Here is a 115,343-nt window from a genome sequence, read left to right on the forward strand (position 1 = left end):
AGGAAGGGACAGATGGACAGCAAGTGTTTATCTGTCTATAAGGCATTTTATAGTTTGTCAGCATGAAGTCTTGCTAACTGCAAATTTTTAGATCATAATTTCACAAACGCGACAGAACCGGATTTTTCGGTATAAAAATCCTAAGCAATGATATCTACGTTACCTGTTGTTTTTATCAGAATTTCCGCTGAATTAATTGAATTCAAAGTTATTGATTTGGCATTCTAATAGTCGTTCAAAATAGAGTCAATTACTATCAGCATAGTATTTTGAATATCTTTTAAATTATTATTCAAAAATGGTATTTTCGCAAAACTTGTTCTCATAAATAATACAGCCTCTAAAGTTTTGTCTAATGCACTTGGAATTCCTTCTACGCTTTTAATTGCATCTTTTGTGAATTTATCGTTTTGAGAAAGTAAATAGTGAATCATTATTCCTTGTTCAAATGCAAACATTCCTTCTGCAAAAGTTTCTGCAAAATTTTGTTTTTGGTTTAGGTTTCTTTGTTTTGGTTTTAGGATTGTTGCTTTAAACTTAAGAGTTATAACAGGTGGCAGTCTTTTAATGCTAGAGTTCACTTAAGCAACGCTTTTGTATTGATTATGACTTAGTAGTTAATTTGATTGTTCATTAACAATCGTCTATTTAGGTAAGTGAAATGGATTTACTTCTTAAATAAGCAATAGAACTTTTTGATTGCATTCTTAAAATCTTCTGCACATCCACATTATCCTTTTGGGGAATCAAATAATTTTCTAAAGCCTCATAGTTTGTGATTTGTTCCGATCTATCAATAAAACCATAACCTAAATACACACTGTTCTTGATGAGAACGAAGGCCTCTTCTTCAGAATGCCTTCCTTTTTGTTTGATTACAAAATCTTTAGAGTTTTCAACGACATGTTTTATCGATTTTTGAACTCTTTTGTTATATTCTATGATTGGTTCATTTTCAAGGCAGATGCCATGGCATGTTTTTATCTTGTAATGTGAACATTGTGTAACACCTTCCTGTAAATGGCAGTATTTTGGGCACAGTTCAAATTGGGTGCAAAGGCTCTCCAAAAATTGTCTGCAATCTGTAATATTATAAAAAGTCAGTAAAGGGTTGGGTGTAGCCTTTAGAGTGTTGTATGCCAAATGAATGATGCCTTTTCTGTCTTCATAGCTAAATATGGCATAGGCTTTTGGATTTCGCTTTGAAGCTTGATTGTATTCTGGAAAGTATTGTTTTATTGCTGCATCTTCCATAAGAAGGGCTATAAGTTCACTACCGGACAGCTCAAAATCGATGTCTACTGTTTCCCTACAAAGATTGAGTTCCTTTTCTGTTTTATCATAGAAATGACCCAATACCCGTTTCTTTAAATCTTTTGCTTTACCAACATAAATTACCTTTCCTTTTTTGTTTTTAAAGTAGTAAACACCTGGTTCATTGGGAATATCATTAAATACAGAACTGGGTAAGTGTGGTGGCAATGTGGCTTCCTTGGAAGTTTTTTTAAGAAAATCATTGAACACGGTCTCTGAACCTTCGGAATTTAATAATTTTTCAAATAGGATGACCGTAGCTTCTGCATCACCCCGTGCCCTATGTCTGCCATTGATATCAATATCAAGTGCATGGCATATTTTTCCCAAGCTATAGGATCTATGCCCGGGAATTAATTTTCTGGACAATCGTACGGTGCACAATTTTTTTCTTCTAAAATCAATTCCAATAGCTTTGAACTCATTACGTATCACGTTGTAATCAAAGTTTACACTGTGCGCTACAAAAATTGTGTTCTCTGTAATGGCTAAAACATCATTGGCAATTTCTGGGAATGTAGGGGCATTGGCTACCATTAAATTATCAATGCCTGTTAAGGCAGTAATGTAATCAGGAATATAAGCTTCTGGATTGACCAAGGACGTAAACTCATCAATGATTTGCGTACCATCATATTTGAAAATAGATATTTCAGTAACCTTGTTTCCTTGGCCTGTGGTCTCAACATCAATAATGGTATACATCAGCGTTGCAGTTTTTCTAAAGCTTTCAGTTCTACCCCTAAATCATTGAACATCGAAATGATACTGGACAGTTTGAGTTCATGTTCGTCATACTCCTGGGTATTGATACTACATGTAAACTCCCAAATTTCAAGGACTTCATCCATAGGAACACTATAGTCGTGATATATTTTATTATCTGATATTAACAATAGGGAGTTATTTAGATCAATGTTGTTGATGACCCTTTTGTAGACCATGCCATCATTGAGTGTAACGAGCACATATGTTTTTCCACTTTTAATATCATTTCTGTCCTCAATGAAACGTCCCACAACGAATGAACCGTCTTTCATTGGTAACATAGAGTCTCCCTTTATGGGAAATGCCCTGTGCTTTCCTGTTGGCAAGAAAGGAAGCTTTATTTTTTCCAATTGTTCAATGTATTCGGGATCGTCATATCCTGCCAAATATCCAGCAGAGGCCTTTATGGGAACCACTTCTATAAGGTTTTCATTATCTGCATCTACCATGATGGGGAATAATACACGCTGGTTGCCAATCTCAATAAATGATGATTCTTTGGATTTTGTTAGGTCATTTTTAATAAGAATATCAACAGGGATCTTAAAATAATCAGATAGCTTAATAAGCAGTTCAATGGTAGGAGCAGAACGGCCTTCTTCATATGAACTGATACGTGAGCGCGTAACCTTCAAATCATCCGCTAAGGTTTCTTGGGTAAGACCCTTTAGCTGTCTCAGGTGTCGAATGTTTTTAGATATAATTTTCATAATGCTACAAATATAAGCAATAATTGCTCGTAAATGTAGCTAATTTTACAACATGAAGCAACAAATTCTGCACCTAGATCTGGATACCTTTTTTGTGTCCTGTGAACGATTGATCGATAGCCGTTTACAGAAGCGTCCTTTGCTTGTTGGCGGAACAGGTGATAGAGGTGTTGTTGCAGCCTGTAGTTATGAGACAAGGCGTTTTGGCGTGCATTCTGGAATGCCTATGAAACTGGCCAGGCGGTTATGCCCCGAAGCAGTTGTAATACGTGGAAATTCATCTATCTATACCAAATATTCACATCAGGTCACGGAGATTATCAAAGAAAAAGTACCCCTTTTTGAAAAGGCAAGTGTTGATGAGTTCTATGCCGATTTGAGCGGCATGGATACCTTTTTTGGGAGCTATAAATATGCCTCAGAATTGCGTACCATGATCATCAGGGAAACGGGATTGCCTATATCATTTGGTCTGTCATCCAATAAGATCGTTTCAAAAGTGGCCACTGGGGAAGCCAAGCCCAATAACCAGTTGCGGATCGACCCGGGTTTTGAAAAGCCATTTTTGGCACCGTTGTCCATTAGGAAAATACCTTCAGTAGGAGATAAAACGTACCATATCCTGCGAAATTTAGGGATTGACAGAGTAAGTGTCGTGCAACAAATGCCTGTCGAGATGATGACAAGTGTTTTGGGTGTTAACGGCACGACCATTTGGAAGCGTGCCAATGGACTGGACAATCCACCGATCATACCTTTTCATGAGAGAAAATCGATTTCAACGGAACGCACATTTGACAAGGACACTACCGATGTCGTAAAATTGCGTACGACCATATTTGCCATGGCAGAAAGCCTTGCCTACCAATTACGTAGGGGCAATAAGTTGACCTCTTGCATTAGTGTCAAGATCAGGTATTCAGATTTCAATACCTATTCCAAGCAGCTTAAAATTCCCTACACAAGCGCTGACCATGTGATAATCCCCAAAATATTGGAGCTGTTCGACAACCTGTACCAACGGCGCTTATTGATCCGATTGGTTGGGGTCAAGTTCAGCGATTTGGTCACTGGAAACTATCAGATCAATTTATTTGATGATACCGAAAAAATGTTGGGCCTTTACCATGCAATGGATACAATCAGGAACCGATTTGGGGAGCTTAGCATCCAAAAGGCATCCTCTATGGGTGCAAAAACCATAGGTCGTTTCCAAAACCCTTTTAATGGGGACCCACCCATATTGTTAGCTCATAGAAATAGGTAATGTATCTCAATTGCCATACATATTATTCATTGCGCTTTGGCACGTTCTCTGAAGTAGAGCTTTTGGAGATGGCTCATGCTTACGGCATGAAAAGTATTGCCCTAACGGACATAAACAATACTTCAGCCTGTCTAAACTTCATAAGGAAATCCAAGGAGTTTCATATCAGGCCAGTAGTGGGGATTGATTTCCGTAATGGAGCCAAACAACAGTTTGTGGGACTGGCCAAAAACAATGAAGGCTTTTATGAACTCAACAGGTTTTTGTCCAGGCATTCACATGGCAAACTTAAAATACCTGAAAAAGCACCAATCTTGGATAATACTTATATGGTCTATCCATTGGAGCAGGTCATGCAATTGGAAAAAACAAAATTCATGGAACATGAGTTTATAGGGGTCAGTATAGAGGATTTAAAACGTTTGCCGTTTACCATTTATAAGGATTTTGGAGACAGGTTGGTATTGCAGCAACAGGTAACCGTTCGCAATAAACGGGATTTTAATGCCCATAGATTGTTACGTGCCATAGACAACAATACCTTATTGAGCAAGCTATCAAAATCCGAGGAGTGCAAAGAAACAGATAGAATGTATGCATTGGGAGAACTGAAAAATAAATTTCAGCTTTTCGATCATATCCTGAGCAATACCCAAATGTTATTGGATAATTGTTCCATTCAATTTGATTTTGGACATGACCGTATTTCACAAAACCAAGGCCTTTATCTTGATAGCGAAGAAGCGGATTTTGAAAGATTGAAAGAACTCTGTGCAAGAGGCTTTCCAAGACGCTATTCCAATCCAACCAAAAAGATTGAGGAACGTATAGAGATCGAATTAAGAACCATTAGGGAAATGAAATTTGTTTCCTATTTTCTCATAAACCACGACATCGTCAATTATTCCAAACAAAGAGGATTTGTTCATGTTGGTAGGGGAAGTGGGGCCAATAGCATTGTGGCCTATTTGTTGGGAATTACCGATGTAGACCCTATAGAACTGGATCTGTATTTTGAGCGTTTTATAAATCCATATAGGACATCGCCACCTGATTTTGATATTGACTTTTCATGGAAAGAGCGAGAAGAAGTCACCCAATATATTTTCAGCCGTTTCAAAAATGTAGCCCTTTTGGCAACCTACAACACTTTTAAGTATCGTGCAGTAGTTAGAGAGTTGGGAAAGGTATTTGGTTTGCCTAAAGAGGACATTGATAAGATAAGTGTTGGTAGGTTTCAAAAGCCGGAACTGGATGAGTTTGGTCATTTGGTCTTAAAATATGGAAAGTTGATCGAGGGGTTTCCAAACCATTTGAGCGTGCATTCCTGCGGGATCCTGATTTTGGATAAACCAATCCATTATTTTTCGGCAACGGACTTGCCACCTAAAGGTTTTCCTACGGTTCAGTTTGATATGATCATTGCAGAAGACGTTGGTGTTTTCAAGTTTGATATTTTAGGGCAGCGCGGATTGGCCAAAATTAAGGATGCCCTTGAAATCATCAGGTACAACAAACCAGATGATCCCATTATAGATATTACAGAAGTTGAGAAATTTAAAAAAGACCCCAATGTCAATGCATTGCTGAAAGGAGGTAAGGCAACAGGTGCCTATTATGTAGAATCCCCAGCAATGCGTGGCCTGATGCAAAAGTTGCAGACACAGGATTATTTAGGATTGGTAGCGGCAAGTTCAATCATCCGTCCAGGTGTGTCCAGTTCAGGAATGAAGCAGGAGTTCATTATAAGACAGCGCAATCCCGAAAGACGAAAACAAGGGCATCCCATATTGTTGGAAATAATGCCAGAAACCTATGGTATCATGGTCTATCAGGAAGATGTACTTAAAGTAGCCAATCAGTTTGCTGGACTTACATTGGGAGAAGCCGATGTTTTAAGAAGGGGCATGAGCGGTAAGTTTAGATCACGTGCCGAGTTTGTAGCGGTCGAAGAAAAGTTTATTGCCAATTGCAGGCAAAAAGGATACGGCGATCATTTGATTTTTGAGGTTTGGGACCAGATAAAGAGTTTTGCTGGTTATGCGTTTGCCAAGGGACATTCGGCATCCTATGCTGTGGAAAGTTACCAGAGCTTGTTCTTGAAGTGCTATTATCCATTGGAGTTTATGGTGGCCGTTTTAAACAATGGTGGCGGGTTTTATAGCACAGAACATTATATCCATGAAGCTAAACACTGTGGCGGTAGGGTGGAAGCCCCTTGTATCAATAACAGTGACCATCCTAATTTCATAATCGGGGATACCATTTATTTGGGATTTGGGTATTTAAAAAACCTGGAGCAGTTTACAATAAAACGACTATTGACTGAACGTCAGCTCAATGGAAAGTACAAATCCTTGGATGATTTTATTGATAGGGTCACGATCAGTATAGAACAACTGACCATTTTGATTAGGATAGGTTCTTTTAGGTTTACCGGGGTACCAAAAGAGGAGCTGTTATGGCAGGCCATTTTTAAGCTTAATACCCATTCGATTAGAACAGGGCAAAAGAAACTCTTCAGTCCCAACCATAAAACATTTGTATTGCCCCAGTTCACTTCAAGCTGGATCGAAGAGGCTTATGACCAAATGGAGCTTTTGGGATTTCCATTATTTGACTATTTTAATTTGATAAATGAACCTTTGAGGCCCCATATCATGGCCCAACAAATGGAAGATTATGTCAAAAAAGAAGTTGTCTTATATGGTAAGTTGGTAAACACTAGGTTCCATAAGGCATCCAATGAAAAGATCATGCGTTTCTGTACGTTTGTGGACGAAAAGGGAGACTATTTTGATACGGTGCATTTCCATAATGTGGTAGAAAAATATCCCATTCACGGTATCGGGGTTTATGAATGTATTGGCAAGGTCATAGAAGAATTTGGGTTTTGCAGTATAGAAATCACCAGAACAAAAAAGTTGGCACTAAAGCCCGATCCTAGATTGAATTAAAATATTTTGTATTTTCATGAAAGTAAAATATAAATCATGTGCTTTCAGATTTCTATTTGGCATAAGCCAGAATATTGGGAAAAGGAGTTTAAGGTCAAAATAAGTGATGAAAGATTAAGACCTGTAATTGGTGGACCCCGGTATCATATAAATGGATTTTCACATCCAAATGTTTTGGTGATACCACAAGAGAAGCCAAATGTTCTTGCTCCAGGGGTTTGGGGAATAGTCTCCAATGATAGACAACCTGATCAAATTAAGCCATATTACAAAGAGTCCGTGAAATATGGCTCTGGTCTAAATGCACAATCTGAAAAACTGTTCAACCATTTTATATACAGGGAATCTGTCATGCAAAGGCGTTGTGTCATTCCAGTAGATGGTTTTTTTGAACCACATGAACATGATAAGAAAAAGTATCCATTTTTCATTAAGGATAAAGAGGATATGGGTTTGGCTTTAGCTGGGATATATAATGTTATAGGAACCTATATCACGTTCAGTATCCTTACTAAAAAGGCCAGCCCATTATTTGAAAAAATCCATAATGTAAAAAAAAGGCAACCACTGATATTAAGTTTTGAAAATATTGATAAATGGCTTTCGGAAGATCTAAGCAAAGATGACATAAAGGAATTGGTCAATCTAAACTATAGAGATGAACATTTGGACGCCTATTCCATCAGTAAAGACCTATATAAACCAAAAATTGATAGTAATGTGAAGGAAATCACCAATAAAATTTACTATCCAGAACTAACTTCGTTATTTTAATGTCCAAAGAAAACAATAGGATAACCGTACCTACCCTTTTAAATTTATATGCCAATAGCCTGTCATCCACAATGGATGGTCAACTTATCATCGTTGAGGGTTTTTTTTCTGATAATAATAACAAGCTTTATGGTCAGTATTACTATGACGAAATAATAAGCAAAGAGAAACAACACAGGATAACGATCCAGGTTACACAAAGTGTAAAATCAAAACTAGCACCTGGCAGTTATTATAATTTTCAAGGTTATGTTACAAGAGGGCAATCGTTGGATAACAGCTCAAGGTTGAGTGTTTATTTTAGGGTGACCAAGATACTAGAGCACAAGGAAGAGGTGCAAATTGTCTCTAAAGTTGAATATGACATCATACGCGCAAGGTTTGACAGGGAATTTCCAATAATACAGGATGTGCTCCTAAAAAAAATAGAACGCGAACAAAAACCAACATTGGACATCATAACCGGAATCCAATCCACTTCCCAGGAAGATTATTCAAACCAACTGCAGGATAGGGATTACTACAACATTAGGCACCATCAGTGCAATCTGACATCAAGTGCTGAGCTAGTGAATTTTTTAGGGACACATGATTTCAATGGTTCTGATTTGATTATAATCCTAAGAGGGGGTGGAAGTGGATTGGAGATTTTCAATGAGATTGAACTGTGCAGGAAAGCTATAGAACTGCCCATTCCTTTTATAACCGGTATTGGCCATGAACAGGATAAAACCCTTTTACAGCGGGTTGCTGACATGGGGTTATCGACGCCGACTGCTGTGGGTACGTTTCTCCAAAAGATTGTGAATTCACATAAAGAGCGGTTAAAACTGATAGCCAATAAGGATTCAGAAATGCAGATCTATAAAAAAGCTGCTGAGAGTGAAAAACTGCTTTTGATGAACCAGATAGCTTCCCAGAAAAGGTCTCTGAATTTGTTCATGGTAATTGTTATTGTCCTTATCTTCGCCGTGCTTTATTTAATATTAAAAGGGAAATGACTTTAAAAGAATTTAATGGTTTGGGTTATGAGGAAAAGCTGTTCATCGTAATGGACAAAGGTGTATTCCTTGATAATTATGTTACTACAGACATTCGCATGAACCTTTATGCAATAGATAGGTTTTACGTGGAGCTTGTATATGATTCAGAACAGAACAAAATAATTGAGGCCAGGAGTTTCAGCCATGGGGCAGAGCTGGAAAAGTATGCAACCAATTTAAAAATGGATTATTGAAATATATTATGAGAGACCTATATTTTGTGCTGGCATTGCTAATCAGTTTACCTTTATTCAGCCAAAAACTATATGATGATGATAGGATAAGCATTGAATACATGTCATCGGACAAAGTCTCCAATAAGTTGAATTTAAATTCCTCTACCAAAATAAAGGGAGATGGCGTTCAAAAGATCAGTGTCAAGTGCAAGATTAAATCCCTGAACAAAGAAAGAATAGACATCAATAAGTTTTCTCTTTTGGATACGGTCAATAAAATCAGGTACAGGCCAACAGATGTGTCCTTTCAACCGGTAGCGGGATATATGAGCTATGGTAAGCTGTTGAAATCTGACATAAAGAAGAAAGGGCTTGTAGGGTATTATAGGTTGGGAGCAGTATATGACCCTGAAATAAGGGATACTTTTGAGGATTATGAATTTGATGGCTATAAGGATTTCTCCATGTGCTTTAATTTTTGGACCAAAAAGGACCCGTTGCTTTCATATATTTATTTTCAGCCACATAAATTCAAACAGTTCAAGGCATTATTGTTCTTTCCTTTACTAGTGGAAGCCAATAATCCAGAATTGGTTCTGTATTATGGTTATGAGAATATAGCAGAGGTAAAACTTGAATAGCTTCCTAGAACCAAGCAATTTTTTATATACGCATTGTAGCTCAAGGAAAAAGTAAAAAATTAGCGATGTTAGCCTTGTGCAATAAACTATTAAAACAATCTTTTGCAATTGCTAAATCAGGAATGCCATACAATGAAAACTTTGTTTCAAAATTAGTCTAAAAAGATTTGTTTTTTAGCTCAGTTCTTCTTAAGGCGGTTAGGGAACTTTCCCAAAACAATCAAAAACTCTATAGTTTGGTTCAGAACGACTTACGCAATATTTTGAGTTCACCATTTATAAAACCTGAAGAAGTCAGTCGTATATCAGAATCCTTCAATACCATTATTGAACAATCATTGGAGGATTTAGACTTTATAAATCAGATTTTATCGAGTGACTCTTTAAAAATGACTGATGCAGAACGTACAGAATTTTTAAAGTCAAAGGAATTACAATCCAAGGAAATGGTGGTTGAAATTGAACAAAAAACCAGAAGGTATTTGGAAATAATAGCCTTTAGGAGTATGCAGGATAAAATCAATAATAGAGAAAACAGTTATTAGGGATGTCAATAGGATTGGAATATGTAGATGCCGTGTTTACTACGATAAAGAACAGTGATTTCTCCCAGTATACCATGACTGGAATGAAAACTTTGGCGATTCTATTTTTTCTGATCAATATCCTTAAAAAGTATAATGAAGGTGTTGTCAATAATGACGGATATACTTGGGGATTGACCCCAACAGAGCTCGCAAAGAATTTTGCCGTGGTGATTCTTGTCATTTTTTCCAGTCAGGTGCTGAATGTTTTTGATACAATTTTGGTGGCGATTGAGACCCAATATAGGGACACGGCTCCAGCACTCCTTCCTTTGCAGATGCAAGATATTGATATTGAGCAGGATGTGGGTGCTTTGGAAGCCGCCAAAAAAGCAATGGCACTATTGTATGAAGCTTTGGTGACTCCATTATTTGGATTAAAGGTAGTAGCATTTATCATTGGACTGTTCTTGTGGTTATTGGATATATTCATTTATCCCCTGTTTTTGGCAGAACGATATTTTTTATTGGGAATCATGCAGGCCTTTTTTCCACTGGTGATCAGTTTGGCGGTTTTTGAAAAATTCAGATCCTTGGCATATAATTTTTTCAAACTCTATGCTGCTGTTTATATGCTAGTGCCTGCTTTTTTTCTTGTCAACGTATTTGTAAATAATTTATATACAGAGGTAAACACCAATTTTTGGTCCACCTTATTTGGGACGGATTGGGGCAGTCAATTTTTTGCTCCCCTTATTCAATTAGGGTCCATTGGGTTTATCGTATTGTTGAAATTCAAATTGTACAGGCGCTCAACGTCATTTGTTCTCAAGTTATTTGTTGGAGGCTAACATTTATTTTTTAAAAATCAAACAATGAAAACACCTTTTAGAAATATTTATTCTGTTTTAAGGCTGAACCGCATTATAGTATTGGCCGTTATTATCAGTACTACCATAGTCAGTGCTGTGTCAATTGTATTGGTATTAAAGTTTCATAAGGAAACTTTGGACCATGCTTTTGTCGTGAGTACTGAAGGGCAAGTGATCCCGTTGAAACTCGTAGACCAAAAGGAGAACCTTGAAGTAGAGGTATTGGCACATTTGGAACTGTTCCACAGGTATTTCTATAATATCGATGCAAGCAGCTATGAAAGGAATTTAGAGAAAGGACTGTGGTTAGGAAATAGTTCTGTAGATGCGTTGTACAGACAAAAAAAGGCAGATGGTGTTTATAATCGTTTGCTTCAGTATTCATTGGTACAAAAAGTCCTAAGTGTTGAATCGAAAATAGATATCCAAAAAAAGCCTTATGGATTTGAAACCATCACTATGTTTGAGGTCAATCGAGGAACAGTTATCGACACTTACGAATTAAAAACTACTGGCAATTTGATTCAGGTCGATAGAAATTTTCCGAAGAACACCCATGGGTTGTTGATTACTAATTTTTTTGAAAACAGCTTAAGAAAAATAGATTATTAAAAAACATTAACAATATTTAAAAAGAAATCAAATGAAACTAGAGAAAAACAAAATCGTATTTGCCTCTTTATTACTATGTGTAATTGTATTTATAGGGGTATACACCTTGCTGGTATTGGATGAAGAAGAAATGCCGGTTATTGAAAATAAACAAATTCCTGTGCCTAAATTGAAAGATGACCAAAAAATATTTGATTCTAAATTGGATGCTATCAATGACTTAAAGGAAGTTAAGCAAACCAATGCTCCAAGCATTTATGATGAACGATTATTGGATTCTACTGGGGTTTATGACCCTGATCTTTTGGATAAGGAAAAGCTTCGAATTGTGGATAGTATTTATAGCCAAGGTAGGATTCATTATTCTGAAACCCTCTATCAGAATGAAAACCTAAATGTGTCGGAAGAAAATGTGCTTAAGGAAGAGAAAATAATTCCTAAAGAAATGCTATTACCGACATCAATGGAAATTTCACTGGATCACCAATTGTTTTTTGCATCAAATCCTAAAAAAGGGATATCCCTAATGCCATCAGACACCGATCTGTCTTTTCCTGTTATAGTTGATGGCACTCAAACAGTAAAAGCAAATTACCGTGTGAGATTGAGATTAATGAAGGATGTTGTAATCAATAACATGGAAATTCCTAGAAACACCTTTATTTTTGGGTTTGTGAGTTTTCAACCTAACAGAGCCCTCATAGATATTGAGAATATCAACGGTCATCCTTTAAAATTAAAAGCATTTGATTTTCAGGATGGACAAGAAGGTATTTATGTCGAAAACACTTTTCGTGCGGATGCTACCCGTGAAGTGGTTGGGGATGTTGTACAAGACATAAATATCTCGGGTGTTCCTCAGGTTAGTGGCATCAAGAAGCTATTCCGGCGTAATAACAATAACACCAGAGTAACCATATTAAACGATTATCAATTAATTCTAAAACTGATACCATGAAAACTCTTCTCACAATTTTACTATTCCTTTCCACTTTTTTAGGGACCGCCCAAAAACATTTGGATACAATTTTTGCCAATGAAAAAATGAATGTTTCCTTGTTTTTTCCTAATCCGATTCGTCAGGGGATCACGGGTACGTCAAATTTCACATTCACCTATAATAGGGAAAGAGAACAATACTTTGGACTGTTACAAGCGACTCCTGGAGATGACAGCAATATTCTGGTGGTTACCACTAATGGCCAAGTCTATTCATATACCCTGAAATATGCCACTAAGGTACCCCAAATGAACTACTTCATTTCAGAAGATGAGAGTATTGGAAATGAAAAACCTAAGTTGGATTATACCGAAAGAGATCCTGACACCATTGAAAAAGTGCAGGGTAAAGAAAAATATTTTAAATGGTTCAGTGAAAATCTATTAAAACCAAAGCTGTCAAAAATAGCCTCTAAACAAAATCAAGGAATACGATTAAGGTTATTGAATGTTGCTTACATTAAAAATGAAGTATACATAGCTATGGAAATTAAAAATAAATCGGGGATTGATCTAGATTTGGACTATATAAATGTTTACAAGACCAATGAAAATAAAGGAAGTAAATCATCCTCCCAAAGGTTAAAGCAAGAAGTGGTCTTTAAATATGATTTACCTAGGCACATTATAAATAATGGCGCAAAGCATTTTGTTTACGTAATGCCTAAATTTGTATTAGGGGATAATGAAAGATTGCTTATTGAATTAAAAGAACTTAGTGGAAGTAGGAGGGTTGTACTGAAAACCAAACTATAGATTGGATGCATTATCAAGAGCTTCCTTTTGTTGGAATCTATCCCTTAAGGTTTTCATGTCTTCACTAACCTTTCTGTCCAATATTTTTGCATAGTGTTGTGTGGTTTTCAATGATTTATGACCTAGCATTTTACTTACTGATTCAATAGGAACTCCATTGGTCAGGGTAACTGTGGTTGCGAAGGTATGACGAGCTAAATGAAATGTTAGATTTTTATTTATTTCACATAAATCACCTATTTCCTTTAAATATGCATTCATTTTTTGGTTGCTTAAAACAGGCAAAACGGTACCGTTATTTAGCATTTCTGAATGTGCTTTGTATTTTTTAAGTATGGACTCAGCAGTAGGCAATAAGGGAATATTACTTCTTATATCTGTTTTGGCTCTATTGGTTTTAATCCAACGTTCTCCATCAATACCTATTACTAGATCGTTCTTTGACAATTTTTTGACATCAGCATATGCCAATCCAGTAAAGCAACAGAATATAAAAATATCTTTTACTATATCCAATCTAGTTGTATGAAATTCTTTCTCGACCATTTTTTGAATTTCTTCTTCAGTAAGAAACTCTCTGTCCACAATCTTTAAACGTGCCTTCCAATTATAGAAAGGATCTTTATTAATCCAATCATTTGCATAGGCAATGCGAATAATTTTTTTAAAGTTTGTAATGTACTTGATTGTAGTGTTGTGGCTACAATTACGTACTGTTTTTAAGTAATATTCAAAGCCATTTATGAATTTGTGATCTACCTCTCTAACAGGAATATCATTACTTTTATAATCTAGTCTGATATATTCTTCTATATGTTTTTTTGCAGTTTTATATCGCTCAGCCGTTCCAGGCGCAAAATCTTTACCTACTAACCTGTTCACTTTGTTATTATGGTCCTTGAAAATTTCTAAAAGCATTTTATTACTTGTATCTATTCCTAAATATAAGTTTTTTAAACCTTGGGCAGTAATGTGTTTCCCTTTATTGATCAATTGCTGTTCTATTGAATAGATTTTATTTTTTATGGTAGCTATGTGCCTGTTAATCTCTTGTGATTCATAGTTGTTGCCCCTGGACAAATTTGCATGTGAATTCCAATTGTTGACATGTATTTTTCGGTTAATGCTCAATTCAGCCCGTTTGCCATCCACAGTTATTCTTAAATATATATTGGCCCTTCCAAGGCTATCTGATTTGCTCTTTTTTATGTAAAAAAGTAAAGAAAATGAATTTATCATAGGTGTCATTTGCTATTCATCCTTGAATGTACGAAAAAATAAATGAAAGATTGTATTTGTAAAATGTTTATTATCAATATTTTACATGGCATTCGGTGTCACTTGGAAAGAAGGAAAAGTGACACCGAATTAGTCCCTTTTTTTTTGGTATTAAAAAGCTATATATGATATTATTGAAAATTAAAAACCCTGTAAACATTTAATTTACAGGGTTTTATAGGAATTTGGTTATATTCTGGCGGAGAAAGAGGGATTCGAACCCCCGGAGGTGTGACCCTCAACAGTTTTCAAGACTGCCGCATTCGACCACTCTGCCATTTCTCCAAAGTTTAGTCATATAAGCTATTGGCTTATTGCGGGTGCAAATATAGAATCCTTTTTTAATACTTTCAAATAAAAATACTAGTTTTTTATAAATAAATTTAAACTCTTTTACTGTTGATTATTTTGTATCTAAATTCCTTAAAAAGATAGTTTCAAACCTTACTTTTGTAAAACATTAAAGATTATTATGGATACCATAGAGCAATTGAGATGGCGTTATGCCACTAAGAAATTTGACAAAAACAAAAAACTGTCTAAACTCAAAATAGATACTTTAAAAGAAGCCTTTAATCTTACAGCAATGTCGTTTGGTCTTCAACCCATAAGTATGGTAGTTGTTTCAAATAATAAATTAAAAGAATCTTTAGTTCCTTATGCATATAATCAAAAGCAAGTCTCAGATGCTTCCCATTTATTGGTAATATGTATCCAAAGCGATGTTAATGAAGAAGATGTGAATAAGCATTTTGATAATGTTAAAATGATTCGAAATACTCCAGAAACTATTCTTGAACCTTATAGAAAGAATCTTATTAAGACTATACAGAAAATGAGTGTAGAAGAACGAAAAATATGGTCAATTAATCAAGCTTATATTGCTTTGGGAAATTTAATGACAGTTTGTGCTTTTGAAGAAATAGATTCTTGCCCAATGGAAGGATTTATTTCTGAAAAATATGACGAAATACTAAATTTAAGAGGAATGGGATTAAAGTCGGTACTATTGTTACCTGTTGGATACAGAGCAGAAGACGATATGTTTGCTTCTTTTAAAAAGGTTAGAAAGTCATTAGATAAAACAATTATTGAACTAAACTAAAATATAATGCCAGGATTCGAATTATTTGGAGAATTAGAGAGAAAAGAAGTTAATGATGTTTTAGATAGTGGTGTTTTAATGCGTTATGGCTTTGATGGCATGCGTAATGGTCATTGGAAAGCAAAAGAACTGGAAAGTGAACTCCAAAAGCAATTTCAAGTTAAGCATGCACAAGTAATTAGTAGTGGAACAGCTGCTGTATCCATGTCTTTAGCAGTTGCTGGAGTTGGAGCAGGAGATGAGGTTATTATGCCTTGTTTTACTTTTGTTGCCAGTTTTGAAGCTGTTATGATGCTTGGAGCCATTCCTGTTTTAGTTGATATTGATGATACTCTAACTTTAGATATTGAAGAAGTTAAAAAAGCAATTACTTCAAAAACTAAAGCTATTATGCCTGTCCATATGTGTGGAAGCATGGCAAATCTTGAAGCTTTAAAATCTATTTGTGATGAACATAAACTTGTTTTGGTTGAAGATGCGTGTCAGGCAATTGGTGGTACCTATCAAGGAAAAGCATTAGGAACATATGGTGATGTTGGCAGTCTTTCGTTTGACTTTGTTAAAACCATAACTTGTGGTGAAGGTGGAGCAGTCATTACAAATAATGATAAATATGCCCAGTTTGCGGACCATTTTTCCGATCATGGTCACGACCATATTGGAAATGACAGAGGCGCAGAGTCGCATCCTTTTTTAGGCTATAATTTCAGAATTTCGGAACTTAATGCTGCAGTAGGTTTAGCACAAATAAAACGCTTGAGCGATTTTATAGCTATTCAAAAAAAGCATTATACCGTTTTAAGAGAAGCGTTGTCTCAAATTCCAGAAGTTGTTTTCAGAACGGTTCCCGAAGGTGGTGAAGAAAATTATTCGTTCTTAAATTTCTTTTTACCAGATTTGGAAATAACTCGAAATATTTCAAAAGCTTTTAAAGATAATGGTATTGATAGTTGTTTTCATTATTATGATAACAACTGGCATTATGTTCGTAAATGGGAACATTTAAAAGAGTTGAAATCCTTATATCCAATTTCTGAAGAAGTTAAAGATGGTCTAAAATATCTTCAAACTAAATCATTTGAAAAATCAGATCATTTTATTGGCAGAAATTTATCTTGTTTGATTAAACTTTCTTGGACAGAAACTGAAGTAAAAGAAAGAGCTAATAAAATGGTAGAAATAATTAAAAATCTATTAAATAATTAATAGCTCACATATTCAACAATTTCTAAACCATAACCTATTAAACCTACACGTTTGGTTTGTTCGGAATTTGATATAATTCTAAGTTTATGAATATTTAAATCATGAAGAATTTGTGCGCCAATACCAAAATCTCGGTTATCCATATCAATTCTTGGTGCTTTTGAAATTTTGTTTGGCTTTTGATTGTTTTTCAAAAAATCCAAGCGTTTTAAAATGTTCATCGATTGGGTTTCTTGATTTATAAAGATAATAGCTCCTTTGCCTTCATCATTTATAACCTTAAACATATCATCCAATTGTTTGTCTACATTATTGGTTAAGGTGCCAAGAATATCATTATTTATCAAAGTAGAATTAATTCTTGTAAGAACATGTTCATTATCTTTCCAGTTGCCTTTAGTTAAGGCTATATGAATTTGATTGTTTGTAGTTTGTTTATAAGCTCTTAATCTAAAACTGCCAAACCTGGTTTCAATTTGAAAATCTTCCTTTTTTTCAATAAGAGAATCGTGTTGCATTCTGTAAGCAACTAAATCTTCAATAGAAACAATTTTCAAATCTAATTTATTAGCTATTTGAACAAGCTCTGGTAAACGAGCCATCGACCCATCTTCATTCATTATTTCTACTATAACTCCTGCTGGTTTTAAGCCTGCCAATCTAGCAAAATCAATAGCAGCTTCGGTATGTCCGGTTCTTCTTAAAACGCCACCTTGTTTAGCAACTAATGGGAAAATATGACCTGGGCGAGCTAATTCAAACGGTTTTGTATTTGGGTCAATAAGTGCTTTTATGGTTTTTGCTCTGTCGCTTGCTGAAATTCCCGTAGTGACTCCATTTCCTCTCAAATCAACCGACACCGTGAAAGCCGTTTCCATAGGGTCGGTATTATTTCTAACCATCATGTTTAGTTCCAATTCATTACACCTGATTTCAGTAAGTGGAGCACAAATAAGACCTCTTCCATGTGTAGCCATAAAGTTTATCATTTGTGGTGTAACTTTATCGGCTGCAGCTAGAAAATCACCTTCATTTTCACGGTTTTCATCATCAACTACAATGATAACTTTACCATTTCTAATGTCATCAATTGCTTCATGAATGGTATTAAGCTTGAATTGAGATAGGTTTGCGGATGTTTTAATTTCTGAAATCATGATGCAAAGATATTGCTTATTTTAAACTATCTAAACAATTTTGTTTTAAGTCGTCATTAATTTTCCTTTTTAAAAGAAAGTAAGTTAAGAAGTAAAAAGGTAAACCAATAATTAGTAATGCTATACTTGGTTTACGTTTTACCTTATTAATATTCTTGTAAAAAGCAATTATGTTCAAGTAACTTTTAATATAATAAACGATATATAAAAACAGAGAAACTAAGCTTATTTGTATAGTTGCTGAAGCTAATGAAGGGAATTTATTATTTCTAAAAACAAAAAACAATATTAAAAGGATTACTCCTATGGTATATAAGGTTATTGAAAATTTTGAATGGTCATTGAAATCGTTACTTATTTTTTTGGATATAACAAATTCTTCTTTTAGATTGACACCATTATTTTTTAGTTCATTGTAGTAAATACCTCTCGAATTTAAAATTTTTATAGCTTCATAACGATAGGATTCTTCATAATTATGAGCTTCGTGATTTTTAATGACATCGTATAATTTTTCATTTTTGAAAGACATTAAAAATTTATAATCTAACTCGTTATCACCGTTTATTTTTAATAACTTTTTTATAGGTTCTATGAAATTACCAAAACTAAATAATCCTCTGTCCGCCGTTGCCCTTTTTGTTAAAACAATACCAAGAGGCAACATAATTAATGTTGAAAACCAAGCCGCAATTACTGGGTTAAATGTTCCGTTTTTTGCACTGTTTGTGGCAAAAATTCCAATAAAGTGATAGGTTAAAAAAAGTAAAATGGCAATAACCATAGGTAGTCCAATACCACCTTTTCTTATTAATGCACCTAACGGAGCGCCAACAAAAAATAAAATGATACAGGCAAATCCTAAGGCCAATTTTTCATGTAAAGCAATAACATGTTTATTGAAATTAATAGCTGATATTTTAAAACCAGACTTCCTTGTGTTGATTATTTGATTGGTACTTCTTGTTGAGTTTAATGCTATGTTAACTATTTGTGTTTTGTTCTTTGTTTCAAAAAGATCTAAAATGTTGCCTTTATAAATAGAGTCGGTTTTTTTAAGTTTTTCTCTTTTTAAAGAGTTGGTAAAGGCACGTTCGTATATGGTTTTAGAAAAATCGGTGTATTCTTCCTTGGTCTTTACTGTTAAAGAATCTAAGGTGTAATTTAAATCCTTAACATTTAGCATGTTATATTTATTGGTAATAGATTTATCATCATCTAATTCGGTTTGGGAATTTAAAGATGATAAATCAATATTAATGGTATATTTATCAAAGGCACTTTTTGCAAAAGGCGCTTTGTTTTTTTCTCTAATATTTTTTGGCTTTAAATCGTGATAGTAGTTACCATCTTTCAATACCAACTTTAGAACATCTGATGCTTCGTCACTTATTAATTCACCAGTTTTAGATTTTATGGTTGTGGCATTGGTTCTTCCATCGGTTCCTTTAATGTGAATAATAACATCTTTTAAATATTGCCCTTTATCACCGCTTTTTTCTTCAACTTTAATATTGTAGGCTTCAATTTCATTAAATTGACCTTCTTCAATAGCCAAAGCAGGTTTCAGTTTTGCAATATTTTTTCTCAGGTTAAACGAGTTGTATTCTGCCCAAGGAATAACATTGTTCGAAAAGAAAAAGGTTGTAATTCCTAGTATTACAATAAAAACACTTAACCCAGACATGGCTCTCATAAGTGAAATTCCGGTAGATTTCATAGCTGCAAACTCATAGTTTTCAGCAAAATCTCCAAAAACCATGATCGAAGCCAAAAGAATAGTTAGTGGTAATACTAATGGAATTAGTTTAGGAATAAAGTATATTAAGAATTTAAATATAATTTCAATATCTAAATCTTTCCCTGCTAATTCCCTGATATAAAGCCAAATAGTCTGTAATACAAAAATCAGCATGAGTATTAAAAACACGCTGATAAAAGTTTTAAGATACGAGGTTATTATGTAACGGTCTAATATTTTCAAGAGCTACTTAATCTAATTTATTGATGTAGTAATCTTTGTATTTATTAGCATCAAAGGTAAATAAGGTTTTCGATAAAGGCTCATTTGTTTTGAAAGAATTCACAGTAAGTGTTGTTTTAGTTCCGTTTTTGCCAATTTGAATTAAATTATAAATATGTTTGGTTTGTGAATCAATACCAAGAAGGATATATTTAATTTCAGAATTTGAATCAATAGGAATTAATTTAACGTATTGAATTTTTCTTCCTTTTACATCTTGAAGAATGTCCATTGTGCTGGTATAACCGTTTTCATAAAACGATAACATTTTACTTGGTGCAATTAAATCTTCATCATCGTCTTTTTTTGTAGAAACAGTTACCTCTTCATCTTCTGGACTAATATTGTACAATGTTTTTCCATCAAACAAACGCGTAACACCAAGAATATTCAATTTGTATTTATCTCCTTGTAAAACAACATCACCTCTGGTTTCTTGTTTAATGTTTTCAGAAGTGTTTTCAAGCACGTATTTAAAGTCAATTGAAATATTTTCATAGCTATTCACTTTATTAGATACGTCTTTTAATAATGCTTTTCCGCTTTTTTGAGCAAAACTGTTCATGTTAAATAGTACAAAAAGTACTAATGCTAAATGCTTCATTTTTTTATAAATTATAAATTTTCATTTTCTAATAGTCTATCTAAAGACGTTAAATCACTAACTAAAACCTGTCTGGCTTTACTGCCTTCAAAAGGACCAACTATTCCAGCAGCTTCTAATTGATCGATTAATCTGCCTGCACGATTGTATCCCAGTTTAAGTTTACGTTGTAAAAGAGAGGCAGAACCTTGTTGTGCTGTTACAATAACCTCTGCAGCTTCTCTAAATAGTTTGTCTCTGTCCGATATATCTATATCAAGACTTGTGCCGCTTTCTTCTCCAACATACTCTGGCAGCAAAAATGCGTCAGGATATGCTTTTTGTGAGCCAATAAACTCAGTTATTTTTTCAATTTCTGGTGTGTCAACAAAAGCACACTGAACTCGAATTAAGTCATTTCCTTGAGTGAAAAGCATATCACCACGACCAATAAGCTGGTCGGCACCAGAACCGTCAAGAATGGTTCTAGAATCTATTTTTGAAGTTACTCTAAAAGCGATTCTGGCAGGGAAATTGGCTTTAATAATACCTGTAATAACATTAACAGACGGTCTTTGAGTCGCAATAATTAAATGAATTCCAATAGCTCGAGCAAGTTGAGCTAAACGCGCAATCGGGGTTTCTACTTCTTTACCGGCAGTCATAATTAAATCGGCAAACTCATCAATAACTAAAACTATATAAGGTAAAAATTGATGTCCTTCGTTGGGATTTAATTTTCGTGCTTTAAATTTTACGTTATACTCTGCAATGTTTCTGCATAAAGCATTTTTAAGCAACTCATATCGGTTATCCATTTCAATACATAAGGAATTCAATGTATTGATAACCTTTGTGTTGTCTGTAATGATAGCGTCCTCACTATCTGGTAATTTTGCTAAATAATGGCGTTCAATTTTATTGAAAAGTGTAAGCTCTACCTTTTTAGGATCAACCAAAACAAACTTAACTTCTGCTGGATGTTTTTTATACAGTAATGAGGTTAATACGGCATTTAATCCAACAGATTTTCCTTGACCGGTAGCTCCAGCCATAAGTAAGTGAGGCATTTTTGCTAAGTCAACTACAAATGTTTCGTTGCTGATGGTTTTTCCTAAAGCTATTGGAAGCTGCATTTCTGAACTTTGAAATTTTTTAGAAGCAATCACAGAACGCATAGAAACAACTGTAGCATTTTTATTTGGCACCTCAATACCGATAGTTCCTTTTCCAGGAATTGGAGCAATAATACGGATGCCTAAAGCAGAAAGTGATAAAGCAATATCATCTTCAAGATTTTTGATTTTTGAAATTCTTACACCAGCATTAGGAACAATTTCATATAATGTTACTGTTGGTCCAATAGTAGCTTTAATACTAGCAATACCAATACTATAATTGTTTAAAGTTTCAACAATTTTATTTTTATTGTCTTCCAGCTCTTCTTGATTGATTGTAATGCCTTCAGAATCGTACTTTTTTAATAAATCTAAATGTGGAAACTGGTAATTTCCTAACTCTAAAGTTGGGTCAAACAAACCGAAATCTTCAACCAGTTTATTTGCTAAATTATCTGTTTCAGAAAGTTCTTCTTTGGTTTTTTCAACCACCATTTCAATATCAGATTCAAAAGTGTCATTCTTAATTTGAATATCTAATTCTGGTTCAGGTTTTGAATCTTTTTTTGGTGCTGGCTTTTTTTCTTCTAAAGGAATATCTAAAGCAGATTTAATGGCTTCTGCCTCAAGAGATAAATTATTGTCTAAAGCTACGGTATAATCTTCATCGTCTTCAGATTTAATGAAATCATCTTTTAAATTGTTTTTTGCTGATTTAAATAATTGAATAAAATTTTGAGGAGTCAGTTTAAAACGAACTGCCAGAAATACTATTAAAACAAAAAGAAGTAAAAAAACGGTGCCTATTTTGCCCAAATAATCTTGTAGATATGAGTTTATTTCAAAACCAATGGTGCCACCAAGAGAATCATAAAAATTACTAAAAAAACCAAAAAATGCAGATAACCAAATAATAGTTAAAATGCCCCAAAACCAATGACTTCTTAGTTTTGCTTTATTTGTATCAAGAAGGATGTATAAGCCAGACAGAAAAATTAATCCAGAAAAGATAAAAGAAGAAACTCCAAAACCTCGTAAAATAAAAAAATCGCTTAACCAGGCTCCAGATTTATTCAGCCAATTATCAGCTTTAACAGTTCTGGTTGTAAAATTTGAAATAGTACTTTGATCTGCTTTCCCTGTAAAGAAGAAAGAGATGAATGCGATACATAATAAGATACCAAAAATGACTAAAAAACTTCCAAAAATAAGCTTTTGTTGACTAGACAACTTAAAGCTTAAAAATTTTCTTTTTTCTTTTGGAATTTTATTAGTTTTAGTTTTACTCTTCGCCATTAATGCGCTATTATTTTAAACAAAAATACAAATTACTACCATTAACGAAACTATATTTTAAAAAATTGCAAAATGATAATTTCTAACAATCTATAATATAATGAAAGAAAATTTAAAGGCTAAATTAATATAGAGTTAGGCTTTTAAACTTTTTAAAAAATTTTAGGAATATATATTATTAAACCTACGACAATAGCAAAAAATGAAGCAAAAAAAACTGCGCCAGCAGAGATGTCTTTAATTAACCCTATTTTATTATGTTTTTCTGGATGAATAAAATCTGCAATTTCTTCAATGCCAGAATTAATGCCTTCAATACCCATAACCAATCCAATAGCCAAAATTTGTGCAATCCATTCAGTTTTAGAAATATTAAAATAAAATCCTAATATGGTAATTATTATCGCAATAGCAAATTGAACTTTTATACTGGCCTCTGTTTTTAATAGATATATAGCACCTTTTATAGCAAACCCTATACTTTTTATCCTGTTAATAAAAAAGGAATCCTCTTTATTCATAAATTAATGTCTGTTTCTAAAGCTTTTTTGCATTACTATTAAGAGTAGCTGTTGCCTTTTTTTAATAGGCGATAAAAGTAATAATAATTATGCCTTTGCTACTAAATTATTCGAAATTGTTTGCTAATATCTGTTATTGAAATTAATGTACAGAAATTTTTTAAACATATATAAAATCTATTTTAAAATGACGCTTTAATAAATTTTATTGATTTTAATATAATATTTTAAGATAGACTCGCTATTTATTTTGACAAGTAATTCTTAACTTTATAAAATCGAGAATAATTCAAATTAAACTTAATAATAAAGCTTATGAGCAATTCAGAAAAAGGGAAATGTCCAGTAATGCATGGCGGTAACACAGAAGTAAAAGAATCTGTAATGAGTTGGTGGCCCAATGCATTAAATCTAGATATTTTACACCAGCATGACACTAAAACAAACCCTTTAGGGAAAGATTTTAATTATCATGAAGAATTAAAAAAACTTGATGTTGAAGCTCTAAAAAAGGATCTTCATGATTTAATGACAGATAGTCAAGATTGGTGGCCAGCCGATTGGGGACATTACGGTGGACTCATGATTCGTATGGCATGGCACGCAGCGGGTTCTTACAGAATATCTGATGGCCGTGGTGGAGGCGGAACAGGAAACCAACGCTTTGCACCTTTAAATTCCTGGCCAGATAATGTAAGTTTAGATAAAGCAAGACGTTTGCTTTGGCCAATTAAAAAGAAATATGGCAATAAAGTAAGTTGGGCCGATTTAATTATTTTGGCAGGAACTATTGCTTACGAAAGTATGGGTCTAAAAACTTTTGGTTTTGCTTTTGGTAGAGAAGATATCTGGGGCCCAGAAAAAGATGTTTATTGGGGTGCTGAAAAAGAATGGTTGGCTCCAAGTGACGAACGTTATGAAGATGTAAGCAAGCCATCAACTATGGAGAACCCATTAGCAGCTGTTCAAATGGGATTAATTTATGTAAATCCAGAAGGGGTTAATGGAAAACAAGACCCTTTGAAAACAGCACTTCAAGTTCGTGAAACCTTCAGAAGAATGGCTATGAACGATGAAGAAACCGTTGCCTTGACCGCTGGCGGACATACCGTCGGTAAAACACACGGAAATGGTGATGCTAGTATTTTAGGACCAGTACCAGAAGCTGCTCCAGTAGAAGCTCAAGGGATGGGTTGGGCAAACCCAACACGAACAGGAGTAGGACGTGATACTGTAACCAGTGGTTTGGAAGGTGCTTGGACAACAAACCCAACAAAATGGGATAATGGTTTCTTTGAAATGTTATTTAACCATGAATGGGAATCAAGAAAAAGTCCAGCAGGTGCTAACCAATGGGAACCTGTAAGCATTAAAGAAGAAGATAAACCAGTTGATGTTGAAGATATTAAAACACGTCATAACCCTATGATGACTGATGCTGATATGGCTATGAAAATGGATCCAATCTATCGTGAAATTTCATTGAAATTCATGAATGATTTTGATTACTTCTCTGATACATTTGCTCGTGCTTGGTTCAAATTAACCCACAGAGATTTGGGACCAAAAGACCGTTATTATGGACCTGATGTTCCAAAAGAAGATTTGATTTGGCAAGATCCAATCCCAAAAGGTAATAAAGATTATAATGTAGATGCAGTTAAAACTAAAATTGCAGCTTCAGGATTGTCTATATCTGATATGGTTTCTACTGCTTGGGACAGTGCAAGAACATTTAGAGGTTCCGACTATAGAGGAGGAGCTAATGGAGCACGTATACGTTTAGCACCTCAAAAAGATTGGGAAGGTAATGAACCAAAAAGATTGTCAAAAGTTTTATCTGTTTTAGAACCAATTGCTTCAGAATTTGGAATCAGTATTGCTGATACTATTGTTTTGGCAGGAAATGTAGGTGTTGAAAAAGCGATTAAAAATACAGGAATGAATGTTAGTGTTCCTTTTTCACCTGGTCGTGGAGATGCAACAGATGCTATGACTGATGCCGAATCTTTTGAACCACTAGAGCCATTGGCAGATGGTTACAGAAACTGGTTGAAAAAAGATTATGTGGTTAGCCCTGAAGAATTGATGCTAGATTGCACTCAATTGATGGGATTAACCGCTCCAGAAATGACGGCTTTAGTAGGTGGCATGCGTGTTATGGGAACCAATTATGGTGGAACGAAACATGGAGTACTTACAGATAAAGAAGGAGCTTTGACCAACGATTTTTTTGTAAATTTGACGGATATGGCCAACTATTGGAAACCCACAAACGGTAATTATGAAATATGCGACCGCAAAACAGGAAAGGCCAAATGGACAGCTACTAAAATTGATTTGGTATTTGGTTCAAACTCTATTTTAAGAGCTTATGCAGAAGTTTATGCGCAAGATGACAGCAAAGAAAAATTTGTGAAAGATTTCGTGAAAGCTTGGACCAAAGTGATGAATGCAGATCGATATGATTTGTCTTAAAGAATTTTGATTAACTATAAAAACAAAAAACCACTTCGAAAGAAGTGGTTTTTTAATGCAATTATTTTCTTTTTCTTATTTGTCAATGGAACCAAGTACACGAGACATAAATGTATTTAATGCCTCTTTTTTTGTTGTACCTTCTTTTACCATTTTGTTTACTTCAATTGCTCCGTACATATTAGAAATAAGTTCTCCAATAACATCAAGTTCTTCATCTTTTAATGTTGTAACCTCTGTTAAACTTTCAAGAGTTTCAATGGTTTCTACAACAAAATCCTCGTCGTTTTCTTCAATAAACTGAGTTAAATGTTTAATTATTGGTAACTTCATCTACTAAATCTTTTAAAACTTCAAATTTGTTTGTTTGAACTTGATTTACGAAACTTCCTTTTCTAAATGTGGCAAATGTTGGTAAATTATCAACTGTAGCTAATTTTCTGGATTCAGGAAATTTTTCAGCATCTGCAATAACAAATGCAATGCTTTCATTTTCTGAAGCAAGTTTTTTAACTTTTGGTTTCATTATTCTGCAATTACCACACCATGTTGCAGAATATTGTACCACAACGGTATCATTATTCGCAATGATTTCCTGCAGATTGTCAATTTCTAATTCTTGAAGCATAGATATTAATTTAAAATAGTTGATAAATATTCAGCAGTTGAATTTCTATCAGCTTTCATAGCATCTTTGCCTTCTTCCCAGTTTGCTGGACAAACTTCACCATTTTTTTGAACATGGGTCAAAGCATCAACTAAACGCAAATATTCATTCACATTTCTGCCCAATGGCATATTATTAATACTTTCATGTTGCACAGTTCCTTCTTCATCAATAATATAAGTTGCTCTGTAAGTTACATTGTCACCTTCAACAGTTACAACTCCAGTTTCTTCATTGTATTGCTCGTTTGAAATATCTAAAATTCCTAATGTTGACGCTAAATTTCTGTTTGAATCTGCTAAAATAGGGTAGGTAACACCTTCAATTCCACCATTGTCTTTTGGAGTATTTAACCATGCAAAGTGAACTTCAGCAGTATCACAAGATGCTCCAATAACAATTGTATTACGTTTTTCAAACTCAGCTAATGCAGATTGAAACGCATGTAATTCAGTTGGACATACAAAAGTGAAATCTTTTGGATACCAAAATAAAAGTACTTTTTTGTTATTGTTAACTGCTTCCTCTAAAACGTTTACTTTAAAAGTATCGCCCATGTCGTTCATTGCGTTAACATTTAAATTTGGAAATTTTTTTCCTACTAATGCCATATTAAAATTTTAAAAAGTTAAATTAATTTTTTGCAAACATAAGCCTAGAAAAGACTAATTTTTACACTCATTAATTATTAATATTTATACAGCAATAGCTTAAAAAGATGGGTTTAAAATAAACCATGAAATTTTATTATTTTGATAAAAATAAGTAAGTAAAAATATCAACTTAATAAAAAATATAAGAAAAGGATGAATATTATTTTTTTGCTAATTCTTTAATTTTAATTTTTAGTGCTGCAAATAAAAGGGTAGTGAAAGGACTTAACCAGTTGAAAATGGCATAACCTGCATAATGCAAAGTGTCAACACCTAAAACACCGCTTTGGTAAGCTCCGCAAGTATTCCAAGGAACTAAAACTGAAGTGACTGTTCCGCTATCTTCTAAAGTCCTGGATAAATTTTCAGGTGCTAAACCTTTGTTTTTAAAAGCTTTAGCGTACATCTTACCTGGAACTACAATAGCTAAATATTGATCACTTGCCGTAAGGTTTAAAGCTAAGCAACTTGCTACTGTACTAGCGAATAATCCGAATGTTGTATGAAATAGTTTTAATAATGCTTTACTGATAGTTGTTAATGCACCTATGCCATCCATGATACCACCAAAGGTCATGGCACAAATGATAAGCCAAATTGTTCCCATCATTTTAGCCATTCCGCCAGCTTTGAATAATCCTTTTAAGGCTTCATTTTCTGTTGGAATGAAAGTATCAGAAGTTATTGCATTCATAATGCCTTTATAGCCTGTAGTGAAATCTAAAGTTGTGCCTCCACCTATGGCAACAACTATGTTTGGTTGAAATATAAGAGCAGCAATTCCACCTAAAATAGTTCCAAATAAAAGAGCTATCAATGGAGATGTTTTTTTAACAATTAAAATTATTACGATTATAGGAACTACAAACAACCACGGACTAACGTTAATTGCGGATTCAATGGATTGTAAAATTTCATGTGTATCTGCAGTTCCTTTAGGTTCAAGATTTAAACCAATAATTACAAATACAATAAGTGTAACTATAATTGTTGGTACAGTTGTAATAAGCATATATCTTATATGTGTAAATAAATCGGTTCCTGCCATAGCAGGCGCTAAGTTTGTTGTATCACTCATAGGTGAAATTTTATCTCCAAAATAAGCACCAGATAAAATGGCACCAGCAGTCATACCCAAAGGAACACCCAAAGCCTCTGCTATTCCAATTAAAGCAATACCAACAGTTGCAGAGGTAGTCCAACTGCTTCCAGTAGCAACTGAAATAATGGAACAAATAATTACACAGGCTGCAAGAAAAATTGTTGGATTTAAAACCTGTAAACCATAATAAATCATGGTTGGAATGATGCCACTTATTAACCAAGTACCAGCTAAAGCACCAACCATTAATAATATTAGAATTGAACTTGCTGTTGATTTTATGTTTTCAGCAACTTCTTCAATCATTTGTTCAAACTTTACTTTATTAAATACGCCAACTATTGCAGCGACTGCTCCACCCATTAATAAAATAAATTGATTTGAACCGCTAAGGGCATCTTCACCAAAAGTATATACATTGTAAGCTAGCATGCCAACCAGTGCAAACACAGGAATTAATGCTTCCCAAATATTTAATTCTTTGTTTTCTACAATATGTTCATCTTGTGGTACTCTTGGTTTAATGTCTTGGCTTTTCATAAAAAAATGTAAAATTTACTTTTGAAGTGTAATGTTACGCTTTTAGAATAAAAATAACAAATAGAAAAAAGCCGAAAGATATCTTTCGGCTTTTAATGTGATTGTATTAATTATATTTAAAATGTTATTAATCCAAAATATTGAGCTGTTTCATACATGCATGCATCATTTGATAGGTTCTTTCAATGTCATCATCTAATCCTATAGAAAAGCGAACTAGCCCATTGCTTAATCCCATTTCTTTTTGTTCTGCTTCAGGTATTTCACTAGATGTAGATGTTCCTGGGGCGCTGAATAAGGTTTTGTAAAAGCCTAAACTAACAGCTAAATAACCAAGATTATTATTTTGCATAAGTTCCATAAGTTCATTGGCTTTGTCTAATGTGCCAACATCAATGGTTAACATGCCGCCAAAACCATAATCAGAGTGCATCATGCTTTTAAATAATTCATGTGAAGGATGCGATTTTAAGCCAGGATAAACAGTTTTCAAGCCATCTGACTCAAACTTTTCTGCAAGATATAATGCATTTTTACTGTGTTGTTTTATTCTAATATGAAGTGTTCTTAGGTTCTTTAAAACAGATGCTGCTCTTAAGCTATCCATTGTTGAACCCAATAACATGCAAGCACCATCATTGACATTTCGTAAGTCATTTATAAATTGTTGAGTGCCACAAACTACTCCACCAACAGTATCACTAGAACCATTTATAAACTTAGTTAAGCTGTGAATAACAATATCAGCACCTAAAATAGCTGGAGAAATTGAAAGTGGAGAAAAGGTGTTATCTACAATTAATTTTAAGTTATGTTTTTTTGCAATTTTAGCTAAAGCAGGAATGTCAGCTACTTCTAAAAGAGGATTGCTTACAGATTCACAATATAATACTTTAGTGTTTTTATTAATGGCTGCTTCAACAATATCAGGTTTAGTAATATCAACAAATGTAGTTTCTATTTGCATTCTAGGAATGAAATTTTTCAAGAAGGCATAAGTACCTCCATAAATTGTACGGCTACTTACAATATGGTCTCCAGCTTGGCAAAGTTGCAAAAGAGCAGGTGTTATTGCTCCCATACCAGATGCGGCAACGTTTGCAGTTTCAGTTCCTTCCATGGCAGCTAATGCTTCACCTAAATATAAGTTTGATGGGGAAGAATGTCTGGAATATAAATAGCAGCCATCTGCATTTCCTTCAAAGGTGTCAAACATGGTTTTTGCTGAAAGAAACGTATAGGTAGAGGAATCTGAAATAGAAGGATTTACTCCTCCAAATTCTCCAAAATATTGTAAATCTTGAATATTGTTAGCAGGTTTAAATGACATAATTTTAGTTTTAATTTATATCAAATTTCACAAATTATAGTTTAAAAAACAATGAATAGTTTTTTATTAAGAAAATAAAACTATAAAATGTTATATTTACAGTTAATAAGTTATTAGTAATTGGTTTTAGTGAATTATTTAGGAAAATTTTTCAATTATGGTATTAGATGTTATTGATAAAAAACTATTGGTCTTTTTACAGCAAGACTGTAAACAAACCAATAAAGAACTTTCAAACAAATTAAATCTTTCGGTTACTGCAGTTTACGAACGGATTAAAAAACTTGAAAAAGAGGGTATTATTAACAAATACGTCGCTTTAGTTAGAAAAGAAAAAATTGATAAGGCATTTGTAGTATTTTGTCATATTAAACTCATTCAGCATTCACAGGAATATGTTATTAAGTTTGAACGTGAAGTGGCTAATTTAAATGAAGTATTGGAGTGTTACCATATAAGTGGCGATTATGACTATTTGTTGAAAGTATTGGTTAAAGACATGGAAGCTTTTAGAGAGTTTATGGTTAATAAATTAACCAATATCAATCATATTGGAAGCACTCACAGCATGTTTGTAATAAGTGAAGTAAAACATACAACAGCCATAAATGTTTAAAAATGAAATCAGCCACTTATAAGCTTATAGAATTATTTTCAATTTTTATTTTGGTTCCTGTTAGTTTTACTTTCTCATTTCCGTTGTGGATTAAACTAACTATTGGTTTTTTTGGATTTATTTACATTATTTATGTGTTACTGAAAATTGAAAAGGAACAACTTAAAATTGCGCCAAGCTTAAACTGGAAATTGTTTTGGAAGCAAACAATTATAAAATTTTCAATTATTATTTTTTTAACCACACTTTTTGTTTGGTTTACAAATAAAGAAGCACTTTTTAATGTTGTAATAAGTAAACCCAAATTATGGATAATATTCACATTTATTTACGGGTTGTTCTCGGTATATCCTCAAGAATTAATTTACAGAACATTTTTCTTTAACAGGTACAAAGCCTTATTTAGAGGAGAAAATCAATTTATTTTTTTTAATGCAATAGTGTTTTCTTTAGGGCATATTTTTTTTAAAAATACGTTGGTTCTTATCATCACTTTTTTAGGCGGGTTACTTTTTGCAATAACTTTTAAAAAATCTAAATCTACGGTATTAGTTTCCATTGAGCATGCAATTTATGGCTCTTGGTTATTTACTGTTGGAATGGGAGCTATGTTAGGATTTCCTACTTAATGAATTGTAATTATCTTAATCTAATGTTTTTTGCTATTTTTATACAACGAAAATTATAATTTAAAAAAATGAAAAAAACGTCTCTCTTTTTATTAGGAATTATTCTAGGTGCATTAGCAACCTATTTTTTTTGTCCACGTTTGCCTAAAGGTGAGGATGTGGAAACAAAAATTATAAAGCCAATGGGTGTTATTACACAAGCCCAGGCAAAGGCTTTAAATGATAATTGGACACTTCACAGAAAAGCAGCTGTAGATTCTGCTGCTCAAAAACAAGGAAGGAATCAAGATGACCGTTCAACGTGGTGGTCATTAAAGGATGTAGAAGATTATCTTGCGTATGCAAAAAACCAATCCGATAGTTTGGGATACGACATGAATGGCATTCGTGTGTATTTAGGCGTTTATGGTAAGAATGCTGGACAAGCCAAAAAGGATTTAACTACCATGTTTATGGTGCCTACTGGAAAAAAATCAATGTCAAAAGCCAGTAGCATCAATTTAATGTTACCGGCACCAGGTGGAGATTTACCGGTAGATCCTTTAAATGAAGGACAAGGCGGTGGTAATAGTTATCCACAATAACAAGTGCAAGAATTTTTATTAAATAATTATAGTTTTTTAACACATTTTGTTGAAGTTTTGTCAGCTTTAACAGGAATATTTTTATTTAATAAATATAAAAATTCAATATCAAAATATTTTATTTACTTTCTAGTATACCTGTCTATCTGTGAGGCTATTAATACATATACATGGTTAGTATTTCCAGATAAAATATTAAGTTTTCTTGTTGGCACCATTATAGAAAAAAATTATTGGTGGACTACTTTGTATTGGAAAATTGGAGCTATCATGTTTTTTGCATTTTATTACAATAAAATATTAAGATATAAATCATTTAAAAAAATTATATCCTATAGTGCTTTAAGTTTTTTATTTTTTTCAATCTCATATATAGTGTTACATTGGCAAGCATTTTTTGTTAAATTTTTTCCCATAATAAGTATTTTGGGAGCAGTTATTATTTTTCTATGTTCTGTTTTTTATTTTATAGAAACCTTACAAGGAGATAGTATTTTAAATTTTTATAAATCATTGAATTTTTATATTAGTGCGGCTATTTTTATTTGGTGGCTAATTATTACACCCATAGTTTTTTATGACAACTATACAACTTATGAAATTAGTGTTTATGAAAGAGATTGGGATTATATAAAATTGAGAAGGCTTATTTATTTATCTGCTAATTTATGTATGTATTTAACATTTACATTTGCTTTAATTTTTTGTAAACCAGATATTGAAAATGACTAATTTTTTAACTCTTTTTCTAACACAATTAAAATCAGTTTCAACTGCTTCAGAACGCTATTTGTTAGTGTATATGATTATGGTATTAATTATCATAACATCTTTAGTTATTGTATTTTTTGTAGTATTTCAAAAAAGAAAAAACAAATTGCTTTTAGATAGAATTAGACAGCAACAGGCTTTTGAAGAAGAGATTACTAAAGCTCAAACCGAAATACAAGAGCAAACTTTAAAAAATATTGGTTGGGAATTGCATGATAACGTAGGCCAGTTATTGGCCTTTGCAAGTATGCAATTAAGTATTTTAAAAATGCAGGTTTCTGATGATGTAAAAGAAAAGTTTAAAGATACTTCTGAAGCATTAAAGGAAAGTTTAAAGGAAGTTCGTTCATTATCAAAATCATTAAACAATGAAGTGGTACTGAATATTGGTTTTGAAAAATCAATAAATAATGAGCTAGACAGGTTGAAGAAAATGAAATTTGCTTCGGCAACTTTAGAAGTTAAGGGTGAGAAAGTTGAATTTAATAACAGAAAAGATGAGATAATTATTTTCAGGATTATACAAGAATTTTTATCAAATTCTGTAAAATATTCTGAAGCAAAACACCTAAAAATCAAACTTCAATATGAACCGGATTATTTAAAGATAATTGCTTCTGATGACGGCAAAGGATTTAACATAAACAACGTAGAAAAAGGCTCTGGATTGCTTAATATGGAAAGTAGAGCAGCGTTAATTAATGCTCAATTAAATCTTGTTTCAAAACCTGAAAAAGGGGTACAATTAACTCTGGAATACCCATTTAAAGTAACCTAAAAATACTTTAAGAAGAATTTTATAAGCTTTATTTTTCCTTTATAAGGAGCGTAACGCAAAGGCACATCTAACCAATTGCCTCTTTTTACCACTGGTTTTTTATGTGAAAATGTATAAAAGGTGTGTTTGCCGTGATAAGCGCCAATACCGCTTGAGCCTACACCTCCAAAAGGTAATTTTGGGTTTGCAAAATGAACAATAGTATCATTAATAGCGCCACCTCCAAAAGAAAAACTGGTAATCATTTTTTTTGCAAATGTTTTGTTGGTACTAAACACATATAATGATAAAGGTTTGTAATATTTTAAAATAATGCTTTTAATGTCTTCTTCATTTGAATAGCTTAAAACTGGCAAAATAGGTCCAAAAATTTCATCTTTCATCACTTCACTATCCAATTTGGGTTCATTTATAACGGTAGGAGCCATGTATAATCTTTCTTCATCAATTTCACCTCCAATAATGATGTTTTCATTTTTGAGCAGGTTTCTCAACCTAGATAAATTATTGGAGTTTATTATTCTGGCAAAATCGTTAGATTCTTGAGGATTTTTTGAATAAGAATTTTCAATTTCATTTTGAAGCGCTTCAATAAATGCCTGCTTTACTGAATAGTGAATAATTATATAATCTGGAGCAATACAAGTTTGTCCAGCATTTAAAAACTTGCCCCACACAATTCGTTTGGCAGCTAGTATAATATTAGCAGTTTCATCAACAATACAAGGGTTTTTCCCACCGAGCTCTAAAGTTGTTGGTGTAAGATATTGTGCGGCGGCTTGAGCTACAATTTTGCCTACGTTTACACTACCGGTAAAGAAAATATAATCCCATTGCTGTTTCAACAATTCTTGGGAAACCTTTGCATCTCCTTGAACTACTGCTACAAAATGCTCTTCGAACACAGATTTTATTATTGTCTCAACAATTTTTGATGTGTTTGGAGTTAATTCACTAGGTTTTAACACAACAGTATTGCTAGCAGCAATAGCACCAATTACTGGTAATAATGATAGTTGAAAGGGATAATTCCAAGGAGCAATTACTAAAACTGTTCCGTAAGGTTCATAATATATTTTATCGGTTGATGGGAAGTTTAAAAATGACGGAAACACACGTTTTGGTTTAGCCCAAGAGTTTAATTTCTTTATGGTTAAATCAAGTTCAGAAAGAACAAGTCCCGTTTCAGATAAAACAGATTCAAATGCTGGTTTTTTAAAGTCAGCGTATAAAGCATCAATGATGATTTGTTCATTTTTAATGATTTCAGATTTTAAACGCAATAACGTTTTTCTTCTGAAAGCTAAAGATTTGGTTTCTTCAGTCAAGAAAAAAGCTTTTTGGTCATTAACTATTTTTGAAATCATGTATGTAACGATTTAAAGTAAATCTACAAAAATTATACACATGCATCCCAAATAACATCTTTTGGCAAAGGAGCAGTTATTTCGATAGGTTCGTTTTTTACAGGGTGAATGAATGATATGTGTCTGGCATGTAAATGAATGCTTCCATCTTCATTGCTTCTGTCAAAACCATATTTTAAATCGCCTTTAATTGGGCAACCTATTTGTGATAATTGTGACCTGATTTGATGATGTCGACCAGTTTCTAATGTTACTTCGAGAAGATAATAATTGTTCAATTTTTTAATCACGCTATAATGAAGAATAGCCTTTTTGCTTTCAGGAACTTCTTTGTTATAAACATATGATTTATTGTTTTTTGGATTCTTTTTTAACCAACCAATTAAAGTGTCTTTATCTTTTTTTGGCTTCTCTTTTACAATAGCCCAATAAGTTTTAACAATGTCTTTTGAAACAAAAAGGGCATTAAGTCTTGGTAAAATCTTACTTGTTCTGGCAAAAATAACTAAACCTGTTGTAGGCCTGTCAAGACGATGAACAACTCCTAAATAGACATTTCCAGGTTTGTTATATTTTTCTGCAATATATTCTTTTACAACATCGCTTAAAGGTTTGTCGCCTGTTTTGTCGCCTTGTACAATATCACCAGCTCGTTTATTTACAACGATGATGTGATTGTCTTCATACAAGATTTGAAGATTGTTTTTATTAGAAAGAACTTTAGGCACTAATATTGTTCTTTATCACTTGGGAAATCATTACTCTTTACATCGGTAACATATTGAGAAATGGCATGAGTCATGTCTTCATATAAATTCATGTACCTGCGTAAAAAACGTGGATTAAATTCATGCGTCATTCCTAGCATATCATGAAGCACTAAAACCTGTCCGTCAACACCATTACCAGCACCAATTCCAATAATTGGAATGCTTACACTTTCAGCAACTTGTTTCGCTAATTTGGCAGGGATCTTTTCAAGTACAATTCCAAAGCATCCAATACGCTCTAACATTTTAGCATCTTCAATTAAATCTTCCGCTTCTTGTTCTTCTTTGGCTCTAACAGTATAAGTTCCAAATTTATAGATGGATTGTGGCGTTAATCCTAAATGCCCCATTACAGGAATTCCAGCATTTAAAATACGTTTAATGGATTCTTTAATTTCTTTTCCACCTTCCATTTTAACCGAATGAGCACCACTTTCTTTCATAATCCTAATGGCAGAACGCAAGGCTTCTTTTGGATCACTTTGGTAGCTTCCAAAAGGTAAATCTACTACTACAAGTGCTCTATCCACAGCGCGAATAACAGAAGATGCGTGATATATCATTTGATCTAAAGTAATTGGTAGAGTGGTTTCGTGACCTGCCATGACATTACTTGCCGAATCACCAACTAGAATAACATCAATGCCAGCACCATCAACAATCTTTGCCATGGAATAATCATAAGCTGTTAGCATGGATATTTTTTCGCCATTGGCTTTCATATCAACCAACGTTTTTACAGTAATTCGTTTGTATTCTTTTTTAGCGACTGACATAGTTTGTTTTTTATAAGATGTAAAAATACTAAATTATATGATGAGAGGGATATTGTTAAACTTTTCTTTAACTGTATTTAGTAAAACAATATATCGTTTATATTTATTAAAAATTAAACACCATGACCAGAATTATAGCTTATTTGTGCATTGTTTTAACTTCAACATTATATGCACAAGACGATGAAACTATTAAAGTTAAAGCAGCTGTTGATACTTTTTTTGAAGGATTTCATAAAGGAGATACTATACTTATGAAATCTGTTATGATGGATAAAATATTATTACAAACCACTTATACAAATAAAGAAGGTAAAAATGTTTTAGTTACCGAAGAACCTTCAAAACTAATAAATGCTATTGCAAATAGAACCAGCGACCAAAAATGGGATGAGCGCTTATTGGACTATAAGATTCAAATTGATGGCATTATGGCTAATGTATGGACGCCCTATGAGTTTTGGTTTAATGATGCGTTTAGCCATTGTGGTGTAAATTGTTTTCAGCTATTTAATGATAATGGACAATGGAAAATAATTTATTTAATTGATACCAGACGTAAACAAGATTGTAATCAACCATAAATATTTTTCAGTTAACAATCCGACAAATTGACGCCAATAGCTAAACCACCTTCAGAGGTTTCTTTGTATTTAGAATTCATGTCTTTTGCCGTTTCCCACATAGTTGAAATCACTTTATCTAAAGGAACTTTTACATGTTCTGGATTTGTTTCTAAGGCTAACTCAGCCGCATTAATAGCTTTTAATGCACCCATTGAGTTACGTTCGATACAAGGTATTTGAACCAGTCCGCCAATAGGATCACAGGTTAATCCTAAATGATGTTCCATGGCAATTTCGGCAGCAATTAATACCTGTTCTGGTGAGCCGCCAAGTAATTCTGTCAAAGCACCTGCAGCCATAGCAGATGAAACACCAATTTCGGCTTGACAACCACCCATTGCTGCAGAGATTGTAGCACCTTTTTTAAAGATGCTCCCTATTTCTCCAGCTACTAGCAAGAATTTTTTAATGTGCTCAAAATCGGCTTTATGGTTTTCAATAACCATATAATACATAAGTACAGCAGGAATAACGCCAGCACTTCCATTAGTTGGAGCGGTAACAACACGTCCTAAAGAGGCATTTACTTCATTTACACTTAAGGCAAAACAGCTTACCCATTTAAGAATTTGCCTAAATTTAACTTCTGTTAATCTAATAGTTTCCAGCCATTCTTGAGGATTATTATAGGGTAAATCGCCTTTTAAATTTTTCAGGATGTCATTTGCTCGTCTTCTAACATTTAAACCACCGGGAAGATTACCTTCTGTATGGCAACCAATATACATACACTCCAACATGGTATTCCAGATACGTTGTAACTCAAAATCTATTACTTCTGGTCGACGGATTGATTTTTCATTTTCTAATACAACTTCAGAAATTGACATATCCAATTCTTTACAGTAAGTTAAAAGTTCCGTTCCCAATTTAATTGGATAAGGAAATGTGTTGAATAGTTCCTTGTTTCTTTTGGCGTTTTTCCGTTCTTCCTTGACCACAAATCCGCCACCTATAGAGTAAAATGTTGACTTTAGATTTTTTCCATTAACTGTGGCTGTAAACACTAATCCGTTGGCATGAAAAGGTAAAAATTTTCTGTTGAAAACGATATGTTTTTCAGGCTTGAATTCAAGTGCCATCTCATTGTTAAAAAGGATTGTATCAGTCTTTTTTATAGAATCAATAATGGTGTTAATGTTGTCTATTGGAATCAATTCAGGATTAGCGCCGCTTAACCCAAGCATAATGGCTAAATCTGTTGCATGTCCTTTTCCTGTTAATGATAACGATCCGTATAAATCTACTTGGATGTTTTCAACTTTGTTAAAAATATTGGCTTCTTTCAATTCTTTAATCCATCGTTCAGCAGCTCGCCAAGGTCCCAAGGTATGCGAACTAGAAGGCCCAACCCCAATCTTTAACATGTCAAAAACAGAAATACACTCCATATATTAATAACTAAATTTTATGCTCATAAAAATAGTTTTTTCAATTGAACTGTAATATAAAATGGTTTAAAGTTTAAAATTTTAAAATGACAGGTTGTCAGTTTTTTGTTGTTGGCATAATCATTGACTTTAACACCATGAATTTAAAAACGAACATTCAACACAATAAAAAATAAATTATGAGTAAAATAATTGGAATCGATTTAGGAACAACCAACTCTTGCGTTTCTGTAATGGAAGGTAATGAACCAGTTGTTATCCCGAATGCAGAAGGTAAACGTACCACACCATCGGTTATCGCTTTTGTTGAAGGAGGCGAAATCAAAGTTGGTGACCCAGCAAAACGCCAAGCAGTTACAAACCCAACGAAAACTGTTTATTCTATTAAGCGTTTTATGGGAAATAAATATTCTGAATCAAAAAAAGAAGCAGATCGTGTACCATATAAAGTAGTAAAAGGTGATAATGATACTCCAAGGGTTGATATAGACGGACGTTTATATACGCCTCAAGAATTATCAGCTATGATTCTTCAAAAAATGAAGAAAACTGCTGAAGATTATTTAGGTACTACAGTAAGTGAAGCTGTTATTACAGTTCCAGCTTATTTTAATGATTCTCAACGTCAAGCTACTAAAGAAGCTGGAGAAATTGCAGGTTTAAAAGTTAGACGTATTATTAACGAACCAACAGCTGCAGCATTAGCTTATGGTTTAGATAAAAAAGGTAAAGACCAAAAAATAGTTGTATTTGACTTTGGTGGAGGAACACACGATGTATCTATCCTTGAATTGGGAGACGGTGTATTTGAAGTATTATCAACAGATGGAGATACTCACTTAGGTGGTGATGATGTTGATGAAAAAATCATTAATTGGTTAGCAGATGAATTTAATGCTGAAGAAGGAATGGATTTACGTAAAGACCCAATGTCTTTACAACGTTTAAAAGAAGCAGCTGAAAAAGCAAAGATAGAGTTATCATCTTCTGCGCAAACAGAAATTAATTTACCATATATCACAGCTACTGCAAGTGGACCAAAACACTTAGTGCGCACATTAACACGTTCTAAATTTGAACAATTAATTGATGATTTGGTAAAACGTACTATTGCGCCTTGTGAATCAGCTTTAAAAGCTGCTGGTTTAAGTAAAAGTGATATAGATGAAGTTATTTTAGTAGGTGGTTCTACACGTATTCCTGCAGTTCAAGCAGCCGTAGAGAAATTCTTTGGAAAAACACCAAGCAAAGGAGTTAACCCAGACGAAGTAGTATCATTAGGAGCCGGTATCCAAGGTGGTGTTTTAACTGGAGATGTTAAAGATGTATTATTATTAGATGTTACTCCATTGTCATTAGGTATTGAAACTATGGGTAATGTAATGACGAAACTTATAGAAGCCAACACTACAATTCCTACTAAAAAATCGCAAGTATTCTCAACAGCTGCTGATAATCAGCCATCGGTAGAGATACATGTATTGCAAGGAGAACGTGCTATGGCAGGTGATAATAAAACTATTGGTCGTTTCCATTTAGATGGTATTCCTCCAGCAAGAAGAGGAACACCACAAATTGAAGTGACTTTTGATATTGATGCTAACGGAATTATTCACGTTACAGCAGGCGATAAAGCAACTGGTAAAACGCAAGATATTCGTATTGAAGCTTCTTCTGGTTTAACTGAAGAGGAAATCAAAAAAATGAAAGCAGATGCTGAAGCTAATGCTGAAGCAGATAAAATAGCAAAAGAAAAAGCTGAAAAATTAAACGCGGCTGATGCTATGATTTTCCAAACAGAAAGTCAATTAAAAGAATTTGGTGACAAATTATCTGATGATAAAAAGAAACCAATTGAAGAAGCATTAGAAGAACTTAAAAAGGCTTATGAAACTAAAGACATTGCTGTAATTGATCCTGCTTTAGAAAAAATAAATGAAGCTTGGAAAGTTGCTTCTGAAGAAATGTACAAAGCGCAAGCTGAAGCTCAACAAGGAGGTTCACAACCAGGTTCAGATGCAAGTCAAAACGGACAATCTACAGAAAGCAGTGATGTAGAAGACGTAGACTTCGAAGAAGTCAAGTAGCTTATCCTGAGCAAAGTCGAAGGGTAGACTTTGAGGAAGTAAAATAATTATTATTATGCTGAACTTGTTTCAGCATCTCATTAAAAAAACGCAATCATTTCTGATTGCGTTTTTCATAAGTTTAATCTTTATTATGCGCGCATAATATTTGTTATATTTGTTGTTCAACTCAATAAAATAAACATGACAAGCAAACTTTCTGAACTACTAGGCATTAAATACCCCATTATCCAAGCTCCCATGTTTTTGGTATCAAATACTACTATGGTGAAAGAGGCCATGAAAAGTGGTATAGCAGGTTGTATCCCAGCTCTGAATTATAGAGGTTTAGATGAGTTAAGAAATGCTGTTAAAGAATTGAAGGCAGCCAAAGTAGAAGGTGGCTCATTTGGATTTAATTTAATAGTAAACAAATCCAATATTAAATATAAGGGACAATTAGAAGTTTTGTGTGAAGAAGGTTGTGATTTTATAATAACGTCACTAGGAAGTCCTGAAGAAACTATAAATCAGGCCCATAAAGTAGGCATTAAAGTTTTTTGTGACGTGGTCGATTTAAAATTTGCACAAAAAGTAGAAGGATTGGGAGCAGATGCTATTATTGCTGTAAATAATGAAGCTGGTGGACATAGAGGAGATAAATCTCCCGAAGAGTTAATTAAAAATATTGTTTCAAATTGTAAAATCCCGGTCATTTCGGCTGGCGGCGTTGGTTGTAAAGCAGATATAGATAAAATGATTAGCTATGGTGCAGCTGGAGTTTCTGTTGGCAGTCCTTTTATAGCTTCCATTGAAGCAAATGTAACCGATGAATACAAACAAGCATGTGTAGATTATGGTGCTAAAGATATTGTTGTAACAGAACGTATTTCTGGAACTCCATGTACAGTTATTAATACACCTTATGTTAAAAAAGTTGGAACCAAGCAAACTTGGTTGGAGTCTATTTTAAATAAGAATAAAAAACTTAAAAAATGGGTAAAAATGATTCGATTTTCTATTGGTATGAAAGCAACAGAAAATGCCGCAACTAAAGTTACCTATAAAACAGTTTGGGTCGCAGGACCAAGTATTGAGCATACTAAAGCTATTTTACCTACCAAAGAAATCATTAAAAATCTTATAGAGTAATTAATTTCATGTTTTTTGAGTTGATAGATTATATTAATTTAAGAATGAGGGAGTTGAATAAAATAGTACTGGCTCTTAATAATACTTTTAATAAAAATTAAATTTTATTCCAAAATAAGTGTTCATAATTTCAGTTTTTTGATGAAAATATATCTATTTTTAGAATCTTAAAATTATAAAAATTAAACTACTATAAATTAATTATGAGTTCTGAAAATTCTACTACAAAATGGGGGCAATTCATTCCTCTTGTCTCAGTTTTCTTTTTTTGGGGATTTGTTGCTGCCAGTAACGATATTCTAATTCCAGTATTTAAAAAAGCATTTGATTTAACGCAGGGTCAAAGTCAGCTAGTTTCCCTGGCATTTTATATAGCTTATACTGTTGGTTCCCTTATTTATATGGGAATTTCTATTTTAATAAAGAAAGATATTGTTAATACAATAGGTTATAAAAATGGTCTTGTATTAGGACTTGTTATTTCTGCATTGGGAACATTATTGTTTTATCCAGCTGCAAATACTGGTTCATTTGCTTTAATGTTATCAGGTTTGTTCATTGTGGCTTTAGGGTTTTCACTACAACAAACCGTTGCCAATCCATTGGCTATCGCGCTTGGACCAATTTCTACGGGTTCACAACGTTTAACTTTAGCAGGAGGAATCAATAATTTTGGGACAACCATTGGACCACTAATTGTAAGTTTTGCCATTTTTGGAACCTCAATAGGAAAAACAACCAATATGAGTATTGAAAGTGTTAAAATACCATATTTGGTTTTAGGTTTGGCATTTCTACTTGTTGCAGTATTATTGAAATTTTCATCAATACCCGATAAACCAGAAGCAATTGTAGAAAAAGAAGGAAGCACAGGATTAGAAAGATCTTCTGCATTAAAATATCCACAATTAGTCTTAGGAATGATCGGTATATTTGTTTATGTAGGTGTTGAAGTTTCTACTGCTAGTAATTTACCTGCTTATATGGAACACAACTTAGGTTTTGCTATATCAGATATTGCACCCTATATTTCGTTGTATTGGGCAAGTTTAATGATAGGAAGATGGACTGGTGCTGTTGAAGCTTTTACAAATGATATTAGTCTTCGTAAAATATTACGTTTTATTGCTCCATATCTTGCGTTTGGAGTGTTTTTAGCCGTAAATGCAATAGCAAAACATAATTTGACCCCTTTTTATGTTTACGCTTTGATTATTTTGGTGTTAATAGCAGCCGATATTGCGAGTAAAGGAAATCCAGCTAGAATGTTATTTATATTTTCGCTTTTAGGAATTATGGCCTTAGCTGTTGGAATGTCTAATGATGGAATGGTTAGTGTTTATGCTTTTACAAGTGTAGGTTTGTTCTGTAGTACCTTATGGCCTTGTATTTTTACATTGGCTGTTAGTGGTTTAGGTAATAACACAAGTCAAGGAAGTAGTTTTTTAATTATGATGATTATGGGTGGAGGTATAGTAAGTTGGCTACAAGGATATGTTTCAGAAAGTATAGGTATTCATGCTAGTTATATAGTTGGAGTATTTTGTTTTGCATATTTGGCCTTTTATGCATGGAGAGTTAAAGGTATTTTAAGAGCCCAAGGTATTAGTTTTGATGAAAAAATTACTGGAGGACATTAAATTTTTTTCAAGAGTTTTATTTAAATAGCCTTTGTGTTATGAAGTATTTTAAGTTTATTTTATTAGCTGTTTTTTTGCTAATTGTGAATCAAAATGCCAATGCTCAAGATTGGGCAAATCTTCAAAAATTTCAAAATGAAAACAATCAGTTAATGAATTCAGGTGTTAAAGAGAATTCCGTTGTTTTTATGGGGAATTCAATCACTGAAAGCTGGCTGACATTTCATCCAGAATTTTTTGAAGGAAAGCCGTATATAAATAGAGGAATTAGCGGACAAACAACGTCGCAAATGTTGTTGCGTTTCAGGCAAGACGTTATAAATTTAAAACCTTCCGTTGTAGTTATTTTAGCGGGTATAAATGATATTGCTCAAAACACAGGACCAATTTCTATAGAAATGATTGCAGAAAACATTAAATCTATGGCAGAACTAGCAATGGTAAATCACATTAAAGTTGTGTTGTGTTCTGTTCTTCCCGCTATAGATTTTTCATGGAGACCAGGTTTAGAACCTGCTGAAAAAATAATAAAACTTAATAGTCTTATAGAAACTTATGCTAATGCAAAAAACATTGTTTATGTAGATTATTTTTCTGCTATGGTAGATTCATCTAAAGGACTGAAAAAGGATTTGGGATTAGATACTGTACATCCAAACAAAAATGGGTACTTAATAATGGAACCGCTTTTAGAAAAAGAATTAAAAAAAATCTTTAATCAAAATTAAAAAGCGTTAAAAACTTTTTCTTTTATAACTTTCCATTCTTCTTCTAACATACCATAACAGCAGGTGTTTCGCTTGAAGCCATCTTTTAAGTAAACATTCTTCCGCAAAATGCCTTCAAGCTTACAGCCCAATTTTTCAACAGCTTTTCTTGAACGAATATTACGCTCGTCAATTCTGAATTCAACTTTTTCAAAATTAAGGGTTTCAAATGCATAAGATAACATTAAAAATTTTGTATGCGTGTTCAAGCCAGTTCCCTGAAACTCTCTGCCAATCCAAGTTGATCCAATTTCTAGAACCTTATAATTCCAATTAATATTCATATAGCGTGTACAGCCGGCATATGTGTTTTTGGTTTTATCAAAAATTATAAATGGAATAGCCTTTTTATGATAATAAGCATCTACGGCAATTTCTACATATTCTTTTAATTTTTCTGGGGTTGAAATATCACTGGGAGAATATTGTATTAAGTTTTCTTGTTGGGCTATTGGCAATAAATGTTTGTAATTACTTAAATCAAGCAATGATAATTTTACACGGTCATTTTCTAATGTTGGAACTTTCATAATTCGCTCTAATCAAAGATTCATATTAAGCTTTGGTTTTGTACTTTTACATTTCAGATTTAAAAATACATTATTTATATGGAATTAAATAAAGAAGCTGTTTTAGCTGAAGCAAATTCTGCATGTAAAGGGACTTTAATGGAAACTTTAAATATTGAAGTTGTTGATTATGGAAGTGATTTTTTGACAGCTAAAATGCCTGTAAACTCAAGAGTATATCAACCAGATGGTGTTCTTCATGGTGGTGCAACAGCAGCTTTAGCTGAAAGTGTTGGAAGTTTTGCTTCACATATTTTTGTTGATACAGATGAATTTTTTGTTCGTGGTATAGAAATCACAGCCAATCATTTAAAAAGTGTTACAGAAGGTTTTGTTTATGCTAAGGCAACCTTTTTGCATAAAGGAAGGACTACACAATTACTAGATATTAAAATAACTGATGATTTTGATAATTTGATATCGGTTTGCAGATTATCAACCATTTCATTACCAAAAAAGAAATAGATTTGTTTACTTCTGATATGTTTTTTGAAACCATTCAAAAACAATTTAAAAATAAATTACCATTTGTAGCTTATAGAAAGCCTAATACATTAGAAATTAAGGCGCTTTTACAATTCAATGATGACATTCATTATGTTGAAAGTTATAGTGAAGTTGGTTTTGTTTTTGCACCATTTGATGATTCGGAAAAAGGAATTTTAATGCCTTTGGAAAGTGCTGATAAAATTGAAACTTCATATTTTGATAAAGCTCAGGAGAAATCTAAAAAAAGTATTTTTTATTTAAATCAAGAAGATAAACAACAACATATTAAACTTATAGAAAAAGGAATAAATTCAATAAAAAACAATCTTTTTCAAAAAGTAGTGTTGTCAAGAAAAGAAACAGTAAGCGTTTCAGAATTTAATCTTATCGACATTTTTAAGAATCTTTTAAATAATTATCCGCTTGCTTTTGTTTATTGTTGGTATCATCCAAAAATTGGGTTATGGTTAGGAGCTACACCAGAGACCTTAATGAAAATTGAAGGCAATCAATTTTCAATGATGGCATTGGCAGGCACACAAGAATATAAAGGAACTTTAGATGTGTTTTGGGAAGATAAAGAAAAACGCGAACAGCAAATTGTAACCGATTTTATTATTGCTAATCTTGAATCTTTAGTGCAAAAACTACAAGTGTCTGAAGTTGAAACGGTTAAAGCTGGTAATTTGGTGCATTTAAAAACCATGATAAAAGCCAGTTTAAAACTTGAAACATTTAATTTGAAGCATATTCTGTCTGTTTTACATCCTACACCAGCTGTTTGTGGCATGCCTAAAGTCCCTTCAAAGAGATTCATATTAGATAATGAACCTTACAATCGTGAGTTTTATACCGGTTATTTGGGTGAACTTAATTTTGAAAATAAGATTAGTCCAAAATCAAGTAAAAGAAATATAGAAAACAGAGCTTATTCAATTACTAAAAAAAGCAGTCAGTTGTATGTAAATTTACGTTGTATGCAAATTAAAGATAATAAAGCTTTGATTTATATAGGTGGAGGCATTACAGAAGCCTCTAATTCTGAAAAGGAATGGGAGGAAACCGTTTCAAAATCAAGGGTGATTAAAAACATTTTGTAATAGGTTTTTATAAAGCCTATTTCTTATTTTTGCTATAGAAAAAATAATCATGATATATCCCAAAATCCCTCTTGCTCAAACTGTAATTCAACTTTGTAAGGTAAAAAACATTCAGCATATTGTAATTTCACCCGGAAGCAGAAATGCACCTTTGACAATTGGGTTTACAAACGATTCTTATTTTAAATGCTACAGTATTGTAGATGAACGTTGTGCGGCATTTTTTGCATTGGGAATTGCTCAAAAAATCAAACATCCTGTAGCTGTTTTATGTACATCTGGTAGTGCTATGTTAAATTACTATCCAGCAATTTCAGAAGCTTTTTATAGTGATATTCCTTTAGTGGTTTTATCATCAGACAGACCAAAACATTTAATTGATATTGGTGACGGACAGACTATTAACCAAAAATATGTATTTGCAAACCACATTTTACATTCGGCTAATTTAAAACTAGATTTAAAAGACGAGAAAAATATTCCTGTTACTGAAGATCTTCCAATTATGAAAAATTTGGAAGATAAACTAGAGCGTTTTTTAGGGTTTCAAAAAGACATTCAAACACATAATGAATTTGAGATTAACACTGCAATTAACACAGCAATAATTAGTAAAGGTCCTGTTCATATTAACATTCCTTTTGATGAACCACTTTATGAAACCGTCGAAAAACTGAGTGTTGAACCTAAAGAAATAGAAATTCCAACAAAGTATAAGCCTATTGATTCTTATACTATGCAAGAGTGTTATGAATATTGGAATTCTGCTTCAAAAAAAATGATTTTGGTAGGGGTTAATGGACCCAACGAAATTGAACAGAAGTGGTTAAATGAAATTACAAAAGATGATAGTGTTATTGTATTTACAGAAACTTTATCAAATCTTCATGATGATAGTTTTTTTCCTAGTATTGATCAACTAATAGCACCATTAACCGAAGATGAAAAAAAGCAATTGCAACCTGAAGTTTTATTGACTTTTGGAGGATTAATAGTTTCAAAAAAAATTAAGGCCTTTTTAAGAAAATTTCAACCTAAACATCATTGGCATGTTGATAAGAAAAGGGCTAATGACACTTTTTTCTGTTTAAGCCTTCATATAGAAGCAACACCAAATCAGTTTTTCGAAGCACTATTGCCAAAAATAACACACTATGTAAAAAGTGATTATAAAGAAATTTGGACTTTGGTTAAACAAAATAGATTGTTAAAGCATGATTTATACATAAAAAAAATCCCTTTTTCAGATTTTAAAGTTTTTGATATTCTGCTAAAATCAATTCCTAATGATTATGCTTTTCAAGTAGGTAACAGTTCTGCTGTAAGATATACGCAATTGTTCAATTTAAATAAAACACTTGAAGTTTATTGTAATAGAGGAACAAGTGGAATAGATGGCAGTACAAGTACATCAATAGGATTTGCTGTAGCTAGTAAAAAACCAACTATTTTCATAACGGGTGATTTAAGTTTTTTATATGATAGTAACGGATTATGGAACAATTATATTCCTAATAATTTTAGAATCATTGTAGTAAATAATCAAGGTGGAGGTATTTTTAGAATTTTACCAGGTCAAAAAAACACACAAAATTTTGATGATTACTTCGAAACAAAGCACAATTTAAATGCTAAACACTTAAGTAGAATGTATGGTTTTGAGTATTTAAGTGCCAAAACGGAAAGACAATTAAAAAACAAACTGCAGTTTTTTTATTTAGATTCAGAAACTCCTAAATTACTTGAAGTATTTACTCCAAGAACAGTTAATGATGAAGTTCTTTTGAAATATTTTGACTTTTTAGCTTAATTAACAAAAAATTAATGTGACTTTTTTATTTGTTTGTTTCATAATAGTTATATTTAAAATTACTTAATTTATTATAAAACTTAAAACATTTATTATGAGCAAAAGAGATGAGTTAATTGCAAAATATGCAGCTGATTTAAAAGAAAAATGTGGGATTACTGCAGATATGGATTTATTAACTAAAGTTACTATTGGTTGCGGACCATCAATTTATAATGCTGATTCTTCAACAGTTTCCGGTACTGATGAGTCTGAATTAGCAACTGTAAAAAATAATTTTTTAATTAAAAAACTTGGATTAAAAGACAGTGCTGATTTAGATAAGGGTATTGCTTCAGTTATGGAAACATACGGTAAGTCAAATAGAAATAAATATAGGGTAGTAGTTTATTATTTATTAACTAAACATTTCAAAAAAGAATCAGTTTATTAATAATTGCTGAAATATAATATTTTAAAGCGTTGCAATATAGCAACGCTTTTTTATTTAAAAAACATGAATATCATTACCTTTGCAGCATGATACATTTAGGGCAAACAAACACATTAGAAATTATTAGGGAAGCAGTACAAGGTCTTTATATTGCAGATGAAGAAGGCAATGAAGTATTGTTGCCAAACAGATATGTTCCAGAAGCTTTTAAAATTTGGGACAAAATAGATGTGTTTGTGTATTTAGATAACGAAGAGCGACTAGTTGCAACTACAGATAAACCTTATATTAAATTGCATGATTTTGCTTTATTGCGATGTAATCAAGTAACCGATTATGGTGCTTTTTTAGATTGGGGATTGGTTAAAGAACTTTTTTGCCCTTTTAAAGAACAGGCCTTTAAAATGAAACCCGGCGGATGGTATTTGGTATATTGCTACCTTGATGAAAAAACCAATAGGTTAGTGGCCACTAGTAAAACAAATAACTTTCTGGATAACAAAAACCTAACTGTTAATGAGTTTGATGAGGTAGATTTAATAGTTTCTCATCCTTCAGAAATTGGTATGAATGTAATAGTAAATAAAGTTCATACAGGGCTAATTTATAAAGATTCCATATTTAAAGATTTAAGTATTGGCGATAGATTAAAAGGAATTGTAAAGAAAATAAGACCAGGAAATAAATTGGATATTTCTTTAGGTCAAATAGGCTACAGAAATATAGAGCCTAATGCAGATTTAATCATGCATGAGTTGCACGATAATGGAGGTTACCTAAATCTTACAGACAAATCTGATCCAGAAACTATTAAAGATGCACTTCAAATGAGTAAAAAGAATTTTAAAAAAGCTGTAGGTACTCTATATAAACAACGTCTTATTGAAATAAAAGAAGACGGAATTTATTTACTATAAGCCCTTTTAACCATGATATATCAAGATACTATAGTGGCTTTAGCAACCCCTTCTGGTGCGGGTGCCATTGCCGTTATAAGATTATCTGGAAAAGATGCTATAACAATTGCGGAAAAACATTTTAATTCAGTTTCTGGAAAACATTTAAGTAAGCAAGCAACACATACTATACATTTAGGACACATTATTGATGGTAATAAAACTATTGATGAGGTGTTGGTTTCGGTTTTTAAAAACCCCAATTCTTACACAGGTGAAAATGTTGTTGAAATTTCGTGCCATGGATCTCATTACATTCAGCAAGAAATCATTCAATTATTTCTTCGAAACGGTTGCAGAATGGCATCAGCTGGAGAGTTTACGCTTCGAGCTTTTTTAAATGGAAAATTAGATTTAAGTCAAGCAGAAGCAGTTGCAGATTTAATTGCCAGTGATAACGAAGCGTCCCATCAAATAGCCATGCAGCAAATGCGTGGAGGATTTTCTTCTGAAATAGCTAAACTTCGCGAAGAACTTTTAAATTTTGCTTCTTTAATTGAGCTAGAACTTGATTTTGCTGAAGAAGATGTTAAATTTGCTGATAGAACTCAATTTAAAGCCTTAATAGAACGAATTACCTTTGTGTTAAAACGATTAATAGATTCTTTTGCTGTTGGTAACGTAATAAAAAATGGCATTCCTGTGGCCATAGTTGGAGAACCTAACGTAGGAAAATCAACACTTTTAAATGCATTATTAAATGAAGAACGAGCCATTGTTTCTGAAATTGCAGGGACAACAAGAGATACCATTGAAGATGAAATTTCAATAGGAGGTATTGGATTTCGTTTTATTGATACAGCTGGTATTAGGGAAACTAAAGATGTGGTTGAAAGTATAGGTATTAAAAAAACATTTGAGAAAATTGATCAAGCTCAAGTTGTTATTTATTTATTTGATAGTACTCAGTTTAAAGTTCATAGCACAGAATTTAAAGTAGAACTTGAAAAAATTAAAAACAAATATCCTCAGAAACCACTCTTAGTTATTGCTAATAAAATAGATCAAATCAACGATTCCCAAATTGAAATGATGAAAGCTGAAATTCCTGAAATCATGTTATTGTCAGCTAAAACTGGGTTTGGTGTAGAACAATTAACTAATTCACTTCTCAAATTAATCAATACGGGTGCTTTAAGAAATAATGAAACCATCATCACCAATTCTCGTCATTATGATGCGCTTTTAAAAGCTTTTGAAGAAATTCAAAAGGTAAAAAATGGATTAGATACAGGTCTTTCAGGGGATTTAATGGCAATCGACATTCGTCAATCCTTATATCATTTTGGTGAAATCACTGGCGAGATTACCAACGATGATTTACTAGGAAATATTTTTGCTAATTTCTGCATCGGGAAGTAATTTCACAAAATACCACAAACCAAATCAACTACCCAATTATAAATGGATAAAAATTATTGTTTTTAATATATAATGATGTCAGCATAAGATAGTTTAGAAGTATAGTATAAAAATTTTTCTGCTTAATAATCAAGGTTAGGATTTTGCTTACGCCAGTTCGTTACACTCGTGTCCGAAGGAAAATCAGTAGCTAACAAACGAGCAACTAAAGTTGGTTTAGCTAAAACTAACATTTATTTATAGCCATTGTTGTACACAGTTTTTATCTTCCATGATATTCCATATTTGGTAAAGGTTCATTGTTTTTTAAATACTTATCAAACCATTTTAGAATTTGTTCGTTAACTTCCTTTCTGTGCTCAGAAATTCCGTGGTCACCACCTTCAAATATTATTAGTCTGTAAGGAATTCTGTATTTTTCAAATGCCAAAGCCATATTTAAGCTTTGTTCTGGTTTTACTCTTCAATCAGAACTTCCGTGTAACATAAGTATCGGAGCATCTTTCGGGAATTTATCAGCCCATTTTATTGCCGACCTTTTTTCTAATTCAGCGTCTTTATTATCTGCATAATTTGGAATTAACTCTGATAAAACATTTGTTTCCATTTCAGGTCTATCTTCAATCGAATGGTTAATATTTGGAGGGTTTCATTTATTAAAAATGGAATCAATCCCAATTTAATTCATCATTCTCTCTTTGAGTTTTCCTATAATTTGAGTGTTAAGGTATAAAACCATTTTTATTAAGATATTGATCTATGTTAAAAGATGCATTATTATTTAAATTATAATCAATGTGTTTTTCTACTTTCAAACTATTTACAATTACTGTTCATCTCCATTTTTAAAAGGGTAAATGGCCTGGTGATATAGTTTAAATAAATTTGGACTAATACATCCACATTAATAATTTAAAAACTTTAAAAATTTGATGAACTCTGGTATGAATTTTCAAATAATAGTTTCGTAATTCTCCTTTCATAACATATTAATATACACTAATTTTCAGTTTTGAAACAAAAATAGCAGAAAAGAAACAAACTTTAAGTTTAGCTCTTAACGGCTATTTTTTATATGCATTATATGTCACATTTTTATTCTACTCTGTTAACTTGGCAATTATAACAACCTGGACTTGAATTATGGATTTGAATATAGTCTGCTGAGTTGTTCTTTAAAATTATTTCTATTTCACTTTTAAGTATTTTACCTTCAATAGTTTTAGCATCTATCATCATTCCGTTTTTATCGTATACTCTTAATGACAAAAGTCTGTGTAATAGCATTTTTGGGATTTCATTAACGCCTAGGTTTGGACTTTTTGCATTTTTTCTCACAAATACTGGGCCGCTAGATTGATAAGGGGAATTGGTTTTATGATGCTGAAAAGGAAATAATATAACTTCTTCTCCTATTTCTGCATCTTCAAGACTTGCTCGACAAGGATATCCGGGTTTTTCGTCTACTATCATTTTGACAGCACCTTTGGCTGTTAATTCTTCTTCATTTAGGTTGAACAAGTGATTATAATTATTTTCAATTGCTGATATTTTAAAATTTATAGTCATAAGTTATATTTTTTTAGTTTGTTTTAAAGTTTGAGACATTAGTTTAGATAATGGAGTATTGAGTGTAGTTAATTCCTGAATGATATTTTCATAGTCTTTATTAGTTCTGTTCTGACTTAATTTGAATGATGCTTCTATTTTATCTACTGGAATTTCAAAACCAGTTACTCCTTTTAGCATACCTTGAATGTTATTTGGCAATGATTGTAATGAAATTGGGCATCTACTTATTTTTCCGTGTCGTTGAGTTAGTCTATCTACTGAATGCCATAAATCATCCTCATTTAGTATTGAAACTTTACCATATAAATGAACAGACATATAGTTCCAAGTTGGTGCATTAGGTTTATCATACCAAGATGATGAAATGTAATGTTGGATAGGAGAATGGAAAATAACCAAGGCATTTGGTTGGGTTTTTAATTTTTCACTTTGTGGGTTTGCTTTTGCAATATGTCCTCTTAATACTTGATTTCCATTGTCATCATATTCTAATTCTATTGGAGTATGTGTCGCAACAGGAAAGTTATTGTCCATAGTAATCAATGTTGCTAATCCAACTGAAGCTATAAAAGCTTTTATGGTTTTACTGTCTTCAACCTTATATTTTTCTGGTATCCACATAATATTATTTTATGCAAAGATTCCATATTAAAAGGAAGCCAACAATCTGATTCTTGCTATTATTATAATTTTATGGCCTCGTAGCTGTTTATTGCAATCTTTCTTTCAGAAGTCCATCTGTAATTCCCCACATTACCATCACTTTTTATTACTCTATGGCAAGGAATTAAGTATGCTATTGGATTTTTTCCTATCGCAGTACCAACTGCTCTTACTGCTTTAGGGTTTTCTATTATTTCAGCAATATCTTGATAGGCAAGAAGTTTTGATGAAGGAATTTGAAGCAATGCTTTCCATACTTGAATTTGGAAAGGCGTTCCAACTAAATCTAGACTAATTGGAGTAGGGGGAACTTCCCAATTTTCAAAATATTCTTGTACTAACTTTCCATTCTTTGACAATCCTTTTATAAAAATGGCTTGATGATAGTCTGATTTTATTTTTTCTATATTCAAATTGTCAAAGGAAAAGCTACAAATTCCTTTTTCAGTTTCAGCAATTATGGCATTGCCAAAGGGTGTTTCAATTTCTCCAAAATGAATTTTTAAATTCTTTCCTCTTTTTTGAAATTCACCGGGTGTACAAGCTTCTATTTTTATAAATAAATCGTGCAATCTACTATTTCCAGATAAGCCTATATTATATGAAGTTTCTAAAGTAGATTGTCCTTCTCTTAAGGATTCTTTTGCTTTTTCTAATGTAATAAATTGAAGATAATCTTTGGGGCTAATTCCAACCCATTTTCTAAAAACTCTTTGAAAATGAAACTTACTCAAATTAACATGATTTGCAATTTGTTTTAAAGATGGTTGTTCAAAATGGTAGTTTTTAATATAATTAATAGCCTTTTCAACTATATCGTAGTGATATTTATTTTCCATATTGCAAAAATCAATTTATTTTATCTCTTAATCAATCTGATTGTTGCTTTTTCGTAATGTGTTCTAACGGTTTACATTGTTAGCATTAGTTATTTCTAACTCTAAGGCCTTTTGAAATGATTTTACAGATTTAGAAATGTCATTTTTAGTTGTGGCCCAAGAACAGATACTAATGCGCATAACCTTGTTACCAAACCAAACTGAGCCACCAAGCCAACATTCCCGCAGGTTTTGAATGTTATTTAAAACTCGTTCTGTAATTTTATCGTTATCACATCTAACAATAACTTGGTTAAACACAATATCATTATCTACGTAAAATCCGTTTATTTTACTAATTTCATATGAGAATTGTTTTGCTCTCTCGTGCATGGTCAAGACCATTTTGTCAATTCCTGCTTTTCCTAAGTATTTCATTATTGCCCACAATTCAACAACTCTTGCTCTTCTAGACATTTCAGGGGTATAAAACATTCCATCTCTTTGTGTGCTTTCTATAATATAGCTAGCAGACATATGTAATGCTGAAGTTAGAGCTTCTTTATCTTCGCATAAAACTATCCCGCAATCATAAGGTGTATTAAGGGTTTTGTGGCCGTCAACAGCCCAAGAGTTTGCCTTTTCAATCCCTTTAGTTAAATGTTTTAGTTCATCTACAGCTCCAGCCCAAAGTCCAAATGCACCATCTATATGAACCCAAGCGTTTGCCTTTTGTGCCTTGTTACAAATGGTTTCGAAGTCGTCAAATGAACCACTATTAACGTTACCAGCTTGTAAAATTAATATTGCGTTTTCATCCAATTCAGGAATTGCTTCAGGTATTATCCTTCCTTGATTGTCAACATCAACCCACTCAATATTTTCTTGCCCAAGGCCTAAAATACCTATAGCTTTTAAAACTGTAGAATGAGCTTGTTTACCTGCTACAATTCTTATTTTTGGGGCATTATATAATCCTTTTTTATTAATGTCCCAGTTATTCTTTTTGAGGATTCGATATCTTGCAGCGGCCAAACCGCATAAATTTGCTGCGGAAGTACCACTAACAAAACCAGCCACAGTACCTTTAGGTAATTTAAATAACTCTACTAACCAGCCTTCTACAACAGATTCTAATCTGCTTCCTATTGGAGAAAGAACATTCATAGCAGGGGCTTGATCCCAATATGTTGCCAAATTCTTTGCAGCTAGACCTATTGGTAGAGCACTTCCGCAAACAAATCCAAAAAAACGTCCGCCTAATGTTGCAGTTGTTGCTGGGCTTCCATATTGATTTAATTGTTCAAGTACTTTTTCAGCTTTTGTTGAGAAAAGAGGTAGCTCTTCATCAAATTTAGATAAATCATTTAGTGCTTCTTCTGTAGGATAAACATTTCGGTCAAAAACATTTTCTAAATAATCAAAAGAATATTGTTGAACTTGTTTAAATAATTCTTTATCTCTAATTTCTAGAAACATTTCATTTTGAATACTTGTTTTCTTCATTTTCTTATGCTTTACTATATTACTTTTATTTCTTAATCACTTTGGAAGATTGGACAATACTTGTCAGTCAAGAATTATCTGAAAGCAATTTCAACCTCTTTGAGCATTTTATTCAATGCTTGCCTATCAAACCATTTACCCTTTAAAAAAACACCCTCGATAGATTTCGTGTTTTGTATATCATCAAGAGGGTTTTTATTCAGTAATACCAGATTTGCATTTTTCCCTTCAGTAATAGTTCCTTCTACCGAGTATTTATTTAAATATCTTGCCGGATTAACAGTACTGGCCAGCAAAATATCATAGGGCTTAATACCAGCTTCTTGTAGAAATATAAACTCTTTATGTAATGAAAACCCAACAATGCCCATTCCATATGTATCGCTTCCGGTTAGTAAATGAACCTTGTTGTCTGATAAAATTTTTGCGAAAGCTTTCATCCAAGTAAAGTATGTGTTGAATAAAATGGGAGCTTTTATACCATCGAACTCACGGTCTTTAAGTTTACGATAATCATTTCTCTCTGAGAGAAAGTCTTCCCTTTCTTTTTTGGCAAGATATTTAACAAGGCTATCCAAACTAAATGCACTGAATTTTTCATCGACCAGACAATTCTTTATGAAATCAAAGATAACCAGGGTGGTGCCAATATAAACTCCACTTTCATACAACTGTTTAGCTAACACATTTAATTCATCTTTACTTTGCTTAAAAATGGAATTATTATTCTCATCTGCTAAATAAAGGAATTCTTCAATATGTTCAATAGATTTCATCCTCAAGGAGTATTCAAGTGGCAGGCTCCTTTGAGAGTGTCCAATTACTGGAATTTTGTAGTTTTTACATTCTTCCAGCAATTTTAGATATATATTTAGAGGCAAGTTGTCTGCAATCTTTAAAAAATCATAACCTCTTTGCTTATGCATTTTCACAACAGCTTTCACATCCTCGATTGTCCGTAGTTGTTCTGATTTTAAATAGGGTCCAGTAGTAAAGTAATTAGGGCCTAGTATTTCGCCTGAGGTAACTTTTTGTCGTATTGCTATTTGATCTTGGCCATCAAACTCTGCCATATTTCTTACAGTGGTAATTCCATTTGCAACTAATAACTTGAAGTCACTTACTATGTCATTGCTCCTGAAGTGATAATGCATTTCAGATAAGCCAGGAATTAAATATTTATCTGTTCCGTCAATGGTTAAACTAACCTTAACTTTAAACGGTGATAAACGCGGTTCAATATTTATAATTTTACCTTCTGAAATTAGAACTCTTTGGTTATGGAGCACAACATCTTTGGTCATAGGGATAATATTAACATTTTCAATTAAAATAGTATCCTTGTTTTGACCAAAAGATTTAGGTGTTAAAGTTGTTAGGATGAAAATAAAAGAGAAAAAATAGTTTTTCATAAAATGATTCTTATTTCGTTTAGATATTTATTAAATTGTTTCAACCCAAATGTCTAAAAATTTACTTGATTTCACATCAATTGCATATTCAAATAAAATACATTCTCCTTCATTTGAAATGTATTTAAATATAGCTTTCTAGTTATTCATCAAGTAAAAGTTAATAGCGATTTCATTTTTTATCGATTAAAATTATTTAAATAAAGTTGAATTTTTAAATTTTTTCTCCCAACACCATTAGCGTTGATGATACGGATTCGTTTTTTAGATGTATGAAGTTTTTCCTACTGTCATCTTTCATAAAATCATTTAAGTCTTGTTTAGAATCAAATGACATAAAGTGAATCTCATAAGGAAGTTCTCTTGTTTCAGAAATGAAATTCTCTTTTTTAGGTCGAATTCGGTAAATTATTTTTCCGTTGTATTTTTCCATTAGAGGTATTGCAAAATTTTCAAATTCCATGAATTCTCTCTCTTTTCCCTCATTTATAAAAATAAATTGTGTTAAGTAAATCACTGTTTTTTTAGATTTAAATATTGTTGTTTTTTATTGTAAAACTACTCTGCAATGCATAGTTTTTAAAAAGCTATGGATTAGATTAATATTCTAATTTATTCAATATCATTAAGTATTAAATTCCAGATGGTGAATTTATTTTCCTCTTTGAAAAATCCAAAATGACCAATTTTATTTAAGTTTAGATCATTAGGATTTAAATGCTTTTTTATGACTGTTGAATTTTTGAAAATTGATGCTAACCAATCAACTGAGTCTTTCGGAGCATAAGTATCATCACTACTACTATAACTATAAATGGGACAATTAATCTTATTAAAGAAATGTGAATCTTCTGAGATGTAATGTAAAAAATAATTCGGTTTTAAACCCCAATTAGACCATTCGGTTGCTACTCCTTTTGGTAAACTTTCCATCCTACTAAATTTATCTGAAGGTAAATAACCATAATATTTTACCACTATTGGGAAAAATAATTTCCAATAAAACAGCATTATATATTTATTAACTCCTTTCCAAAACTTCCAATATCCAGATTGCGAGCTTATTAAAATTATTTTGTAAGCTAAATAGCTGTATTTATTTAGTGCTATTACTTGTCCTCCAAGACTATGACCAATTAAAATTAATTTTGATGCTGAATGGTTTAGCTTAACATACTGTATTACTGTTTCAAAATCATAATTAATCCAATCTGATATTGACTTCTCATAATCTTTAAGGGAATGAAATTTTGACTCACCAATGCCACTGTAATCAAATGTGTAAACTGTATAATTTTGTTCTTTTAAAAAGTTCGCAAAACGTTCATAAAAGATTTGTTTAACTCCCATTGCAGGTACAATGATAACTACTTTTTGATTATCTGTTTTTGGTGTAAATTGGTTGACAACAATTGTATAACCTTCATTTACTTGAAGTTTTATTTTTTTCATATAAAATATTTATGAAGTAAATGAATAAGAAATTAAAAAATATTTAGTTATTCTTTATTATACAGTTGATTTTTACCTTCATTTTTCTTAATTAATTCAGCAATAGATTTTTCATTATTATCGTTACTTTTTTCAAATACTGAAATTATTCTTTGTCTTTCACTTTTTTCTTTGTTTTGACTTAATTTCTTTTTTGCTTGAATGTCTGTAACTGTAATTTGAAAAACAACAACACCCTTTAACATTCTTGTTTTGTATTCTATGGGTAAACTGTCCCACTGTGTTTTATAGTCTTCCTCAAAATTAACAATCATTTTTTCCATTAAATCAAGAGATTGTTCTTGTTCTGTAATTATTTTGCCTGTACCATATAAATGCACAGAAACGTAATTCCATGTTGGTACATTCATTTTTGAATTATAATACTTTGGAGATATATAGGCATGAGGTTCACTAAAAATAACTAAAACTTTATTGTTAAGTATTTCTGTCCATTGTGAGTTAGCCTTTGCAAAATGTGCAGTTAAAATAATCTCATTTTCAGTTTGTGTAACTACAAAAGGTAAGTGTGTTGCCGTTTGAAAGTTATCTTCAACAGTAATTATAGTAGCAAAACTATACGTTTTGATGAAATTTATGATTTCTTCTTTATCTGATTCTAAATAATGCTTTGGAATATACATTTTATTTTTATTTACAAAATCTTTAAAATTTCAGTTTTAGTGTTGGGCTTATTGATTCTTAATAAAAGATTTGTCAAGTTTTAAAACTAAATAAACAAAGATAAGAGTTGTAATAACTAAAGCAATGCCAAACTCTCCCTTAAAATAGTTGGTGTATTCCTTATCTAAAGTAATCCTATCAAAAAACATTTGAATCACTACATTATGACTGGCATGAAAGATGGCCACAGCCAAAACACTTTTTGATTTTAACCATATCCAAGACATAATTATTCCTGTAAAGACTACCAGTAACAGAAACATAATAAAACGAAAAGCAAAAGGTGTTTCTTCTACTCCGTAATTATCTAGTAGCATTGCGGGTAAGTGCCATATGGCCCAAAGAAAACTACTTAATATTGCAGCTTTCAAGAATGAAAAGTTTTTACTTAATTCAGGAAACAAAAGCCCACGCCATCCCAATTCTTCTCCCAAAGCAAAAATTACGGCAGGAATCAACATGAAAATTGTTATATAAAAAAAGGATATTGTAACTACTTGAAAAGTGGAATCTGATTCTAATCCAATAGTTAGTTTAGCTCGTTCTATAAACAACGGATTAGGGACATCTCCAATACCTGTCAACCAAATTATAACATAAGCCAAAGCACTATAAAGAATAGGTATTAACCAGGAGAGCAATGCATATTTTATGGAAAACTTCCATCCAAAGGCACTCCATTTTCTATTTGTAAAAACAGTTGCTATTATAGCTGATATACCTGGGACAAGCATAATAAATTTGATTAAAGAACCTCCAATGATAAATATTAATGAACTAAATACTGTTGTGGCTATTAAAAAAAGCCAAGTCGCTTTTGTTAATTTTGTTTTCATAATGATTTATAATAATTACTTAAACCTATAACCCAAGGTTAACATAATACTTCTGTTATTATACTTGTTTCCTTGAAAATCATCTTTATTAGCAATATTAGATAAGCTATGAATGTATCCTAATTGAATCATTCCTTTTTCTAAAACATGCATGCCTATTACAGCATTAAGTCCAAAGTCAAAACGCTTAAATCCAGCACCACCATCTTCAATATCTTTAAAAGCTTTTGCATCATAAAAATCTGTTTGGGTTTGAGAACCAATATGAGTGGTTTGAAATACTTCTATTTTACCAGAAATACCATATCCAAAAGAGGGGCCTGCACCCACATACCATTTGTTTGAATTGGTATCTATGTTATAAATTAAAATAAAAGGAACCTCTATATAATTAATGTGTATACGAGACTCTTGGGTTGTGGTATTTCCTCCTTCAATTATAAATTCTTCGGTTAGTTTAGACCTCTTTTGTAGGTAATTAATAGATGGTCTTAGATAAAATGCTCTTGAAACTGGAATTTCGGCAAATAGACCTCCTCCATATCCAAACTTCCAGTTTTTTTCTGGTGATGTATCTACTTCTGCTGTAAATGATGCCGTATTTAATGTTCCGTGTAACTGTGCCCCATATTTAATTTGAGCTTTTAATGAAATACTTGATAAAGTTATTGCTGCTAAAATGATTCTTTTTTTCATGATTGTAATTTCGATTGATAATAGATTATAATTTATTTTTCATTTAAAACGTATTGATATTGTTGTTCATGTCTTGAAGCTGTTGAGTTTTCAGAATAACTTATTTCTGCAATCTTACTTATGGACTCACTAATATTTAATTCAATTTGAGCTAATGACATTTCTGTATTTGTACCGGTATATATACTCTGCATTTTACTATTTACTCGATATTCATTTTTATCTAAAAAAGAATAGTAATCATTAGTTGATTCATTGACACTATTTATTAAATGCTTGTACTCAACTTGCACTTGTGAAAGTTCCAATGAGGCTCTTTCCTTGTGTTTTAATGCGTATTTGATATTTAAATTTTTCACCTTTTCTGGATCAGGAATTTTTCCTTCTCCCATAACTATCAGAGGTATTTTTTTATATAATTCTGAATAACTTTTATTCAATTCATCATGATTACCAGTTGTTTTTCGTAATTTTTCAATTGCTGAATGATAACTTTTAAAAGCTTCTGATATTTTAGAAAAGTTCTTACTGACAAAAGTGTTAATGTCTATCGTGTTTTTAGCATTTTGTTTTTGCTTTGATTGCATTTCAAATTCACTATTCGATACATCAACATTCTTTGTTTCTAGTTGATTTTTAACCAAATCTGCTTTCTGTTTTTCAGTCATATTATTATACTTCGCTGCCATTTGCTTAGCATAATCAGGGTCATTCATCATACGTTGCATTTCTGCTTCAGAAAAGGGACTAAATGTTGAAGCTGAAGTGTTTTTGGCTAGAGCTTTTTTAGCTGCTTTTTCTCGTTCTTTTTCACTCATTTGGCTAATCTTATCTACTCCACCCATTTGTTGTATCAATTCATTTTGGTTTACTTGTTTTTTTGGATCGTTATACAATCCTTCACGTCCTTTTTTACCATAAAAGTCTTGAGCCTTGGACTCAAGCGAAGACGCTAATTGATTGGAGTACATTTCCATCTTTTTCTTAAAATTTTCATACTGAGTTTCTAGTTGAGATTCACCTTGACAATTGATATCTTTATTACAAGCGTATTCAAAAGCAGCTTCAGGGGTTGATTGCAATACAGGAGCTGATTTTAATAGTACATAAAAATCTACGTTTCCTAGTATTGATGGCTTTGATTGTTGTGAATAAATACTGTTTGTGATTATTAAAAATAAAATTGTGAATGATAATTTCATGATGATGTTTGTTTTAAATTTTGCTTTTTTATAGTATGAGGATTTCTGCCGTTTTTTTATGTAATAACTCAAGTTGTACATCTTCTAAAGCAATTTTAAACTTACTTTTTAAAATGGTGTTCAGCTCTTCTTTTGAAGATATTGAAGTAGCCAATTTATTTTCTCCCTTAGTACTAATAAGTTTTGGACCAGTTAAGGTTATTCTCCCTTCTTCTTGATAAATTGAAGCTAATGTTCCTTTAAGGAAAACCGATTCTGGTGAGGTTTCTATAAAGACACAGGCTTGTTTAAAGTCTTCTCGCTTTCTAGGAAATAAATCAAATACATATCTAGGGGTTAATTCTCCATTGGAATCTTTAAAATACAATGCCTTAATATCCTGAAAATCATTAACTATATAATGTGAGTCTTCTCCTCTTGAAAATATCTTTTTTATTATTGGAATAGGACTACCAAATGATTTACCATTACCCACATCAACCAAATATATTTCATCATCAATACGAACCAATAAGGCCATGTGCATATAATTGGAATCATTTTTAAGCGGTAGTCCCTTAAACATTTCACCACTTATAAAGTTTACCTCAAAACCAATAGCTTTCAAAATATCATAAAAAAGACTATTGTTTTCATAGCAAATGCCGCCTCTATGCTGTTCAATAATTTTATTATAAACATGTGATGATGAATAGTCTAAAGGGGTATTTAAATGAATATCAAGATTTTCAAAAGGAACATGCAATAAAAACTGCTTTTGCAAATTGTTTAAAACATCATAAGTGGGTTTAAATTCACCAAAGTATTGAATTCTGCCTCTTACTCTTTCTAAGTTCATAATTTAATTATTAACTATTAAATTTTTATAAATTCTACACGCCTGTTCTTGGCTTTTCCTTCAGTTGTATTATTGTCTGAAATAGGAATTTTTTCTCCCTTACCAGACGTTTTCATACGTTCTTTTTTAATATTGAATTGAGTATTAAAAAAGGTGCTAATTGAAGTTGCCCTTTTCTGTGAAAGAATCAAATTGTCTTCTTCATTTCCAACATTATCAGTATGTCCAACAATTTCAATATTTAATTCTGGATTTGATTTAAGGATATTTCCTATTTCATTTAAAATACCATAAGACTCTGGTTTGATGGAGGCTTTATTAGTGTCAAAAAGTATAGCTGATGTAGAAAATGACCCTTTACTTAAAAGGTTTTTTCTTAAATCTGAAATACCTTTGGCAACACGTATATTTGAAATAAAAATCCCAACCGTATCATCTGAAAGACCAGAATTACTTACCTGATAGTACAATTGATTAATTTTATGAGATGTTAAAATGGCCTTAGGAACATCAAAGACCTTATCTTCATTTATCCAAAACCGGAAACGCTCTTTTTGAACCTGAATGGCTATGTGGATAGGCTTTCCAACCAATTTTTCTAGTTTTGGAAATAACTTTAATTCTGATTTAAAATATTCACTTCCGTTTTCTAAACTTTCAAGCTGCAATATTGAGTTTCCATTACCATCCTTAATCAATCCTAAATATACCTTAGTTATGAAATCTTCTTCAGGAAACCCTAAAAGCGAATTGTGATTAGAAGGTTTTTTTCCAGAGGAAAGAAAACCAAAATAAAAAGCTGGGTAATAGGCAATCTCATCTCCAAGACTATTAAACATTAGTTCGAATTCTACTGTGAAGTTTTCTTCAAATAAAGACGTGTTATCTGTTAAAAAGGTTGAATTCTGCATTAATTTTAACCAATTTCCAGATAGATTATTAAAAGTTACCATCTCGCCAGATCCATTGGTGTTCCAACCCGTTGGGAGTTCTCCTATATTGTCTTCTACAAAATCCCTGTAGTAAACAACCGTTTCTCCAGGAGTAAAATCGAACTTAGAATATTGCTTTAAAAAAGTTGGCTTTACCGAATCTGTTTGATGTGCTATTTTATCTTCATTTTTTGAAGACTTTTTATATTTTTTCTTAGAAAAAGCACTGTCTAAAGTATTTGTGGTTTTCTCTTCTGCATTATTTAAAATAACGTTTTCTGAAGTTTGTTTAGCGGTTTCCTTTATCTTTTTAAACAAGCTTTGAGATTGTATTATTTGAGATAAAAGAATACACATAAGTAGCACTAAATATTTCATTGTTAGTTTTATAATTAAATGATTTTTTTATTTTTAGACATAAATAGTCTGGCTCCAAAAGGGGAGTTTATATCTATAATAAAAATGGAGTTATACTTTAGATTTGTGGGGCTCTATTGGCTGTGGAACTATATTTTCAACAGGTTTTATACTTTTTAAATATGTAAAAATGGCTTTGATGTCTTCATCAGGCATTTGTGAGTAGGAAGGCCATGGCATAGGAGGCAATAGTTGTCTGCTATTTTCAAGGCCTTTATACTTTCCTTGTTTCATAGCTCTTAAAAATTGTTCGTCAGACCACGACCCAATACCTGTTGCATCTGGAGTTAAATTTGCAGCGAAAGATGTTCCCCAAGGACCTACAACTGCCGTACTGTTCATGTTAAACAAAACATAACCTTTAATTGTTTCTGGGTTAAAAGGAGGTAATGCTTCATTTGAATCATGCCCGGATAACAACCTGTTAGGATCTGGAATAGGACCTTTTTCTGTCATGATTTTGGGAGAGTGGCAATCATTACATCCAATTGTATTTACTAAATACTTTCCTCTTGTTATTTGATCTTGCAAGGTTGCATTGTTCTGATAATCTTTTTTTTCATTGTTTGAGTTATTGCATCCTAAAATAATTAGAACTGTAATTGCTGTAACTAATTTAAAAATGTTGTTTTTCATGATTTTATTCGTTTTTTGATTGATGATTGTTTTCTAACAGATGTAATGACGGCAGTCATAAAACATTGTTACAATATTTATTGCTTTTTTTTATATAGTTTACTATTCTTTTTGTTGTGTTATTAAAATATTTTTACTACTTGTATTTATAAATGGATATATTAAATTAAGGATACAAAGAACATATCAATATCGAAGTTTGACAATAACATGAAAATGTGAAAATCATCTTCAAAAAAATAAAAAGATGTGATAAAAATTCACATCTTTTTATTCAAATCATATTAAGATCAAATTATTAAACTCTAATAATATCTTTTGGGTTTTAAAGATAATGTTTCCTTCTTGTCTCTCCTTTTAATCTCAACAGTAAAGGTTTTATTGGAATCATTTAATATTTTTCTAGCATCTGAAGTGTTTTCACAAGTCATTCCATCAATACCAATAATAACATCATTTTTTTGAAAACCTGCTATAGAAGCAGGTGAATTTTCAGTAACATAATTTACTATAATTTCGTTTTTGTTCTGTTTTAAACTTAAACCAGTTAAATTGAAATTAAACGGATTGCTATAATGACTGTTAGGAAAAAGAATCAGGCTAGTTTTTTTATAATCCAAAACCACATTGAATCTTTTAACAATATCAATTCCTAAAATTCCATCTATTTTTTCAGACGAAGAGGCTCCTGATTTCGCCATTGAAACAGACATTGGTAAATCATTAAATGAATAATTTAACAATGTTAATTGATTAAGAGTTGCCATATAATTTTCAAAACTATTGGACATTGAGGCATCCATAACTGGAATTTTGGTTTTTTTATCAAATTCATTTAAAAGGTTGTGTTTTTTTGCAAATGAAGAATTGACGCTCAAAGAAAAACCGGCACCAGAATCAAAATAAAAATTTCCAGCAAAGGTTTTACCACTTGTTGTAGTAAAACTTAAACTTACCGTTGGTAAATCCTCAACTAGTGTAAAAGGTACCGAAATGTAAGTATCAAAAGCCTTAGTATTAGATGGGTAAAACTCTAATTGATTCTTTTCATAATTTAAAAGAGTTACATAATCCTTTAATAATTCATAACCAATAACACCATCCAACTTTTCCCCTTGAAAAGTTATATGCGAAATATCATCTATATAAAAGTTTATGTTATTGATATCTAAACCTTCTAAATGCAACATGTTGTCATGTGAAATAGGCACAGTGCTAACACCTCCGGCAGTCTCTAAAACAACTTCTTCACTTGATTTGATTAATTTAGTTTCATCTGCTAATGATAAAGACGCTACAGATGAACCAGCTCCAGTATCAAATAGAAATACATAACTTTTATCAGAATTATTTATTTTAACTTTAATAAAGGTATGTACTCCTTGTTGTAAAAGTGGGACAATGGCAATAGATTGTTCTTGAGCTTTACAAAAGAAACAAATCATTACTACCAAATAGAGTGCTTTTAGATTTTTCATTTTTTAAATTATCTCAGCAAATAAAAGATGTTATTACATGTTCTGCAATCGCATAAAAGAGTGAAAGTTGAACCCTAAAGCAAAAAAAACGTGAATTTAAATCACATCTTTTTTGCTTCCTTCTACAACTATTTATAGTAATTTATCTTTAAAGGCTTTAGCCACAGCTTCGCTCTTGCTGTTTACATGAAGTTTTTCGTAGATTTTTTTTATGTGAGAACGAACCGTATCAATGGCTATAAACATATCATTAGCAATCATTTTATAACTGTAACCATTTACAAGAAATTGCAAAACCTGTTTTTCACGTTCACTTAAATTATATTCGTTATTTGATTGTTGAGGTAATTCTGAAAACATTTTAAGAACTTGTGTAGCGATAGATGAAGTCATTGGTGCTCCACCTGAAGCTACGTCTCCAATATATTCTAACAATTTTGCTGGTGGTGTTTTTTTTAACAAATAACCATTAGCCCCATTCTTTAAGGCCTCAAATACGTTTTTATTATCATCAAAAACAGTAAGCATTAAAATCTTAACTTCTTGGTTAATTTCTCTTACTTTTTTGAGCCCTTCTATTCCATTTACTCCAGGCATATCAATATCCATTAAAAGAACATCTGGCCCCCATGTTTTTAATTCGCTTAAAATATTGTTACAGTTTTTGTAAGAAGCCACTACATTAAACCCTTCACTTCCATCTATGAGCATTGTTAAGCCTTCTCTTAGCTGTGGATTATCTTCATAAATTAGCACTCTTATCATAATTTTTTGTTACAAAATTACAAATTGATTAACAATCAAAACACACATAAATATGTGAAAATCATGTATTGACAGGAATATTTAAAATAACTTCCGTGCCAAAACTTTGTTGACTTTTTATTTCTATTATTCCTTGCAATGACTCTGCTCTCTTTTTCATGTTTCCTAAACCATTTCCTCCATCTGCTTCAAGCACTTCAAATCCTCTCCCGTTATCTTTTACAATCATTATAAGCTTATGATTCTTGTATTTTAACTCAATGTCCGCTTTACTACAAGAAGAATATTTAGCTATATTATTTACAGCTTCTTTAAATATTAAAAATACATCACGTCTTGCTTCCATATTTAATCTAATATCAAGTACTCTTTCTTCAATATTGAAATTAATTTCTATATCTTTTGGTTCAAGTATTCCTGAGACATATTCCCTCATTCTAGCTACAATTTTTAGCATGCTGTCATTATCTGGTTTTATACTCCATACAATATCATCCATAGCCTCCATCATTTGTTGGCTATTATCTGTTATCTTACTTATATATGAACTTGTCTTAACAGGATCTGTAATCATTTTACTTTTTGCCATTGAGCTTAGGATATTTATTGTGCTTAAAGTCGAGCCAATATCGTCATGAAGATCACGAGCAACTTTAGTTCTTATACGTTCAACAGCCAATAACTTGTTAATGCGTTGATGATAAATAAAATATATTAAACTACTTACAGCAAGTAAAACAAGAATTGTGAACCACCAAGTTTGGTAATAATGCGGTAAAATTGACAGACTTAAAGAGGTGATGCCAGTAAATTTGTCACTTTGCTGGTTAACACATTTAACTTTAAAATTATAATTACCAGGTGGTAAAACGGTGTAATTTGCAGCAAGTTCACGCCCTGCTTTAACCCATTCGTTATCTACTCCTTCAAGTTTATAATAATATACAAGATTATACTGCTGTGTATAACTTAATGATGAAAAATAAATTGTAAATGAATTTTGTTCGGGTTTCAGTTTTACTTTATCTAATGAAAGTAATGAGTCAAGGGGAATGAATTTATTGAATATTTTAAAACCTGTTAATGTCACTTCATTTGGAACATTATCAACATTTAGTTGGAAAGGATTAAATTTGTATAATACATTTTCTCCAGCGAACCACAACTCACCATTTCTCTTTTTTAATTTACTAAAAATTGATTTATTGCCGAAAATAACTCCGTTTCTTTCATTGTAAGAAGCAAATACTTTTTTTTCATGATTATAGCTTCCAATACCGTTGTTATGAGTGAACCATAGAATTTCATGATTGTCCAATAACATTCTAGAGACTTCTGCTCCTGCTAGTCCATCTAATTGGGTAAGTGTTTTAAAGTCACCAGTATTAGAATTAATGATATTTAGAAATCCATTACTGACGAAATAAATACTATCATTATACTGTTCAATATCAGCTACACCAAGTCCAATTGGAGGCAAATCTGTATAAGGCTTTTCCATAAAATGTGAAATCACATTTTTCCCAATAGGATCCATTAAATATACACCTGCCTTATGCGTTCCAATCCAGATACGATTTGCATTGTCCTTATAAAGAACAAAAATACTGGTATTAAACTCATGAATAATTTCAAAACTTTCATTAATAATTTTACTTCCTTTTGTCCACTTAATGAGGCGTCCACTTTGAGTTCCAAAAAGAAGATTTCCATCTTTATCCTCCAGAACCTGACGAATTGTTGAATTCTCAAATATTGGCAGGTTCAATAGTTCTAAAGGCTTATTTGTGTCTGGATTGAAAATCATTAAAAAGCCACCTTGACAACCTGCCCAAATAAGTCCCGATTCTTCATGCTGGCATAAATCCCAAACCTGAGAATATTGCTTATGCTTTTGTATGGGTATTGACTCATATAGATTATTTTTAATTTCCTTTACATAGTTGTCAAGTAAAAAGATTCCATTACCCCAAGTTCCTATCCAATTTTTTGAATTTTTTGTTTCAAGTAGAGATGTCACCGTTAAATTATTGTTCAATTCACTTTTATCAAAAGTATAATTGAAGATAGCATTGTCTTCAGAAAATATATAAATCCCGTTATCTGTACAAATCCAAATGTTACCTTCACGATCTTGGTACATTTGATTTATTTTTCTGCAATTAATATCAAAATCTGAAGGAGTAGACTTTTTATATTGAACTAATGCTTTTGATTCGGGCTCATATTTAAGGAGTGAGTTTAGTCCTCCAGACCATATATTTCCCTTTTTAGTTTCAAAAACCCAAGATAACTCATAATAAGCAGGTAAATGTGACTTTAAGTCAATTGTATCAGGAATAACTTGATTCTTTTTAGGATCATAGTGAATAATTTTTGCCCTTTCATCCAAAGGATTATAATCCCAGTAAAAAATCCACCAGGTATTGGATTTGTCAATATAAAAATTATATACAAATAACAAATTTTGATTTTCAAAAAATGCTATTTTTTCCTGATTGTGATTGTGGTAATTGATGGATTTATTTTTATGATTATATACTGCTAAACCTTTAGCACTGCATATCCAATAATCATCTCTTAAAGTATCTTCATATAAATCACTAACCGGCCACCCATCGGGTACTTTAATTGGTAGGTTATTTTTAGTGAATTTATTATTTTCTTGATCATACCAGAGGAGCTCATATTTTTCTAAACATAAAAATGTATTATCCCTACTATCACGAACCAGTTTGATATTTCCTGAGCTAGAGTATTTATGGTAGTCCTCTATTGGTATATTAGAATATTCAAAAGTAATTGGGTTGAATAAACCAACAATACTACCCTGCCTTATCCACATTTTATTATTACCAGCATCCAATATCTGATCTATGCTGTAAGGAGGCAATGATTTTGTAAGACCATTACTTCTAAAGTTTATAAATTTACGACCGTCAAATCTTTGAATTCCATTCTGAGTTCCAATCCAAAAAAAACCTTTTTTGTCTTGATAGATGCAGTTAACTTTATTTGTATTTAAACCTTCAGTAGTTGAAATTCGGTTATAAACATTTTGTATTTGACCAATTGCTGAAAGGTTAATAACAAACAAAATACACAAAAAGATAACACGAACCATTTATTGCTTTTATAGTAAAATTACAAAAACATTCTTTTCAATAAATGAAAAAACTTAAAACCACATGTTTATGTTATATAACTTTAAGCGACATAGGTTTATGATACTTCATTTAGTAAATATAAATATTGTCAATATAAAAATTAAGGGTTTTGTGTTCGATAAAGTAGAAACATTATAAAACCAAAGACTATTTATGAATTTATTACTATAATTCTTCAATTTTTTCAACTTTTATCAAATTATATAGAAAGATTTGGCAATCCAAAATGAGATTTTTTGTTGAGACACAATTTCAAATTTGATAGAACAAATTAGTTTTATTGTATTTTTTATTAATACCAATAATGATAGATATATTGGCGTTGCTGAAAAGTAGAATAATGGGAGATTTAGCCAGTAAAGTCTTAATATATTGGACTCATGCTTAATGAAATTAATGTTTGAAATTAAGTAGCCTTTATTTAAGACGGGCAGTTTTTTAGTATAAAAGGTAACTGTTTAAAACTATTTAAATTATTCTTTAACAATGCCAACAGCAATTCCTGTTTTGCAATCAACTCTTAATAACTCTCCCTTTCTTAATCCATATTTATATGGTGAAACTTTATAGTTAGCCATTCCATTATTAGAAGATACCATAATAAGTTGTGTTCCATCTCTTGGGTCTATCATTGGATTTATACATGAGTTATCATTAAGAGATAAACCTTTTGCTGGCAAGAAATTTTCAGGGGTATTTTCAGCTTGTCTAATAACAAGATTGCTATTTCCAGAATTTTGAAATGCACTACATCCTATAGTTAGTATAAAGAATGTAAAAGCTATTAATGAGAATATTACTCTTTTCATTTTTTATAATTTTATAAAATTAAAAATAGGTATTTTTTAATTTAAAATAGAAAATGAGGATTATTATTTTTCGTTAACTACAATTCAGGTGTCATTATGTGAAAATTTATAATAATAGCACCAATTAAAATTGGTAGATGAGCTAACATCATGCTAACAAACATAAAACATATGCCTTTAATAAACAGAAAAACACCCTAGTAATACGTAATAAGTTTAGAGGAAAATAAGTATGACCAATTGTATTCATTCTTGAAATGGCCAAATACAAAATTTCATTGAAAAAGTAAAATTTAACTTATTAAAAACCAATTTGAGTTGCTTTTATGTCTGTTGATTAAAATATTTTTTAGAAGAAAAGAGCCTAAAGTTTAGTTGTTTTAATCAATTATTTAAGATTAGAATTAAAAAAATACCTATTCTGATTCGTTAAAAATGGAAGCTAAAAGATTTTTTAAGAGTGTTGATTTTTTAGATAATATATTTTATCAACAAAAATACTTTTAACTATTTGTTTTTAAATAGATTAATTTAAAAAAATGAGATATTGAAAATGCCTATATATTAACTTTTTAAAATTTTAACAAAATATTATAGGGGTATTTATAATAAATGCGTCTTAAATAATAAACGATAGAATTGTATTTGCATTTTTAATTTTGTTGAGTTAGTCATAAAACAAATTATTTAAAAGGACAGTTAAGAACTATCCTCTTTTATTAAAAGTATCTTAAATAAACTTTTGTAAACTGTTAAAAACTTATTTTTGCCACATGAGACGTATTTGTTTATTGAAATTTTCTTTTTTTATTGATATCAACAGTAAATGTCAAGTTAAAGAAATTATAGAACCTGTTAAAAATGTATCTAAATTAGAGGTGTATTCTCTAGCTTTAAGAGGAGAGACTTTAGTATCCTATTTAAAAAAGGTTTTATCAGAAAAAACAATCAATATTTGCATAGGTTTGAGAGATAATAGCGAATCGCTTTTTGGTAATTCAATAACAAAAGATGATGAAATTATGTGGCAAATGGTTATAAAGCCTCGTTTTAATGAGCAAGTATTAAAAGTTTCATATAATCTTGTCAGGCAATTTTTAAACCAAAGCAATAAATTATACACATGAAAAACATCATTTTTATTTTAGTCTTCTTAACATCATTTATTACAAAAGGGCAGATATTAGAACCTGTTAAATGGACAACCTCAGTTACAAAAATATCTGATTCAGAATATGAACTGATAGCAACAGCAACAATTAAATCAGGATGGCATTTATATTCTCAAAATGTTCCACAAGACGGGCCAATACCAACAAAATTTGCTTTTGAAGGCAATGTAAATTATTTTAAAAAAGGTAATACTGTTGAAGATAGGGGCCATACTATTCAAGACCCTATTTTTGGTATGGAAATCACTTATTTTGAAAAAAAAGCAGCTTTTAAGCAGCGTATCAAAGTTAAAGGAAAAGCACCATTTCAAGTTAAAGGAACTGTTGAATTTATGGTCTGTGATGATAGCAGATGTTTACCGCCTACAGAGGTTGACTTGATTTTCAAAGTAAAATAATTTAAATTAATATCATGAGGAAGTTACTTATTGCATTGGCAGTTTTAGTTTTATCTACAACTGGATATACGCAAATCTTAGAACCAGTAAAATGGATAACATCAGTAGAAAAAGTATCTAGTACTGAGTACAACTTAATAACAAAAGCAACCATAGAATCGGGTTGGCACTTATATTCTCAAACAGTTCCAGAAGGTGGTCCAATAGCAACGTCATTTATTTATGATGATAGTGAAGGTAACATTACAATTGTAGGAAACACATCTGAAGAAGAAGGGCATACCATTAACGATCCTGTTTTCAAAATGGAAATCAAATATTTCGAAAAAGATGCGACCTTCAAACAACGCATAAAAGTTGAAGAAGGCGTATCAACCGTCATGGCTTTTGTAGAGTTTATGGTATGCGATGATTCCAAATGTTTACCACCAACAGAAGTAGAGTTGGTTTTTAATTTATCAGAGAACACAAAAGTAATAACCACCGGTACTGATAGTCAAAGTATAAAAGCTGATGCAATAGAATCTTCATCATCTCAAAAAGAATCTCAAAAAGGGCTTTGGTCTATCTTTTTTATAGCCTTTCTGTCTGGATTTGCAGCCTTGTTAACGCCATGTGTATTTCCAATGATACCCATGACAGTAAGCTTTTTTACCAAGCAAAGTAAAACAAAAGCAGCAGGTATAAAAAATGCCATTATTTATGGAATTTCTATTATTGCTATTTATGTGTTATTAGGAACGGCAGTGACCGGTATTTTTGGAGCAGATGCCTTAAATGCACTAGCAACCAATGTATGGTTTAATATTATTTTCTTTTTACTATTAGTCATTTTTGCAGTGTCCTTTTTAGGAGCTTTTGAGATTATGTTACCAAATTCATGGGCTAATAAAGTGGATTCAAAAGCTGATAGAGGCGGACTTATAGGTATTTTCTTTATGGCACTGGCATTAGCTATTGTGTCTTTCTCTTGTACCGGTCCCATTGTTGGAACATTACTTGTGCAGGCAGCCTCAAAAGGAGGATTAGCTCCAATTATTGGGATGTTAGGTTTTTCACTAGCTATTGCTTTACCATTTGCCCTTTTTGCAGCCTTTCCAGGATGGTTAAACTCCTTACCAAAATCTGGCGGTTGGCTAAATACGGTAAAAGTAGTATTAGGGTTTTTAGAATTGGCATTGGCGTTTAAATTCTTATCGCAAGCTGATTTAGTATTGCAAACACATATTTTAGAGCGTGAAGTTTTCTTGGCTATTTGGATAGCTGTTTTTGGAACTTTAGCACTTTATTTATTTGGAAAAATTAAATTACCACATGATTCACCATTAACTCATATCTCAGTTGGTAGACTAAGTTTAGGTCTTTTGGTGTTATCATTCACTATTTATATGATTCCGGGTCTATGGGGAGCACCCTTAAATTTAATAAGCGCGTTTCCACCACCACAGAATTATAGTGAATCGCCTTATGGAGTAGGCTTTTCAAAAGTTAGTGAAGGTAGTTCACAATCAAATAGCAACCATGATAATTTACCAGAAGGGGCACATTTATTGGCGCCTCATGATATTATTGCCTTTAATGATTATGATAAAGGATTGGCTTATGCTAAACAAGTTGGCAAACCAGTAATGATTGATTTCACAGGATGGGCTTGCGTAAACTGTAGAAAAATGGAACAAAACGTTTGGCCAAATCCTAACGTATTAAATATTTTAAAAAATGATGTGGTTTTAATTTCATTGTATGTTGATGATAAACGTCCATTAGAGTTAAGTGATGTTGTAGAGTCCAAACTAAAACCCGGAAAACAACTAAAGTATATTGGACAAAAATGGAGTGAGCTACAAACCTTAAAATACAAAGCAAATTCACAACCATTTTATGTGTTAATGGATCATAATGAAGAAAATCTTATTGATCCTGTTTCATATACTCCTGATGCTGATGACTATCTTAATTGGCTAAAAACAGGAATTTCTAATTTTAAGAATTAGAAAAAAAATATTAAGACAATGGCTAATCATATTGAGAACAAAACAAAACTAGAATCTTATTTTTCTAAATTTAGAGAGAATATAGTAGGTATTAATCAAGAGTTTGAATCTCCTTACGGAAAGAAAAAAATCATTTACGCCGATTGGACAGCAAGCGGACGATTATACAGACCTATAGAAGAAAAAATACTAAATGAAATAGGGCCGTTTGTAGCCAATACACATACAGAAACATCTATTACAGGAAGTGTAATGACCCATGCTTACCATAATGCTAGAACTATTATTAAGAACCACGTAAATGCATCAAAAGATGATGTGTTAATCACTGTTGGAACAGGAATGACTGGTGCTATTAATAAATTCCAGCGTATTTTAGGTATCAAGCTTAATGAAAACCTAAAAGACCATACCAATGTTCCTGATGACAAAAGACCTATTATTTTTGTGTCCCATATGGAACATCATTCTAATCAGACATCTTGGTTAGAAACCATTGCAAAAGTGGTGGTTATTCCTTCAAGTAATGAAGGTTTACCGTGTTTAGACAGTTTAAAATCCTTATTGCAAAAATATAGCCAGGTTCCTATTAAAATTGCTGCTATTACAGGTTGTTCAAACGTAACAGGAATCAGGACCAATTATCATGAAGTGGCCAAGATAATGCATCAAAACAATGGTATGTGCTTTGTGGATTTTGCCTGTTCAGCACCTTATGTGAATATTGATATGCATCCAGCTGATGAAGATTCATATTTAGATGCCATAACTTTTTCCCCGCATAAGTTTTTGGGTGGACCAGGAACATCGGGAGTTTTAATCTTCAATAAAAAACTATATAAGAATTTAGTGCCAGATAATCCAGGAGGCGGAACGGTGAGTTATACAAATCCTTGGGGTGACCATGATTATATAGATGATATTGAAACCCGTGAAGATGGTGGGACACCAGGTTTTTTGCAGGCCATAAGAATTGCTCTATCTGTGAAACTAAAAGAAGAAATGGGCATTCAAAATATTTTGGAGAGAGAACATGAACTCAATGCAATTATATTTGATCGATTATCTCAGATTGATAATTTAAAAATACTGGCTCCAAACCATACTGACAGATTAGGAGTGTTTTCATTTTATATTGAAGAAGCTCATTATAACTTAATAGTGAAATTATTGAATGACCGTTTTGGAATTCAAACCAGAGGAGGTTGTTCGTGTGCCGGAACTTATGGGCACTATTTGTTGCATGTAGATCAATTGACATCCAAGGCCATTGAGCAAAAGATATTAGAAGGATGTTTAATGGAACGTCCAGGATGGGTCCGTATGTCTATACATCCAACCATGACAAATTCTGAAATTGAATTTATTTGCAGTGCTATTAAAGAAATAGCTGAGAATTTTAAAAATTGGGGAGAAGATTATACATACAATGCCATTAAGAACGAATTCATTCATAAAAGTAATAAATCCATAGAATCTGAAATTACTCGAGATTGGTTAAGCATTGTTTAGAACTTTTTTCTCTAAATAGTATTAATTATTTTAATAATCAGAAAAATAAGATATAAGATTGTATATGTATCTCATAAACAAAATGTTGACTGATTATAGCTCTATTTCCACAACCTAGTTGAGTCTTGTGTTTATTGATTTTGCCATTTTTTTTGTCATTGTATTGCCCATATTATATAAAACCTTATAAAATATAATCTTCAAATATTGCGTCGTTAAATAGCAATTAAGAAAAAAAATCAATTAAAAAATGTGTTATCAAAAATCTAGATAGTGTTATTTTAAATTATTTAAAATCAAACATATACCGTTTGATAAATTAATCGTTACTTAATCGCATTTTATTTTTTTATATCAAAAATTAGTTTAAATTTGGCCATCTCTCCCCGAGTCTTTTTTAATAGCATACTGAAGACTTATGAAATAATATTTCAATAATTCTTTTAATTTTTTTTGTATAAGTTCATACAGTTTTGTCAAATTAACTTTTGTCGAGCAGTATTAATTGTTTTTTATTATAAACCAACCAACCAAGAAAATAGTCATGAAAAAAAAGTGTGCTAACCAAAAATTTTTATTATTTATTCTTTTATTTATTTTTATTTCAATAGAATCGTTTGCTCAAAAAAGTAAAGATATTGAGCCTGTCCTTTATTGTGTTAAAGATTTAGGGAATGGGCTTTATCAAGCAACATTCAGTTATTATAATCCTTCGAATAAAGAAGTTGTTATAGATGAATCTGGTAGTATAATAAAATATAATAACGGAAAAAAAGTAGCTAAAGGTTTAAATAAATTTAAGCCTGGGTCGGTAGATAAAGTTTTTACCAAAGAGTTTGGTCCGCATGATTATGTTGAATGGACTATTATTAGCAATGGTAATACCCATACGGTTTATGCTAATGTTAATTCAGCTAAATGTTCTCCCAATGACGGATTTATTTTTCCGGTAATTGGGAATAATGGAAAGTCGTACGATCTTATAGGTCAGGAATTATCATCATTATGTGATAATGTAGCTGGAGAAACTCCTTCAGATTTGATATTTCAAGTAGCTGGAGGTAAGGTTCTTGTGGAAATAGTTCCTAAGGCTTCCCAAATGCAAGCGGTACTTACACTATTACAAGGGTCCCCATTTAATATACCTACTTCAGATTTTTTACTTGATATTTCTGAATATAGCAATCTGGCAGCTATCGATGTATATTTTAATTCTCAAGATTTATGTGCTTTAAACAATTATGGCGAAATTATTAATTTTGCCAGACCTGTTTATCCGGCATATAATAACTCTGGTGGAGTTATTTCACAAGGAGATGCTGCACAAACATCTGATTTGGTACGAGAATCATTTAGGGTAATTAAAAGTGATGGTAATATTTTACCGGTAGACGGTACAGGAATTAAAGTTGGTGTTTTATCGGATAGTTATGATATGGCACTTGGCGTTCCAGGATATGCAGCTCTTGATATTGCAAATGGAGAATTACCGGAATCTGTTGAAGTTTTAAAAGATAATGTTTATAAATCGTCAGATGAAGGAAGAGCAATGCTGCAAATTATTCATGATGTTGCACCAGTCGCCTCATTAGCTTTTCATACAGCAACGGCATCACCTAGACAGTTTGAGGTTGGGTTTAATGCTTTAAAAGATGTAGGTTGTGATATTATTGTGGATGACATCACATTTATTACAGATCCATTTTTTGGGTTAGGTCGTATTTCAGAAAGTGTGCAATCATTTGTAAGTGAGCCTGGAAAATTTCATTATACCTCTGCAGGCAATATTGCCAATAAAGGATACCAGGCTACTTTTAATACGTCTTCAAGTGTACCAATAACAAATTTTATTCCTCCAGGAGATCCAACTCGTGCTCATGTTTTTGGAACTAATCCAGATGGTTCTCAAGATTACTTGCAGAAAATAAGCGTGGTGCCAGGAACTTATTTAATTGTTTTACAATGGAAAGAGTTTGCAGCATCACAAAAAAACCAACTAGGAGCTGACAATGATTTAGATATCTATGTAGTTGATGACTATGGAAAGTTATTGATAGGTAATAATCGCGTTAATGTAAACGGTGACCCTACCGAAATAATTGTATTCAAAGCTACCGGTACAGGAAATGCAAATATTATAATTACTAGCGCAAAGGGACCTACTAATGTTCCTTTTAGATATATAGCTTTTAGAACTTCAGCTGATGACAGCACACCTGATGGACTTAAATTTTCTGAATATTTTGGAAATGGTGCGCCTACAGTAAGTGGACATGCAATGACACCAGAATCTATTACAGTGGGAGCTGTAGATTATCGCAATGCATCAAATCCAATAGCTGAATCATTTTCGAGTTATGGTGGCTTATTGAAAGATGGAGTAAATCTTCAAGTTGATATGTATGCGCCAGATGGTGCTAATACTGCTTCTACAACTATTGGGCAATTAGCTACCTGTGACACTTGTGATAAAGATGATAAGCTTAATTTTTATGGAACATCGGCAGCAGCACCTCATGCAGCAGCAGCTATGGCTTTATTAAAATCAGCTTTACCTTATTGGTATCCAGATGGTTCCGGTTCAACAACATTCTCTGCTAGTGAGGCCCTATCAACATTTAAAAATAGTTCTATTACTTTCACAGCTAGAGATGGGTCTAATGGTTTATTTATAAACACGTTAAATGCTTTTAAGAGTATTGCTGCTCAAACAGCCAAAATTACATCATTAACTATTTTAAGTGGAAATGTAGCGGTCGAACCAATTACACTTTCTATAATTGGGGAATTTTTTCCTTTGAAAACCGCTGAACCTTATCCAGCCAAAGTTTATTTTGATGGAAAAGAAATTACAGATATCCAAGTTGTATCTGATACTGAAATTATTGCAACAATTCCAGCGTTTACAGGAAACCCAGATTTAACAATTTATACAGAGCCAAAACCAGGTACAGAAGGTAATGGAGGTTTTTCTGATCCAGTTAAAATTTTGCCAGATGGTAAGTATGCTATTAATATAATTCCTAATAATGCCGTTTTTGAATATGGACAAGATATCAGCTTGTCTTATATTGTTCAAGGTTTGCCACCAGATGAAATAGATTCATTACTTTCATATTCTGAAATTCTGACGTCTTTAGGATTTCCAGAAATTAAATTAAATTCTGGTGCAGATGCTAAACTGGCAGTTGGTGATTATCCCATTGTTTTTGATTATGTCATTACACCTTCATTTGCAGAACCTTTATCCCAAGAATTATTAGATAAATATCAGGTAAACTTTATTTCTGGTTACATTGATCCAAACACAGAAATAGGTAAGGTTGGATATTTAACAATTACTAAGAAAGATCTAACCATAACACCTCCAGATGTTACTTATACTTATGGAGACCCAATAGATTTTGCTTTTAATTATCAATTTGACGCTACAGGAATTTCTGATGAAGAGAGTTTTAGGTTATTAATTGATCAAACACATGCAGAAGATTTTAAAGATGGTATCCCAAACAAGTTTCAGGCTCTTGTAAGCAAATTCCAAGCTTTAGTAAGTAACTATGATATGAGCTTTTTAGATGGAGGTAGTTGGAGTGCTTCTGAACGTACCATTCAAAATAAATTTCAGGCACTAGTAAGCGGTATGAATGTTATAAGTTTAGATAATGAAAACTTAACAAATTACATTTCTGCACGTGAGGATTTTGATGATGGGACTACAAGTAAATTCCAAGCACTTGTAAGTAAGTTTCAGGCATTGGTAAGTGCTGAGGACTTGTTTGCTGGAGATGTAGAGTTAGGTGTTGAAAACAAATTTCAAGCTTTAGTAAGTAAGTTTCAGGCATTGGTTAGCAGTGATGATCCAGAAAGACCTTATAAAGATTACGCAGAAGTGTTTACAATAGTTGACGCTGAAGACGCTCCACCAGATGATGGTTCTGATGATGAGAGAGCTATTTCTCAGATATATGCATTAAATATGCTAACAGGTATTGATGTTACAAGTTCTGATGAAGAAAGGCATTATATATTTCCCGGGGCATTTTTAAATGAAATGGCTGCAAACTTTAACATTACTTACGAATCTGGGCGAATAATCATTAATGCTAGAGATTTAAATGTAAGTGCAGAAAATATTACCATTCCTTATGGTGAAATTTTAACAGAAGTTAAATTGTTACAATATACATCATTTGATGGTTGGGCATTTGAAGGTGAAGCACAAGAATCTATAGAAACTGTTTTTCCTTATGGAGTACCGTTTTATTTTGTTAAAAACAATGTAGAATATGAACTTTCTGAGCTTAAGGAAATAGGTGAATATGAGATTAAAATCCGTAACCCTAAAAATTATAATGTAGTTAATGAAAAAGACGACACTCATGGTACATTAACAATTACACCAGCAATACTGAATGTTGTTATTTCTCCTGAAGAATCAATTGCAATACAAGGTAGTATCCCTGACTTGTCTTTTGAATTTAGTGGATTTGTTTATAATGAGAATGAATCTTCAGTTTTCCCTGACGGTATTCCATATTACTTTATTGATGAATATGGTAACGAGTATTATGACACTTCTATTCCTGGTGCATATTATGTTAAAATAGCAGATCCTGAAAACTATGTCATTGTTTCAAATGAAGCACATCTGTTTATTAATCCATCGGATGATAATGCCAAAAAAATAAGAACATATGCAGATTGTGTAAGTTATAACCCAAATGAAATTAGTACTTTAAAATATACTGTTATTTATAGATATGAGAATGATAATGATTATCCAGTATATGTAAATGAAGGTGAAGACAATAAATTGACAGGCATAGCTTATAGTGGAAAAGTGCCAACTGTTTTTATGCCAGGTGATGGAACTTTTGAGATTAAGTTTGACGGAAGCCAATTAGTGTGGAGTTTAACAACATATGATGGAACCCATAAGAGTTCGGTGTCTTCTGCTTCAACAAGCGAAAGCGGAAAATGTGATGCTAAATTAGATGGGGCTTACACAATTTATCCAAATCCAGTTTCAACTACATTATATATAAAACAAAATGTTATAGAAAACAATGCTTCTGTTTTGATTTTAAACATGTATGGTTTTGTAGTTATCAATGCAGGTACGTTTACTCAACCATTTTCAATAAAAGAAGTTGATATGTCAAATTTACCAACAGGTATTTATATTGTTAGGATTACAAGCGATATAAACATTAGAACATATAATATATTAAAAGAATAAATAGTTTTTTATGAATTTCCACCGTAAGGTATTTTTAATTTTAGTTGCTTTTTTTTTACTGTTATCTAGTTTTATGTTTGCTCAAAATATTAAGATAGATAGTTTAAAAAGAATTGTTGAAACTGGAATTAAAGACACCTCAATGGTGATAACTTTAAATGCATTAAGTAAGGAGATAATTAATACGGAAAACATTTCTGAATCTTTGATTTATGCAAAAAAAGCAAATGAGTTAGCTAACAAATTAAACTACAAAAGAGGGTTAGCGTATTCTTTAAAAAATATTGGGCTTGCTCAGTATTATCAAGGTAATTATTTAGATGTACTTAATTCTTGGACACAGTCTTTAAAAGAATTTGAGTCTATTCACGATACAATTGGCATAGCCAATCTTGTTAATAATTTAGGGGCTATTTATTACAGCCAAGGAAGTAATGCCAAAGCTTTGGACTACTATTTAAGGTCATTAAGTATTTCTGAAAAAATAAAAGACAATTATAACACGGCTCAAACCTTACTTAATATTGGTGGCCTTTATGCGGAAATGAACAATTTCGATAGAGCTTTAGAGTATTATAATAAATTTAATGAATATCGTAATCAATTAAACAATCCTCAACTAACTTTTGGATACCTAATGGGAGTAGGAGAGATTTATTATGAAAAGAGACTTTATGATGAAGCGTTAAACTATTATCAAGAAGCACTATCGAGTAATAAGATTATAACCTTAAGAGCAGGTAACCTTATTAAATTAAGTAAGGTGCTTTTGAAGAAAAATAACAAGCAAAAATCTATTGAATACCTTAATGAAGCTTATCAAATAGCAAAATCAAATAATCAACAGTTATTGGTTGTACAAGCTTTAGAAGGCTTAGGAGAAGTTTATAAGCAAGATGATTTTAAAGCGTCAATAAAAGCATTTAAAGAAGCCGAAACATTAGGAAGAGAAATTGAAGCCAATGATGAATTAAGAGATATTTATTTTGGATTGTCTAATACTTATGCTTTAAATAAGGATTTTAAAAATGCTTATTTTTATAAAAACCTATATATAGCTCAAAAAGATTCCCTATTTAATTTAAAAACTGATGATAAAATACGTGGTCTTCAATTTAATTTTGATTTGGAGAAAAAAGAAGATCAAATCGGGCTTTTAGAAAAAGAGTCAGAGATTCAACAGTTAAAGCAAAAAAAACAACAAGGCGTTATCTTTGTTTCACTTTTGGTAATTTTATTAATATTTCTTTTGGCGCTAGGTTTAAAAAGGCGATATAATTTTATTAAAGAAACCAATCGTATTATAGAAATTGAAAAAAACCGTTCTGAAACTTTATTGCATAACATTCTTCCAATTGAAACAGCAATGGAATTAAAGCAAAACGGTAAAGTTGAAGCCAAAAAATTTGATTCCGTTACCGTATTGTTTACAGATTTTAAAGGGTTTACAAACTTTGCTAAAGATTTAACCCCTGAAGAGTTGGTTAGTAGCGTAGATTATTATTTTTCTAAGTTTGATCAAATCATGGAAAAATACGGTATGGAAAAAATTAAGACTATTGGAGATGCTTATATGTGCGCTGGTGGTTTGCCTTTTCCAACTATTGATCATCCTTTTAAAATGATTTTAGCAGCTTTTGAAATAGTTCAATTTATTGAAGAAACCAAATTGAACACAAAAGACACAGTTTCTAACCTTGATATCAGAATAGGCATTAATACGGGTCCTATTGTAGCAGGAGTTGTGGGTACTCACAAATTTGCCTATGATATTTGGGGAGATACAGTAAATGTAGCTTCAAGGATGGAAACATTATCTCACCCAGGAAGAATTAATATTTCTGAATATACTTACGAATTGGTTAAAGATGTATTTAATTGTAAATATAGAGGGGAAATTGAAGTGAAGAATAGAGGAATAATGAAAATGTATTTTGTGACTGGTATAAAAGATAAGGCATTTTTAAACGAGCTTCTAATGAAAAAAAATGTTGGATAATTTTTTTATTGTAAATTTATTTTGAATTAAAACATAAGCAAAATGACACCTATTCATGATCCAAATAATTATTGGGAACAACTAGAAAGATTAGAAAAGTTAATTCGTGCTTCAGAACTTAAAGCAGGTGTTATTTTTTCATTTCATAGTCTTGTATTAGGGCTTTTCTTTGAAAAATTTGAACAACTTGAAGATATGTTAAACTCAAGTATCGTTTCAATCGTATTTGTTTTTTTATGGTTTTTTAGTGTAATTATTTCAATTTTTTATTGTTTTAAATGTTTCAAACCTCAAATTGAATTAAAATATGACAAAAATGTATTCTTTTTTGGAGATGCCGTTAGAGCTTTTGGAACTATTGAAGAATATACAAAAAAATTAATTGAAGTGTGCTCAACAGAAGAAGAGTTGTATAAACAGCTTGGTGAGCAGATACATGTTGAATGTAAAATTATTGATGCAAAATTTAAATGTGTCCACAGATCAATGCAGTTTTTTGGGTTAAGTGTCATTTTTGTAATTTTAATAATTGGTTACTGGTTAATAACATTAAAATACTGATGGAGGAGTATGAAAGGGTATTTAAAACTAAGAAAAAGAGCATTAGAGATTTTAAATTCTAAATTACCTAAAGATTTAACTTATCATAATGTTAGACACACTTTAGATGTAGCGAATGTTGTAAATCAATATATAAGAAGAGAAAAAATTGAAACCCATAGTGCTTATTTACTTAGAATTGCAGCATTACTTCATGATATGGGTTTTACGGCTACTAAAATTGAGCACGAACAGAAGAGCATGGAAATGGCAGAAAAATTAATGCTGGAATATGGTTTTCCAAAGGAGGATGTTAAAGTTGTTCAAGGGTTGATTAAAGCTACTCGTGTTCCTCAAACCCCAAAAAACTATTTGGAGAAAATAATTTGTGATTCTGATTTAGATTATTTGGGAAGAAACGATTTTTATGAGATAAGCCAGTTACTATTTAAAGAATTAAAAACTGCTTCTATTTTTACAGATGAGAATGAATGGAATAAAGCACAGATTAAATTTTTGCAAACTCATCACTATTACACTGTTTTTGCCCAAAAATATAGGCAACCAAAAAAGGAAAAAAGAATTTCAGAGATTGAAAAACTTATTAAAAAGTAATAGTATTCAATCTTTCACTTATTTTTTATTAAAATCATTTAATTTTTTTTTGAGCCATTTTCTTTTTTTAAACAGAATTCAACCTTCTATATTTTTTAATCATTTAACGGTCAGTGTTTAATGCTATTTTAAATGATTTAGTGCTTTCTTTATGATATATATCAGTAAAAGTATCTAGTATTTATTAATAAATTTAGGGCTTAAAAAAAGCAGTTAATATGATAAGTAAATATAGTAAATGGTATCATCCATATGAACCAGATAAGAAGTATGAAAAAAAAGTAGCCTATTTTAGTATGGAGTTTGGAATCCATCAAGCACTAAAAATTTATTCTGGTGGTCTTGGGTTTTTGGCAGGTTCACATATGCGTTCAGCACATGAACTTAAGCAAAATGTAATTGGAATTGGAATGCTTTGGAAATATGGCTATTATGATCAAGCCAGAAATGAAGATCAAACCCTTCGCACAGATTTTATTGAAAAAACATATAATTTTTTAGAAGACACCGGAATTGAAGTAACCATAAAATTACACGACAATCCAAACGTAAAAGTTAGAGCTTATGTTTTGAAACCTGAAATCTTTGGGTCTGTCCCTATTTATTTGTTAAGTACCGATATAGATGGAAACGACTTTTTATCTAGGACTATTACGAATCATTTGTACGATGCCAATGAAATAACAAGAGTTTCTCAAAGTATTGTTCTTGGTATTGGAGGTGCAAAAGTTGTTGAAGCTTTAGGTGGCGCAGATATTTATCATTTAAATGAAGGACATGGGTTGCCTGCTTTTTATTATTTAAAGGATAAAGGTATAAAAAAACAGCAATTAGCATTTACAACACATACGCCTGAAAAAGCAGGAAATGAAGAACGTGACGGACGTCATTTAAACCGTTGTGGGTTTTTTGGCAGAATGCTTTCTGATGATGAATTAGCTAAGGAAACAGTTAATGGCGGTATGATTAATTACACAGTTTCTGCACTAAGAATGGCAAAAAAGGCAAATGCAGTTTCAAAATTGCATGCTGTGGTATCAAATGATATGTGGAAAGATTTTGATAAGATTTGTAAAATCATTCCTATTACCAATGCTCAAAATCAAAATTTTTGGCAAGACAATCAAATTAAAAAAGCTTGGGAAAAAAGAAACACTCAAGCATATAAACAAAGAAAGCTAGAGCTTAAGAAACAATTGTTTGATGAGGTTCTTGATCAAACAGAAAAACTATTTGATCCTAATGTATTAACTTTTGTTTGGGCAAGACGTTTTGCTGGTTACAAAAGAGCTGATTTGTTATTGTATGATATTGAACGCTTTAAAAAATTAATTTCTAATACTAAATATCCAGTGCAAATTATTTGGGCAGGAAAACCTTATCCAATGGATTATTATGCTATTGATATTTTTAATCATTTGGTGAACTATTCTAAAACAGCCTCAAATTTGGCGGTTTTGATTGGTTATGAAATTGACTTGTCTAAAAAACTTAAAGAAGGATCTGATATTTGGTTGAATACTCCTAGAATTACAAGAGAAGCTTCTGGTACAAGTGGTATGACCGCTGCCATGAATGGTTCTGTAAATGTTTCTATAAATGACGGTTGGATTCCTGAGTTTGAAAAGAATGGAGAAAATTCCTTTGTTTTACCAGAATTAGATCATAATATGCCGGTTTGGGAACAAGATAAATTAGATGCAAATAATTTATATGACATTCTTGAAAATAAAGTGATTCCTATGTATTATGATAACCCAGATGAATGGAATAAAATTGTTTTTCAGAGTATAGACGATGTGATACCTGAATTTACAAGTCATAGAATGGCTGAACAATATTATAAAGAGCTTTATAAATAAAATTGATTACCCGATTTAAAAAGGCAAGCTATTATAGTTTGCCTTTTTTTTTGAACTATTGTCAGTAAAATCAATATTTAATTAAAATATTCTTAAAGTTGTTTAAAAAATTAACTTTATTTTAACAAAAATTCCTTTCAGTAGAGCTTAAGTTTTTTACCTTATCGGCAAACACAATTTTATGAAAGTTATACAAATAAAAAGGAAAACAAAAACAGAAAAACGTTACAGTAAAAAAATGGGTGAATTAATAGTACAAGTTACTTATATTAAAAAACATCTATTGGGATTGCCTATTAAAACACTTCACAAATACCGCGAAACTTACTACGGTAGCATAAAAGATTGTAACGATTGCTCTCTTTCCAGATAGGGCATTTATCTAAATTACAATTCATTTTTACATTAATTTATATTTAAAAAAATTAAATACTTTATGAAAGTACTAGTTATTGGTGCCGGTAACATGGGGCTTACCTATGCGCAAGGCATGTCTAAATCTAAACTTCTTAAAAAAAGAAATATTATGATTTTAGATAATTCTGAAGAAAAAACTAAAGAACTAAATAAAATATTGCACTTTGATGTCTATCAAGATTTAAACGATTGTGTGCCTTTGGCAGACATCATTTTTATAGCTGTAAAACCATATCATGCTGAAACAGTGTTTAAAGACATAAAACCCTTAGTAAACAATGAGCAAATTATTATATCGATCATGGCGGGAATCACCATTGATTTCATTAAAGGTTTTACAGGACTATCAAAAATTGTAAGAGCAATGCCAAATTTGCCAGCCCAAGTTGGAAGAGGTTTAACATCTTATATTGCTTCGACAAATGTATCAAGAGTAGAGCTTTTAATGGTTGAGAACCTATTAGATACTACCGGAAAATCAATATTGGTAAGTAATGAAAATTTTATTGATGCTTCAACAGGTATTTCTGGCAGTGGGCCAGCCTATGTTTTCTATTTTATGCAAAGTATGATGGAAGCAGCGCTTCAAATGGGATTTTCAAAAAATATTTCCAAAGTATTAGTAAGCGAAACATTTACCGGTGCAGTCGAACTTTTTAATCAATCAGATTTGTCACCTAATTCATGGATGGAGATGGTAGCCTCAAAAGAAGGTACAACCCGTGCAGCTCTAGACTCCATGGAAGACAATAATGTAAATGAGCTAATTAAAGAAGCTGCGTTTGCAGCATTTAATAGAGCTGTTGAACTTGGAAAATAAGATGGAAAAATATAAACAAAAAATAGTTGTAAAAGTTGGTACTAATGTAATGACCAACAAGGATAAAAGAATAGTTAGACCAGTTTTAAGACGATTGGTACGACAGATAGCAGAGCTTTATGAACGGGATATTATAACAATTCTTGTGTCATCTGGTTCTGTAATTGCCGGAAAGGAAGTATTAGGACGCTCAAAAATAAAAGATAAAACCCAACGAAGACAAGTTTACTCTGCCATTGGACAACCCAGAATGATGCGGTTGTATTATAATATTTTTATGGATTATGGTATGAAATGTGCCCAAGTGCTTCCAACAAAAAGAGATTTTAGTCCTGGCGTGCACAGAGAAAATATGATCAATTGTTATAAAGGATTATTGTCTGAAGGCGTTATTCCTATTTTAAATGAAGATGACGCTGTTTCAGTAACCATGTCAATGTTTTCTGATAATGACGAACTTGCTAGTTTGGTAGCCCAACTTATAAATGCCGATAAACTTATCATTCTAACAGATATAGATGGTTTATATGATGGACACCCAGATTCAGAAAACAGTACACTTATTGAAGAAGTAAATTCAAACGAAAATGTAGATAAATATATTAAAGAAAGTAATAAAGAAGAGGCAGAAGGAAGAGGAGGCATGGGGTCAAAGCTAGATTATGCTAAACAAGCTGCGGCCATGAATATTCCAACCTTTATAGCAAACGGAAAAAAAGATAATACTATAATTGATATAATAGATGGAAAAAGTGTAGGAACTAAAATCATGCGCTAGTTTTTTTGTAATTTTGCAGTCTTTATTATGTTTTGTCTTTATGGAATTAAAAGTTAAACAAAGGATTGCTTTAGGAGTTTATTTCTTTCTAACAGGTTTAAGTTTTGCAACATGGGCATCGCGTATACCAACAATTAAAACTCTTTTTAATTTCAATGATGCTGAGCTTGGAACGGTGCTTTTAGCAATGCCAATAAGCTCTTTAATAGGATTGCCTATTTCTGGATGGTTAGTATCCAGGTTTGACAGTAGAATACCTTTAATTGTTTCTTTTATTGGTTTTTCATTTGCATTAACGCTTATAGGTTTTGCAACAACTCCTTTTTTATTGGTAGTGGCTGTTTGTGCTTTTTCATTTTGCATGAGAATTTTAAACATTGCCATTAACACACAATCATTAACCTTGCAAAAAAGATTCGAAAAACGTATTGTAGGCTCTTTTCATGGACTTTGGAGTACTGGTGGTTTGTTTGGGGTTGCCTTTTCAACTCTTATGGTAAAAATAGGAGTAAGCATGCAAGCTCATTTACTTACCATTTCAATTATTATTTTGACAATGGCTTTAATAGTTTATCAATTTACATTAAAGAATGATAAGTCAACAACGGGTAATAAGATAATCATTGGAAAACCAGATACTTTTATTTTGTATTTAGGGTTGATAATTTTTTTAGCGGCCATTTGCGAGGGTGGCATGTTCGATTGGAGTGGTGTGTATTTTAAAGAAGTAATAAAGGAAAAAGTTTTTACCTATGGATATCTGTCTTTTATGATATGCATGGCAATATCTAGGTTTTATTCAGATAAATTAATTCAAAAAATAGGAAGTAAAAACACCTATGTTTTTAGTTCTTCAATCATAACAGTTGGAATTTTGGTTGCTATTTTGTTTCCTTATTTTTGGTCTGCACTAATAGGTTTTTGTTTAGTTGGATTTGGTACAGCAGCAATTTTTCCAATGACATTTGCTTTGGCCGGCGCATCAAAAAAATATTCACCAGGAATGGCTATTTCAATAATTACCACTTATGGTATTATTGGAATGTTTATTGGCCCACCAGTAATTGGGTATTTAGCACATGCTTTTGGGTTGAAAAACGCTTTTTATATTTTTGTTTTTGTAGGGCTTTTAATCATTCCTTTTTCAAGAATGTTTTTTAAAAGTCAATTAAAAGCAGAATAAAATACTAGTTTTCAATAATTTCTACTTCAAACAATTTATCCCAACGTTTGCCGGTTACAAAAATGGTTTTTGTTTTTGGGTTATAGGCAATACCATTTAGTACATCTAAAGCTGCATGTTGAGTTACCAATTTTTTTAAAGGAGAAAAATCAATAACGGCAATTACAGCACCGTTTTTTGGATTAATGATTGCCACACCATCTTTTTGATATCTATTTGCATAAATTTCATCATCTATCCATTCCATTTCATTAATATCTGTAATCTTACCTTTATTGGTATATACTTGAATATAATCTTGTTCAGTAAGTGTTTTAGGATTTAAAGTCCAAATGTTTTCGGTTCCATCACTTTTATAAATTACATGGTTGTCATTGCATAAACCCCAACCTTCTTTACTGTTTCCATATTTAAAACTATTAAGTTTCTCAAAGGTGTTTACATCATAAACAAAACCAATTCCCTTACGCCATGTTAGCTGGTAAATTTTATCATTTAAAATGGTTAGCCCTTCACCAAAATATTCGTCAGCAAGATTAATGTTTTTGTAAACTTCTCCTGTTTTGTAATTTACTTTTCTAAGTTTAGACTCTTTATATTGTCCGGTACTTTCATATAATGTGTCATTAAAAAACTCTAATCCTTGCGTATATGAAGTAATATCATGAGGGTATTCATTTAATATTTTATAGGTGTAGATTTTAGGAACTTCATTATTCAGTATAATAATGTTTTGTGTTACCGTTTGATGTTCATTATTATAAAAAATTTTGGCTTCCATGGTTAGCTTTCCTAATTTAAAAGCAGCCAAAGGAATTGAATTTTGAATTTTTTTCCCTTCCAATGAATAAGTTATTGAGTCTATGGTATGGCTTTTAGGATTTTCAATAGATAATGTTAATACATCATTTATTGAAAATGTATTGTTTTTTGAATTTGTTTTTAAAATGAAATCGTTATTTTTTTGTCCACTATTTGAGCCACAAGCTATTATTAATGTACTTAAAAACATGATAGTGAGGTATTTGTAAATATTCATTTTGATTGTAAATTTTAAGCAAGATATTTATTTAAAATCAGTTTAAAAAATCATTGTGAAAATTTTAAAAGGTTGTATCTTTGCACCCGGCAAGTCCTACACAACCAGCTCCTGTTGAATCCTCCAGGTCGGGAACGAAGCAAAGGTAAATGGTCGTAGCGGTGTGATGTAGGTAGCTTGCCTTTTTTTATGCCTTTTTCTTTCCTAAAAAGTATTTACAATAGTAACTTTACATTCTTATTTACAAACAAAAATATGTCTAAAGTTGTTTTAATTACTGGTGGTTCTTCTGGAATAGGAAAATCTATTGGTGAGTATTTATGTGATAAAGGTTATACTGTTTATGGTACAAGTAGAAATCCTGAGCGTTATGAATCCAGTAAGTTTTCCATTCTTACCATGGATGTTAAGGATTTAAAATCTATTTGGAACACTGTTGAAACGGTTATTGAAAAGGAAGGAAGATTGGATGTGCTTATCAATAATGCAGGTGTTGGAATAACAGGACCTATTGAAGAAATTCCAGAAGTAGAGATTAAAGCCAATTTTGAAACAAATTTTTTCGGGCCAATCAATGTTATTAAATCTGTTTTACCACAAATGCGCAATCAAAACGAAGGTTTAATTATAAACATAACATCTATTGCTGGTTACATGGGGTTGCCTTACCGAGGTATTTATAGTGCCAGTAAAGGCGCTCTTGAATTACTAACAGAAGCCTTTAGAATGGAGTTAAAGGATTTCAATATTCAAATGACTAATGTGGCTCCGGGAGATTTTGCAACAAATATAGCTGCTGGAAGATATCATAGTCCACTTTTAAAGGATTCCCCTTATATCAAGCCTTATGGAAACACTTTAGAATTAATGAATACTCATGTAGATAGTGGAAGCAATCCAAATATGATGGCGGAAGCTGTTTTTAAAATTATTAACACTAAAAATCCGAAAATTCATTATAAAGTTGGTGCTTTTATGCAGAAATTCTCTGTTTTTTTAAAACGTGTATTGCCTGACAAGATGTACGAAAAATTATTGGTAAAGCATTATAAATTATAAGAAATTTTAACATATCTTAGGTTGCTAACTTTTTTTAAATTAACAACTTATGATAAAATTACTTTCACGAACTCTGTTGGTAACTGTTTTTTTATTTTGTAGTTGTCAAGATATTTTAGAGTGTATAATAAACAAGCGCCCAGAATTATCCGATAGAAAACTAGCCCAAGCTTACGTTAATCAACTATATAGCGAGAAAATTACTGCTGGTATCAAGAATGAACCATTGGATAATAGTTATGACTATTATTTCCATATTGATGGTGAATTACCTGAAGGAATTGAATATATTATAAATTACAGGGATATTGTTTTACAAGGAAGACCACTATCTTCTGGTACTTATAAATTTACAGTTAGACTCAGTGCAGAGCAGAAATATAATTATAGTGACGATTGTGAGAGCAATTTTAACGATTGTGATGGATTATGTGATGAATCCACTAGTAGAGCTTATACTATAATAGTAAATTAAGATTCTTCAAATTATTCTTTTAATTTATTTTTTCTATTAATGGACTAAGTGACTGTCTAATTATCGTAAATTTGCCATTATATTTTAGCACAACCTAAACAATTATTTTAATGAAATTTTTTATTGATACGGCCAATCTTGGTCAAATTAAAGAAGCCCAAGAACTTGGAGTTCTAGATGGTGTTACAACCAATCCGTCATTAATGGCGAAAGAAGGTATTACTGGGCATGATAATATTATGAAACACTATGTTGCTATTTGTAATATTGTTGATGGTGATGTTAGCGCAGAAGTGATAGCTACAGATTTTGAAGGCATGATAAGAGAAGGAGAAGCATTGGCCGAATTACACGATCAAATTGTAGTTAAATTGCCAATGATAAAAGATGGTATTAAAGCTTGTAAATATTTCTCTGAAAAGGGTATAAAAACTAATGTTACTTTGGTGTTTTCTCCAGGACAAGCGTTATTAGCAGCAAAAGCCGGGGCAACTTATGTATCTCCTTTTATAGGTAGATTAGATGATATTTCAACAGATGGTTTAAACCTGATTTCAGAAATAAGGCATATTTATGATAATTATGAATTTGAAACTCAAATTTTAGCCGCGTCAGTTCGTCATACAATGCATATTATTGACTGTGCAAAATTAGGTGCCGATGTTATGACAGGACCTTTAAGTGCCATTGAAGGGTTATTAAAACATCCTTTAACAGATAGTGGTTTAGCTCAGTTTTTAGCCGACTACAAAAAAGGAAATTAAGATACTACTGTATAAAATAAGCAAAAAGCCTCAAACTTTAGTTTGAGGCTTTTTGCTTATTTTATTTATTATTTGCTTATCAATCCTAAAAGTTGTTCTTCGAAATTACTTGAAAACATGTTAGAATTACTATTAACAATAATATTGTTTTTATCAATAATTATAACTTTAGTCATAGGGTAAATAGCTAAAGTATGCATTGATTCTTCTGGGTTTTTAAAACGATATTCGTTTGTTAGCGGAAAGCTGTTTTTGTTAAGAGAGTTTATCCATTTTTTAACATCATCACTGTCAATGTTTACGGCAATAAAATTAATTTCAGGATATTTTTCTTTTAATTCATTCACCTTGTAATGACTATCTTTAAAGTGGTCATAAAAATTATGGGACCAAAAATATATAGCTGTTGGTTTTTTTATTAAATCATTGAAATTTAATTCAGAGTTTTCATTATTAACAAGGTCAATGTTAGGGAAAACTTCACCTGGTTTTAAGTTATTTATTGACTCTGCAAGATTTGAAATGATTTCGTTATTTTTCTTGTTAGTACTTTTACTTAAAAAGAATTTTGTTAGCTTTTCATTGTTTTCAATATCATTATTCTTGTTTAAAAAAGACATTGTAAAATAATAAAGCAAATCATTTTTTATAGAATGATTTGTAACTAAGCTATCAATTAGATTAAGCCTGTCTAGATTATAGCATATAGATTTACTATTAAAATGATTTTCTTGCGAGTGGTGTAAATGTTTTTCAAGGGCAAGATTATTAAAGTTGGTTCTTAAAAACGAATTATAACTTAAGTAGTCTTGGTAACCTTCATTATTATAGTCAACGTTTTTTCTGTAATCGTAAAAATCTTTGGGTAAATCATTAATGATGTTTCGCTTGTTAGATCTATAATTTATAATGGGATAAATTTCTTTACTGGTGTAATAGCTATAATTAATATTGGCTTCGGCAATTTCTTCAAACAAATCTGAAGTTTTGTTATTATTAATAAAACCTTTAAGCTCTTTAATTTTATTGGCTTTGATTAAATTTATCTTGTTTTCAAAATCAACAGGATTTAGCTGGCATAATTGAAAGATTTCTTTTTCAATAACCTCATTTTGCAAAAACTCATTAATGAAGTAATTATTTTTTTTAGAACCGTCGCCTGAATACACCAAGGATTCATCAAAATCAAAAGTATTAAGTCTAAACATAATACTATCATTAGGTTCTAAAAAAACCATTTGAATTTCGCTACCATGCCTAAAAGTGTAAAACCCTGGTTGTAGGTCATTAATTTTATATATAAACCTGTTATGGCTGTCAAGTTTAACTGTATCTAAAACACATTCAGATTTTAAAATAACAACAAAATCGTTATTAGGATTGATTATTTCTCCTCCTAAAACCGCATAATTTTCCTTATCATTTTTGCAAGTAAATACTGAAAAAGCAATAATTAAACTATATATAAAAACTCTCATAAATCTTTTCCCTCAGAGGCATGTGTTAATTTAGCCATAATTGTACAAATTTATGGGTTGCAATTAAGATGTGTTGTTAATACGTTGTTAAATATTTAATATTAAGTTATAGAGTTTTAATATTCAATATATTATGCCATATAAAAGTTATTTTTTTTATAGATAAAAGACTTTTAAAAATAAATGACGGATGTTTCGTCTAACGGTTTGATTTTTCTACTTTTGCGCAAACTTACAAAAAGGTGTGTTTAGTAGTATATCTTATGGTTGTAAGTTCGTCAAGATACAATCAGCGAAAATAAATATCTGAGTAAAATTTAAAAAACAACATTTATGTTATCAGTTTCAAATCTTTCTGTTCAATTTGGCAAACGCATTTTATTTGATGAAGTAAATACTACTTTTAATCAAGGAAATTGTTATGGTATTATTGGAGCAAATGGTTCAGGAAAATCTACCTTTTTAAAAATTATTTCTGGCAAGCAAGATCCAACTTCGGGACAGGTTTCTTTAGAGGCAGGTAAACGTATGTCTGTATTAGAGCAAAATCATAACCTATATGATGAGCATACCGTTTTGGAAACTGTTTTAATGGGAAATAAGCCATTGTTCAAAATAAAGACAGAAATGGATGCTTTGTATGCAGACTATTCTGATGAAAACGCTGATAAAATAGGGGAGCTTCAGGTTCAGTTTGAAGAAATGAATGGTTGGAATGCAGATAGTGATGCTGCAGCAATGCTTTCTAATTTAGAAATAAAAGAAGAATTTCATTATACATTGATGAAAGATCTTGATGGGAAACAAAAAGTAAGAGTATTATTAGCTCAAGCTTTATTTGGAAATCCAGATGTTTTAATCATGGATGAGCCTACCAACGACTTAGATTACGAAACCATTTCTTGGTTAGAGAATTTTTTGGCAAACTACGAAAATTGTGTCATTGTTGTTTCGCATGACCGTCACTTTTTAGATGCTGTTTGTACGCATATTTCTGATATAGATTTTGGAAAAATTAATCACTATTCTGGTAACTATACCTTTTGGTATGAATCTTCACAGTTAGCTGCCCGTCAACGTTCACAACAAAACAAAAAAGCTGAGGAAAAGAAAAAGGAATTAGAAGAATTTATTAGGCGATTTTCTGCAAACGTTGCTAAAAGTAAACAAGCAACCAGTCGAAAAAAGATGATTGATAAATTGAACATCTCTGATATCAGACCAACAAGTCGTCGTTATCCTGCGATTATATTTGAAAGAGATAGAGAAGCCGGTGATCAAATTTTAAATGTGCATGGTTTGCAAGCGTCAATTGATGGCGAATTATTATTTAAAAACATTGATTTAAACCTGGCTAAAGGAGATAAAGTTGTTGTTTATTCAAAAGATTCAAGGGCTACAACAGCATTTTATCAAATATTAAATAATAAAGAAAAGGCTGATGCAGGAGAATTTTCATGGGGAATCACTACAACACAATCGTATTTGCCTCTTGATAATGCCGAATTTTTCAATAATAGTTTAACATTGGTTGATTGGTTACGTCAATGGGCTACAACCGATGAAGAGCGAGAAGAAGTTTATATTCGTGGGTTTTTAGGTAAAATGATTTTTAGTGGAGAAGAGGCACTAAAAAAATCGAATGTGCTTTCTGGTGGAGAAAAAGTGCGTTGCATGTTAAGTAGAATGATGATGTTAAGAGCCAATGTTTTAATGCTTGATGAACCGACAAACCATTTAGACTTAGAAAGTATTACGGCTTTTAATAACTCATTAACAAACTTTAAAGGCACTATTTTGTTTACAACCCATGACCATGAGTTTGCTCAAACAGTTGCAAACAGAGTTGTTGAGTTAACTCCAAATGGAATTATTGACAGATACACAACTTTTGATGAGTATATGCAAGATCCTAAAATAAAAGAATTGCGCGCACAAATGTATACGGTTTAAGCTTAAATATTTTTAGTTAAAGAAAATTGATTAGTCTTTAATGTTGGCTACAATTTCTTCAACTATCGGTATTGCTTTATCTAATTCGTCTTTGTTTACAAAGATTTCTTGAAATCCAGGAACAATACCTCCGCCATAACCACCCAGTCTTGCAGATTCGGTATCATCTTTCACAATAGAATTTATACCTATTTCTTTAAGATTATCCGTTATATGCTGTACAATAATAAAACTACCTGTAAATATTTTTATATAGTTTGATTCCATCATTATTTATATTTAAGGTTATATATAAAGATACAATTTTAAATGTTATTCGGCTTATAATAATAACTCTTAATGATTGAAAATAAATTTGTTAATTAAAAGTTAATAGTTTTATATTTGTTATTATTAATAATATTTAAAGTCTAGTGAAAAACGGTACAGTAAAGTTCTTCAATGAATCTAAGGGATTTGGATTTATAATTGAAAGTGGTTCTTCAAATGAGTATTTCGTGCACGTGTCTGGTTTAATTGACAAAATTACAGAAGGTAACAAAGTAGAATTTGAATTGAAAGAAGGTAAAAAAGGATTAAACGCAGTTAACGTGAAAGTTATAAAATAAGCGCTATTAATTTTTTTTAAGATTTCAAAGCTTGCATTTATGCAGGCTTTTTTTGTGGTGAAATTAGTCAGTTGCTTTATTAACTACTATTCGTTTATCTCTATTGGCAAGCTCCCAAGCTGTTGTAAAAATTAATCGTGCTCTTTTTTCTAACATGTCATAATTTATTTTATCTGGTGTATCTGATGGTTTATGGTAATCAGCATGAGTGCCATTGAAATAGAAAATGACAGGAATATTATTTTTTGCAAAATTATAATGATCCGATCTGTAATAAAACCTGTTAGGATCATTATCATCATTATAAGTATAATCTAATTCCATATCATAATATTTCTTGTTAACTGCTTCAGAAATATTATGTAACTCTGTACTTAGTTTGTCTGAACCAATTAAATATACATAATTTGGGTTTTCTGTATGTTTAGGGTCAATTCTGCCAATCATATCAATGTTTAAGTCGGCAATTGTGTTTTTAAGTGGAAAAATAGGGTCAACGTCTGTGTAATAGCGAGAGCCATACAATCCTAATTCTTCACCTGTTACATGAAGAAATAATATAGAACGTTTTGGTCCATGCCCATCATTGGCAGCCTCTTTAAAAGCTTCAGCAATTTCTAAAATCGCTACTGTACCAGAACCATCATCATCAGCTCCATTGTTTATTTGTCCATCATTTGAAATTCCTATATGATCTAAATGGGCTGAAATAATAAGAACTTCATCTGGTTTTTCAGTACCTTTTATATATGCTACAACATTTTCTGAAGCCTTAATGCCAGCTTTAAAAAATGATTCTGGAATTTCCTGAAAATAATCATCGTTTCCTAATGGAGAAAGAATATGGTCATTTACATAGTGCTCTTTAATGAATTCAATTGCTTTTTTTTGACCAGGTTCACCTGTTCTTCTTCCTTCAAATTCATCAGAAGCATAAACATAAAGCGCTTCTTTAAGTTCTTCAGAAGTTATTGAATTGACATATTTTGTAATATCTTTTTCAGTTGAGATTAATGCATTGTCTTGAGCAGTACAAAATTGTAAACTTAAAAAACTTAATAATATTAGTATTTTCTTCATTATTTAAATTTAAAGTTGGGGTTTAATAAATGACTCCATGATCAACCTTTATTCGATGATCAAGATTTGCTAATTCCCAAGCTGTAGCAAAAATTAGTTTTGTACGCTTTGCTAATAATTCAAAATCTATTTTATCTCTGGTGTCTGTAGGTTTATGGTAGTCTTCATGTTCGCCAGTAAAATAAAAAATTACTGGAATATCATGTATTGCAAAATTATAATGATCTGAACGTTCATAGTATCTATTGCTATCATTTTCAGAATTATACTTATAATCTAAAGTTAAATTGGAAAAGGTTTTATTAACTTTTTCGGACAGATAATGCAGTTCACTACTTAATCTGTCTGCTCCGAGTAAATATATGTAGTTTTTATTATTAATGTGACTATCGTCAAAACGACCAATCATATCAATATTTAAGTCAGCAATAGTGTTTTCTAAAGGGAAAACTGGGTTTTTAGCGTAGAATTCTGATCCTAATTTTCCAATTTCTTCTGCAGTTACATGCAGAAATAAAATACTTCTTTTGGGGGTAAACCCTTCATTTTGTGCTATTTTAAAAGCTTGAGCAATCTCTAGAAGCGCAGAAGTTCCAGAGGCATTATCATCGGCGCCATTATTTATTTGTCCATCTTTGGTTATACCTAAATGATCATAATGAGCCGAAATTATCAGTACTTCTTCAGGAAACTCAGAGCCTTTTATATATGCTAAAACATTTTCTGATGATTTTGTTTCTTTCTGGAAAAACGATTTGGGTATTGTTTGGTAATAATTTTCTTTGCCTATAGGAGATTCTATATTTTGATTTGTATAATAATTTTTAAGGTATTCAGCAGTCATTTTTTGACCTAATTCTCCGGTGGCTCTTCCTTCAAAACTGTCGTCTGATATTGTATAAAGGTGTTCTTTTAGTTCTTTTGAAGTAATAGAATTTGAATACTTAACAACTAACGAGCTGTCAATTAATTTAATACTGTCTTTTAAGTTTTGAACTTTAGTTGTATATTTAGTAGTTGAACAAGACCCAACTAAGGCAAAAGCCGAAGCTATAAAGAAAATTTTCATTAATTGAAGCTTTTTTTTAAAAATCAAATATAGCTAAAAAAACTAAAAACGTTAGCTAGTCTAAACTAATATCATCTAAATCAAGTTCTTCTAAATCTTCTATGGCATTTTCTTTTGATTCGGTTTCTTTCTCTTTTAATTCTGTATTGTTGGTTACTTCTGTTTTTGTAAATACCGCTTTATAAGTAGTAATGGCTAAAGAAATGATTGTAAGCAAAAATGTGAATTGAATTATTTTTTTTACTTCTCCAGTTTTTTTTGATAAATAGAAAGCAATTAACCCAAATATTAAAGATGCTATTGCAGGTAAAATGGCCAAATTTGAAACAGGAAGGACAGATAGTATAACGGAAATTATAGCGGCTGTCAAGGCAAGAATAGTAAATAAACGTTTCATATTTTATATTTAGTTTTTAAGTCCTTGTGCTGATTTTATTTTTAATTCACCATTGCCAACAGGAATTTTGAATTTCCCATAAACAATTATTTTGTTTTCATCTGCAGTAAGCCATAAAAGGTTATTGTTTTTTCCTTGCAAAACACTATCGCTCGAACTTATCGATAATTTATAACATTCTTTTTTTCCAATACTAGTAGAAATCGTTTCTTTACCAAGATAAGTAATTTGAGCTTTTATTTCTTCTCTATCAAAAACAATGGTAAAACTTTTTTTGGCTCCAACATTCATGGTTTTATAGTCAAAAAGTCTTATGTTATAGAGAGTAGAAACTATGTCTTTTGTGCCCGCATTTATTGAGAAATTCTTGTTTTCTTCTTTATTGTTTTTCTTACGTTGTTGTGATTTTATGGTATTAGTTTTATGGTCAAAGGTATATTTCATGAATTTGTAATAATCACCTTCGTTAATATCACGCTTATATAAATAAGGGGTTAGGTTTTTTGGATTAACATAACTTTCATATAAATCAACAATCTTAAAAAAATTATCCCATTTGCTATAAGTTGTTGCTGTACATTTAAGCCTTAAAAGTGTTGCTTTTGATGTTTTTGCTTCGCTTGTTTCCATAGTTACCTGTGCTATATCATTAAGAATACCAGACATATTGTATGAAGCAGTATATACCAATTTTTCGCCTGTTGCAATGGCATTATTTTGGGCATTTATTGTAAAAGAAATTATAAATAAGGCTGTAATAAGTAGGTGCTTCATAAAAATATTAATTTAAATTTTATAACGTATAGATTAGCATTTATTGTGCCGAAAATACAATCCTTTAAATTATTATACTAATTTTTAGTATTCAAAAAATTTCTTAGGTTTCAACTGACTTTAGTCATAGTTTTTGTTCTTATCTAGAGTTATATTTAAAGATAATTTTAAAACTATAACTAGATGAAATCGATTTTATTACCAACAGATTTCTCTAAGAACTCTGAAAATGCTATTAATTATGCAATGGCCTTGTTTAAAGATGTCAATTGCGATTTTTATTTGCTTAATGTTCAAAAGGCATCTTCTTTTATTACTGACGACATGATGGTAATGTCGGCATCGGCTACTATTTATCAAACTATTATTGATGTTTCTAAAAAATCACTTGCAAATTTGATTACTAAAATTGAAACGAAATACAAGAATGATAAGCATACATTTCATTCAGTAGTGGATTATGACAATTTTATTGATTCAATAAATCAGTTGACCATCAATAAACAAATTGATTTAATAGTTATGGGAACTAAAGGAGCAACTGGATTAGAAAAAGTTATTTTTGGTAGTAATACTGTTCATGTTATGCAGAGGTGTGTAGCCCCTGTACTTGCAATTCCAGATGGATGTTTGTTTAAAGATTTAGATACTGTTGCTTTTACAACTAATAATGTGACTTTACATAATGTTGAAGAATTAAAACCACTTAAAAAGTTGTTAACTCTTCATAATTCAAAATTAAATGTGCTTCATTTTGGTGATATTGAAGAGGGTAGCGATAGAAAAAAGAGAAATAAACTATTCTTAAAAACATATTTTAGCGATGTAACTTATGAAAATATTGATTCTTACAGTAAGGATTTATATAGAACTCTTGAAGAGTATGTACATGCAAATAACATCAAATTAATTGCAATGATGAGAGAAAAACACACTTTTTTAGAAAGGCTTTTTAATAGACATCCAGAAGAAGATTTGGCCTTTAATATTGATATTCCATTTTTAGTTATGGAGAATTCAAATGTAAGTTAACTATTCTAATTATATAATGAACAGAACCTGTTTCTTGCTGGCAAGAAACAGGTTCTGTTTTTTTTAAAATTTATTGGCCTTCTTTTATATAGCCCCAGCCTTCCTGCTGTCTTTCAATAATTTCTATAATACCATCAGGCACGCTTTTTACACCAGGAATAATTTGTGAAGCGTCAACGTTGTGACGTTTCATTGTTCCTTCACAAATAACAAATTTCACATTATCTTTTTTTGCTAAAGCTTCCATGTCTTCTTCTACAGATGATTTACCTTTCAGAACCATATCCATAGCACCGCTATACATAACGACTTCAAATTTAGACTCAGGATAAGCCTCAGACATGGCCTTTACATGTCTCATTGCCGATTTATGAACAGCTGTATTATTGCTGGTAACATCAAACACTATTTTTACAGGTTTTTCTTGTGAAAAAACTATTGAGGTAAATAGAATTGCTATGAATATATTTAAATAATTTTTCATAATTTTTAGTTTATAGATTATTATCCGGCAAAAATATAACCACAACCGTGTTCTTGTGCTCTACCTAATGCCCAAACACCAGAAGGTACAAGTTGTATACCAGGAAGTATGCCTGCTACCCAGTCTTCATAGACTTCCTTAGGATCTAAATTCATTTTTGTTGCAACTGCATTACTATATACTTTTGTTGCTAAATCACAAGCACAAAACATGGCTTCTCGTTCTTGCATTCGTTTTATGCCATCAATTCCTGGTAACGGAAAATCTCCATCTTGAGGTTCGTAAAAAGGATTACGTTTGTAAGGATTACCAGAACTATCATTCATTCCAAAGACTTCTCCTAAAGGATATTTTTCCCAAAGACGATCTTCAAAAGCTATTGGAAGAGCTTCATGTCTTAAAACGGTTACGGCTGTCATATCCTTGTCTGAAGTTCCTGTGCCATTGTTAGTTAAATAAAATGCCCAGTTCCAAATGACTGGAAACCCATGGTTTGGTGTAGATCCATCATAAACAATACGGTGCGATCCTTTTACTTTATCAAACCATTTATCGGCTTCATGCAATTTTTTTGTGTCTGAAATTGGCACGTTGGCATAAATAGGGCTTGTTAGTACAGATAATGTACTTGCTGTGGCACCAAGTGCCATGGCTCCTAAAAATTGTCTTCTTGAGTTGATTTTGATTGTTTTCATATTAATTGGTTTTAGTGATATTATATTTTTGTTTATAAAATTCGATAATTGGTTGAAAAGGGCCTAGTTTGTGTTGTTCGACTGAAAAATTATCTACATAAGGAGGATAAGGTGTAGAAACGGGTTTTTTCTTTAAGTCGGGAAAATCTTTTTCTAGATTAGATTTTTCTGGACGGTTTTGTTGATTTATATATCCAGCCACATCATAAGCTTCTTCATCTGATAATATGGGTGTGTTGTAAGTAGTTCCAAAAGGCATATTGGCTTTTATAAATTGTGCCGCAGTGATTACTCGTGCCATGCCAGCTCCATTATTATAGGAATCATTTCCCCATAAAGGAGGATATGTATAAGTGTAACCATCAGAAGATATTAATCCTTTTCCATTAGTTATATGGCAAACAGAGCAGGTAGTCATAAAAACTCGTTTACCATTATCAAGATTAACAGCTCTATTAGGAATATCGATTTTAACAAAACCTTGCCCTTCAATTTTCCCATCTTTAGGTGCATATCTACTCAACCATTCTAAATATTTAACCAAAGCTTTCATTTCTCTACTTTCCTTTGGAAGCATTTTACCATTCATACTGCGTTCCATGCATCCATTAATACGATCTTCAATAGTGCCAATTTTGTTTTCTCTTCCTCTATACTGTGGGAATCTTTGGATAATGCCAATAAGGGGTGCAGAATATGGCTTTGTGCCAGAATTAAGGTGACAGTTTTTGCAAGCTAATCTATTACCTTGGTATACCATATTTTCATTTCCATTATTTGGACCAAGGTATTTTGGGGTAGTATTGAAAAGGTCGTAACCATATTTTATTTCCTTGTTTATTTCTGATTCATCCAAAGTAGATGCATCGTAATTCTTGTAAAAAACATTTGAGATTTTAGGGATTTCCTTTTCTTTTTTAATTGGGATTATTCCGCAAATCATTAAGGTTGTAAAGACTGATATAATTATTAAAAGGCAAAAACAAGCCAGTATTTGCCAGTTCAGCTTACTGAAAATTCTATTTGGTTGGTTATTCATAATTTTAAAACAAATACTTTATTTAAGCATTAAAGTTTAAATAACATTTAAGATGTTAACTGGTTTGATTTAAGATTTAGAACTCATTTACAGACAGAAACATTTAACCCTGTTTAACAGTCAATTTGTTAGCCTTGATAGCATAATTATTATACTGTTTTGTAAAAAGATGACGTAAGTTACAAAAAAAAAATCGTGATATTAATTATAACATACTAGATTTTAAACTTTTATACCACTACAAACTATAAATTCACCAGGTATTTCATAGCCACTTTTTGTTTTAAAGGGTTTAATAGATTCTAAATATTCATTTTTAGCTTCTTCTTTTGTTTGTGCATCAAATCTAGCATAAGCCATTGCTACTGGGCCACCTAAAAATGCAGCATCACAAGCTTCTTTAGGTGTAGAATAAATTAATTTACTGATTAATAGGCTGTAACATTTTGTTGCTTATATCGTCTTATTTAATATATCAATCAAAAAACACTACCATCATGAGACAGGATAATCAATTATTAGTAATAACTCATTTAAGTCAGTTAGCTAGTTTGTTAACAGGCTTTGGAGGTTTATTAATTCCTTTAATTCTTTGGGCAACCCAAAAGGAAAAGGTTTTTAATATGGATGAACAAGGCAAAAGCATTGTGAATTTTCAATTGAGCTTAATTATTTATGCTATCATATGCATACCACTTATACTTTTGTTAGGCTTAGGAATTCTAGGGTTTATTGTTTTAGGAATTATTTCAATTATTTTTCCTGTAATTAATGCTATAAAGGCCAGTAATGGTGAAACACCAGACTATCCTATGTCTATTCATTTTATAAAATAAAATATTTTAATCTCTTTATTTTATTAGTTAGTTTGAGATAAAACAAAACGCTCACCATTTGGTGAGCGTTTTTCGTATAATTTATTTAGTTTGTTAAGTAGGTTCTTAATTATTAAGCATTACTGGCATAACTAACATGGTGATAGATTCACCTTCATCAAGACCATCAATAGGTGTTAAAATACCTGCGCGATTTGGTAAACTCATTTCTAATTTTACTTCATCTGCATTTAAATTGTTAAGCATTTCGGTTAAAAATCTTGAGTTAAAACCGATTTGCATGTCGTCACCTTGATAATCACAAGTTAAACGTTCTTCTGCTTTGTTGCTGTAATCTATATCTTCAGCAGAAATATTCAATTCTGCTCCTGCAATTTTTAATCTTATTTGATGTGTGGTTTTATTTGAGAAAATACTAACACGACGTACAGAATTTAAAAATTGGTTTCTGTCAATCATTAATTTGTTAGGATTTTCTTTAGGAATAACTGCTTCATAATTAGGGTATTTACCATCAATCAATCGGCAAATTAACTGCGAATTTTCAAAAGTAAATTTTGCGTTAGAATCGTTATACTCAACAGTAACTTCTTCGTCACTTCCTGCCAAAATTCCTTTTAAAAGATTTAAAGGTTTTTTAGGCATTATAAATTCTGCTTGCTGACTTGCTTTCACATCTTCACGAGTATATTTTACTAGTTTGTGGGCATCAGTAGCTACAAAGGTTAAACCTTGAGTAGAAAATTGAAAAAACACGCCGCTCATTACCGGACGTAAGTCATCATTTCCAGCAGCAAATATGGTTTTGCTAATAGCTGTAGCCAAAACATCTCCGGTAACAATTGTTTTACTTGGATCTTCAAGCGCAACAGCTTTTGGAAATTCATCTCCATTTGCATATGCTAATGCATATTTACCGTGGTTAGAACTTATTTCAACGGTGTTATTATCTTCAACTTTAAAAGTTAATGGTTGTTCTGGAAATGTTTTTAAAGTATCAAGTAACAAACGTGCAGGAAGTGCAATACTACCTTTGCTATTACTTTCTACATTAAGAAGTGAAACCATCGTGGTTTCTAAATCACTTGCAGAAACGGTTAGTTTAGAATTATCTAATTCAAACAAAAAATTATCTAAAATAGGAAGTGTATTTGAACTATTAATAACTCCTCCTAAAACTTGTAATTGTTTTAATAAATATGTGCTAGATACTATAAATTTCATTTGATTATTTATATTTTTTTAATTGATAAATGTAGCATTCGTTTGATTAAAATTTCAATTTAATAAAGGTCTGAAATCATGAATGGTTCATGTGTTAATAATATGTTTGGTTTTTTAAAATACTACTTACAAATATATTCTATACAGACTAATATAGGAAACAAACTTATTAACATTTAGCTTGTGTATTTTTTCTTTCTAAGATAATTGAAAAGGAAACCAAATATAGCCAATAACCCTAATGGTAGCAATATATTAAAGAGTTGCCAGCTCGTTTTTTGGCTCGCAATTTTTTGTTGATCCAAAAAGGCAACAGCAATTTCTTTTGAGCGAATGTTTATAAGTCCGTCATCATCCAATAAGTAATTCACAGCATTAAGCAAAAATTCTTTATTACCATAGGTTTGTCCTGTCCATCTATCAAATCCTAATTCTTGAGGTTTATTTCTAACCACATCATTTTTTATAACATCACCATCTGATATTACAATCATTTTTGTTGGGATACTTTCATCTTTTTCATCTGAAAGTTTAATTGGCTTTATTCTGTTTTTGTAAACAGAAGTAAATTTACCTTCCAATAAAACTGCAAGTGGTTGATTTCCTTTATTGAAAAGTGTTGGGTCTTGCTGTTCTGTAACAATATCCAAACTAATTTCACGTGGTGTACCTTCAATTTTTGTGAGCGGTGCACTTTCTAATAAAATTGTTTTTTTAATATTGTTTTTTAACGTGTCCATTTGATTGGCAAAATCAAATTTTACCAGATTCAAATTATTTACAATAGGATGCGTACTATTGGTTGATGCTAATGGTGAATATGGCCATTGCAAATGTTGAAATTGCGAATTACTACCTTCTCCTATAGCTAGTGTAATTGGAGCTGAGTAAAGCGAGCTTATCAATAATGGATTAATGCGCACACCGTATTTAAAAAAGAAATCGGTTAAATTTAAATCCCTTGCTACGGCATATGTTTTACCAGATTCGTTATATAAGCTATCTTTTTCAATGGCTACCTCGTCAATAAGCCACAAACTTTTACCACCATTCATAGTGTATTGGTCAAGCACAAGTTTTTCTTCTTCAGAAAAAGTTTCTGTAGGTTTTGCAGAAATTATTAAATCAAAAGCCTTTAACTCATTTAGAGATTTTTGGGCATTAACTGCAACACTATCTAAGGTAAAAGGGGCAATGTAATAGTATTCCCCAAGTTTTTTAACAAAATCAAAAATGTAGTTATCATCTAATTCGCCATTACCTTTTAAAATAGCGATTTTTCGACGTTTAGGTTTTGTTAATTTGCTAAAAGCATCTGCAAATGCATATTCTAAATGCTGAACAGAATTTGTAACTAATTCTTGTTGCGAAGCGCCAATTTTGTTTTTTACTAAAGAAATGGTGACGGTTTCATCATTATAACTTGCCAATGCCCAAGGAAAAATAACTTCTTTTGTGCTTTTTCCGTTTTCTTGAACACTTAACTGCATTGGTGTTAACCCACGCTGACTTAGTTGTTGAATATTTCTTTCGCGTGTGGTTTCATCTTCTAAAGGATTTATAAAATGGAAGATGATATTGCTGTTATTTGCTGAAAATTCTTCTAGTAATTGTTTTGTTTCTCTTTGAAGACGTTTAAATTCTGATGGAAAATCATTTCCTTCTAAAAAAACATCTATCACAATAGGGCTATTTACATCTTTAATGACATCTAAAGACGCTTCACTTAACGTGTAACGTTTATCATGTGTTAAATCAAATCGTTTAAAAACAAAACTGTTTAGGTAGTTAATTGCAATTAATACAACAATTAAAATGATGATATGTTTACTATTTCTCTTCAAAGGTCTTTTCTAATTGATATTGATGTGTATTGTAAACAACATTGTTTTTAAATTCTAACTCAATACATTCTTGCATCATGTTAAAAGCACCTGGTTTGAAACCTAAATTATAGTTCCATTTTTCTGGTGAATTAGCTTTTATTGAATCGTCCCAACCATACCATTCACTTTTTCCCAACATATTTTCAACTTCATTTTTATTTTTTCCAAAAAACAAACTGTCACGAATCATTTCATCACTCATTTCATAACGCAAAGCAGGTTTGGCTTTCCAATCTTCAGAATCAAAATATTTTTGATGGTGATAGCTGCTAAAGATGTTTATAAATGGATAAAACACATAAAAATAAACTATTGGAGTTAGTACGATACTTGTTAAAAATGTAACCCACTTACGTTTATCGATAGTGTTGGAAAACATCCAAACTAAAATAAAAACAACACCTAACAGAATAATAAAAACCGGAGTTATAATCATATACTAATTTTTGAAATTTAATTTAGTTAATACAATAAAAAAAGCAGTGACACTTAAGAAATAAATGATATCTCTAGTATCTAAAACACCTCGACTCATACTTTTAAAATGGTAACTCATACCTAATTGTTCTATTAATGAGTTAGATGTAAAATCTGCAATGCCTTCAAAACCAATATAAAATAAAAAGCATAGCGAAAGTGCAATTAAAAAAGCTACAATTTGGTTTTCTGATAGGGTTGATGAAAAAACGCCTAACGCAGTATAAGATGTTATTAAAAATAACAATCCAAAATACGAACCTATGGTACTTCCAATGTCTAAATTTCCAATAGGATTACCTAATTTATAAACAGTATAAACATAAAGTAGAGTAGGTAGTAGTGCTATTATTATTAATATAAGCGAGCCAAAATATTTACCCAAAACTATTTGCAATTTTGAGATTGGCTTTGTGAGTAAAAGCTCTAAAGTGCCTTGTTTTTTTTCATCAGAAAAACTACGCATGGTTACTGCAGGAATTAAGAACATTAAAATCCAAGGAGCAATTAAAAAGAACGATGACAAATCGGCAAAACCATAATCCAAAATATTAAAATCGCCTTTGAAAACCCATAGGAATAAACCATTAAGCAATAAAAATATGGTAATTACTAAATATCCTATTGGAGATGAGAAAAATGTGTTTATTTCTTTTTTTAAAATGGCAAACATTTATGTTTATTAAAGTTTAGTTTTAAAAATTATTAAATAAGGGTATTAATTTTGTCAACACTCCAGGCTTCAGGTTTAGCGTTAAAAAACGGTTTTGTTTTAGACCATACACTTTTAAATAAATCTGATTGTCTGTAATTTTCTAAATTGCTTTCAGATTCCCAATAACTGTAAGTGAAAAATATATTTGGATTGTTTTTATCCCTGTAAAGTTCTAATAAACTACATCCTTTAAAATTTCTTATTTTGTTTTTGTTTTCATCAAAATTAGTCAGAAATGCATTGATATGTTCTTCCAAAAAACTCATTTTTACAATTCTTACAAACATACTCAATTTATTCTTTTATAAAATTAATTGTAACAGTGTCCATTAAATTGAGCCCCATTAAAGTAGAGGCGCTTCCAACAGTAGCACTGTTGCTTTTATAAACTGCAATTTCCAAATAGTTACTGGAGTTGAAAACCACCAAACCTCTTCCTTCATCATGGCGTCTATCTTCTGGAATATCAAAGTTTACAAAATCACTGTATTTTCTGTGTATGGTTTTGAATTTGTAATTCCTTGCTGAAATTTCAAAATCCCTACTTTTTTGAATGTTTTCAAAGAAAGACTTTTTAATATTTGTAATCACATTTCCGTAGTTGTCAATGTAAATAATACTTCCAATAATTTGAGATTTATCTTCATTAACGTAAGGAACAATATTTTTTATTGGTTTAATTTCAGAAATTGTTTTGCCTACCACTTCAAGAGTGCCGCCTCTGGCAATATGACACGCCACTTTTACAAATACATCAAGAACTGGAAAACTGGTTTGAATTTTATCGTGAATATTTATTTCAACAATTTTTTCAGGAACAATTTCCGAACAAATCATGCTCATAATACCATTATTTGCACAAATAAAAAAATGGTCGTCAAGCTTAACGGCAATATGTTTGTTTTCTGGATTTAGCTCAGAATCAATACCAATTAAATGAATGGTTCCTTTAGGGAAACTACTGTAAGCATTTTGAATTACATAAGCAGCTTCTGAAATGTTGAAAGGTGAAATAGAATGTGAGATATCAACAATTCTTATTTCTGGCATTTCACTGTAAATAGCTCCTTTTATCGCACCAGCAAAGTGATCTTTTTCACCAAAATCAGTCGTTAATGTGATAATCGCCATGTTTAAAATTGTTGATATGTTTTTAATGAGACCTCAATCAAATTTATGTATTTTTGAGTTTTACAAAACTAATAAATCATTTCATCTGAGTAAACTTTATTTAGGTTTATGTTTGATGAATTTTCAAAACAAAAACAAAAGCCTTTGAACGAAATTATTATTGAACTTGAAGAGATTTCTCCAAAAGAATTTTTCGGAGATCACAACACAAACATTGAACTACTAAAAAAATATTTTCCCAAACTAAAAATCGTAGCTAGAGGTAATAAAGTGACAGCTTTTGGAGATGAAGAACTTCTTGAGGAATTTGACAGAAGAATTACCATGCTTTTGAAACATTTTGCTAAGTATAATAAATTAGATGAAAATACTATAGAGCGTGTTTTAACAAGTCAAAGTAGTGATGATTATTCAACATCGCATCAAAGTGGTGAAGTATTAGTTCATGGTGTTGGCGGAAAGTTGATAAAGGCTCAGACTGCTAACCAGAGAAAACTGGTTGAAAGCATGCGTAAAAACGATATGGTTTTTGCAATTGGGCCAGCAGGTACAGGAAAAACATATACTGGTGTTGCTTTAGCAGTTCAAGCTTTAAAGAACAAAGAAGTTAAGCGTATTATTTTAACAAGGCCAGCAGTTGAAGCAGGAGAGAATTTAGGGTTTTTGCCAGGAGATTTAAAAGAAAAATTAGACCCTTACATGCAACCATTGTACGATGCTTTGCGTGATATGATACCAGCTGAAAAACTGGCTATGTATATTGAAAATGGCACCATCCAAATAGCGCCTTTGGCTTTTATGCGTGGAAGAACATTAGATAATGCCTTTGTGATTTTAGACGAAGGGCAGAACACAACCCATAATCAAATGAAAATGTTCTTAACCAGAATGGGGAAAAATGCCAAGTTTTTACTAACAGGTGATCCTGGACAGATAGATTTACCTAGACGTACTATTTCTGGTTTAAAAGAGGCTTTGTTAATATTAAAAAATGTTGAAGGCGTTGGTATGATATTTTTAGATGACAAAGATGTAATTCGTCATAAATTAGTTAAAAAGGTTATTGAAGCTTATAAAAGTATTGAAAACAGAGAGTAATGAGTAATACAATTATTGACACCAATTTTAATTTTCCTGGACAAGTAAGTGTTTATAAAGGAAAGGTTAGAGAAGTATATAATATAAACAATAACTTGTTGGTAATGATCGCTACCGATAGGTTATCGGCTTTTGATGTTGTCATGCCCAAAGGAATTCCTTATAAAGGGCAGATTTTAAATCAAATTGCTACTAAATTTATGTCTCAAACAGAAGATTTGGTACCAAATTGGTTGATTGCTACTCCAGATCCAAATGTGGCAGTTGGGCATTTATGCGAACCTTTTAAAGTTGAAATGGTGATACGTGGTTACATGTCTGGTCATGCAGCACGCGAATATAAAGCAGGCAAAAGAATGCTTTGTGGTGTTGAATTGCCTGAAGGCATGAAGGAAAATGATAAGTTTCCTGAGCCAATTATAACTCCGGCAACAAAAGCAGAAATGGGTGATCATGACGAAGATATTTCAAGAGAAGGTATTTTAAGTCGTGGAATTGTTTCTGAAGCTGATTATTTGGTTTTAGAAGATTATACTCATAAACTTTTTAACAGAGGAACAGAAATAGCGGCTTCAAGAGGTTTGATTTTAGTAGACACTAAATATGAATTTGGAAAAACTAAAGAAGGCAAAATTGTTTTGATTGATGAAATACATACACCAGATTCTTCTCGTTATTTTTATGCAGATGGTTATCAGGAAAGACAAGACAGGGGTGAGGCTCAAAAACAATTGTCAAAAGAGTTTGTGCGACAATGGTTAATCAGTAATAATTTTCAAGGGTTAAAAGGACAAACAGTTCCTTTTATGAGTGATGAATATATTGAAACAGTTTCTGAAAGATATATCGAGCTTTATGAAAATATTATGGGGGAAACTTTTGTTAAAGCAGATGTTAGCAATATTCAAGAGCGAATTGAAGCCAATGTAAATGTATTTTTAAAAAACTATAATTAAGCTTCGTCTAAGCCATCATCAGTTTTTCTGTTTTTTACCAAATGTAAAAAGCGTCTTAGATGTTTATAAATAAAGGCATTTGTTTTTCCACCATAAAAAACTATCAAACAAACTGAAATCATAAATGTTATTGCACCGGCAATAGCTTGCCAGGGTTCTAATGATTTATCTAAAAAACGTTTTAATCCTAAGCCGGTAAAACTTCCATATATTATAATAAAATGGACGACATAGATTGATAAAGTCTTCTCTCCAATTTTAGTTATTATGGATTGTTTTAAAAAATTTTCAAAAGCATAAAAGAAAGCAAATAACAATAAAACGTTTCCTAGCCTTGTAAACAGATAATTATAATTAGCACTTCTTTCAAACAATTCAAAATCAGTTAAATAATATAATTCATGTAAAGCGAAAGTTGATAAAAAAATTAAAAAAATACCGCTTGAAATAAAACCAGTCAGCACAATTTTTTTGAAGTTTGGTTTATGCGGATATTTAAAGAAAATGGTTGCAATTACTCCGCCATAAGCCATATATCCAAACCAGGGTAAAATGGTAAATATAGATCCGTTGGCTATAGTCATGTAGTTTGCAAAAAACTGTGGCACACCTTCTAAAGTTATAGTTCTGTAAAGGGGTTCTGTTATGAAACAAACAAAACCAATAATAAAAAGTATAAAAGCTAATACACCACTGTTTTTTCGGGTTAAAAGATATAAACCTATTAATATTATTAACGATAAACCAATACACTGTAATACATCAATTACTAATATGTAATAGTTAAAATAACCACTTAACCAATCTTTTAAATTTAAACGCAATAAATAGCCAATGCCTATAAGCATTAAACCTCTTGTTAGCCCTTTTTTAATTCTTTTTTTGTCTGTTCCTTTTGCTTTTGCTTTGAACAATAAGTATAAAAAAACCAAACCGGAAATAGTGAAAAAAGTAGGAGCGGTGATACCTCTGAAATAAAACCATATATTAAAAGCTGTATAAGACGTGTCTTTATAAATTGGTTTTAATAAAGTATCTATGAAATGCCCCTGAAGCATCATTAGAATAGCAAATGCCCTAACAGCATCAATGAAGTATAATCGATTTGTATTCAAATGGTACTAGTTTGTCGGGTTAAATATAATCTAAATAATTAAAGTTAAATACATCTAAAATAATATATTTATAAAATAAAAATGAAACAAAATTAATACATGGAACAATTTTTTGAGAAATTCTCGTCTTACGCTTGGGGTTTGCCTTTAGTAATATTATTAATAGGTGGTGGGCTATATCTTTTGGTTTTATCTAAATTTTTACCATTCAGATATATAGGTCATGCCATTCAGGTGCTAAGAGGTAAATATGATGACCCTGATGATCCAGGACAGATCAGTCATTTTAAAGCGTTGTCAACAGCGTTATCTTCGACAATTGGTATGGGAAATATTGCTGGAGTAGCTGTGGCGATTTCTATAGGAGGGCCAGGAGCCATGTTTTGGATGTGGGTAAGTGCTGTTGTAGGGATGTCTACTAAGTTTTTCACGTCGACATTGGCTATTATGTTTAGAGGTAAAGACAGTGCAGGTGTTTTGCAAGGAGGTCCAATGTATTTTATTGTTGAAGGTTTAGGGAAATCATGGAAACCTTTAGCAATCATGTTTAGTTTTTTTGGTATGATTGGTGTTTTACCTGTTGTAAATGTTAATCAATTAACACAAGCCATTAACGATATTGTTTTAATTCCAAATGGAGTTGCTGTTGGTTTTAAAACAAATGTAGTGATTGCATTTATATTGGTAATTTCAACTTCTATTGTTATTATAGGTGGTTTGAAAAGTATAAGTAGTGTTGCATCTAAAATGGTGCCTACTATGGTAATTCTGTACTTTATTTTGGTGTTAATCATTTTGATTGCAAATTATGAAGTAGTCCCAAAATATTTTTTAATGATTTTCACAGATGCATTTGCAGCCGACAATTTTAAAGGAGATCCTTTTCTAGGCGGGCTTTTTGGAGCCTTGGTTTTATTAGGAATTAGACGTGGCGCTTTTTCAAATGAAGCAGGTATTGGTACAGCCCCTATGGCTCATGGAGCCGCTAAAACAGATGAGCCAGTACGTGAAGGTTTAGTAGCTATGTTAGGACCCGCAATAGATACGCTTGTTGTTTGTTCATTAACGGCATTGGCTATTTTAGTAACCGGAGTATGGGAAACTACATCAAACAATGGAGTTAGTTTAACAGCTTCTGCTTTTGAAGCCACTATGCCAGTATATGGTAAATATTTACTTATGGTATGTGTGCTTATTTTTAGTGTTTCATCCTTATTTTCATATTCTTATTATGGAACAAAATGTTTATCCTTTTTAATTGGAGACGATAAAAAGCACTATTTCAATTACTTCTATATATTAAGTATTATTATTGCTGTTATGACTCCGTTTAGCATGATGTTAAACTTAATAGATGGTGTTTTTGCATTAATGGCAATACCTACAATGGTTAGCACATTAATTTTAGCTCCAAAAGTTATTGTGGAGTTTAAAAAATATAAAGCAAAAATTAATTAATATATAATCTATATTAAACTGAATATAAGATTTATTTTAAAGCACTACCTTATCCTAAATTAATTAGTTCTTAAGATAAATTATAGAGATAAGCTGTTTTTTATTTTAAAACAATTTTTTTACTTTTTGTGCTTAATGGTTAATTCTGTTTGATTTTTTGTGCTAAATTAATATATTTATGCTAAAATAATATATATGAATATTGATCTTTGTCCAAACTGTGGTTCAAGTACTTATACTAAAAGCGGAATTATTAATGATCGTCAACGTTATAAATGCAAAAAGTGTGGATATTATTTCTCTGTAAATAAAGTAGGGAAAAAAATTGATGATTATTATGTGAATAAGGCGTTACAGTTATATTTAGAAGGATTAACCTATAGAGAAATTGAACGTATTTTAGGAATCTCTCATGTAAGTATTATGAACTGGGTTAAGAAGTATAATATAAAAAGACCTTTGAATACAAACTATCATCCTACTTATAAAATTTTGAATGGAAATGAGCTTTCAAATTATTTTCAAAACCCAAAAAATTTATCTGGCGCAGGAGTTTTGGTAACCGAGCTTGGTGATAAGTTTATGCTTATAAAATGGGAGCGTTTCAGGGATTAAGTATATTAATTTAACACTTAGATATATTAATTTTTTTTTAACTCTTACTTTTTTGGAGATTAGCATTGCACACAAGACTAATTTTTTAACTAATCATTCAAAATTTTATGAGAAAAAACGTCATTTTATTGTTAGGTTTATGTCTGTATTCCTTTCAGTTTATGTTTTCACAAGGTTCTCCTGATTATTCAGGCGGATTGAAAGTAAAACTTGATGATGATGGTAAAAAGTATTTTAGGATAATATCCTGGGCTCAGGCCCAGGCTACCTATAATGACGATGCACCAGCTGAATCAAGTAAATTGAATTTTAA

109 protein-coding genes, 1 tRNA gene, 1 other RNA gene and 3 pseudogenes (1 of these 114 running past the window's edge) are annotated in these 115,343 nt (G+C 31.6%); 57 read left to right on the forward strand and 57 right to left on the reverse strand.

Annotated elements, in window-relative coordinates:
- Positions 1-224: 224 nt before the first annotated feature.
- From V8G69_RS10585 to V8G69_RS10595, 3 genes are all read right to left on the reverse strand, one after another.
- Positions 225-581: a hypothetical protein gene (locus tag V8G69_RS10585; RefSeq protein ID WP_394881891.1), complete on the reverse strand. Its 357-nt coding sequence runs from the start codon at positions 579-581 to the stop codon at positions 225-227.
- Positions 582-648: 67 nt separating this feature from the next.
- Positions 649-2,022 (reverse strand): exonuclease domain-containing protein, encoded by a 1,374-nt coding sequence (locus V8G69_RS10590; RefSeq protein WP_394882159.1) that lies wholly within the window; start codon positions 2,020-2,022, stop codon positions 649-651.
- Positions 2,019-2,792, reverse strand: a complete 774-nt coding sequence (locus V8G69_RS10595) for an XRE family transcriptional regulator (RefSeq protein WP_394881892.1) — start codon at positions 2,790-2,792, stop codon at positions 2,019-2,021. The genes V8G69_RS10590 and V8G69_RS10595 overlap by 4 nt, the downstream gene beginning before the upstream one ends.
- A 52-nt stretch (positions 2,793-2,844) precedes the next feature.
- Here V8G69_RS10595 and V8G69_RS10600 point away from each other — a divergent pair, with 52 nt between their 5' ends.
- The 12 genes and pseudogenes from V8G69_RS10600 to V8G69_RS10655 all read left to right on the forward strand — a co-directional run bounded on the left by V8G69_RS10600 (position 2,845) and on the right by V8G69_RS10655 (position 13,413).
- Positions 2,845-4,059, forward strand: coding sequence for a DNA polymerase IV (locus V8G69_RS10600; protein ID WP_394881894.1), 1,215 nt, complete (start codon positions 2,845-2,847; stop codon positions 4,057-4,059).
- Complete coding sequence (locus tag V8G69_RS10605) at positions 4,059-7,016, forward strand: DNA polymerase III subunit alpha (RefSeq protein ID WP_394881895.1); 2,958 nt, start codon at positions 4,059-4,061, stop codon at positions 7,014-7,016. The genes V8G69_RS10600 and V8G69_RS10605 overlap by 1 nt, the downstream gene beginning before the upstream one ends.
- A gap of 36 nt (positions 7,017-7,052) precedes the next feature.
- Complete coding sequence (locus V8G69_RS10610; RefSeq protein WP_394881896.1) at positions 7,053-7,790, forward strand: SOS response-associated peptidase; 738 nt, start codon at positions 7,053-7,055, stop codon at positions 7,788-7,790.
- Entirely contained in the window at positions 7,790-8,791 is a 1,002-nt protein-coding gene (locus V8G69_RS10615; protein WP_394881897.1) for an exodeoxyribonuclease VII large subunit, read from the forward strand. Before V8G69_RS10610 ends, V8G69_RS10615 begins: the two co-directional genes overlap by 1 nt.
- Complete coding sequence (locus V8G69_RS10620) at positions 8,788-9,027, forward strand: hypothetical protein (protein ID WP_394881898.1); 240 nt, start codon at positions 8,788-8,790, stop codon at positions 9,025-9,027. The genes V8G69_RS10615 and V8G69_RS10620 overlap by 4 nt, the downstream gene beginning before the upstream one ends.
- A gap of 242 nt (positions 9,028-9,269) precedes the next feature.
- Complete coding sequence (locus V8G69_RS10625; protein ID WP_394881899.1) at positions 9,270-9,650, forward strand: hypothetical protein; 381 nt, start codon at positions 9,270-9,272, stop codon at positions 9,648-9,650.
- 23 nt (positions 9,651-9,673) lie between these two features.
- A pseudogene (locus tag V8G69_RS10630) lies at positions 9,674-9,811 on the forward strand (IS110 family transposase); the annotation flags it as partial.
- A gap of 27 nt (positions 9,812-9,838) precedes the next feature.
- A pseudogene (locus tag V8G69_RS10635) lies at positions 9,839-10,195 on the forward strand (conjugal transfer protein); the annotation flags it as partial.
- A gap of 2 nt (positions 10,196-10,197) precedes the next feature.
- Positions 10,198-11,025 carry a hypothetical protein gene (locus tag V8G69_RS10640; RefSeq protein ID WP_394881900.1) on the forward strand — a complete coding sequence of 276 codons (828 nt, stop codon included), beginning with the start codon at positions 10,198-10,200 and terminating at the stop codon, positions 11,023-11,025.
- Positions 11,026-11,049: 24 nt separating this feature from the next.
- Positions 11,050-11,658, forward strand: coding sequence for a conjugal transfer protein TraK (locus V8G69_RS10645; protein ID WP_394881901.1), 609 nt, complete (start codon positions 11,050-11,052; stop codon positions 11,656-11,658).
- Between the two features lie 31 nt (positions 11,659-11,689).
- On the forward strand, positions 11,690-12,616 hold the full coding sequence (traM, locus tag V8G69_RS10650) for a conjugative transposon protein TraM (RefSeq protein ID WP_394881902.1): 927 nt from the start codon (positions 11,690-11,692) through the stop codon (positions 12,614-12,616).
- Positions 12,613-13,413, forward strand: a complete 801-nt coding sequence (locus V8G69_RS10655; RefSeq protein ID WP_394881904.1) for a DUF4138 domain-containing protein — start codon at positions 12,613-12,615, stop codon at positions 13,411-13,413. The genes traM and V8G69_RS10655 overlap by 4 nt, the downstream gene beginning before the upstream one ends.
- Here the strand turns inward: V8G69_RS10655 and V8G69_RS10660 are convergent.
- Positions 13,408-14,652 (reverse strand): site-specific integrase, encoded by a 1,245-nt coding sequence (locus V8G69_RS10660; protein WP_394881905.1) that lies wholly within the window; start codon positions 14,650-14,652, stop codon positions 13,408-13,410. The genes V8G69_RS10655 and V8G69_RS10660 overlap by 6 nt on opposite strands.
- A 236-nt stretch (positions 14,653-14,888) precedes the next feature.
- Positions 14,889-14,976 (reverse strand) — tRNA-Ser (locus V8G69_RS10665).
- 187 nt (positions 14,977-15,163) lie between these two features.
- On the opposite strand from V8G69_RS10665, the gene V8G69_RS10670 reads away from it, so the two are divergent.
- Positions 15,164-15,796: an NAD(P)H-dependent oxidoreductase gene (locus V8G69_RS10670; RefSeq protein ID WP_394881906.1), complete on the forward strand. Its 633-nt coding sequence runs from the start codon at positions 15,164-15,166 to the stop codon at positions 15,794-15,796.
- Positions 15,797-15,802: 6 nt separating this feature from the next.
- Positions 15,803-17,002, forward strand: coding sequence for a DegT/DnrJ/EryC1/StrS family aminotransferase (locus tag V8G69_RS10675; RefSeq protein ID WP_394881907.1), 1,200 nt, complete (start codon positions 15,803-15,805; stop codon positions 17,000-17,002).
- Here V8G69_RS10675 and ribB read toward each other — a convergent pair.
- The 5 genes from ribB to V8G69_RS10700 form a co-directional block, all read right to left on the reverse strand.
- Positions 16,999-18,159 (reverse strand): 3,4-dihydroxy-2-butanone-4-phosphate synthase, encoded by a 1,161-nt coding sequence (ribB, locus tag V8G69_RS10680; RefSeq protein ID WP_394881909.1) that lies wholly within the window; start codon positions 18,157-18,159, stop codon positions 16,999-17,001. The two genes, V8G69_RS10675 and ribB, sit on opposite strands and share 4 nt — an antisense overlap.
- Before the next feature lie 16 nt (positions 18,160-18,175).
- The gene (locus V8G69_RS10685; protein WP_394881910.1) at positions 18,176-20,143 is read right to left on the reverse strand and encodes an LptF/LptG family permease; all 1,968 of its coding nucleotides are present in this window, start codon (positions 20,141-20,143) and stop codon (positions 18,176-18,178) included.
- A 7-nt stretch (positions 20,144-20,150) separates the two neighbouring features.
- Complete coding sequence (locus V8G69_RS10690) at positions 20,151-20,786, reverse strand: outer membrane lipoprotein carrier protein LolA (RefSeq protein WP_394881911.1); 636 nt, start codon at positions 20,784-20,786, stop codon at positions 20,151-20,153.
- Positions 20,787-20,797: 11 nt separating this feature from the next.
- A complete protein-coding gene (locus V8G69_RS10695; protein WP_394881912.1) occupies positions 20,798-23,179 on the reverse strand; it encodes a DNA translocase FtsK in 2,382 nt (793 codons plus the stop codon).
- A 152-nt stretch (positions 23,180-23,331) separates the two neighbouring features.
- Positions 23,332-23,700, reverse strand: a complete 369-nt coding sequence (locus V8G69_RS10700) for a diacylglycerol kinase (RefSeq protein WP_394881913.1) — start codon at positions 23,698-23,700, stop codon at positions 23,332-23,334.
- A gap of 315 nt (positions 23,701-24,015) precedes the next feature.
- Here V8G69_RS10700 and katG point away from each other — a divergent pair, with 315 nt between their 5' ends.
- Positions 24,016-26,178 (forward strand): catalase/peroxidase HPI, encoded by a 2,163-nt coding sequence (gene katG, locus V8G69_RS10705; protein ID WP_394881914.1) that lies wholly within the window; start codon positions 24,016-24,018, stop codon positions 26,176-26,178.
- Positions 26,179-26,253: 75 nt separating this feature from the next.
- Here katG and V8G69_RS10710 read toward each other — a convergent pair whose 3' ends face one another.
- From V8G69_RS10710 to V8G69_RS10730, 5 genes are all read right to left on the reverse strand, one after another.
- Complete coding sequence (locus V8G69_RS10710; RefSeq protein ID WP_394881915.1) at positions 26,254-26,511, reverse strand: DUF6952 family protein; 258 nt, start codon at positions 26,509-26,511, stop codon at positions 26,254-26,256.
- Positions 26,492-26,806, reverse strand: coding sequence for a thioredoxin family protein (locus V8G69_RS10715; protein WP_394881916.1), 315 nt, complete (start codon positions 26,804-26,806; stop codon positions 26,492-26,494). Before V8G69_RS10715 ends, V8G69_RS10710 begins: the two co-directional genes overlap by 20 nt.
- 5 nt (positions 26,807-26,811) lie before the next feature.
- Positions 26,812-27,456: a peroxiredoxin gene (locus V8G69_RS10720; RefSeq protein ID WP_394881917.1), complete on the reverse strand. Its 645-nt coding sequence runs from the start codon at positions 27,454-27,456 to the stop codon at positions 26,812-26,814.
- Between the two features lie 202 nt (positions 27,457-27,658).
- A complete protein-coding gene (gene nhaC / locus V8G69_RS10725; RefSeq protein WP_394881918.1) occupies positions 27,659-29,140 on the reverse strand; it encodes a Na+/H+ antiporter NhaC in 1,482 nt (493 codons plus the stop codon).
- Between the two features lie 127 nt (positions 29,141-29,267).
- Entirely contained in the window at positions 29,268-30,470 is a 1,203-nt protein-coding gene (locus V8G69_RS10730) for an aminotransferase class I/II-fold pyridoxal phosphate-dependent enzyme (RefSeq protein ID WP_394881919.1), read from the reverse strand.
- Between the two features lie 157 nt (positions 30,471-30,627).
- Between V8G69_RS10730 and V8G69_RS10735 the strand changes: the two genes are divergently transcribed.
- The 5 genes from V8G69_RS10735 to V8G69_RS10755 all read left to right on the forward strand — a co-directional run bounded on the left by V8G69_RS10735 (position 30,628) and on the right by V8G69_RS10755 (position 33,848).
- Positions 30,628-31,086 carry an Lrp/AsnC family transcriptional regulator gene (locus V8G69_RS10735; protein WP_394881920.1) on the forward strand — a complete coding sequence of 153 codons (459 nt, stop codon included), beginning with the start codon at positions 30,628-30,630 and terminating at the stop codon, positions 31,084-31,086.
- Positions 31,087-31,088: 2 nt separating this feature from the next.
- Positions 31,089-31,715 (forward strand): CPBP family intramembrane glutamic endopeptidase, encoded by a 627-nt coding sequence (locus V8G69_RS10740; protein WP_394881921.1) that lies wholly within the window; start codon positions 31,089-31,091, stop codon positions 31,713-31,715.
- 68 nt (positions 31,716-31,783) lie between these two features.
- Positions 31,784-32,299 carry a hypothetical protein gene (locus V8G69_RS10745; protein ID WP_394881922.1) on the forward strand — a complete coding sequence of 172 codons (516 nt, stop codon included), beginning with the start codon at positions 31,784-31,786 and terminating at the stop codon, positions 32,297-32,299.
- Between the two features lie 3 nt (positions 32,300-32,302).
- Positions 32,303-33,031 (forward strand): hypothetical protein, encoded by a 729-nt coding sequence (locus tag V8G69_RS10750; RefSeq protein WP_394881923.1) that lies wholly within the window; start codon positions 32,303-32,305, stop codon positions 33,029-33,031.
- Entirely contained in the window at positions 33,024-33,848 is an 825-nt protein-coding gene (locus V8G69_RS10755; RefSeq protein WP_394881924.1) for a sensor histidine kinase, read from the forward strand. The genes V8G69_RS10750 and V8G69_RS10755 overlap by 8 nt, the downstream gene beginning before the upstream one ends.
- Here the strand turns inward: V8G69_RS10755 and V8G69_RS10760 are convergent.
- Genes V8G69_RS10760 through panB form a run of 3 tightly spaced genes read right to left on the reverse strand, consistent with a single transcriptional unit; the run spans position 33,845 to position 36,761 of the window.
- A complete protein-coding gene (locus V8G69_RS10760; protein WP_394881925.1) occupies positions 33,845-35,215 on the reverse strand; it encodes an aldehyde dehydrogenase in 1,371 nt (456 codons plus the stop codon). The genes V8G69_RS10755 and V8G69_RS10760 overlap by 4 nt on opposite strands.
- A 32-nt stretch (positions 35,216-35,247) precedes the next feature.
- On the reverse strand, positions 35,248-35,943 hold the full coding sequence (locus tag V8G69_RS10765; protein WP_394881926.1) for an RluA family pseudouridine synthase: 696 nt from the start codon (positions 35,941-35,943) through the stop codon (positions 35,248-35,250).
- Positions 35,943-36,761 carry a 3-methyl-2-oxobutanoate hydroxymethyltransferase gene (gene panB / locus V8G69_RS10770; protein ID WP_394881927.1) on the reverse strand — a complete coding sequence of 273 codons (819 nt, stop codon included), beginning with the start codon at positions 36,759-36,761 and terminating at the stop codon, positions 35,943-35,945. The genes V8G69_RS10765 and panB overlap by 1 nt, the downstream gene beginning before the upstream one ends.
- Positions 36,762-36,883: 122 nt before the next feature.
- Here panB and V8G69_RS10775 point away from each other — a divergent pair, with 122 nt between their 5' ends.
- Entirely contained in the window at positions 36,884-37,345 is a 462-nt protein-coding gene (locus V8G69_RS10775; protein WP_394881928.1) for a nuclear transport factor 2 family protein, read from the forward strand.
- A gap of 11 nt (positions 37,346-37,356) precedes the next feature.
- Here the strand turns inward: V8G69_RS10775 and V8G69_RS10780 are convergent, their stop codons facing one another.
- The gene (locus V8G69_RS10780) at positions 37,357-38,778 is read right to left on the reverse strand and encodes an L-serine ammonia-lyase (protein WP_394881929.1); all 1,422 of its coding nucleotides are present in this window, start codon (positions 38,776-38,778) and stop codon (positions 37,357-37,359) included.
- Positions 38,779-38,957: 179 nt separating this feature from the next.
- Between V8G69_RS10780 and dnaK the strand changes: the two genes are divergently transcribed.
- The 4 genes from dnaK (at position 38,958) to V8G69_RS10800 (ending at position 44,364) form a co-directional block, all read left to right on the forward strand.
- Positions 38,958-40,865, forward strand: coding sequence for a molecular chaperone DnaK (gene dnaK, locus V8G69_RS10785; RefSeq protein WP_394881930.1), 1,908 nt, complete (start codon positions 38,958-38,960; stop codon positions 40,863-40,865).
- 177 nt (positions 40,866-41,042) lie between these two features.
- The gene (locus V8G69_RS10790) at positions 41,043-41,996 is read left to right on the forward strand and encodes an NAD(P)H-dependent flavin oxidoreductase (protein ID WP_394882160.1); all 954 of its coding nucleotides are present in this window, start codon (positions 41,043-41,045) and stop codon (positions 41,994-41,996) included.
- Positions 41,997-42,199: 203 nt separating this feature from the next.
- Positions 42,200-43,636: an MFS transporter gene (locus V8G69_RS10795; RefSeq protein ID WP_394881931.1), complete on the forward strand. Its 1,437-nt coding sequence runs from the start codon at positions 42,200-42,202 to the stop codon at positions 43,634-43,636.
- 38 nt (positions 43,637-43,674) lie between these two features.
- A complete protein-coding gene (locus V8G69_RS10800; protein WP_394881932.1) occupies positions 43,675-44,364 on the forward strand; it encodes an SGNH/GDSL hydrolase family protein in 690 nt (229 codons plus the stop codon).
- On the opposite strand, the gene V8G69_RS10805 is transcribed toward V8G69_RS10800, so the two are convergent.
- Positions 44,361-44,933 carry a GNAT family N-acetyltransferase gene (locus V8G69_RS10805; RefSeq protein WP_394881933.1) on the reverse strand — a complete coding sequence of 191 codons (573 nt, stop codon included), beginning with the start codon at positions 44,931-44,933 and terminating at the stop codon, positions 44,361-44,363. The genes V8G69_RS10800 and V8G69_RS10805 overlap by 4 nt on opposite strands.
- Positions 44,934-45,011: 78 nt before the next feature.
- Between V8G69_RS10805 and V8G69_RS10810 the strand changes: the two genes are divergently transcribed.
- The 6 genes from V8G69_RS10810 (at position 45,012) to mnmE (ending at position 51,122) form a co-directional block, all read left to right on the forward strand.
- Positions 45,012-45,437, forward strand: coding sequence for a PaaI family thioesterase (locus tag V8G69_RS10810; protein WP_394881934.1), 426 nt, complete (start codon positions 45,012-45,014; stop codon positions 45,435-45,437).
- Positions 45,398-46,561 carry a chorismate-binding protein gene (locus V8G69_RS10815; protein ID WP_394881935.1) on the forward strand — a complete coding sequence of 388 codons (1,164 nt, stop codon included), beginning with the start codon at positions 45,398-45,400 and terminating at the stop codon, positions 46,559-46,561. Before V8G69_RS10810 ends, V8G69_RS10815 begins: the two co-directional genes overlap by 40 nt.
- 49 nt (positions 46,562-46,610) lie before the next feature.
- Positions 46,611-48,371, forward strand: coding sequence for a 2-succinyl-5-enolpyruvyl-6-hydroxy-3-cyclohexene-1-carboxylate synthase (gene menD / locus V8G69_RS10820; protein ID WP_394881936.1), 1,761 nt, complete (start codon positions 46,611-46,613; stop codon positions 48,369-48,371).
- A 94-nt stretch (positions 48,372-48,465) separates the two neighbouring features.
- Positions 48,466-48,804, forward strand: coding sequence for a DUF2853 family protein (locus V8G69_RS10825; RefSeq protein WP_394881937.1), 339 nt, complete (start codon positions 48,466-48,468; stop codon positions 48,802-48,804).
- Positions 48,805-48,890: 86 nt separating this feature from the next.
- The gene (locus tag V8G69_RS10830) at positions 48,891-49,721 is read left to right on the forward strand and encodes a S1 RNA-binding domain-containing protein (protein WP_394881938.1); all 831 of its coding nucleotides are present in this window, start codon (positions 48,891-48,893) and stop codon (positions 49,719-49,721) included.
- 12 nt (positions 49,722-49,733) lie between these two features.
- On the forward strand, positions 49,734-51,122 hold the full coding sequence (mnmE, locus tag V8G69_RS10835) for a tRNA uridine-5-carboxymethylaminomethyl(34) synthesis GTPase MnmE (protein WP_394881939.1): 1,389 nt from the start codon (positions 49,734-49,736) through the stop codon (positions 51,120-51,122).
- A gap of 262 nt (positions 51,123-51,384) precedes the next feature.
- Here the strand turns inward: mnmE and V8G69_RS10840 are convergent.
- The 19 genes and pseudogenes from V8G69_RS10840 to V8G69_RS10930 form a co-directional block, all read right to left on the reverse strand.
- Positions 51,385-51,573: pseudogene (locus V8G69_RS10840) on the reverse strand (alpha/beta hydrolase family protein); the annotation flags it as partial.
- Positions 51,574-52,217: 644 nt separating this feature from the next.
- A complete protein-coding gene (locus V8G69_RS10845) occupies positions 52,218-52,691 on the reverse strand; it encodes a DUF1203 domain-containing protein (protein WP_394881940.1) in 474 nt (157 codons plus the stop codon).
- A 3-nt stretch (positions 52,692-52,694) separates the two neighbouring features.
- On the reverse strand, positions 52,695-53,315 hold the full coding sequence (locus tag V8G69_RS10850) for an FMN-binding negative transcriptional regulator (protein ID WP_394881941.1): 621 nt from the start codon (positions 53,313-53,315) through the stop codon (positions 52,695-52,697).
- A gap of 62 nt (positions 53,316-53,377) precedes the next feature.
- Positions 53,378-54,196 carry a bifunctional helix-turn-helix domain-containing protein/methylated-DNA--[protein]-cysteine S-methyltransferase gene (locus V8G69_RS10855; RefSeq protein WP_394881942.1) on the reverse strand — a complete coding sequence of 273 codons (819 nt, stop codon included), beginning with the start codon at positions 54,194-54,196 and terminating at the stop codon, positions 53,378-53,380.
- Between the two features lie 63 nt (positions 54,197-54,259).
- Positions 54,260-55,681 carry a pyridoxal phosphate-dependent decarboxylase family protein gene (locus V8G69_RS10860; RefSeq protein ID WP_394881943.1) on the reverse strand — a complete coding sequence of 474 codons (1,422 nt, stop codon included), beginning with the start codon at positions 55,679-55,681 and terminating at the stop codon, positions 54,260-54,262.
- 74 nt (positions 55,682-55,755) lie between these two features.
- Positions 55,756-57,093 carry an amidohydrolase family protein gene (locus V8G69_RS10865; protein ID WP_394881944.1) on the reverse strand — a complete coding sequence of 446 codons (1,338 nt, stop codon included), beginning with the start codon at positions 57,091-57,093 and terminating at the stop codon, positions 55,756-55,758.
- 214 nt (positions 57,094-57,307) lie between these two features.
- Positions 57,308-57,556: a hypothetical protein gene (locus V8G69_RS10870; RefSeq protein WP_394881945.1), complete on the reverse strand. Its 249-nt coding sequence runs from the start codon at positions 57,554-57,556 to the stop codon at positions 57,308-57,310.
- 149 nt (positions 57,557-57,705) lie between these two features.
- The gene (locus V8G69_RS10875; protein ID WP_394881946.1) at positions 57,706-58,545 is read right to left on the reverse strand and encodes an alpha/beta fold hydrolase; all 840 of its coding nucleotides are present in this window, start codon (positions 58,543-58,545) and stop codon (positions 57,706-57,708) included.
- 47 nt (positions 58,546-58,592) lie between these two features.
- A complete protein-coding gene (locus tag V8G69_RS10880) occupies positions 58,593-59,228 on the reverse strand; it encodes an FMN-binding negative transcriptional regulator (protein ID WP_394881948.1) in 636 nt (211 codons plus the stop codon).
- Positions 59,229-59,276: 48 nt separating this feature from the next.
- Complete coding sequence (locus V8G69_RS10885; RefSeq protein ID WP_394881949.1) at positions 59,277-60,104, reverse strand: CPBP family intramembrane glutamic endopeptidase; 828 nt, start codon at positions 60,102-60,104, stop codon at positions 59,277-59,279.
- A gap of 15 nt (positions 60,105-60,119) precedes the next feature.
- The gene (locus tag V8G69_RS10890; protein ID WP_394881950.1) at positions 60,120-60,800 is read right to left on the reverse strand and encodes a porin family protein; all 681 of its coding nucleotides are present in this window, start codon (positions 60,798-60,800) and stop codon (positions 60,120-60,122) included.
- A 32-nt stretch (positions 60,801-60,832) separates the two neighbouring features.
- Positions 60,833-62,002 (reverse strand): hypothetical protein, encoded by a 1,170-nt coding sequence (locus tag V8G69_RS10895; RefSeq protein ID WP_394881951.1) that lies wholly within the window; start codon positions 62,000-62,002, stop codon positions 60,833-60,835.
- A 28-nt stretch (positions 62,003-62,030) separates the two neighbouring features.
- A complete protein-coding gene (locus V8G69_RS10900) occupies positions 62,031-62,840 on the reverse strand; it encodes an arylamine N-acetyltransferase (RefSeq protein ID WP_394881952.1) in 810 nt (269 codons plus the stop codon).
- A gap of 17 nt (positions 62,841-62,857) precedes the next feature.
- Positions 62,858-64,150, reverse strand: coding sequence for an OmpA family protein (locus V8G69_RS10905; protein ID WP_394881953.1), 1,293 nt, complete (start codon positions 64,148-64,150; stop codon positions 62,858-62,860).
- A 90-nt stretch (positions 64,151-64,240) separates the two neighbouring features.
- Complete coding sequence (locus V8G69_RS10910; protein ID WP_394881954.1) at positions 64,241-64,825, reverse strand: c-type cytochrome; 585 nt, start codon at positions 64,823-64,825, stop codon at positions 64,241-64,243.
- 305 nt (positions 64,826-65,130) lie between these two features.
- Positions 65,131-66,303: an aspartyl protease family protein gene (locus V8G69_RS10915; RefSeq protein WP_394881955.1), complete on the reverse strand. Its 1,173-nt coding sequence runs from the start codon at positions 66,301-66,303 to the stop codon at positions 65,131-65,133.
- Between the two features lie 132 nt (positions 66,304-66,435).
- Positions 66,436-67,068 carry a response regulator gene (locus V8G69_RS10920; RefSeq protein ID WP_394881956.1) on the reverse strand — a complete coding sequence of 211 codons (633 nt, stop codon included), beginning with the start codon at positions 67,066-67,068 and terminating at the stop codon, positions 66,436-66,438.
- 61 nt (positions 67,069-67,129) lie between these two features.
- On the reverse strand, positions 67,130-70,192 hold the full coding sequence (locus tag V8G69_RS10925) for a two-component regulator propeller domain-containing protein (protein WP_394881957.1): 3,063 nt from the start codon (positions 70,190-70,192) through the stop codon (positions 67,130-67,132).
- A gap of 516 nt (positions 70,193-70,708) precedes the next feature.
- Positions 70,709-71,044 carry a hypothetical protein gene (locus V8G69_RS10930; RefSeq protein WP_394881958.1) on the reverse strand — a complete coding sequence of 112 codons (336 nt, stop codon included), beginning with the start codon at positions 71,042-71,044 and terminating at the stop codon, positions 70,709-70,711.
- Between the two features lie 773 nt (positions 71,045-71,817).
- Here V8G69_RS10930 and V8G69_RS10935 point away from each other — a divergent pair.
- From V8G69_RS10935 to V8G69_RS10995, 13 genes are all read left to right on the forward strand, one after another.
- A complete protein-coding gene (locus tag V8G69_RS10935) occupies positions 71,818-72,171 on the forward strand; it encodes a hypothetical protein (protein WP_394881959.1) in 354 nt (117 codons plus the stop codon).
- A complete protein-coding gene (locus V8G69_RS10940) occupies positions 72,168-72,614 on the forward strand; it encodes a protein-disulfide reductase DsbD domain-containing protein (RefSeq protein ID WP_394881960.1) in 447 nt (148 codons plus the stop codon). The genes V8G69_RS10935 and V8G69_RS10940 overlap by 4 nt, the downstream gene beginning before the upstream one ends.
- Before the next feature lie 14 nt (positions 72,615-72,628).
- Entirely contained in the window at positions 72,629-74,608 is a 1,980-nt protein-coding gene (locus tag V8G69_RS10945; protein WP_394881961.1) for a cytochrome c biogenesis protein CcdA, read from the forward strand.
- 18 nt (positions 74,609-74,626) lie between these two features.
- Positions 74,627-76,120 (forward strand): aminotransferase class V-fold PLP-dependent enzyme, encoded by a 1,494-nt coding sequence (locus V8G69_RS10950; RefSeq protein ID WP_394881962.1) that lies wholly within the window; start codon positions 74,627-74,629, stop codon positions 76,118-76,120.
- 544 nt (positions 76,121-76,664) lie between these two features.
- Positions 76,665-81,359, forward strand: a complete 4,695-nt coding sequence (locus V8G69_RS10955) for a S8 family peptidase (protein ID WP_394881963.1) — start codon at positions 76,665-76,667, stop codon at positions 81,357-81,359.
- 10 nt (positions 81,360-81,369) lie between these two features.
- The gene (locus V8G69_RS10960; protein ID WP_394881964.1) at positions 81,370-83,358 is read left to right on the forward strand and encodes an adenylate/guanylate cyclase domain-containing protein; all 1,989 of its coding nucleotides are present in this window, start codon (positions 81,370-81,372) and stop codon (positions 83,356-83,358) included.
- 42 nt (positions 83,359-83,400) lie between these two features.
- The gene (locus V8G69_RS10965; protein WP_394881965.1) at positions 83,401-83,919 is read left to right on the forward strand and encodes a Pycsar system effector family protein; all 519 of its coding nucleotides are present in this window, start codon (positions 83,401-83,403) and stop codon (positions 83,917-83,919) included.
- 9 nt (positions 83,920-83,928) lie between these two features.
- Complete coding sequence (locus V8G69_RS10970; RefSeq protein WP_394881967.1) at positions 83,929-84,513, forward strand: HD domain-containing protein; 585 nt, start codon at positions 83,929-83,931, stop codon at positions 84,511-84,513.
- A gap of 218 nt (positions 84,514-84,731) precedes the next feature.
- Positions 84,732-86,375, forward strand: a complete 1,644-nt coding sequence (gene glgP / locus V8G69_RS10975; RefSeq protein ID WP_394881969.1) for an alpha-glucan family phosphorylase — start codon at positions 84,732-84,734, stop codon at positions 86,373-86,375.
- Between the two features lie 181 nt (positions 86,376-86,556).
- Positions 86,557-86,748, forward strand: a complete 192-nt coding sequence (locus V8G69_RS10980; RefSeq protein ID WP_394881970.1) for a hypothetical protein — start codon at positions 86,557-86,559, stop codon at positions 86,746-86,748.
- Positions 86,749-86,811: 63 nt separating this feature from the next.
- Positions 86,812-87,612, forward strand: a complete 801-nt coding sequence (gene proC, locus V8G69_RS10985) for a pyrroline-5-carboxylate reductase (protein WP_394881971.1) — start codon at positions 86,812-86,814, stop codon at positions 87,610-87,612.
- A gap of 1 nt (position 87,613) precedes the next feature.
- Positions 87,614-88,390: a glutamate 5-kinase gene (proB, locus tag V8G69_RS10990; protein WP_394881972.1), complete on the forward strand. Its 777-nt coding sequence runs from the start codon at positions 87,614-87,616 to the stop codon at positions 88,388-88,390.
- A gap of 40 nt (positions 88,391-88,430) precedes the next feature.
- Positions 88,431-89,573, forward strand: coding sequence for an MFS transporter (locus tag V8G69_RS10995; RefSeq protein ID WP_394881973.1), 1,143 nt, complete (start codon positions 88,431-88,433; stop codon positions 89,571-89,573).
- Positions 89,574-89,577: 4 nt separating this feature from the next.
- Here V8G69_RS10995 and V8G69_RS11000 read toward each other — a convergent pair whose 3' ends face one another.
- Positions 89,578-90,612: a glutaminyl-peptide cyclotransferase gene (locus tag V8G69_RS11000; RefSeq protein ID WP_394881974.1), complete on the reverse strand. Its 1,035-nt coding sequence runs from the start codon at positions 90,610-90,612 to the stop codon at positions 89,578-89,580.
- 87 nt (positions 90,613-90,699) lie between these two features.
- On the opposite strand from V8G69_RS11000, the gene ffs reads away from it, so the two are divergent.
- From ffs to fsa, 4 genes are all read left to right on the forward strand, one after another.
- Positions 90,700-90,798, forward strand: an RNA gene (ffs, locus tag V8G69_RS11005) — signal recognition particle sRNA small type.
- A 69-nt stretch (positions 90,799-90,867) separates the two neighbouring features.
- Positions 90,868-91,671, forward strand: a complete 804-nt coding sequence (locus V8G69_RS11010) for an SDR family oxidoreductase (RefSeq protein WP_394881975.1) — start codon at positions 90,868-90,870, stop codon at positions 91,669-91,671.
- 49 nt (positions 91,672-91,720) lie between these two features.
- Positions 91,721-92,146, forward strand: coding sequence for a hypothetical protein (locus tag V8G69_RS11015; RefSeq protein WP_394881976.1), 426 nt, complete (start codon positions 91,721-91,723; stop codon positions 92,144-92,146).
- Between the two features lie 110 nt (positions 92,147-92,256).
- Complete coding sequence (fsa, locus tag V8G69_RS11020; protein ID WP_394881977.1) at positions 92,257-92,910, forward strand: fructose-6-phosphate aldolase; 654 nt, start codon at positions 92,257-92,259, stop codon at positions 92,908-92,910.
- Between the two features lie 68 nt (positions 92,911-92,978).
- Here the strand turns inward: fsa and V8G69_RS11025 are convergent, their stop codons facing one another.
- Positions 92,979-94,388 (reverse strand): TlpA family protein disulfide reductase, encoded by a 1,410-nt coding sequence (locus V8G69_RS11025; RefSeq protein ID WP_394881978.1) that lies wholly within the window; start codon positions 94,386-94,388, stop codon positions 92,979-92,981.
- Between the two features lie 333 nt (positions 94,389-94,721).
- On the opposite strand from V8G69_RS11025, the gene V8G69_RS11030 reads away from it, so the two are divergent.
- A complete protein-coding gene (locus tag V8G69_RS11030; protein WP_394881980.1) occupies positions 94,722-96,341 on the forward strand; it encodes an ABC-F family ATP-binding cassette domain-containing protein in 1,620 nt (539 codons plus the stop codon).
- Positions 96,342-96,371: 30 nt separating this feature from the next.
- Here V8G69_RS11030 and V8G69_RS11035 read toward each other — a convergent pair whose 3' ends face one another.
- The gene (locus tag V8G69_RS11035) at positions 96,372-96,611 is read right to left on the reverse strand and encodes a DUF2007 domain-containing protein (RefSeq protein WP_394881982.1); all 240 of its coding nucleotides are present in this window, start codon (positions 96,609-96,611) and stop codon (positions 96,372-96,374) included.
- A 143-nt stretch (positions 96,612-96,754) separates the two neighbouring features.
- Between V8G69_RS11035 and V8G69_RS11040 the strand changes: the two genes are divergently transcribed.
- Positions 96,755-96,949 (forward strand): cold-shock protein, encoded by a 195-nt coding sequence (locus tag V8G69_RS11040; protein ID WP_394881983.1) that lies wholly within the window; start codon positions 96,755-96,757, stop codon positions 96,947-96,949.
- A gap of 63 nt (positions 96,950-97,012) precedes the next feature.
- On the opposite strand, the gene V8G69_RS11045 is transcribed toward V8G69_RS11040, so the two are convergent.
- The 4 genes from V8G69_RS11045 to V8G69_RS11060 are packed head-to-tail and all read right to left on the reverse strand — an operon-like array spanning position 97,013 to position 100,269.
- A complete protein-coding gene (locus V8G69_RS11045; RefSeq protein ID WP_394881984.1) occupies positions 97,013-98,029 on the reverse strand; it encodes a M28 family metallopeptidase in 1,017 nt (338 codons plus the stop codon).
- 22 nt (positions 98,030-98,051) lie between these two features.
- The gene (locus tag V8G69_RS11050; protein ID WP_394881985.1) at positions 98,052-99,098 is read right to left on the reverse strand and encodes a M28 family metallopeptidase; all 1,047 of its coding nucleotides are present in this window, start codon (positions 99,096-99,098) and stop codon (positions 98,052-98,054) included.
- Positions 99,099-99,153: 55 nt separating this feature from the next.
- A complete protein-coding gene (locus V8G69_RS11055) occupies positions 99,154-99,495 on the reverse strand; it encodes an FUSC family protein (protein WP_394881986.1) in 342 nt (113 codons plus the stop codon).
- A gap of 9 nt (positions 99,496-99,504) precedes the next feature.
- Entirely contained in the window at positions 99,505-100,269 is a 765-nt protein-coding gene (locus tag V8G69_RS11060) for a DUF3108 domain-containing protein (RefSeq protein WP_394881987.1), read from the reverse strand.
- 183 nt (positions 100,270-100,452) lie between these two features.
- Here V8G69_RS11060 and V8G69_RS11065 point away from each other — a divergent pair, with 183 nt between their 5' ends.
- Complete coding sequence (locus V8G69_RS11065) at positions 100,453-101,301, forward strand: universal stress protein (RefSeq protein ID WP_394881988.1); 849 nt, start codon at positions 100,453-100,455, stop codon at positions 101,299-101,301.
- 70 nt (positions 101,302-101,371) lie between these two features.
- On the opposite strand, the gene V8G69_RS11070 is transcribed toward V8G69_RS11065, so the two are convergent.
- The 4 genes from V8G69_RS11070 to V8G69_RS11085 form a co-directional block, all read right to left on the reverse strand.
- The gene (locus tag V8G69_RS11070; RefSeq protein ID WP_394881989.1) at positions 101,372-101,785 is read right to left on the reverse strand and encodes a DsrE family protein; all 414 of its coding nucleotides are present in this window, start codon (positions 101,783-101,785) and stop codon (positions 101,372-101,374) included.
- Positions 101,786-101,805: 20 nt separating this feature from the next.
- Positions 101,806-102,480, reverse strand: coding sequence for a Tat (twin-arginine translocation) pathway signal sequence containing protein (locus V8G69_RS11075; protein ID WP_394881990.1), 675 nt, complete (start codon positions 102,478-102,480; stop codon positions 101,806-101,808).
- 1 nt (position 102,481) lies between these two features.
- A complete protein-coding gene (locus V8G69_RS11080; RefSeq protein WP_394881991.1) occupies positions 102,482-103,519 on the reverse strand; it encodes a c-type cytochrome in 1,038 nt (345 codons plus the stop codon).
- Between the two features lie 222 nt (positions 103,520-103,741).
- Positions 103,742-103,879 (reverse strand): hypothetical protein, encoded by a 138-nt coding sequence (locus V8G69_RS11085; protein WP_394881993.1) that lies wholly within the window; start codon positions 103,877-103,879, stop codon positions 103,742-103,744.
- Positions 103,880-104,016: 137 nt separating this feature from the next.
- Here V8G69_RS11085 and V8G69_RS11090 point away from each other — a divergent pair, with 137 nt between their 5' ends.
- Positions 104,017-104,355, forward strand: coding sequence for a DUF4870 domain-containing protein (locus V8G69_RS11090; RefSeq protein WP_394881995.1), 339 nt, complete (start codon positions 104,017-104,019; stop codon positions 104,353-104,355).
- Positions 104,356-104,460: 105 nt separating this feature from the next.
- On the opposite strand, the gene dnaN is transcribed toward V8G69_RS11090, so the two are convergent.
- From dnaN to V8G69_RS11120, 6 genes are all read right to left on the reverse strand, one after another.
- On the reverse strand, positions 104,461-105,579 hold the full coding sequence (dnaN, locus tag V8G69_RS11095) for a DNA polymerase III subunit beta (protein ID WP_394881996.1): 1,119 nt from the start codon (positions 105,577-105,579) through the stop codon (positions 104,461-104,463).
- A gap of 176 nt (positions 105,580-105,755) precedes the next feature.
- Entirely contained in the window at positions 105,756-107,423 is a 1,668-nt protein-coding gene (gene gldG, locus V8G69_RS11100; protein WP_394881997.1) for a gliding motility-associated ABC transporter substrate-binding protein GldG, read from the reverse strand.
- Complete coding sequence (locus V8G69_RS11105; protein WP_394881998.1) at positions 107,410-107,901, reverse strand: hypothetical protein; 492 nt, start codon at positions 107,899-107,901, stop codon at positions 107,410-107,412. Before V8G69_RS11105 ends, gldG begins: the two co-directional genes overlap by 14 nt.
- A 3-nt stretch (positions 107,902-107,904) precedes the next feature.
- On the reverse strand, positions 107,905-108,615 hold the full coding sequence (gene gldF / locus V8G69_RS11110; RefSeq protein ID WP_394881999.1) for a gliding motility-associated ABC transporter permease subunit GldF: 711 nt from the start codon (positions 108,613-108,615) through the stop codon (positions 107,905-107,907).
- A gap of 32 nt (positions 108,616-108,647) precedes the next feature.
- The gene (locus tag V8G69_RS11115; protein ID WP_394882000.1) at positions 108,648-108,944 is read right to left on the reverse strand and encodes a putative quinol monooxygenase; all 297 of its coding nucleotides are present in this window, start codon (positions 108,942-108,944) and stop codon (positions 108,648-108,650) included.
- 7 nt (positions 108,945-108,951) lie between these two features.
- Positions 108,952-109,788, reverse strand: coding sequence for an S-adenosyl-l-methionine hydroxide adenosyltransferase family protein (locus V8G69_RS11120; protein WP_394882001.1), 837 nt, complete (start codon positions 109,786-109,788; stop codon positions 108,952-108,954).
- A 144-nt stretch (positions 109,789-109,932) separates the two neighbouring features.
- Here V8G69_RS11120 and V8G69_RS11125 point away from each other — a divergent pair, with 144 nt between their 5' ends.
- Positions 109,933-110,886 (forward strand): PhoH family protein, encoded by a 954-nt coding sequence (locus V8G69_RS11125; RefSeq protein WP_394882002.1) that lies wholly within the window; start codon positions 109,933-109,935, stop codon positions 110,884-110,886.
- On the forward strand, positions 110,886-111,842 hold the full coding sequence (locus tag V8G69_RS11130; protein WP_394882003.1) for a phosphoribosylaminoimidazolesuccinocarboxamide synthase: 957 nt from the start codon (positions 110,886-110,888) through the stop codon (positions 111,840-111,842). The genes V8G69_RS11125 and V8G69_RS11130 overlap by 1 nt, the downstream gene beginning before the upstream one ends.
- On the opposite strand, the gene V8G69_RS11135 is transcribed toward V8G69_RS11130, so the two are convergent.
- Positions 111,839-112,957, reverse strand: coding sequence for a heparan-alpha-glucosaminide N-acetyltransferase domain-containing protein (locus tag V8G69_RS11135; RefSeq protein WP_394882004.1), 1,119 nt, complete (start codon positions 112,955-112,957; stop codon positions 111,839-111,841). The genes V8G69_RS11130 and V8G69_RS11135 overlap by 4 nt on opposite strands.
- A gap of 99 nt (positions 112,958-113,056) precedes the next feature.
- Between V8G69_RS11135 and V8G69_RS11140 the strand changes: the two genes are divergently transcribed.
- From V8G69_RS11140 to V8G69_RS11150, 3 genes are all read left to right on the forward strand, one after another.
- Entirely contained in the window at positions 113,057-114,415 is a 1,359-nt protein-coding gene (locus V8G69_RS11140) for an alanine/glycine:cation symporter family protein (RefSeq protein ID WP_394882005.1), read from the forward strand.
- A 195-nt stretch (positions 114,416-114,610) separates the two neighbouring features.
- On the forward strand, positions 114,611-115,030 hold the full coding sequence (locus V8G69_RS11145; protein WP_394882006.1) for a helix-turn-helix domain-containing protein: 420 nt from the start codon (positions 114,611-114,613) through the stop codon (positions 115,028-115,030).
- Between the two features lie 107 nt (positions 115,031-115,137).
- Positions 115,138-115,343, forward strand: partial view of a hypothetical protein gene (locus tag V8G69_RS11150; protein ID WP_394882007.1) — the 5' end (the start) only. Its footprint extends 1,018 nt past the window's final position; only the first 206 of its 1,224 coding nucleotides appear in the window; it begins with the start codon at positions 115,138-115,140; the stop codon falls past the right edge of the window.

The organism is Gaetbulibacter sp. M235 (genome assembly GCF_043876835.1).
Lineage (GTDB): Bacteria > Bacteroidota > Bacteroidia > Flavobacteriales > Flavobacteriaceae > Yeosuana.

Coding starts and splice junctions, on each gene's coding strand:
- V8G69_RS10595 (WP_394881892.1), bottom strand. CDS start 2,792: ATGAAAATTATATCTAAAAACATTCGACACCTGAGACAGCTAAAGGGT.
- V8G69_RS10600 (WP_394881894.1), top strand. CDS start 2,845: ATGAAGCAACAAATTCTGCACCTAGATCTGGATACCTTTTTTGTGTCC.
- V8G69_RS10605 (WP_394881895.1), top strand. CDS start 4,059: ATGTATCTCAATTGCCATACATATTATTCATTGCGCTTTGGCACGTTC.
- V8G69_RS10610 (WP_394881896.1), top strand. CDS start 7,053: ATGTGCTTTCAGATTTCTATTTGGCATAAGCCAGAATATTGGGAAAAG.
- V8G69_RS10615 (WP_394881897.1), top strand. CDS start 7,790: ATGTCCAAAGAAAACAATAGGATAACCGTACCTACCCTTTTAAATTTA.
- V8G69_RS10620 (WP_394881898.1), top strand. CDS start 8,788: ATGACTTTAAAAGAATTTAATGGTTTGGGTTATGAGGAAAAGCTGTTC.
- V8G69_RS10640 (WP_394881900.1), top strand. CDS start 10,198: ATGTCAATAGGATTGGAATATGTAGATGCCGTGTTTACTACGATAAAG.
- V8G69_RS10645 (WP_394881901.1), top strand. CDS start 11,050: ATGAAAACACCTTTTAGAAATATTTATTCTGTTTTAAGGCTGAACCGC.
- traM (WP_394881902.1), top strand. CDS start 11,690: ATGAAACTAGAGAAAAACAAAATCGTATTTGCCTCTTTATTACTATGT.
- V8G69_RS10655 (WP_394881904.1), top strand. CDS start 12,613: ATGAAAACTCTTCTCACAATTTTACTATTCCTTTCCACTTTTTTAGGG.
- V8G69_RS10660 (WP_394881905.1), bottom strand. CDS start 14,652: ATGATAAATTCATTTTCTTTACTTTTTTACATAAAAAAGAGCAAATCA.
- V8G69_RS10670 (WP_394881906.1), top strand. CDS start 15,164: ATGGATACCATAGAGCAATTGAGATGGCGTTATGCCACTAAGAAATTT.
- V8G69_RS10675 (WP_394881907.1), top strand. CDS start 15,803: ATGCCAGGATTCGAATTATTTGGAGAATTAGAGAGAAAAGAAGTTAAT.
- ribB (WP_394881909.1), bottom strand. CDS start 18,159: ATGATTTCAGAAATTAAAACATCCGCAAACCTATCTCAATTCAAGCTT.
- V8G69_RS10690 (WP_394881911.1), bottom strand. CDS start 20,786: ATGAAGCATTTAGCATTAGTACTTTTTGTACTATTTAACATGAACAGT.
- V8G69_RS10695 (WP_394881912.1), bottom strand. CDS start 23,179: ATGGCGAAGAGTAAAACTAAAACTAATAAAATTCCAAAAGAAAAAAGA.
- V8G69_RS10700 (WP_394881913.1), bottom strand. CDS start 23,700: ATGAATAAAGAGGATTCCTTTTTTATTAACAGGATAAAAAGTATAGGG.
- katG (WP_394881914.1), top strand. CDS start 24,016: ATGAGCAATTCAGAAAAAGGGAAATGTCCAGTAATGCATGGCGGTAAC.
- V8G69_RS10710 (WP_394881915.1), bottom strand. CDS start 26,511: ATGAAGTTACCAATAATTAAACATTTAACTCAGTTTATTGAAGAAAAC.
- V8G69_RS10715 (WP_394881916.1), bottom strand. CDS start 26,806: ATGCTTCAAGAATTAGAAATTGACAATCTGCAGGAAATCATTGCGAAT.
- V8G69_RS10720 (WP_394881917.1), bottom strand. CDS start 27,456: ATGGCATTAGTAGGAAAAAAATTTCCAAATTTAAATGTTAACGCAATG.
- nhaC (WP_394881918.1), bottom strand. CDS start 29,140: ATGAAAAGCCAAGACATTAAACCAAGAGTACCACAAGATGAACATATT.
- V8G69_RS10730 (WP_394881919.1), bottom strand. CDS start 30,470: ATGTCATTTAAACCTGCTAACAATATTCAAGATTTACAATATTTTGGA.
- V8G69_RS10735 (WP_394881920.1), top strand. CDS start 30,628: ATGGTATTAGATGTTATTGATAAAAAACTATTGGTCTTTTTACAGCAA.
- V8G69_RS10740 (WP_394881921.1), top strand. CDS start 31,089: ATGAAATCAGCCACTTATAAGCTTATAGAATTATTTTCAATTTTTATT.
- V8G69_RS10745 (WP_394881922.1), top strand. CDS start 31,784: ATGAAAAAAACGTCTCTCTTTTTATTAGGAATTATTCTAGGTGCATTA.
- V8G69_RS10755 (WP_394881924.1), top strand. CDS start 33,024: ATGACTAATTTTTTAACTCTTTTTCTAACACAATTAAAATCAGTTTCA.
- V8G69_RS10760 (WP_394881925.1), bottom strand. CDS start 35,215: ATGATTTCAAAAATAGTTAATGACCAAAAAGCTTTTTTCTTGACTGAA.
- panB (WP_394881927.1), bottom strand. CDS start 36,761: ATGTCAGTCGCTAAAAAAGAATACAAACGAATTACTGTAAAAACGTTG.
- V8G69_RS10775 (WP_394881928.1), top strand. CDS start 36,884: ATGACCAGAATTATAGCTTATTTGTGCATTGTTTTAACTTCAACATTA.
- V8G69_RS10780 (WP_394881929.1), bottom strand. CDS start 38,778: ATGGAGTGTATTTCTGTTTTTGACATGTTAAAGATTGGGGTTGGGCCT.
- dnaK (WP_394881930.1), top strand. CDS start 38,958: ATGAGTAAAATAATTGGAATCGATTTAGGAACAACCAACTCTTGCGTT.
- V8G69_RS10795 (WP_394881931.1), top strand. CDS start 42,200: ATGAGTTCTGAAAATTCTACTACAAAATGGGGGCAATTCATTCCTCTT.
- V8G69_RS10800 (WP_394881932.1), top strand. CDS start 43,675: ATGAAGTATTTTAAGTTTATTTTATTAGCTGTTTTTTTGCTAATTGTG.
- V8G69_RS10805 (WP_394881933.1), bottom strand. CDS start 44,933: ATGAAAGTTCCAACATTAGAAAATGACCGTGTAAAATTATCATTGCTT.
- V8G69_RS10810 (WP_394881934.1), top strand. CDS start 45,012: ATGGAATTAAATAAAGAAGCTGTTTTAGCTGAAGCAAATTCTGCATGT.
- menD (WP_394881936.1), top strand. CDS start 46,611: ATGATATATCCCAAAATCCCTCTTGCTCAAACTGTAATTCAACTTTGT.
- V8G69_RS10825 (WP_394881937.1), top strand. CDS start 48,466: ATGAGCAAAAGAGATGAGTTAATTGCAAAATATGCAGCTGATTTAAAA.
- V8G69_RS10830 (WP_394881938.1), top strand. CDS start 48,891: ATGATACATTTAGGGCAAACAAACACATTAGAAATTATTAGGGAAGCA.
- mnmE (WP_394881939.1), top strand. CDS start 49,734: ATGATATATCAAGATACTATAGTGGCTTTAGCAACCCCTTCTGGTGCG.
- V8G69_RS10845 (WP_394881940.1), bottom strand. CDS start 52,691: ATGACTATAAATTTTAAAATATCAGCAATTGAAAATAATTATAATCAC.
- V8G69_RS10850 (WP_394881941.1), bottom strand. CDS start 53,315: ATGTGGATACCAGAAAAATATAAGGTTGAAGACAGTAAAACCATAAAA.
- V8G69_RS10855 (WP_394881942.1), bottom strand. CDS start 54,196: ATGGAAAATAAATATCACTACGATATAGTTGAAAAGGCTATTAATTAT.
- V8G69_RS10860 (WP_394881943.1), bottom strand. CDS start 55,681: ATGAAGAAAACAAGTATTCAAAATGAAATGTTTCTAGAAATTAGAGAT.
- V8G69_RS10865 (WP_394881944.1), bottom strand. CDS start 57,093: ATGAAAAACTATTTTTTCTCTTTTATTTTCATCCTAACAACTTTAACA.
- V8G69_RS10870 (WP_394881945.1), bottom strand. CDS start 57,556: ATGGAATTTGAAAATTTTGCAATACCTCTAATGGAAAAATACAACGGA.
- V8G69_RS10875 (WP_394881946.1), bottom strand. CDS start 58,545: ATGAAAAAAATAAAACTTCAAGTAAATGAAGGTTATACAATTGTTGTC.
- V8G69_RS10880 (WP_394881948.1), bottom strand. CDS start 59,228: ATGTATATTCCAAAGCATTATTTAGAATCAGATAAAGAAGAAATCATA.
- V8G69_RS10885 (WP_394881949.1), bottom strand. CDS start 60,104: ATGAAAACAAAATTAACAAAAGCGACTTGGCTTTTTTTAATAGCCACA.
- V8G69_RS10890 (WP_394881950.1), bottom strand. CDS start 60,800: ATGAAAAAAAGAATCATTTTAGCAGCAATAACTTTATCAAGTATTTCA.
- V8G69_RS10895 (WP_394881951.1), bottom strand. CDS start 62,002: ATGAAATTATCATTCACAATTTTATTTTTAATAATCACAAACAGTATT.
- V8G69_RS10900 (WP_394881952.1), bottom strand. CDS start 62,840: ATGAACTTAGAAAGAGTAAGAGGCAGAATTCAATACTTTGGTGAATTT.
- V8G69_RS10905 (WP_394881953.1), bottom strand. CDS start 64,150: ATGAAATATTTAGTGCTACTTATGTGTATTCTTTTATCTCAAATAATA.
- V8G69_RS10910 (WP_394881954.1), bottom strand. CDS start 64,825: ATGAAAAACAACATTTTTAAATTAGTTACAGCAATTACAGTTCTAATT.
- V8G69_RS10915 (WP_394881955.1), bottom strand. CDS start 66,303: ATGAAAAATCTAAAAGCACTCTATTTGGTAGTAATGATTTGTTTCTTT.
- V8G69_RS10920 (WP_394881956.1), bottom strand. CDS start 67,068: ATGATAAGAGTGCTAATTTATGAAGATAATCCACAGCTAAGAGAAGGC.
- V8G69_RS10925 (WP_394881957.1), bottom strand. CDS start 70,192: ATGGTTCGTGTTATCTTTTTGTGTATTTTGTTTGTTATTAACCTTTCA.
- V8G69_RS10930 (WP_394881958.1), bottom strand. CDS start 71,044: ATGAAAAGAGTAATATTCTCATTAATAGCTTTTACATTCTTTATACTA.
- V8G69_RS10935 (WP_394881959.1), top strand. CDS start 71,818: ATGAGACGTATTTGTTTATTGAAATTTTCTTTTTTTATTGATATCAAC.
- V8G69_RS10940 (WP_394881960.1), top strand. CDS start 72,168: ATGAAAAACATCATTTTTATTTTAGTCTTCTTAACATCATTTATTACA.
- V8G69_RS10945 (WP_394881961.1), top strand. CDS start 72,629: ATGAGGAAGTTACTTATTGCATTGGCAGTTTTAGTTTTATCTACAACT.
- V8G69_RS10950 (WP_394881962.1), top strand. CDS start 74,627: ATGGCTAATCATATTGAGAACAAAACAAAACTAGAATCTTATTTTTCT.
- V8G69_RS10955 (WP_394881963.1), top strand. CDS start 76,665: ATGAAAAAAAAGTGTGCTAACCAAAAATTTTTATTATTTATTCTTTTA.
- V8G69_RS10960 (WP_394881964.1), top strand. CDS start 81,370: ATGAATTTCCACCGTAAGGTATTTTTAATTTTAGTTGCTTTTTTTTTA.
- V8G69_RS10965 (WP_394881965.1), top strand. CDS start 83,401: ATGACACCTATTCATGATCCAAATAATTATTGGGAACAACTAGAAAGA.
- V8G69_RS10970 (WP_394881967.1), top strand. CDS start 83,929: ATGAAAGGGTATTTAAAACTAAGAAAAAGAGCATTAGAGATTTTAAAT.
- glgP (WP_394881969.1), top strand. CDS start 84,732: ATGATAAGTAAATATAGTAAATGGTATCATCCATATGAACCAGATAAG.
- V8G69_RS10980 (WP_394881970.1), top strand. CDS start 86,557: ATGAAAGTTATACAAATAAAAAGGAAAACAAAAACAGAAAAACGTTAC.
- proC (WP_394881971.1), top strand. CDS start 86,812: ATGAAAGTACTAGTTATTGGTGCCGGTAACATGGGGCTTACCTATGCG.
- proB (WP_394881972.1), top strand. CDS start 87,614: ATGGAAAAATATAAACAAAAAATAGTTGTAAAAGTTGGTACTAATGTA.
- V8G69_RS10995 (WP_394881973.1), top strand. CDS start 88,431: ATGGAATTAAAAGTTAAACAAAGGATTGCTTTAGGAGTTTATTTCTTT.
- V8G69_RS11000 (WP_394881974.1), bottom strand. CDS start 90,612: ATGAATATTTACAAATACCTCACTATCATGTTTTTAAGTACATTAATA.
- V8G69_RS11010 (WP_394881975.1), top strand. CDS start 90,868: ATGTCTAAAGTTGTTTTAATTACTGGTGGTTCTTCTGGAATAGGAAAA.
- V8G69_RS11015 (WP_394881976.1), top strand. CDS start 91,721: ATGATAAAATTACTTTCACGAACTCTGTTGGTAACTGTTTTTTTATTT.
- fsa (WP_394881977.1), top strand. CDS start 92,257: ATGAAATTTTTTATTGATACGGCCAATCTTGGTCAAATTAAAGAAGCC.
- V8G69_RS11025 (WP_394881978.1), bottom strand. CDS start 94,388: ATGAGAGTTTTTATATATAGTTTAATTATTGCTTTTTCAGTATTTACT.
- V8G69_RS11030 (WP_394881980.1), top strand. CDS start 94,722: ATGTTATCAGTTTCAAATCTTTCTGTTCAATTTGGCAAACGCATTTTA.
- V8G69_RS11035 (WP_394881982.1), bottom strand. CDS start 96,611: ATGATGGAATCAAACTATATAAAAATATTTACAGGTAGTTTTATTATT.
- V8G69_RS11045 (WP_394881984.1), bottom strand. CDS start 98,029: ATGAAGAAAATACTAATATTATTAAGTTTTTTAAGTTTACAATTTTGT.
- V8G69_RS11050 (WP_394881985.1), bottom strand. CDS start 99,098: ATGAAAATTTTCTTTATAGCTTCGGCTTTTGCCTTAGTTGGGTCTTGT.
- V8G69_RS11055 (WP_394881986.1), bottom strand. CDS start 99,495: ATGAAACGTTTATTTACTATTCTTGCCTTGACAGCCGCTATAATTTCC.
- V8G69_RS11060 (WP_394881987.1), bottom strand. CDS start 100,269: ATGAAGCACCTACTTATTACAGCCTTATTTATAATTTCTTTTACAATA.
- V8G69_RS11065 (WP_394881988.1), top strand. CDS start 100,453: ATGAAATCGATTTTATTACCAACAGATTTCTCTAAGAACTCTGAAAAT.
- V8G69_RS11070 (WP_394881989.1), bottom strand. CDS start 101,785: ATGAAAAATTATTTAAATATATTCATAGCAATTCTATTTACCTCAATA.
- V8G69_RS11075 (WP_394881990.1), bottom strand. CDS start 102,480: ATGAAAACAATCAAAATCAACTCAAGAAGACAATTTTTAGGAGCCATG.
- V8G69_RS11080 (WP_394881991.1), bottom strand. CDS start 103,519: ATGAATAACCAACCAAATAGAATTTTCAGTAAGCTGAACTGGCAAATA.
- V8G69_RS11085 (WP_394881993.1), bottom strand. CDS start 103,879: ATGGCTTATGCTAGATTTGATGCACAAACAAAAGAAGAAGCTAAAAAT.
- V8G69_RS11090 (WP_394881995.1), top strand. CDS start 104,017: ATGAGACAGGATAATCAATTATTAGTAATAACTCATTTAAGTCAGTTA.
- dnaN (WP_394881996.1), bottom strand. CDS start 105,579: ATGAAATTTATAGTATCTAGCACATATTTATTAAAACAATTACAAGTT.
- V8G69_RS11105 (WP_394881998.1), bottom strand. CDS start 107,901: ATGATTATAACTCCGGTTTTTATTATTCTGTTAGGTGTTGTTTTTATT.
- gldF (WP_394881999.1), bottom strand. CDS start 108,615: ATGTTTGCCATTTTAAAAAAAGAAATAAACACATTTTTCTCATCTCCA.
- V8G69_RS11115 (WP_394882000.1), bottom strand. CDS start 108,944: ATGTTTGTAAGAATTGTAAAAATGAGTTTTTTGGAAGAACATATCAAT.
- V8G69_RS11120 (WP_394882001.1), bottom strand. CDS start 109,788: ATGGCGATTATCACATTAACGACTGATTTTGGTGAAAAAGATCACTTT.
- V8G69_RS11130 (WP_394882003.1), top strand. CDS start 110,886: ATGAGTAATACAATTATTGACACCAATTTTAATTTTCCTGGACAAGTA.
- V8G69_RS11140 (WP_394882005.1), top strand. CDS start 113,057: ATGGAACAATTTTTTGAGAAATTCTCGTCTTACGCTTGGGGTTTGCCT.
- V8G69_RS11145 (WP_394882006.1), top strand. CDS start 114,611: ATGAATATTGATCTTTGTCCAAACTGTGGTTCAAGTACTTATACTAAA.